Here is a 115,343-nt window from a genome sequence, read left to right as displayed (position 1 = left end):
GCAACAGTTCCGATGCTCCCTTCTGTGGGTTCTTAGTGTTTTAAATATGTCTGCTATATACCGAGTGAAAAGTGGTTTGATTACTATCTTTACAAAACAATGAGTTCTTTTATTTTCACTTTCAAAAAATGACCTATTTAGCGGTATAACTATTTACAAGAGTTACCCTCAGTTAAATAGACCATCCCTTTTAAGCCCCAACCTAGGGGCTATTTTTTGCCTTTAAAAAGCCTCTGTTTTCTTAAAAGCTCGCTGTTGCTGTCTTACACAGCCATCAATTTAAAATATTTGGAAATACTTTTGCGTATTTTGAAATACCAACTATATTTAAGGCGATATTTAATTGTATAAAGCAACATATTTAGCCCAACGCTGTGTGGGCTTTTTTTATCCATACAATTTCTGGTACTATAACTTTTAAGGCTCTCACCATTACAGAATCAAGATAAAATCACGTTTTCAAAAATATGAACCTTATACACAACCTCCCGATCACAACCATACTTATCGTTACCTCCCTATTTCTTTGCGTTGTATTTATTCTTATTAGTGATAACTATCAAGCAGACGTGACAACTCTATTCTTTAAAGCTTTTATATATCTACTTGCAGCTATCTCCTTCTTAAACTTACTTTTTTTAATTAGAACTTTCATTGGCTGGAACTAATGTAAGCACTCCGTTCTAATGTAATCTTGCAAATACAAAGTTTGTTTTTCGTTCTCAACTATCATTTTTCTGAGACGCCAATAATCTTGTTCAGCTGCTTCACTAAGTCGTGCGGAGCTTTCATTGCCTCCGCTTTCGAAGGTATTCGCTTCGGGTTTTGGACATTTGGCGTTGACGTACACGCGCTTAGTACCATTACTAACATCATTGCGCAGCTTATCAATTTCAGCTTTTGCATTTGAGAGATCCATTGTGTGAGTTTTGTCGAGTTCGTGAAGTGAGTTAATACGTTTTTGGTAATCCTCATTAATTTTGACCTACTCTGTCAACTCAACGAGTAGTCCGGCATTTTTGGTATTTAACTCACCTATCCTCTCGTGTTGTTTCCACATTCCCCATATGGCCACCCACGCAGCGATATATAACAATGCACTGACTGTATTCATGGTATCCACTATATAGATAATTAAAAGTTAACTTGCCGACTTTTGTAGTGTTCTATAACTTTCTGGCGCGTTTTTCTAAACTGGCTTTATCAATACCGCATGTATTGTCAGTGAGTCTGTTGGCGCCAAATACAATCATTGATATCGCGAGTAACATAAAGCAAATTACTACCACTATAAGTTTCCATGACATATAGCCGCCTCCGCTTCTCTGCGATTACCTCATCGTTATAGAAGATAAAGAAGCCGTACTGACCAGCTTTATTGATTACTTTGCACTTCACGCTTAACCTTTGATAGCATCAAGAATAGCCCTTTAAAAACAGGATAGACAGTATGCATAAAAACAAAGCTATATTAGTATGTTTTGTTATCGCTTTAGTAACAGCTTGTTCATCAAACACTAAACCCCTAACTAAGTCAGATACTTGCGAGATAAAAATGGATACTCCCGAAGGTAACTTGCCTGGGAAAATAGAGCAGTCCAGTGGAAATAGTCCCGAATGTAAAGCGATTGAAAGAGCTATAGATAAAGCTATCTAACATATGAATTAGACAGAAGCTAGTAAGCGAGTTTTCATTGCAGAAAAGCCCCAATCATGGGGCTCATTAAAAATTTACAGCTATTTATTGATAATGGTTACTCGCTTTACATCAACTTCTAATGAAGCCCACTCTTTATCAATTTCACCATCTAAACGAACTTTTGTTTCAGGTGTCACAACCTGTCCACGCCAGCGCCTATCATCAATATCTACAGCAATTGAGCCAGTACTATCTTTAAATTCGTAAAGCTCTTTACCAATCTGTTTAACAATATGACCTTCAAGTGAAACCCATGCATCATCAGGAAGCTCTTTCGCTTGAACGACAGTTGTTACTGCTTGAGCTGTTGCAACAAACCCACCTTTTGGACCAACAGAACCCTCATTCGAAACAAATCCACCAGCATGGTTATTAGCTAATACGCCAAATGAAGCTGCTGATAATACGAGCGCAATAACTGTCTTATTCATAATAATTCCTTTTGTCTGTTAATTTTTTATAGTTTATCAATTAAACCTTAACAGAATCTTAAGGCAAATAATTAACACTTTAGATCGGTTATTGCACATAGCAGCACATGTCACTCTGACCAATCGTGACAGAAAATCTTATGTTTATTTTAACTATAAAAAAGACCGCCTAAGCGATCTTTTATGAATAACTGATATAGCTCAGATGAAAAGTTTAACCTGACCATAAGTTTATTAAAGATTAAGAGTGAACATCACTCTCTACTCAGCGTCTTTTTCTTTAGTTAAACAATAACGCAAGTTTTGCCTAATAGCTTCAATAGACCAAATCCAAAAAGCAGTTCCAACAAACTCAGATATTAGTGCTTGATAACCAGCAGTCCAAAGCCAGCCAGACAATCCTAATAATGGTACAACTAAGCCATGAGCAAAAACAGAAACACCGATACCAAAACATATACCGTGTAATAATTTCACCTTAGGTAAGTATTCAGCGATAACACAATATATAACTGCAATAACTATCGAAAATAATATATGAACACCATTCCCGCCCCAATTAATACTATATCCCATCCAATGATAAGTCATAGTATCTATATTTAGCCCAAGCTTTTCTAACAAGACAATGGGAGGTGGGGTTGTTTCTAGCGTTCTCGGTGGAATCAAACCTTCAAAGCCAGATTTAACTAAAGCGGATAATATACCCGCAATAATACCAACATATATTGCTATACAAATATGCCTAGAGCTTTTCTTTGTCAATTTAAATAGATCAATCATTATACATACACGCCTTATGAATAGATATTATGAATATAGTAGAGAAAAGGACAATTGTTTATTATTAGTATAATTATTATTTTTAATGTGTTGGGATGCTTGAAGCATAGTAACAAAAGATGGCTCATTAAATATAAATAAAAAATCAACGACAATAAAAAATTCAATCGATACCCCTGCTCAGATCCCTGAGTAATTGTCATAGGGTTTAGCCAGTCAGCCTTGACATGCACCAGAATGAAAAAGTAACTCCCAACTTTGCGTGTGGATTTCAAGAACGGCAGACCTACCACTTGAAATTACTTTATCGTTATAGAGAAAAATTGAAGATATATTTTTATTATTTCAATAATCCGACACATAATAGCCATCAAAAAACAACATTCAAATAATGATTATTTTGCTTTTTAAAATAATAAGTTATATTAAAATAAGCATTAGGCAAGTCTCACTAAAAACAATGAGGATATTTTATGAAAAAAATATTATTTGCTAGCATCATTGCAACATCGTTAATGACCACTTCAGCTTTCGCCGCAACAGATGCAAAACCTGTATCTCAATGGACATGCGAAGATTTCTTAGCAATCGATGATGCATTTTATCCAACAGCAATTGGTGCTGCTGAGATTATTACCCAGAAAGGTAAGGTAGAAGACCCTACTTTAGATATTAGTGGTATTGAAACATCCACTCCGTTAATTGTTGAAGCTTGCGAAAAAGCTCCCAAAGAATCATTTATTCAAAAAGTCGAAGCTCATTTGAAAAAAATGTAATCTAAAGACCCCACCCCTCTGGTGGGGTTTTCTTTTATTGTGCATAACTACACATGTAACTATGAACAATCGTAACAGCAAGTCTTATGTTTGTTTTAGGTATAAAACCTGACATTACTGACGAGTCTATAACACGTGTAATATGATATATTTATACTTCGGGATGCTATTCTTTTCAAGACTCACCGATCTGCATTAGTTCAATTTGTATCCATACTCTTCACATTGTTCAATAACACTGCGATACTCACCACCTGCGGCTGCAATCAATGCATCAACAGTTCCTTCACCACCATCAGCAATCGGTAAACAAAGGTATTGGGCATCAGGGAATACACTTTTAAATCCTTTAGTTATGGCATTTGCGGTACATTCTGCACTCATGCTTTCCTTGAAATAATCAGGGGATATGATAATTTTCATATATGGCTACCTATAGAACGGTTAAGTAATCAGTTAAATAATATTGTTAATTTCGAAAAATATTATCGGTTATCAAAATACACATGCATTTTTACAAAGGTGCGCATATTACTGATAAATAGATTAGCTTATTAAATTGAGAGAATTATATTCAGCACCACTTTCTAAAAAACGTTTTAGCACTGAGTATAGCCATTAACTTCTATTTAGGCACTTTTGAAAAGTTGAATTGAACATTAGCACTATAAAATCATTTAGTTAAGCGACGAATTCAGACTCCGCCAGCCGATTTTTTAACTACACCTGCTTTTAATCAGGTCATACGATTTCATTATTTGTTTATCTAAAATTGAATTAATGATCGTCGCCTCAAGCAAGACATCATTGCATGAATAATCAACTATCTCTTTTCCTAGCACTGAATTATAATTAACATCATTATGATTACGTAGTAATATCACAATGAGTATTGGTGAGAAAGATAATTGAACGTGCATTGATATACCTTTTGAGGTAGAGGTATGTTTAACTGAAAAAAATGGTACAAATACCGTCCCTTTCCTACCAAAATCTTGGTCTGGCGCAAACCATATCGCTTTCCCACCTTTCAACTTTTACACCATAAATCTTAAAATTTTTCGGTCTATCATCCCTTTCCCTGATCTACATCGTCCTTTTTGTTTGAATGTATTCCATTACTTTGTTGTTATGTAGCCTATACATCGCATTAAACAGGAAAAAATTCCCATTATCCTACCGCCAACTCTAAAGACATAAATTGAACGCCAACTATAATTACCCCCCTTTATTTTTGGTAATTACTTCTTGATAGTTAGACATCCCTTTGACTTTAAATAGTTTTTTATTTTATTATCAATCCAAAACCATACAATACCTGTTTCAAATAATGCAATACCTAACGACTTTAAGCTTTTAGTAACTAGGACATCTATCTCTCTGGTTCTTTTATTTGGGAAACATAGCTCTAAATTTCTTTTTATAGTTGAAGCTATTCTTTTAATAAAATACTTCGAATTATCTCCCCAAAATATACCAAGTTTAACTTGCCATTTATAAGGAAATTGAACCAATAAAAACAAAAATACAATTGCTAACCATGTCATAGTATATTTAGGATGGAATAATTTTATAGAAAACAAATTCTTGGCATACATCATATTTCTCAATACTTAGTCTTTGCGATATGCAATGCATTTAAGACTGTTACTTTCAATTTAAATTCAGAAAATCTGATTAGATGTATATCAATATCACTGTTTAATCGAAAAATTCTCGATGAGACCATGAAAAATGTGGATATCTAAACCGATATGAATACATCCTATCACTAAACAAATATACTGAAATACGTTATCATTCCATATTAGAACTCACTAGCGATGATATTAGTTATAACTACTATCTGATTACCTGTTTTTTAAATAAGTTACTTCAGTGTACTTACTCATGGTTAACGTTATTGATGAGTTTTTTCCACCAGCTATCGAGATAAAAAATAATACATCAAGGTATTATTGCCTAGAGGTCAACATAACGTATTTTGATACGAGTATATTGTTCTCAAAGTGAAACCCATATAGAAGAAACTCTCGACGAAAACGGGTAGTGTTAAACCTTTACAAATATAAACTGGCTATCATTTAAATAAAGGTATAGATTCAAACAGCTCATTAAAGAAGCTAACACTAAAAGCGAGCATGCACGAAAAGACTATTTGGCAACATATAATAAGACATAAGTAAATCTAGAATGTTTAGCCCCTCATTAGTCATGTGAATCTATTTTCAATTTATTATTTATCTTCATAAAATAATAAATTTGTTGTGATTTAATAAAGTTAGCTTCCTAAACAGTCATGATATACTCACCCCAGAAAACACTAAAGTCCCAATGAAAAAAGAAATTTTAAGATAGCGATTTAAACATGAAGCAACTCAGTTGGTTATCATTCAAAATTACACCGCTCCTGGGTTGGATAATTACAGAACAAACAATAGAATAAAACATCATAAACATCCCCAATAACCCTTAAAAAATATAGGAATATGCTAAACAATTTTCCCTACATGTAAATGCCTTATATTTCTATATATTACATCAAATATATTAGCCAATATCTAATATAAACAATTAATTAGGCCTATTCATCGAGGGCTAAAAAATTATTCAGCCAGTCAAACTAATCTCGTTAGCCTAGCATTATATTTATGATATTTGTTAAAAGCTAGCTATCTAGTTTAGACATTATTTTAGAAAGAAAATTAACAAACCAATTTTGAGCTAATGTATTCAACGCTAAGCAACTTGCTCTATTACTATACTTTTTGTGCGAAACAAGAAAACCAAAAGATTAAAATTTGAACAGCATCAACCTATGACATACTAAATGAGTTTACTATTTTATTAACATAGTAAACATTTTTAAGGATATTCGCCAACACCACAATATTCATAACATAAAAGGAATAATAATATGCCTAAACTCCCAGACATAACTTTAATCGACCGTTTTAAGTTGGGGAAGCATGTTGATCCATTTGCAACCTTAGGCATGCATAAAACAGCGTCAGCACTTGAGATCCGAGTGTTATTCCCTGGCGCCACTCAAATTCAATTAATTGATATGCATAATAACGAAAAAATAGTAACGTTAACCCAAGTCGATTCTGGAGGTTTTTTTGTTGGCATCATTCCTTGTCGTTCCGAGCCATTTCCTTATAAACTCCTTGTACAATGGGATGATTGTGACTATTTAATTGACGACCCCTACCAATTTCCTTCATTGCTATCCCCTTTTGACCATTGGTTACTTAAAAAAGGAAAGCATTTACGTCCTTATGAAATTCTTGGGGCACACCCTGCACATATTGGAAACATCGCTGGAATCCGCTTTTGTGTGTGGGCCCCAAATGCCCAGTGTGTTTCTGTCATCGGTGATTTCAATGCTTGGAATGAACAACGTCACCCAATGAGATTTCATTTAGAAAGTGGTATTTGGGAATTATTCATTCCAGAAGCGACGCAAAAACAATTATATAAGTATCAATTAATCACTAAACAAGGTAATACAATACAAAAAGCAGATCCCTATGCTTTTCAATCTCAATTACGCCCCGAAACTGCATCCGTCATATGTGAGTTACCTACTAAAATAGTAATGACTGAAATCCAAAGTAGAGCAAACTTCCCTACCGAGCCGATGCTAATTTATGAAGTACATTTAGGATCTTGGTGCCGACATACAAAAAATAATACTTGGCTAAATTACCAAGAGCTAGCCGAGAAGCTTATTTACTATGTAAAAGATATGGGATTTACTCATATTGAAATACTGCCAATTCACGAACATCCATTTGATGGTTCTTGGGGCTATCAACCTATTGGCTTATATGCGCCAACAAGTCGATTTGGTTCTCCAGCGGACTTTCGCCAATTTGTAGAAATAGCACACACAGAAGGAGTTAATGTATTATTGGATTGGGTTCCTGGTCATTTTCCTAAAGATCCCCATGGATTAGCTCTATTTGATGGTACTCCCTTATATGAATATGCCGACCCTAAAGAGGGAGTTCAACAGGATTGGCATACCCTAATTTATAATTACGCTCGCCCTGAAGTGTGTAATTTCCTCTCAGGAAATATACTGTATTGGCAAGAGTGTTTTGGGGTTGACGGTTTTCGCGTTGATGCAGTTAGCTCTATCTTGTATCGCGATTATAGCCGCTTAGAAGGAGAATGGCTGCCGAACAAATATGGTGGAAATCATAATCTTGAGGCTATTGAATTTCTACGTGAAACTAACCGAATCCTCTCAGTAATATGTCCAGGTGTTGCAACCTTTGCCGAAGAGTCAACAGATTTCCCACAAGTCACGATAGCGCATGGTAGTTCTGGATTAGGTTTTCAATACAAATGGAATTTGGGGTGGATGAATGACACCTTATTTTATATGCAACAACCTCCTGAATTACGCAAACATCATCATCAAAAAATGTCTTTTGGCATGCTGTATGCTTTCAGCGAATACTTCATTTTACCCATTTCTCATGATGAAGTCGTACATGGTAAACAGGCATTGCTGAATCGAATGCCTGGAACATTATGGCAAAAATTTGCCAATCTAAGAGCCTATTTTGGTTTCATGTGGGGATATCCAGGTAAGAAATTAATTTTTATGGGATGTGAATTCGCACAAGAAAAAGAATGGAATCATGATTGTGCCCTTGATTGGGATCTATTAAAAAAACCGCATGGGCTTCATTCTGGTATACAGAATCTTATTCGCGATTTAAATCATTGTTATCTAGAGAACCCGCCTTTTTATGCCTGTGATTACCAAATTGAAGGCTTTGAATGGCTAGTTGTCGATGATGATAAAAACTCAGTATTTGCATTCGCCCGATATGATGATCAACATCGTGAAATCATTGTGGTGAGTAACTTTGCAGAACAGACTTATCACAATTATCGAATTGGTGTTAATGATTGGGGATATTACCGAGAACGAATAAATACAGATTCTTTTTTTTATGGGGGGAACAACAGAGGTAATCTAGGTGGTGTACAAAGTGAAGCATATGACAGTCATGGAAAATCGTATTCACTACGTCTTACTCTGCCACCACTCACCACTATTTATTTAATTCAAGATGTTAGGTAATTATTTGCAAAATTTCCTATTACAATCAGTAGCTCACATCAAATAATTTCATCATTTATTGAATGTAATACTCGCAGATATCCAGCACCGTAATAAATTAACATCGTCTTCGTTTAATTCAAAAATAGGATCTGTTCTTCGGTCAGGAGAAATTATGGCTCAATTAAAAAATAATAACCAATTAATGCTAGCTCGGCATTTGCCGAAAAAAGCTGTCGCACTCATTCTAGCTGGTGGTCGCGGAAGTCGCTTAAAGGATCTAACAGCTAGGCGTGCAAAACCTGCCGTTCATTTCGGTGGTAAATTTCGTATTATAGATTTTGCTTTATCAAATTGTTTGAACTCTGGGATCCGTAAAATTGGTGTAATTACTCAGTACCATTCCCACACATTGGTGCAACATATTCAACGCGGTTGGTCATTCTTAAATGAAGAAATGAATGAATTTGTCGACCTTTTACCTGCTCAGCAACGAGAAACAACTGATGAATGGTATAAAGGAACTGCTGATGCAATATATCAAAATTTAGATATTATCTACCGCTATAATTCTGAATTTGTTGTCATTTTAGCGGGTGATCACATTTACAAAATGGATTACTCTCAATTGTTATTAGACCACGTTGAACACGATGCTAAATGCACGGTGGCGTGTATTACTGTGCCACGCCAAGAAGCATATGCATTCGGTATAATGGAAATAGATGAGTATCGCCATATTCTTCAATTTTTGGAAAAACCAGAAAATCCGCCCGGATTACCTCATAATCCAACCCACTCACTCGCAAGTATGGGAATTTATGTCTTTAACCGTGATTACTTATTCGAATTATTAGAGGAAGACCATCGTGATCCTAATTCAAGCCATGATTTTGGAAACGATATTATCCCAAAGATAACTAAACAAGGTCAGGCATTTGCTCATCCATTTGAATTATCTTGCGTAGTAAGTACACCAGATGCTCCCCCCTATTGGAGAAATGTGGGGACACTAGAAGCCTATTTGTCAGCGAATTTGGATTTAGCATCTGTAACGCCACAACTTGATATGTATGACCGAAATTGGCCAATCCATACCTATATGGAACCGTTACCTCCTACAAAATTTGTTCAAGACCTTCAGGGGAGTCATGGCATAACGATAAATTCATTGATTTCTGGTGGATGCATTATCTCGGGGTCTGTTCTGCTCAATTCTGTTCTTTTTCCTCGTATCCGAATTAATTCATTCTGTTCATTAGATTCTGTCATATTACTGCCCGATGTCACTCTGGGACGATCTTGCCGTTTACGGCGCTGCATTATTGATCGTGCTTGTATCCTGCCAGAAGGCACAATTATTGGTGAAAATGCCAAAGATGATAGTGAACGTTTTTATCGTTCTGAAGAGGGTACGGTCTTAGTAACACGAGAAATGCTAGCCCGCTTAACAAATTAAAGGGAATAAATATGAAAATTTTACATATTTGTGCAGAGTTTTTCCCTTTATTAAAAACTGGAGGACTTGCAGATGTTATGGGAGCTTTACCTGCAGCTCAAATAAAAGCGGGAGCAGATGTCCGTTTATTGATCCCTGCTTATCCAGCTTTACAAGAAGAGTTTTCTTATACTACACATGTCGTAAACCTAAATACTTTTGCAGGTTTTGTAACTTTGCGTTACGGTACTTATAACAATGTAGGCATTTATTTGATTGATGCACCTCATTTGTACCAACGAACTGGAGGTCCTTATCAAGATGCTCATAAACAAGACCATGAAGATAATTATCTCCGTTTTGCTATATTAGGATGGATAGCAAGTGAGATTTCATGTGGTATTGATGATAATTGGCAACCCGATATTTTACATGCTCATGATTGGCATGCTGGATTAGCATGTGCATACTTGATCGCTCGTGGTCGACCGATTCCCTCAGTCTTCACAATCCATAATTTAGCATACAGAGGGTCGTTTCCGAGTGCTCTCTTCCATAAAATCGGATTAGCAAATTCATTTTTTAGTATTAATGGATTAGAGTTTTACGGTGAAATGTCTTATTTAAAAGCAGGAGTTTATTACGCAGATCAAGTAACAACTGTAAGCCCTACTTACGCAAAAGAAATTACCTATTCAGAATACGGGTATGGCCTTGAAGGGCTATTAAAAACTCGCTATGAGCAAGGGTGTTTGCATGGGATTTTAAATGGTATTGATACCACTGTATGGAACCCCAAAAATGATAAAATACTATCATATCCATATGATACCAAAAATATTCAAACCAAATTACGCAATAAAGCCAAACTTCAGGCTAATCTATCATTAACTGTCGATAACAAGAAACTCATATTCGGCATTATCAGCCGTTTAACCGAGCAAAAAGGTTTGGACTTAGTATTAGCTATTTTACCTGCACTTATTCATCGTGGCGGGCAGTTTGTTCTGTTGGGAAATGGCGATCCACAGCTCGAAAATTGCTTTAAAGAAATATCTAAACTTTATCCTCATAGCATCAGTGTTAATATTTGCTATAACGAATCCTTATCTCATCAAATTATTGCAGGCGCAGACATCATAATGGTACCTAGCCGTTTTGAGCCCTGTGGATTAACTCAATTATATGGACTGGCTTATGGAACCTTACCACTTGTTCGTCATACAGGTGGTTTAGCAGATACGGTAATAGATTGTACATCAAAAAACTTAACCAAACGTATCGCAACAGGCTTTACATTTGATATGGCAACTTCAGATGCTTTATATAGTACGGTTCAGCGAGCATTTACACTTTGGGAAAAAGCAAATATTTGGGAGCAGGTTCAGCATAATGCGATGACACAGGATTTTGGCTGGCATATCTCTGCTAACGCTTATTTATCGATTTATCAACAATTACTTTCATCAGATTAAGGATTTTTGTGTTATGACATTATTTTCTCAGTCCAATTACATATCCCCAATGGTTTCCGTTGATGAACTAAAAAAAGCAATCACTTATAAACTTGTTTTTTCAATAGGGAAAGACCCACTGATCGCTAACGACCACGATTGGTTAAATGCTACTCTATTTGTAATTCGAGATAGAATGGTTGAACGGTGGCTACGTTCAAATCGCGCACAATATTCACAAGATGTTCGTCAAGTTTATTATTTATCTATGGAGTTTCTTCTTGGACAAACACTCTCAAATGCAATGATGTCACTAGATATATACGATGAAGTCAAACAAGCATTAGATGAAATAGGATTGGACCTCGAAACTTTAATCGAACAAGAGATGGATCCTGGACTAGGCAATGGTGGCTTAGGTCGACTCGCCGCTTGTTTTTTTGACTCGATAGCAACCTTACACTTGCCAGGGTGTGGGTATGGTATTCGCTATGACTATGGCATGTTTAAACAAAGTTTGATTGATGGAAAACAAGCAGAATCCCCTGATAATTGGTTAGAATTCGGCTATCCATGGGAGTTTTCTCGGTATCATATTCGTTACCCTATCCGATTCGGAGGGAGAATTCAGCAAGAAGGTAATATGCCTCATTGGGTCGGTACTGAAGAAATCTTAGCCTGTGCATATGATCAAATTGTGCCTGGCTTTAAAACAGATACAACAAGTACAATTCGATTATGGAGTGCCCAAGCCAGTAATCAAATTAATTTAGATAAATTCAATCAAGGTGATTATTTTGCAGCTGTAGAAGATAAAAACATTTCAGAAAACGTCTCACGAGTATTATACCCTGATGACTCCTCGTATTCAGGTCGCGAATTACGTCTACGGCAGGAATACTTTTTAGTTTCCGCATCCTTACAAAATATTCTTAATAATCACTGGGTTATACATAACACTTATAACAATTTATCCGATAAAGTTGCCATTCATCTGAACGATACTCACCCCGTTTTAGCCATCCCCGAATTACTCCGATTATTAATTGATGAACATCATTTCGATTGGGAAACTGCATGGGAACAAACCACATTAATTTTTTCTTATACAAATCATACGTTGATGAGAGAAGCGCTAGAAACATGGCCTGTAGATATGATAGGAAAAATTTTACCTCGTCATTTACAACTTATTTTTCAAATAAATGATCAGTTTTTGAGGCAAGTAAAAGAGCAATTTTCTGCTGATACTGAATTTCTTCGCCAAGTTTCCATTATAGATGAAACAAATGAACGTTTAGTAAGAATGGCTTGGTTGGCTGTTATCGCATGTCGTAAAGTGAATGGGGTCTCCATACTACACAGTGACTTAATGGTTAAATCTCTATTTTCTAATTTCTCGAAAATCTTTCCTCATAAATTTTGTAATAAAACTAACGGTATTACACCACGACGCTGGTTAAGCTTGGCAAATAAACCGTTATCTCAAATATTGGACTCTTATATTGGCCCTCATTGGCGTATCGATCTCAATTTAATTTCTAAGATCAAACCGTATCTTAATGATTCAATATTGATCCATAAACTACAGAATGCGAAATTTATCAATAAACAACGGTTAGCGCATCATATAAAACAAACATTAAATATCGATGTTAATCCTCATGCTTTATTTGATGTACAAGTTAAACGAATTCATGAATATAAACGTCAATTACTCAATGTATTACATGTTATCACTCGTTACAACCGTATTTTGGAAAACCCAAATATGAATTGGGTTCCTCGAGTTGTCATTTTTGCAGGCAAGGCAGCCTCGTCTTATGCCGTTGCTAAGCAAATCATTCACCTGATAAATGACATTGCAAAGACAATTAATCATGATGAGCGGATAAATGATGCATTAAAAGTCATTTTTATTCCAAACTACGGTGTGAGTTTAGCTCAAAAAATTATACCAGCAGCAGATTTATCTCAGCAAATTTCTCTTGCAGGAACAGAAGCTTCAGGCACAAGTAATATGAAATTAGCCTTGAATGGAGCCCTCACTATCGGCACCATGGATGGTGCCACCGTTGAAATCTGCGAGCATATTGGTGAAGAAAATATGTTTATTTTTGGACATACTGCCGAAGAGGTTAAACAATTACACCAAAATAAATATAAACCCCGGGATATTTATGAGCAGGATGAAGAGCTAAAAAGAACTCTCCTCCAAATTAAGATGGGAGTATTTAATAATGAAGAACCAACACGTTACGATAACTTATTTGATACCTTGATTAATTTTGGAGATAGTTACCAATTACTTGCCGACTATCGTAGTTATATTGAGGCACAAGAGCAGGTTGATAAACTCTATCAATTACCTGATAAGTGGACCCAAAAAACCTTGTTGACCATTGGTGGTATGGGCTATTTTTCTTCTGATCGCACAATAAGTGATTATGCAGAAAATATCTGGGATATAAAACCATTATCTTTATAATTAGACTTCATTAAGCTCTAGTGTTAAAAACAAGTTAACTAAACAAAATTCTTTAAGTTAAGAGAAAAGTGAAAGATTCATCTAAAATAAAATTAATCCTAAAAAAACCAATCAAAAAGTTATAATATAATCCATTGATATTATAATAAAAATAATTAACAAAGTTTGGATTTGTCTGCTTTTATAACCATATCCAACATTCCTAATGATAACGATTAATCAGCTCTCTAATATAATTAAATAGCTTTGTAGAATGTAACAACTAGCAAAACAAACTTTAGGCTCAAATAAAAAGTTGAATTGAACATCATCAATATAAAATCAATTATTTAATCGGCTAATCCAGATTCCGCCAAATTATGGCTCAGTAATAAGACAACAGATTTAAAAATAGGAAGTTAGCAAAATCAGTTGGACTAGAAAGTACTCGTGGAATGCACGCGCATTTGAGAGTTACTAAAAGCCCACTTCGGTGGGTTTTTTTATTGCCTATCGAATATTACAGTCATTTATAATTTAAATCCACCCCATTTGACGTAGCAGTACATAGCCTAATAGTTCATAATCAACTGATATTTATTGTTATTATTAATAATTTATTGTTTTTAGTATGCTAAAAACATATTTTCTAATCCATTGATAACATAAAAAATTAATTTTGATAACCACTATTTATTCAAATATAAAACATTATTATATACTATTTAATGATTAAAACCTAACTCCAACGCCTAGACTCCATTAAATCAATTGCTATACCATATATGACAATCATGTATTTTTCTTGCTCACTTTCTCTCTGCTCTTTTAAAATTGCAGATATACGCTCTCCTGTGATGTTATGTTTTGATTCATTTAGCAACATAACAGCCCTACCAACTACTTGGCATATCCGCATATAAATTACATCTTTGTCTGTATCCATAATCACCTCTGCCTATTCACTCGACAGTAGCACTTTATTGATATAATGCCCAGATAAGATTTGTATAGTTTTCAATCTAACCAACATTTCTATGCAAAAACTCAATGGACTCATTCAATAATTTTTTATATTCATCATCTCCTGATGCTACCATCCTTTCGGTTAACTCGTTCACTAGTGTCGACTTAAATACCATCATATTTCCAAACAACAACTTGACGGTTGCATATCCGATTTCAATCATTATTTCACTTGTTCTGCTATCAGCCATAACTCACCCCTCTTTATTGTATGAAGCTTAGACAATTATTATTTAATTTCGTTTGTTTTAAATGCATTATCACTATGAAGTTAGCCTTTGATAACAAATACCACCTAAAGAATAATAAAAATTCCTTATAGAACATAATTTATAAAAAATTATATATTTCCACACCGAAAAAATTATTCTTGCTACAGCATTATATTTATAAAAGAAATTTAATTTTTACGCTGTTAACTAAAATAGTGCTAAATAAAATATAACCAGTTAAATATTTTTCAAGATAAAAGTAGCCACCTTATGACAATTTTTATTCTTTGGGTTTAAGTCTATCAGCATTAGCAATGTACAGGGCAATAATAAGTATTAGTATTGAAACAGAGTAAATAATAAAAATCTGAGGTTCATTATGTTCAACTATAATAAGCCGAATTACTGCTGTAATTGCAATATAAATAAAATATTGTAATGGAAAATGGTAATTTGACTGAAAGTACTTGATAATCAAAGCAACAAATTCAAAATATAGAAAATATATAATAAGCTCATCGACCAGCAAATAAATCGAAATGGAATCACTAGCGGAAAATAGTAGCTTCGATAAAATAATAGTTTCTTTTATTAAAAAAGAAATTAATATAATAGCAAGTAAAATCAGCGCAGCACTGCTAATCCACTGCAACACTCTACATATTAATTTTGATTGACTTAGTCCTGACATGGTAACTCCTCAGGAGTTTAACCTTTCTCATTAAGAATATAGCATCATTAAATATTTAAATGGACCACCATCGAGGCCTCGAACCTCGACGTTTAGTTTTGTCAGGACTAAATACTCTTCCAATTGAGTTAATGGTGGAATAAATTTATTTAGCTAAATTTATAATATATGCAATAATTAGAATGAATATGATAATCAGTACAAGAACAACAAGCATGTTTTGTGAAAAATTCAAAATACGTTGATAAAGATTTGACCATTTCATAAATAATACCTTAGAAATCTCACTTACCTTTCAGATAATATTTTGTAAATGCAAGAGTTATGGTAATGAGATACTTTAAATTGCTAACACTCAGAGAATTGTAATTTTTCAATTAATTACTATAAGAACTGAATTAAGAATACTACTCGCTTTAAAACATGACATAGAGCATACACTGGTTAATAGGATCTTTATTCACAACAACATAATACTTTAGAAAAGCTATTACATTTGATTAGTGTTAGTTTTTAGGGAAAATGTATCCACCACCGAGCTGGCTCCATGATGAACTATCGAACAAATAAATTACACCAAGAACGACGATAATTAGTACAGCCACAATGAGAATTTTTTTATAGATACTTAGAACTCGACTATAAAATGTTTGCTTATTCATTCGTGTTTCCTTAGGAAAGTGATTCCCTTGGATACCACATCTATTTTTTAGATAAAAGCTTGCAGAGGCAAGATTTGCTGTTCATAGCAATGGGGTATAATTATCAAACAAGCATACCACGTCAGCTTAAATAAATACGATTAATGCGATAAAACCTCATTAAAAAGAGATTTAAATATGAATCAAATTATTTATCAGCTAACTTGAGCTTTCATGACACTTTTACAAAAGATACATTTTGCACCATGTGGATTATTGATCGAAACATCAAACTGTGAAGTTCTATACTGGGATCCACTACAGCAAGGACATTTAAAATACAAATAGATTTTTATAGTGCCACCACGTTTCCAGCTGCAGGGCCTTTCATTCCATTCTCGATGGTGAATGAGACTTGTTGGCCTTCAATTAACGATTTAAAGTCATCGCTCTGAATAGCAGAAAAATGGACAAATACATCTTTACTACCATCTGCTGGAGTAATAAAACCGAAGCCTTTATCATCGTTAAACCATTTTACTGAACCAGTTAATATATTAGACATAGAAATTCCTTTAATTATTTAATATTTGCCATAAAGCATAATAGCGTTTGTTTTCAATTTTTACTTATGGGAATTAATTAGAAGGAATTCGCGATGAAGTGATATCAGGGATAACGCTAAATGGTGAACAACTTGAAACTGACTAACATAAATAGGTTTGTACGTCCAAAACAGTAAGGGCATTAAGCCACACCCCCCCGATTATAGCAAGTTTTATTTTTCACTCCACTTATAAGATAAATTATTATTTAACGAATTCCTTTTCAATACAAATCTTAAAAAAGAAATTACTTTGAAAATGACGACTTTTTCTCTGAGTTAGCACCTGTCTTACTGGAATAAATGTAAAAAATCTACAGTTTTTTTAATTTTATTGCTTATAATTTAGTGTTTCATTCTATTTTTTATACAATCAGAGCATATCTTAACAATCTTATAGCGTGATTTTTTAGCAGCTTCAATCGCTTGCATAGCATTAAAAAAGTTACCAAGGTAAAATCTATTTGCAGCCATAGGCATATTCTTGCATCCAACCTTATGTATTTTATAACCACCCAGTGGTTCAACTATAGTCTGAATATAATAATTCATTTATCTCTCCTTTATTTTTCAAAGGTGCTATACCAATATTTTTCCACCATAAATTAGTCCTCGAATATCAGCGTTGTTAAAACTCATTACTCATTTAGTTTTAGCTAACTGTCAAATAATTTTACATCCAGTATACAAGTGCAAAAGTAGCCAGAAGTAATACCGTTATAATTAACACATTTTCTGTAAATGATAAAAAACGATGATATAATGCAGATAAATTCATAGGTAATTCCTTAGGAAACGATTCCTTTAGATACCACATCTATTTTTTAGATAAAAGCTTACGAATGCAAGGTTTGCTTTTTATAGCAATGGGGTATAATTATTTAAATCACTATAACACATTAGCCATACTTTTACTTGGTTAATAACCTCTGAATGTCATTATCCATCGCAGAGTAATTTAATTGAAATAACTATCTAATTGATTTAGCTAATTATATAACTTTAATCAATAGATTAAATTTCGTAAGTTAACTGCTTTACTCTTACTAATTTTTTATTCACCGTAACTAATCTATAATATAGCTAAAAAAACCAATGTTAGTTACACTAATTATGAGTAATTAAAGGGTAGATGTAAACCTAGATATTTCAAATTATTAATGATTGGTCATATCAACTTAAAGGCTGCTGAGAGGGCTATTCAATATCTGGCTACTAAAAAGCCACCAAATGGAGGCTCATTGTACACTTAATCGACTATCAATTTAAAATACTTAGAAATAATTTGCATACTTTAAAACACCTATTATGTTTAAAATGATATTCAATTGTATGAAGTAACATCTCTTAGCCTACTCCTGTGTAAGCTTTTTTTCATTAAAAATGACCCAGTAAATGCAAGAGTACTCGTTCTTTATTACTCTTTATTACAATATCTCATCATTTTCATATGTATCATTCGTCATTGTTAACTTAAGTATGTTATTAAGAATTATTTATCCTTTAGCCTACTCACAAAGTAGGCTTTTTTTTAATCTTTATCGAGTCAATTCCTCTTGTTTTTTCTTTGTTTCACATGACTTTATTCATAAATAAAAGCTACCAACGATTAGCTTATGGCTATGAATATTTACAAATATAAGATAGCTATTGTTTGAATAAACACGTATTGTCATTGGCCTCATGCAGTACACCCAGTGTCATTGGGAATAACAATAAGATTTATGCTAACTCATTGTTTACTATCCCGTGACAAGGATATAGTGAAATTACTGCATTATTTGCTCATCCATGATGGGCTATTTTTTTATCTTTAGTCCTCCAGTTGCAGAGCGCCATGTTCTTCCGAGCCTAAATAAGCAATCAAACCTTCATAATAGATTTCAGTACCAGCAAAAATGATCGCCACTCCAATACTATAAGATGATTACCCTCCTTCTTGTTCAAACCCATGAAAAGAGTTAATTTATTCTAGTGTTAATACAATTCTGTATTTGATCCTATATTTCCAGACACTTTTTATCAATTACCTTAAATGAAAAAACCACCAGTGATCAGCTGATAACTATAAACCTTTACAAATATAAGCTGGCTATTATTTGATCAGTAATGTACTGTTGACTAACTCATGTAGTACACCTACTCATTAGGCATAATAATAAGACATACTGTAGCCCATAATTCAGACCCTCATTAGACACGTGGGTCTATTTTTTCTCTCCACTCCAACATCTTAAATCGCCTCTAATTATAACAACAGAGGACAAAACTAACTTGTAATTATAAATAATTATAAACACATGCTAACCATAGAGATCTATGATGCAACGAATTCTACTATTGTTTTTAATATCAATACCCCAATTATCATGGGCTTCATATGTCAACTCATGCAATCTGGATATTAATATTCTAGAAAATACTTCCGCACAAACGTCTTGTCTTGATATGGATGAAAATATTTGTAGCCACAAGGAAATATCTATTCTAGTTAGTGGGAAAATAATTAATACAAGGCCCTCTGGCCGCGCGGATAAGGGATGTCATCAATATATAGACAAAAAATATCGACAATCTTTATCAGTGGGAGATCCAAAGCTAAGCCTTAAACGAGGCGACATCGTAATACTGCATGAAACATTTGAGGAGGACAGTCGAAATCCAATGAGCCGCTATACGCTATTTATTCGTATTAAGAAGTAGTTAAATGGAAATTTAACCTAATTTTGTATGAAAAAGACAGTCTTTAGCTTCAAGTAACTTGCGAAGCCCTACTGACTTTTCAGTATCATCAGGTAACTGTGCACCCATCTGCTTAGATAGATCGCCAATCGGCTTACTAACTTCTTGTAAGTGAGCGAGTAAATGTTGGTATTCAAAATATTTCATAATTGGGTTAGACATTTAGTACTCCTATTGATATTAAAAAGCACCCTAATTGGAGGCTCGTTGTTGTTCTATTTCCCATATTGCTTTCTTGTCTAAAACATCCACTTGCAGCAGAGATAAATCAGACCTTCAATGACTCCCCATCCGCGCACCGCACATACAATACCGAGGATAAGGAAAGCTGACACATATGAATCATTAAACATGATGCTTTCCTTCTTTTAGTTATTGCTTCTAGTCGCTTCAATCTCTCGAATACCTTTTAATTGCTCATTAGCTTTATCTAAAGCTGATAACAAAGAGTTATCCATAGTACCGCTTGGCAATAAGTTAATGTGCTGGCAGTAGTGGTACTGGTTCGGTTAGTGTTTTGGAGATCGGCGCACATTGACCTAGGAATAATGCTCCTGCCGCTGTAGTAATTACTCCGAGAGCATAGGAAAAAGGGCTTGAGTTTTTTTCATGCATACGCATATCCCCACCCTGCGGAGTGTTCCGGTTTATTGAATTAATAAGTAGCCATCCGCAAGATCATTGCAGTAATTAAACTATATGTGGATGATTTACTGTGACTATTTACAAAGAAAGGCCACACTAGGTAACCTTTGTAATTGATTGCTAATTAAACTAACTTGCCACTCAGAGCTATCTGATAGATGATTTTATATTGTTATTTATTGTTCCAATATATAAATACAGTCATCGAACAAAACTCCGCCAATAGCGTAATTATCTTTAATGATTTCTGTAAGGGTAAATCCATTTTTTCCCAGAACTCGAGCTGATGCATTGTTTCCGCCAGTAACCACAGCTTGATACCGTGAAATGGCGGATAATTCAGGTAATGCCAATAAGGCTGCTAATGAGTCCGTTGCTAAAGACATACCTGAAAACTCACTCGCTATCATATAACCAACCTCAGCCACTGGCTTGCCACTTTCTCGAACCATCTTTAAGCCAATTAGCCCCATTGGAATCCCGTCAACTTCTCTTCTGATCACTAAACATAACCAATGAGAAGACTCCAAGTCCCACTCTGGTAGACGGCCTTCAAAGGCATCTTTAATTTGCTCATCACTTAGTGGGTCAGAAATAAACCTCATTATTCCAGCGTCGCTATATAACTTCCTAAAAAAATCCCAATCTGCTTTCGTTATTTTTGTTAGGCTAAACATCATTTATTCTCCAGCAATATTTTTATGATATTAGTCTCTTTCTCCCTATTAAATCATTAATATCATAAACATCAGCAGCAAAAATCAACAAACCAAGAATAAATATTTTCCCTACAGAGTGTTCAGATGCTTAGTTAACAGAAATCCACTGTAATTGCCCCTATATTTCCAGACACTTTTTATCACTTATTTCATTATGAGTTCGACGCCGCAGGTACTCTCGCGGAAAACGATAACCCAGTTCACGGTGAGGATGCCATTCATTGTAATGCTCGAAGGCTGCCGCAAGATTCTTTACTGCCGTTAATCCATTAGGTTTTGGCATTAAACTTATGTAGTCTCGCTTCATGATTTTTACAAAGCTTTCAGCAATACCGTTACTTTGTGGACTACGTACCGTCGTATGTCTAGGGGATAAACCAACTTGTTTAGCGAACCAGCGCGTTTCATGGGCTCGATATGCTGAACCATTATCGGTCAACCACTCTACTGATTTTGTCGGTAACCCATTACCGAAGCGATACTCCACTGCACCCATCATGACATCTTGCACGGTTTCACTGTCAAAGCCTCCCGTGCTAGCTGCCCAATGAAGGGCTTCTCGATCACAACAGTCTAAAGCGAACGTGAAGCGCAGTTCTTGTAATAATTTATGGAATATTTTGTTGTTAGAAATGGTGTTGTAGAGGCACATACTGAGAGTGTATTTATTTAGGTTCCCATTGCATGTAACCACTTCAGACTGAGTGGTTATTTCATTCCCTAATGCCACTAACTTGTGTATAATTTAATCACCAACGTAAACAAGGAATGAATTGTATGTCTAGCACAATCAATGAATTATCTTTAAATGAGTTGGTTTCTCAGATTGATGAGATTAAGGCTGAAAATAGTGCCATAGAAATACTGTTAACTATGGTTATTCACCAGCTAAGCAATGAGCAAAAGTCGCGAGTTAAGTTAAGAGCTTATGAGTACAATAACCTCATCGCTAAAAATGGAGATTCAGAAGCGGAAAAGGGCTCTGCTATACGCCATGAGACTCTTAGTAAAATTCTTGATGCCGTAATTTAATCCTCCAATCTATTAATGACTTCTACATAAATGTAAGCATATCTTATTTAGATATGCTTTTGACTTACAATTAATCTATAAACTTTATATCTATCCTTTTGCCGGATATTCACAAATCTTGCGCCCCTTTCGTTCATTACATCAGGCTATTACTGGTATAAAGTGGCTTTAGTATTTTCCACAATGAAAAGGAAGCATTCAACTTTATGAATTTGATAACTCTTGTGTAATTTCGCTGTCGCATGAATGTAATAGTTAATATGCCTTCCCATTTATATACAAAGGGGTACAGCTAATATGAACCGCCATCGAGGCATCTAACCCCGACTCTTAGTTTTGCTAAGACTAATTGGTCTTCCTGTTGAGCTAATGGCGGTATAAAGTTATTTAGCTAGATTGGTCAGATAGGAAACAAAAAGAATGAATAGCACAACCATTACAACAGCAATAATCATATTCTGTGAGAATATCACAACGCGCCTATAGAAGGTTGACCATTTCATGAGGAGCTCCTTGGGAGTTACTCCCTTGGATACCACATTTCTTGTTTAGATAAAAACTCGCAAGTGCAAGATTTGCTTTTTATTGCAATGAGGTATGATAACTTAGACACTATAACACATCAACTATAAATTAGCGCGATTAATAATCAGAAAGCAAAAAAACCGCCATTGCTGACGGCTCTATACCGCAATCCAGATTTACCTAGTATGGGACGCCATGATTAAGTAAATCGGAGTGGTATTTATTTTTTTCAAGGCCGCCGTACAGCATTAATTTAATTTATATCCATACCCTGCACATTGCTCAATAATACTGTTGTACTTGTATTCATTATCACCAACGAGGACAACTCGACGTAAGTCAATCTGACCTATAGGCGCAGGCATTGAAAGAATAAAAGGGATTGTCTCTTTATTTGATTCAGCGAATGACCCGCAGTATGCATCATATGGATTAGCAATCATTTTGCCGAGTTTAAACTTTGCAGATGCTGGTAATTTAAGGTGGTTTTTTATTAGGCTAACTACCTTTGCTTCTTCCTCCTTATTCAGATCTCTCTCCGCTGCTAAAGTGCTGCTTGATACAGCCATAATTGAGATGGTTAGTACTACTGAGAATAATCTACTCATTTAATTATCCCTCATTAAATATGAACATCCGATATCTATTTAATTTAGGTCGATAATATTATTAAAGATGAAATGATGAGGCAATAAAGAACCCCGCATTCCGATATTTCATTCTATGATTTTGGTTGCAACGCATTCACTCTTATCACAATAGCATCAAATTTGCGTAGTTCACTAATACCTTTTTACTATCTATCACTTTTACTTTATTAACTACCTCGTTATCCATTTCTAGAGTCACATCCAGCATAGCTAAACAACCATCAACAAATCCCTCAGCGACTTTGATCATTTGACGAATTCGTCCTTCACTCAGTTTCTATTTTTTGCAATACTACATTTAGATACTCCGTAAAGGTAATGCAACACTATCAAGCCTAATTCTTCTTCTTTTCAAACGTAGGTGGATTTGTTGTAGGAGCCAAAGCAGGTGCAATCATCGGTTCATTCATCCTCCCTAGTGTTGGCATAATTATCGGTGGTGGAATTGGAGGTACCACAGGTAAAGTATTCGGTAAACAAATTAATAATCTTGCGGGCCAAGGGTTTATAAAACCGAAAGATAATACTCGAAAACAAATAAATGTAACCTTAAGACTTACTTATGGCTACATAAAGAAAAAATCACTATTGGGATTATTTATGAACTTTAAAAGCATAGCATAAACCACGGTATCGTTTGTAACAGTTAGTATCAATTGTCAAAGTGCCATCACTTCAAATCAATATTCTAATTCAAAGAACTACGACATTACCTTTCCATCACAGTGAAACTTAAAGTATGAAGGCGTTGATTTCGATCTTGGCATTTATAGTTGTAAAGATTTAGCACAACTACAGTCAAATGCTCAACGTAAGCAGTTTGGAAAAACAAGTTGAAAATTTTGGCCTAGCAAACCGGTTAGCTTCCGTGAGAACTGTTTCAATGACAGGCGCAGAAATCGTTAACAATCCAGATAAAGCTTATGAAATGATAGTGAAACTCAGCGATACCTGTGCACAAAAAGATGGGGCATCCTGTGTCATTTTGGGGGGAGCTGCACTCGCAGGTTTCCCCGCAATCCTTCATGAGCGAGTAAGTGTTCCACTGATTGATAATCTCGCAGTAACCATTTCAACGGCACTCACTCTAGCAAAGTACGTTCCCCAGCCAAATCGTAACCAGCAAACGCCATCACCTAAAATGGGCAGCCAAAATTTATCACCAGAACTTTCTGATTTTTTTTAAAAAAAACAACAGATTAGTTAAAATTACACCAATGAATCTATCGAAGGTACTATTAATATCTATATGAATACGTCTCAATTAATGAAGATAGATATTAAAACTTATGTTAACCGAAAAATATTATGGCCCGCATTAGGCATGTGGGCCTTTTTTAGTTTAATTTCTAATTGACTAATTATAATTTACCTTCAGTAAAACCCACATTTCACAATAATTATCAATAAGTTAAAGTTTCTGGTTAATTTAAATTATGGCCAATAATATTCAATACCGTAAGAACTAAGGATGTTATTCTAGGTTTTAAACAACATTATTCATATCCTGAACAACATCCATTATGTTTTATACAAGAGCCAATAATGAATAAACCTTAAAGGTTATTAGAAAATTAATAGTATTACAGCCACTATGAATATTTCCAATATGAAAAATTATACCTTATTTAAAGCTAACCGAAAAAAATATAGTTTTTTACGTGAATTTAAGTAATCATAGACTCAAGAAATAAACTAATTCATTTTTAGGCACCTTATTAGGCACTTTTGAAAAGTTGAATTGAACATTAGCACTATAAAATCATTTAGTTAAGCGACGAATTCAGACTCCGCCAGCCCACCAAATTTGGTGGGTCAGTGATAGGACAACAGGTTTAAAAACAGGAAGTTAGCAAAATTAGTTGGACTAGGTACTGGCAACATTAAGACTAGAAAGTGCACGTGAAATGCACGCGCATTTGAAAGTTACTAAAAGCTCACTTCGGTGGGCTTTTTTATTGTTCATAGAAAAACAACCTATTAAGGTTATTTCTTTGTAGCTCAAATTTAGAAATGGTAGAATTAATTGGAGCTTTCTTACTTTTACAATAAAACATTAGCCGTTTAACAGTAAAAACGTGTTTTTATAGCGGCTTTATCGACTACTCAGACAACTGTTTTATCACTTGGTAATACAGTGATGGGTCTTTAAAATTCTTAGCCGTAGCTTTAGTTCCGTACTCGCTCAAATGTCCACCATCATAAGTATATGGTAGATTTTCAGATGTCAGCTCATCACCTAATTCAGAGCCATATAGCATTTTTCTAATTGGATAGGTCTGATAATATAAACCTATCCAATCTTATTTTTAACTCAAACGATACCAACCCATAAGCATAATATACGCATTCGTCACTGTTAGAGCCGTGCCAGAGCCTAAATTCTCAGTTTCTCCCGAGAAAGTATGCGTGTGCACTCCATTATTCGATGTTTCGCCTACCCAAGATTTAGATGCATCAAATTTCCATCCAGAGTTAGCATCTTGGTTATATGCATTACTATAACTCCAGCTACCACCTGCCCCTCCCCACGAAAATGCACCAGATGCACCTTTTGTTCGACTATCATGAATACTATTGAGTGCGCCTGTTATATTCATTGTTCCACGGTTGTGGGTGTGACCGCCATTTGAACTTGTCGTACCAGAGTATTTTAATGACACTGCTGGGAGGTGACCTTTACCAATGGTCACTGAATCCGAACCACCGGTTGTTAACACATTCGCACCACTTGCAGCAGCTAAACGAATGGTTTTATTTTCACCGATGTACTGCCATTTCGTACCAGGGAATAAGGTATTGGGGTTCTTATTTTGTGCAAACCACACAACAATACCAATAGGGTAAATGGTATTAAGATTGACCGCATTTTGTAATGCATCGGTGACAGCCTTCTGGCTCATCACGTTCGTTGTTGATCCACCCGTTGATTGGGCAACACTGCTCGTATTGAGCTTTGCATTCAACCCGTTATTAAGTGCTGTGTTTGTTGCATAATCCCCCGACGGTTGATAACTCCCCTTAGCTTGGTACCGTGTATCCCCTTCCACTTTGGTGTAGCTCTCGCCTTTGAGTGCGTAATTCCCTGCTGGGGCATAATTGCCCTTAGGTTGATAGTTGGTATCAGACTCCGCTTTTGAATAACTATAACCTGCAGCTTGATAGCTGCCTTTAGGTTGATACTTACCATCGGTTTCAGCCTTGGTATAACTATCTCCTTTTAAGGCATAGTCCCCTGAGGGCTGATAACTGCCTTTCGGCTGATATCGCCCATCGCCCTCTACTTTAGTGTAGCTTTCACCTTTAAGTGCGTAATTGCCTGCGGGGGCATAGTTGCCTTTGGGTTGATACTTGGTGTCAGATTCGGCTTTAGAATAGCTATAACCTGCCGCTTGGTAATTGCCTAACGGCTGGAAGCGCTTGTCAGATTCTGTTTTGGTATAAACATTGATATCACCCGCACTTAAATCCGCTTTAAGTTCTTGCCATGCTGTGCCAGCTACTGGCTCAACATTGTTATTTTCAATCTTCGACTGCCACGTTTTGTTTTTATGATAAACAATTGCGCGGATCGGGTATGGTTTACCTTCTGTCGCCCATTTAGGAAAACCAAAGCTTTGCAACTCGCCTATCGCTTCTGTGATATCGTGAAACATGCCGTTCATCTTTTCACGTTCGATATCTTTGGCCGCAGGATCAATTTGTTGGTCACGCTCATAATCGTAGCTATAGCCTTGCGTGTAAGAAACCGCGCCATCAGCTTGCACATCATCGGGAATAGGGGTTCTATCCCCTTGTGTTGCAAAGGGGATTTTAAAGATTTTTGTCATGAGTTTTAGGCTCCGAAATTACTGCTAAGGAAGTTTTTGCGATGTTGGCCGTGACCAAAGGCTTTCTTTGTCACGATACGATATTTAACCCCTACCCCTGATGGGCGAGGCATAAGGTCGAAGTTTTCAAGAAGTACCCGTAATCGTTCGTCCGGGTTGAAATTAAACACGTAATACAGATAGGTCATATCAAGCGGGTCAAGTACAAACACTTTACTGTCTGCTTGCCAAAAGAAGCGTTTAAGAAATTCGTTAATATTGGTGACCGTTGGGCTTTGCGTAAGGTTGAAATAGCGCATACGCACGATGAGACGTTTTTGGTCGACCGTCAGCGATAGGGTGTAATCGGCATTACGCCGAAAGTTGCCTTTGAAATTGGTATTCTTTTTACCAAAACCAAAGCCGATTTTTGTTTTATCGCTAGGCGGGACATCAATCCCCAACGGCACATCGAGTATGCGCGCCCAAATATTTAGCCCAAACTCGTTCGCAGTATCGATATTAAATACATCACGGTACCAATCACGCCAAAACTGGATAGTGGATTGTTCAAAATAGTCTGCTTTGTATTTAGCTAACGCCTTGAGGTTTGCCGCATCTTCATATTGCCAAAGGATCGCCTTTAATAAATCAGAATGAAAATCAAACGATTGGATTTTACTCATACCAACACCACCTGTACCGCACTGCGTTTGAGCCTTGCCACCTCATTCATTTTGATTTCATAATTATTTGAAGACCAGGCTTTGCCATCCGTTGAAAGTTCAACTCGTGTAATAAACAACCGAGGCTCGACGGCATTGATACCGGCTGATATTTCAAAAGGTGATACATCGCGCCCCACCACTAAACCGCCCTCACCATCGATATCCCCATTCGCCCATGACTCAACCGCTGCAGGAATAATAGTTTGTGCATCGACGGTGGCTTTTTTCACCGTTACTCGGCAGAACAACACAATTTCTTTCGCCCTATCGAATTTAACGGGATAAATTTGACCGCTGATAGTTTCCAATACCTCAACCTCTTCACGACCGTTAAAGGCGGCGCCAAGGGTTTTAGTACGTAGTAACGAACGTGCTATAGCCTCTTTATCACCCCCTTCAACACACACATAAATGCTATGGGGAACTAACGTGATCCCATCAAAAATCATCGGTTGGTCCGTGTAGTTTTCTCGATACGACAACGAACGTACCCCTTCCAATTCATACAATGCAGAGGTAATCGCCTCCCCCACACTCACCGTGTTTTTGGCTAACGTCTGTTTGCGTCGTCGCCTTGATTGTAAGTCTGATTCAGCATCTCGACCCAACACCGCATTGCTGGGGTTATGTACGGTTTCCCAGCCTAATACCGAACTGGCCACTTTATTAAGTTGACCCACGCCACACTCAACCGCCCCTGTTTCAATGGCGCGCATATCCCCAGTTACTGAGCCATCTTTACCGATAATTAAGGTTTTGGTGGTTTCGAATAAGTCGCCATTCAGCGTGGCAGCTTGTGACCCCTTAGGGATGATAGTCTCGGCAATACCCGTGAATTTCACCTGTGATAAAAAGGAGTGTGTGGCATCAAAACGCTGCCCGCCCATTAAGGCCCATATTGCATCAAGGAAAATGCCACCAGCTAAATCGGGGTTAATTTGATTGGCCAACTCTGCATTATTGCGCACAACGGCGTCCCGATTTTCGACCTCCATGGTGATCAATGCGCCTTGTGGGGTTTCGGGGTTAACATCTAAATCCTGACCAAACACACTTCTATATTCGCTTTCGACATCATCACGTAATGTGCTGGTATCCGGCACAATTACACCCTGTGACGTAAGATATTGATAATCAGCCATTAAGCGTTATCTCCCCATAGATGGTTTGGATCAACGCGGTATAGTTCAGCGAGTTATCCGCGATAAATGCCGAAAATGACACTATTGATATCACATCATCCAGCTCACGCAGCCGGTCACGAAACGCCGCTTCAAATAACGGAATGTCCGCCTGTCGCCCAAACGTGGTTTTCCAGTAGGGAATACCCATATCGAGCTTATGCAGCATTTCACCGCGGAGTGCTTTGGCATAATGTTCACAACGGTTTTTAGATGCCCGTTCACCACTCACAATCGACAAGTTTCCGTCATTGCCGAGATGGATGTCGTTATTGCTGTTAACATTAAATGTTTTCATACGGGGACTCCTGAATTGCTATTACCACTTTGAATACCGCTGTGTTTATGTGTTGAGCCGATATCTTTACCGTTGTGTTTCATCGTGCCCCCGTTTGAATCGCTGTTACCATTCACGGCCTGATTACCATTGATGGTGACATTGCCGTTAAAGGTAGTTTCAGGCACATTGACCTCAAGAATCGGTGAATCTAAAACCGCTTTTCCTGCATGTAATGACAAACACACAGAGCCATCCATGGACTGAATCACCAAGGCATCCGTATTTTTGCCATCAATTAACCAGCCTTTAAGTGTATCGGGAAAGAACATCGCATCGCTGAAGGTATGTAAACGAGCCGTATTCGGTTCATCTTCCAAACCGCCACGCTGAAAGATTAAGCTGATATCGCGGTCATTGGCTTTTAGCCAACCAAAGTCTCCTGGTTTAATTGGCATACGAATAAAAAAGCCACCGCCGCCAAAACGAAAAACGGGAATATTCGGCACTGCCGCTCGCCTGATTTTTTGCCCTTGTGTTGATACCATCATGACGAGCGGCTTAATCACCGCGCGGTTAGTTTTATCGTCATAGCTCACCACAGTTGCTGGGAGCATGTCGTCAATATTCATCAATAGGCTACGAAACGCAGCCATAAACTGCCCTGCCAAGCTGCCTTCGCTAGCAATATCATTATTGGGTTGGTTCATGGTTTACACTCGTTTGCAGGTCGCTTGGTAAAAGAAAGGGTCGTCGTGTGAGGCAATATCGAACTTAAGTTGCTCAATAATATAATCGCCATTTAAGGCAGGATTAAACTGACTTTCAAGGCGTAACATGCCGCCCAATGACGACTCACTATCAATTAAATAAGTGACATCGACGCCCTTCTCAGTGGCTTTCGGTATCCCTACCATGCCCGATTTTTGGTTAAGAATTCGCAAACGGCCACTTAACGCTTTGTCCTGGTCTTTCACATACAACATGTCATCGTCGATAAACGCTTTCACATTGCCCGCATCTTGCAGGCGTTCCACTTGCTTGAGTGCTGGCCCACAAAAATACCAATTAGCGATATTTTTATCGGTGGCTTGAAAGTCCAATTTAACCCCGCAATCCTGTGCTATGTTCTTAGCCAGCTCGCTCATTTTACTTATGGCACTACCCGATGAAGAAACAATATCTCGGGCGTTTGTATTGTTGGTTTTTGCTTTTAAGGTCAGCGTTACATCGGGCGGTGAGGCGATTTCTGCGCTAACAATATCCCCCACATAAATGCGAAAAATACCGGTGCTAACACGGCCGGCTTCAACAATTAAACGGTGCGGTTTCTTCGCTTGGGTATAAGGGCTGGTTTCGGTCAGCAACATATTGCGTGTTGTCGCATTGAGGCCATCGATATTCACCGTGCATTCATTTTGCAGGGGATTGGCATATTTAGTGCCGTTAGCACGAATTCGCAGCCCCTCATACCATTGCAGCCGACCATTAACTTCAATCCCTAATCGTATGCGGCGTAAATCAATCATCATCCCCCCACCAAACAAGACTGTGTGATTGGCCAAACTGCGCCCACCACGGATATTCATCATTTTCAGTGATAAAGGCAAAATTACCGTTACCCGATAAATATCGGTAGGGGATCAGCGGTTGATTGGGCATCACACGAATGCCTTGCAATAGAACCACATCATTGCGCTTGATATCACAACACATTGTTGTTCGCGCCACTTTAATCGTCAGCTCCCACTCGTCACCGCCAAGGCTCACGCGCAAACGTTGATTAGGTACGGTATTTAAAGGGATCTCTTGCATGGGTCACCACCCTAACGTAAATTCACCGTCAGCAATTTTGGTTGCTGCCGATTTTTTCTTTTTGTCCGGTACCGTGGACGTTTGCACTTTCCCGCGATTCACCGTGCTCGATTGCTCTTTTTTTGCCACCTTACGGGGCGGCAGGTCGCCATATTCAGGCTCAACCGTTCGCCACTCCGTAAAGCGCAGCGAGAGTTTAATCGCATCGGCCATCTCTGGAATTTCATCGTGATAGAGATTCACTAACAGCATCGGCTGGTAGGTTTTCACCCGAGTTTGAATACCCACTAACTGGTGTTTATCATAGGCTTGTTGCAGGGTTTCAAAGGCACTTTTCATTTCGCCGGCTAAAATTAAATCCATACCAATTTCAACGGGCTGAACTACCACATGGTCACTGCGTGTTTCCCCCGACTCAACGGTAAATTGTGTTGCTTTGTGTTCGTCACGGACGTTAATTTGAATCGGATTGGCCGTTTCAAATAACGTCGAAAAGTTATCGACATTGAAGATTTTCACCTCGGTGATCATTTGCTTACCCCCGAACTGGTTTGATGGGCTAAATCTTGTAGCTGGGATTGCAACGCATCTTTCGTGCCATTCGCCATTCCTTGCGCGTCCGTCGCTTGGGTTTCCACTTTGATTTCACCAATCGACAAGTTAGTTTCATTGGTGGTACTGGATTGATTACTGATAGCTTGGCTGGTCATCGGGTTAATTGGATTAGCCGACATACCGTTAATTTGTTGGCTCAGCCCTTTCACTAACAACGCAGTATCTTCTCCAGATAACTTGGGCTGTTCGGGGATTTGGTGCTCTATCGTGCCGTCAGTCGTGATTTTGCGTTCAACCGTTTGAGTCACTTGTGCATCCTCAAAACCAAACCACCCTTTGACCGTGCTCCAGCCATTTTTAATCGCTTCTAAGCCGTCATTAATCCAACTTAAATACTGTTTGATTTGCGCCCATAACCACTTAAAAATCCCTACAACGGCATCAGAAGCCACCGTAAAGACCCCTTCAAATTGCTTGCCCCAACCCGCTAAATCGCGAATAAAGTCCGTGAGCCATGCCCATAACTGCTTGCCACCATCAACAATAAAGTTAAAAGCAGCCACCGCCACATCGGCGACAACTTGAGATAAAGCCATGACAAAATAAAAGAAGGCTTTAAACGCTTCCCACAACGCAATAATGACCGCCTTAAGTTCGGGGTATTCATCCAAAATACGCCCTATCATCGAATCGTTGCCGTCGATAAAATTCATGATATCGTCATAAACTAAGGCAAACGCCGCAGCCAGTAAGGCAATAACCGCGATAATCGCCAAGATGGGCCATGTTGCTGCCAAGGTCGCTGCCGCTGCCGATAACAGAGCAGGCACATAAAACACCGCAATAGCCGAACCTATCGCAATAAAGAACCCCACAATGAGCGATTTGTTTTCTTTGCAAAAGCTCACAAAGCGGTTAATCCACTCTAACCCTTTAGTTAAAATCGGGATCACCATTTCTAATAAGCTGTTTTTCAGTAAACCTGATGATTGCTTAAAGCCTTGCATGGCTTTGTTGAATTTGATGGATTGTTCAATGCTCTCTTTGTTGATGCCTGAGTACTCTTTTTGAATACCCATCATGCGCTCGAGTTCTTTGCGACCTTTCATCATCAGCTCGACGGTTTTATCATCTGTTACGCCCAGTCCCGCAAGCGTTGCCTTGGCTTTATCAAACTTCATACCCTGCACTTTATCTGCAGTCTGAAGTACTTTTTCCATGGAGTTTTTAGCCAAGCCAAACGATTTAGCCATCGCCGATAAATCTGCTTGGGCCGCATCACGCGTGCCGCCCAGTTCAGCCATTGAACCCGCGAATGCGTCTACATCGGCTGTGGCTACATTGATTTTTTTACCTAACTTATCGAGGGCTTCAATTTCAGTCGAACGTGAAATCGATTCTCCCACCAAGGCGGTAGCCCCCATCAGTAAACCAACCGTCCCTAATGCCTTTTTGGCAAACGACATAACCGTATTACCAGCTTGCTGATATTTGGTTTCGGTATTCTCAAGGGCTTTTTGCACGGATTGCTGTGCTTTAATTTCACTGGTCGCCGCTTCAATTCCTTTCACTTTCATCGTGTCCACAAGGCGAATTAGCTCGCTGTAATTACCTTGCAGTGCTTGAATAATGGCGTTGGACAGTTGCTTCGCGGTGATACCTTGGTGTTCGGCTAACGCGAGGTCGGTGACACCTTGATTAAGTTGAATAACATTTTGCTGTAGTGCCCAGTAGTTTGCATCGAGCTCGCCCAAAACAACCTGAGTGGATTGCATGCCTGCGTCAGATATTGACCGCTGCGCCTCAAGGTTAGCCATCGAATCTGTTACTGTCTCTAATTGTGTTTTAACCGAGCCAGTTTGGGCAATAACCTCATCTGCATTAGTAACGAAATCAATCGAATGTTCAATCGATAAGCCTTGCACCGATTGGCGTAAGTCTGCCATCACACGTTCAATTTCTGCGGCGCCATCGGCAGTAGTGGTCGGGATTTTTTGCAGCTCGTTAACATACTCACTGACTGAGCCTTTTACCTGTTCTAATGCGTTTTTTTGGTCACCCACCGATAACGAGCCGAGATCATTTTTCAGTTGGCTGATTTCAGCTTGCAGTGATTGCCCCCACTCCCCTAGCGTATCCCCCGCAAAGACCCAAGCTGTGTCTGTATTTTGCCGTTGCTCATCCAATGCGCTTAATGATGAGCTCACCGCATCTAACCTATCCACGATGTGGCTTGTCTCAGCACTAACCTCGCTGGCATTGATTGTAAACTGAATGGCATGTTCGGTCGACAGCCCCTGCAGTGATTGCCAAAGCTCTGTCATTACACTCCTGATGGTCAGTGAACTTTGCTGCGCCGCTTGTTGGGTTTGTTTCATGCCATCAATAATGTCATCGGTCGAACGTTGCACCTTTTTAAATGCCCCATCCGCTTGCCTTGTATCAAACTCAAAGACCTGCACAAAGGTATCCATTAATGACATTAGCGATCCTTTGAAGCCGCAAGGGCTTCGTTATAACGGTTAGTAATGGCAATTTCCCATAGGTCCATTGCTTCTTCTAAATCTATTGAGGTTTTGAGTTCGGTGAAGGTGGCGAGGCGTTCGCTGACGATGACGGCAAAGAACCCATCAGCGTTTTTATAATCGACGGGAGTGAACCGCTTACCTTGCTGAGCAGGAAGTGGAGGAAACCTTGGCTCCCGTCGTTGCCGAAAAAACTGGTGTTATATTTCAACATTTCCAACTCTAAGCGGATCAACGATTCGCCATCAGGCACATGGTTATCAATAAGTGTTTGTGTTTTAAGGGGGATTTCTTCACCGTCGATAGTGACACACACATAGGCCATCATTTTGAGCATGGCCTCTTTGCTGACCTCATAGTCACCAATTTTGGGGGCGTTAGATAACGGGTATTTGGCTAGGATTTCACGCCCGACTGTGGCGGGTAGGCGACTAATAATGAATAGTTTTTCAACACCATCAACGTCTTTGATAGCGACTTCTTTAGGTTTAATCATCATGGTAAACACCAATAAAAAAGGCGGGAAACCCCGCCAGAAATTGAAATAAATTAACGGATACGCGTACTGTCGAAATCCTGAAACACAAAGGTATAGGCTTTAGATTTCAAACGCCCCGCAGAGGCGGCTGAGTTGCCACGACTACCATTGGTGATTTTGCCATTGCGCGCCGTGACCGTTGAGCCATCGCCATAAGACGCAACAAAAGTAATAATATCCCCTGCGTGTCGGCGCCCTTTTTTCGCGGTATTTGCCTCGAGCAAAATAGACAAGTTTTGATCTTCTTCGCTACCGGCCAATACGTTAATCGTGACGGTTTGTGGTGTTGGTGTAGACCAACTCACCAAGTTACCGTTAATATCCATACCCGTTTGTGCAATATCGACAGCCGGTAAATCCAGTGGATCAGCATCGTCAGCAAAAGCGGTAATTAAAATCCCAGTGGGAAAGGTTTTGCTGGCTTGAATGGTAAAACTCAAGCCGGTTGCAGATACATCATGCATGTTCTACTCCTAGACTAAATTATGTGAGCCTTCGACTTTGCGAACCCAATCGCCTTTGCCGTAAATCAGCACGTATTTCATGACATACTCAGGCAAGTCACTTTCACCCGTATTTTCAACAATCTGCGCGTTATACCAATAGCCTTTATCCTGTACGTCATACCACGCAAGGTCATCACCCGACGCATCAGCAATCGCAAGCTTTTGTGCGTCACTCAGCGTTTTACCGGCTAAAATCGTGCCGTTATTAATGGCTTTAGTGACCGCACCCGCTATCACCATTAACGCACGTGCTTCACCGTCTTTATTGGCAGGAACGCCCCGTGTCGCCAATAACACACTGAACCATTGCTGAGCAATATAGGCTTTTAACCATTGCTCATTGGCGTGAACACTCATATCCAGTGGATTAGACGCACCACCGCACAAGAAGCCCCGCTGATAGAAACGAATTTGTGAGCCAGCTACCGCAGTTTCACCGTAATAGTTCACGCGCAGCTTATCGAAGCGGTCAGCGACTTTATCCGTGGTCACTTGCGCAGGGAACGTCACACCTAACTGGCGAAACATGTAGTTTGTTGTGGCATTAGTGCGGTCATAATCAGTCGCCGCCATAACAGCCATGGGTAAGGTTTGAATAAAATAGTTAGTATCCGTTTTGAGATTTAACCCCACCGAAGCCGTTCCCATCAACGCTGCGCTAAAATCTTCAACCTGCTTTTCACTCACGCTAATATGCAACTGGTATTTGACGTTCTCCCCGGAAACATACTGCGCCAATGGCACCGCTTGCTCTAACGGCAGTTCGTCCAAAAATGTCGCGCTCCCGAATGAATCGGAAACCTGCTCTGCTACCATAAAGGCTTCCAGAGGCGTTTGTGCGGGGTTACCTTCAGATACCGTACCGGAAGACAGCCCCATGGCGTTCGCCAGCACTGAATATTCAACACTAATGGATGCACGTTCTTGCACACCGCCACTCAGCTCAAAGGCACTATCGAGTGAATTAAACGTCAAATAGCTACTGGAAAATTGTGGTTCTCTTTCTGCATTGAGTTTTGCTTGAATGGTGGACGCAATATCCGCATAGGATTTCGCTTCCGACAAATCAATGTCTTTGTAGCTTTTGGTGACAGTACCAATCGTGACCGAAAGCGTTCCATCCGCAATGATTTTTAAATCCGCTAATGCGGCGGCTTTTGTCCCAAATAGCGTAGGCGCTCGCCCCACAGGCTCATAAGAAGCAATTTGTAACTCCTTCGGCTTACTCACCGGTGCAGGGCTAACATAGCTAAAATATTGTCGTGCAAAGTGGGCTTCGGGAGAATCAACACCCAGCAAATCATCTATTTGACCACTGGCGAACTCTAAAACTTTACCTGCAGGTATTTTGGGGTTAGTGGAAAATAAGCGACCGGTTAATTTACGCATCGGAACAGCAGACGCGCCAATAACCGCCGATGCGATATCAACGTATCGAGTTTGTTTAATTGGCATAATAAAACCTTATATGCGGTGGATATCAGGATAGAGCGCGCTTATGGCAGCTGTATCAGGGAAAAGAGAGCGTTTATCCACCAGCCAATGTTTCGCAATGATGGCGCACATGTTGTTACCAATAAACATTTGTGAGGCATACCAAGCCGCTTGCGATTCAGGCACACCATAAACTTGTTCGCCTTTGAATGAAGGAACGGAAGTATCAATACTGTCCATCCCCACACCGTTAATCATCGGCTGCGGTAGAACTAACCCGTTAAATCCCTTCTCTTTTGCTAATGCAGGATACAAATCTGTGGTAAACGCTGACCGCTTCGGCGGTGCAATCTGTTCTGCAATTTTTCGCCTTTTAAACGGCCACATAGAATTACCTCTTGGTTGTAAAGAAACCGCCTTTTTTCTTCTGGTATAAATCACGTAATGCCTGCGTCATTGCATCCACCGTATCGTCATGGCCAGCAAATGGGAACGTGGTAATTTCCTCCACGGTTTCCACTATCCACGGCGCAATGTCTTTGTGTGGTAGCCACACATTGCCCGCCTCCCATTCCGCGGTGCAGGCATGAGCACGTGCGATTTTGCTACCATCGGGCTCAACAGGAATTAAGCCTGATACCGATGATTTAAGAGAGTCGATAACTGCTGGGCCATTGGCTTTGTCTTCCACCAGCTTACGGCGCCCTTCTGGGAATTTTTCCGCAAGTAGCTTCACGGCATCCTTCGTTTGAGTAAAACTCATGCGTTTTCTAATTTGATAGAGCAAATAGGCATTGGCGTCTTTCTTACCCCAAACCTGCCCCACTACATAGTCGGTACCGTCGCTGTCTTTAAAGGTCATATCCCAACTATGAATAACCTTATCGAATTTATCTGGTAGGTCTTTAGGTAAATAATAGCGGACAAACTCTTCATGGAAGATTTGACCGTCGCCCGGCTTCGGTGATTGTTGATACATGGCAGACCAAAAATAATCACCCAGTATTGCTTTGGTTTCCAACAGCTTATCAATGGGATGAAGTTCAGGTACCAACGCTTCTCCTTGCTCATTAATAGCAGGGAATGCGAGTACCTTGGTTTCAGGGGCTTTTTCTTTTAATTGGCCTGATAAATCATCGGTCGCCCACCGCGTGGCCATGATGATTTCACCGCTGTTTTGTGATAAGCGGGTCTTAAAGGTCGAGACGTACCAGTTCCAAATCGATTTTTTAACCGTCGGGCTAAGTGCTTCTTTCGAGTTCTTTATTGGGTCATCAATAATACCGAGGTCAACTTTCTTACCCGTTAATGGACCACCGACACCCGCGCATACATAACTGCCTTTGTGGTTGGCAATGCCAAACTCGTCAGAGTTACGTTTAACAACAATGCCATTTTCAGGCTTATTACCCAACCAGCTGTTAGGAAATAACGCACGATATTCAGCCGACATCATGATCCGCTGAACATCGGTATTCATATCACCGGCTAAATCAGACGAATACGACAGCGCCCCAACTCGCATGTTAGGGTATTTTCCAAAGAAATAAGCGGGAAGATAGCGGGAAACAATATCAGACTTACCGTGTTGTGGCGGTGCGCCTAATATTAACTTAGGACGCTTACCTTCCATCATATCAACCAAGAACTGGTCGAGCGCATCACATACCGTTTGAGAGAAATGGCTTGTGATGTATTCAGAGTTTATATACTGAATGAATTCATGCAAACTACGGCGTGCTATCTCCCTTTCGATCTCTTCATCAAACAAACTGAAATCGATATTCATGGTTGTACCTAATTTATAAGGGCAAAACACTCATTTAAATTGGATAAAAAATATAATAATTTAATCTAATCAACAGTTATATAAAAAACACCTTACATGTTTATAAAAAAGGCAATAATATCAATGCACTTTTAATCACAGCATCAATTATTGTTAGTTCCATAGTATCTATGAATCTAATATACTCTTATCAATAAGTATCTTCTCAACCATCCTAATCAAATAAGGATAATTCGTTATGGATGTTATACCTGCTATTTTATCTGCATTATCTTCTTTATTATGGCCATTGATTGTATGTTTTTTAATCTATTATTTTAGAAAGCATCTATTAAAGCTCATAGACACTTTCTTTGATGGCAAGTTAAATATAAAAGTCTCAGGATTTGAACTAAATTTGAAAGAAAATTCAATACAACAAGGCCACATTATTCTAGACCTACAATCTAAACTTGTTGAAATGGAAAAGAAAATAAACACATTACACCCTAATTCAGAAACAAATGTGCAATCTAATATTTCAATGAGAAAAAGGGTCTTATGGGTTGATGATAGTCCTTCAAATAATAGCTATTTGATTGAAACACTAAAAATGAATCATGTAGATGTAGATACTTCACTTTCAACAACTGATGCCATTGAAAGAATCAAACAAAATAATTTTGATGTTATAATATCCGATATGGGAAGACCCAAAGACGATCGGGCAGGAATAACTCTTACAAAAGAAATAAGAAATCTTAATATTCAAACTCCGGTTTTCATTTTCTGCGGTAATTGGGCCTCTACTAATTTACGCGAAGAGGCTAAAAAAGCAGGTGTTACTGATATAACTTCATCAGGAACCGAGCTTTTAGCAATGTTACCAATTTAATTTTTCTCTTTACTCTTTTTACTCCTCAATTTCATTAGTTGTTCAAAACTTAGGTGGCTTAGATCAATCCCAGTTGATTGAATAGGCCCACCATCAGCACCAGTTATTTCAGTCTTGTTCTTAACCATCCCTAAATGCTGTGCAACCATTTTAAGCGCATCGTCTTGATTACGAGTAATCACCTCAACACCAAACTTACCCTCTTTCACACCAGCGAATAAACGACGAGCAGCGCCAGTTAAGTCACGCGTATCATGAAAATGCGCACGACCAATACCAAAACCACTACAGCGAGGGCAATCAGGATTAGGATCAAGCGAATTGTCATAACCGTAACCACCATTATCATTTGGTATCTTTTTCTTTTTAGCCCTAGCCTCAGTAACAGCGTCTTCAAATTCTATCGCATCACGCCACTGATAATTGAAACCAAAACCCCAACAATGACGACAGCATAGCCGGCGATATTCAGTTAGCTCGTTAACGTCTGCAGTTGCAATATCCCACCACATTTTTAATACGGCATCTTGGGTTATCTCGGTTCGACGTTCTCGTTCAGCTAGCGCATCCGCGATTGCTCTTGAAACCTTAAAATTTCTATAAAGGATTGATGCTGCGATATACGCATTATTCCCCTCACATTTATAGCCGGCTCTTTTGTATGCTGCAGTTCGGTTTAAGTCAATTAAGTACTCAGTTACGAAACGTGCTTGCATATCGTTAAGCCCGTAGTTGCGCACATCAAAGGTATTTTCATCATTATGCGCATTATCTTGTTCACTACCCTGCGCAGTTGATATATCACTATCGTGTATTGCCTCTTTTGCGCATTCTTTTTCGTGCGCAGTGCGCAATTTTTTGTGCGCAGTTTTTTGCGCAGATTGCGCAGCTGGCTTTTTTATATATCGCCTTGCTGTTGCGTAATTAAGCCCCTGGTCTTCACACCACTCTTTAGGGGATATTCCTGATTTAGCATGGTCAGACAGGAACTGTTTTTGTAGCTCGCTCCAATCCGGCTTAGCCATAATATTTTCCTCATAACAAATTAAAAAACTCACCGTAGTGAGCTTTGTGATTTGCAATAAAATCCCGTTCTAAGCGAGGTGTTATCTAAACAAAAAATATAGGACCGGTATCAATAGTACAACAGAGCATACCCTGTACCAGATTATCTTTGTTACTATTTTTTTCTTTATCTTCCTTGCCTGCACATCATCGCTAGACTCTTTAATTTCGTTTTTGTGAGATTCTAATACTTCCCCTTTTACTTGCTCACTTTTTTCTAGCATCTTATGACTTCCTATTGCCATCTTTATAACTACAAACAATATAATTATTGGTATCGCAAGAAGAGCCATAACATCGAACCATGAAATCATTAGTTACCCCCTTTTTGAGAGATACTAACACTAGCTAAATATAATGAATAACGCATATTTGACTTATGTATAAGAAAGGAGATATTCATCAAAGCTCTAATCTGACCATCTGCTTGAGATTACTACCTTTTTCAGATTGTGGTCATTCACGATTAACGTATAGTGACGTCACATTCATAAACTATTATTCTCTACTTCGCCCCGATATCTGGGGCATTTTTATTTTTCCCTCACAAAATAACGTTATGTGTGGAACTGTTGCTGTAGCGTCCCCCAATCCGGTTTAGCCATCGTGTTTATCTCCTTAGCCGATTAGAAAGTCTACTTGTAGGAATAAACTTTCTGATTAGCTATTTCCCTCAAATAAAAAAACCCGCTCTAGGCGGGTTATTGCGAATTCTTTTTTATTTTGTTTCTGGAGTAGCATCTCTCATTGATTTAGGAATTTCTTTTTCACCATATTCTTCAGCTATGGAAATTATTTCCTTATATGGACGAGCATACGGACCAACTACAACTATAATGTTTTTCCTTTCTGCCTCTTCAGGCGTTAACTTCATAGCTTCGACCGTCATTATCAAAGCTACTTTCAAAGCCGCACCTGTCCATGGTAAATATTTAATTTCGTCCCCTTCACTACCTGCCATAGCAGCCTCCCTAAACACTACCCACTTACTAAATTCTACCCTACAAAAAAGACTGATGCCTTGCCTAACCAGTTTGGTATGGCTATTGATGTTAATAACAAGAGAAAACCAACTACTAAGTATTGGAAAACATAAAGCATACGGATAAATAGTTCTTTTAATATCATAGAGTGTACCCTTTATTGCTAATGTGATTAATTACCAAAAAAAGTATTAACACCTAAAATATAGCAGCTCATTTTCATTTGTCAGGTATATCTAACCATACCAACCCCATACAGATAACCACCATGAAACAACCACAATTAACCCCTTGGACACCCGAGGAACAATTATTAACTGAGTTTGATATTAAGTTAGGCAAGCTAGCTGCAAGTGTAGAAAACAGACCATGTACTGAAGCTGATATCAAGCATGCCTGCAACATTGCTGACCAACTTATTTTATTAATGATGAGGCAAGACCAAGATGAAACAAAATATCACAGAAGGCTATGATTTATTTCGCCGCGACATTAAACAAGCGGACATAGGAGGAAGTTATGTTATATGAATGTTTGCCTATTTCCGCGTACTGCAATATGTATGGAGAAACACCGGAATCTATTAATAAACGCATACAACGACAATATTGGATAGTCGGTGTACATGTTTTAAAAGTTGAGGGTTCAAAAGAACGTTGGATTGATATTGCTGAGGTGAATAAGTGGGCGCGAAAAAACAAACAGGCTACGCACTACCAAGAGGGGTGACGGTTCGTAACAACAAAACCAGCCAAACTATTGTTATCACGTTTACTTATAGAGGGGCGCTCTGTAGAGAGCCTCTCTCTAGACTAACCGTCGATAATAAAAATATTAAATACGCTGAAAGGCTACTTGCTGAAATTCAAAATAACATTGAAAAAGGCACTTTTAATTACGCTAAATATTTTCCTAACTCTAAAAAATTAATACTTTTTGGCGTCAATAATCGCGAAAAAAGAGTGATTGATTATTTAGACGAATATTTAGTTATTTGCGAAACTCGAAATTTATCACCCTCAACGATTGGCGGTTATAAAAAATGCAAAAGTGCCCTGTCTGATTTGCACCAATTACATGTTTCATCACTAACACCCGCGATCCTAAAAAACTGGATACAAAAGCAAACGACAGTATTAAAAACCATCCGTAATCAGCTCTCTTTCTTACGTAGCTCGTTAGATGAAGCCATTACAGATGGGATAGTGTCAATTAACCCAGTAAGCCTTGTATCTGCCTCCAGATACCAATCAAATAACAGTGACTATGAAAGCAGTTATATTGTTGACCCATTGTCACCTAAAGAAGTCTCTGCCCTACTTACTGCGGCAAGATATGAGCAATGGAAAAACTTATTTCAGTTTGCCATTAATACAGGGTTAAGAAGCTCTGAACTATGTGCATTGAGATGGAGTGATATTGATTTCATAGAAAATACTGCACACGTGCAATCCGCCAGCGTGGTTGGTGTTATTAAGAAAACCAAAACTAAAGCTGGTACTAGAAAAGTTGAGCTGAATAGTGAAGCCCTGAACGCCCTAAATAACCAGAAGCAATTCACGTTCCTAAAAGATGATGTGATTTTTGAAGATCCGAAAACAAATAAAGCTTGGGCAGGCGCTGACGCAATCAGAAAGAAAGCATGGGTGCCAACTCTGAAGAAAGCAGGTATTCGGTACAGAAATCCATATCAAACTAGACATACCTTTGCCACAAGGCATATAAGCCAAGGTGCCAATCTGTTTTGGCTAGCAGGACAAATGGGACATAAAGGACCTGAAATGCTGTTTAGGCACTATGGGGGGTATCTTAAGGAGTATGATGGGAGCGCAATGAAAAATATTGAACTCCGAACTTAACTTAAGATAAGCAAAATATATATCTAGTTAATATATATGGTGAAAATAAGTCTAACATTACCACCATACAATAAATTTTCATATCTAAAGCCGCCATTACGAAATCTTATGTGTGTAACTATGTATTCACTCTATTTACATCTGTTTTTTTTTTGCTATACTCATTGCATGCCGTGACTAGTGAGAATCTCCGGTCAGCGAACGGCCTCTACAGGCATTAAGATATCTTGCAATACCGCTTCATAACTTGTAATTAATTGAAAAATTACACACTTATGAGGCGGTTTTTGTATGTCTATCCAACCTTACCCTCTTCTTTTGCTTCCTAGTGTTCTTCTTATATTGATATTGGTATACTACCAATATCAAAGGATATAAAAAGTGATATCACATGAGTGTACAGATAAAAGATATATTTGATATTTATTTTAATAATTCAATGGAATTTAATGAGTTAATTCATCTAAATAAAGATGATTATTTAGAGTTAAAAACTTATAAAGGTAAGGAAATTATTGCATACAAAAAAGGTTTCAATAAACTAAAATTACTCCATCGTTTTCTAAATGAAGCCGTCTTTAATCGGATAGAGATCATGAATGATGTTGTCTTTTCATATCGAAAAGGTGTTAACGTATTAAACTGTGTTATGCCTCATAGAAACAGTAATTTTATATTTAAAACTGATATAAATAATTTTTTCCCTTCATTTTCTAGTGAGTTTATAGAAGTTAAATTAATTAATAAATTTAACAATTTTATTATTTCTGACATTAACCAATATTTACCCGAAATAGTTGATATTGTTACTTATAACAATACACTGCCTATAGGATTATCTACATCCCCATCATTAAGTAATATTCTCTTTAGTGACATTGACTTTAAAATAAAATTATTTTCAAATGAAAATGAATATTATTATACACGCTATGCTGATGATATCATCATATCTTCTAATAGGGATATAAATAAAAATACTATATTTGATGATCTCCAGCAAATTTTAACATCAGAGAATGACAATTTTATTCTAAATAAAAGTAAAACAAAATTATTAAGGAAAGGAAATCTCAGAAAAATAATGGGGGTCTGTATTATGCCTGATGGTCACATCACTGTTGATAAAAAATTAAAAAATAATATTGAAACAAAACTTTACTACATGTCAAAATTGAACAATATACACTCCAAAGACTCTGAAACAACAGAGATAAAAAGATATTTATCTGGAATAATTAATTATGTAAGTACTATTGATAATAGCTACATAAATAAACTAAAAAGAAAATATGGTTCAACAATTGTGGAAATGTTTATTAGAAAGAGTCTTATAAAATGAAATTTGAATTATCAATAAATCAAATACAACATTTAACTAATCTTAACGTTAGTTTTGACTTTAGTGAAAGTAAAATATTCTGTATTGTCAGCCATAATGGAATTGGAAAGACAACCCTAATTAAGTCAATGGGAATTTTATTTCAACCAACTATATTTGTAAAAACATCAAATCCATTTATTTTCAATGAAAACAGCGAGCTATTAATTAATTTCGATGATGAAGTTTATGAGTACAGATATAACCCCTCAATCAAGCAAATAGATTGTAGAAACTTAGTCAATAAACAGAATCTAGGAGTAGTCGAACTCCCAATTCCATATGGAAAACGATATGGTGCCTTTTCTAAATTAAACGATATTGATAGTGAGCTAAGAATAAAAATTGCTTTTAACGAATACTCAATACCTCGTGGTTTAATAAATTTTTTAACTTTCATATATCCATATAAAAATTTTTCCGATCTAAAATCAGTAAAAATCAATGGTGAAGAATACTTTTTCAAGATCGTAGGAAACAGCAATTACATTAGAGAAGATTACTTTAGTTCAGGAGAATACTTTGTAATAAATTTATATAGAATAATAAACTCAGAAACTAAACTAGTAATAATAGATGAGATAGATATATCATTAGATTCTTACGCTCAAATACGACTAGTAAAAATATTAAAAAAAGCAAGTGAAGACAATGATAAATTTTTTATATTTACAACACATTCTCTTGCAATGTTAAAATCTATTGATGAGATTGGAATTAACATTTATTACCTTGAAAATTCAAATGGTATTACTGAATTAAAAAAAAGGGGCTATAGTTATATCAAGGGTGTTATGTTTGAATTCAAAGGTAGCGATCGATATATTTTAACTGAAGATGATGTATTAAAGAAATACATTGAAGATAAAATACAGAAAATAACAAATTCATTAACATTCAATAAAAAAGAAAAAATAGAAGTTATTAGTATTGGAGGGTGTGAAAATGTAATTGATTTTTACAAAAAAAACAAAGAAAATTCTTTTTTATGTGAAAGAGATGAAAAAGTTTTAGTTATATTAGATGGCGATGTAAAAGAAGAGATAACAAGAAAAAATAAAGATATCGTTTCAAAATTACTTTTTCTACCTTTCGATTCAGTAGAAAAAGAAATATTTAGAAAGTATAATGATGAAAATGAGACATATAATTTACCATATGTCGGTGAGTTAAAAGGAAAGCCAGAAAGAAGGAATAAAAAGTATTATGAAAAATTAATAAAAAGGACAGGATTTAGCTCAGAGAAATTATTTTCAATAGCAGATAAAGATAATGATGAGGGTGTTCTAGCTTTTGAACAACGAATTACCTGCTTTTTAAAAACATAGTATTACAAGTTTTTCACGTTAAGTTTTTGATACAGCCCTGATGAACTACAAAAAATCAACTTATTGTATAAAAATACAACCCTAGTCCCCCCATGTGCACGTCTAGTGCACATGATTGACCCTCTCTGAAAATACCCTTTCATAATCAATAGATTAAAAAATTACGGACTCGGGTTCAACTCCCGCCAGCGAAATACCGCGCACTTAAGAGTTACTAAAAGCCCACTTCATTCAGGTCATTCTGAAGTGACCTCATAAAGTTGGACACTTTTAGTTAAGCGGCTTGCAAGGCCTGATTTCGATATTCAACCGGAGTCAGGCCTTTTAATTTGACTTTGATCCGCTTGGTATTGTAGCACTCTATGTATTCGTCAATTTTATCAATGAGTTCATCTGCATTTTGAAAATGATGACCATGACACATTTCTGATTTTAATAACCCGAAAAAATTTTCAGCAACGGCACTATCGAAATAATTACCCTTATTTGACATACTTTGTTTAATCCCATTATCAGCGAGCTGTTTCTGATAGCTAGGGTTTCGGTATTGCCAACCTTGATCACTGTGTAATAACGGTTTTTGTGTTTTGGTTAATCGAGATAATCCACTTTTTAGCATCTCTATAACCAACGTTAAGTGTGTGTTTTTAGCCACTTTATATGCAATAACCTCTTGATTATATAAGTCAATTATAGGTGAAAGATACACTTTTTGTTCATTCACTTTAGACTCTGTCACATCGGTTACCCATTTTTCATTCGGTTTTGATGCCGTAAAATCTCTTTTAAGATGATTAGGTGCTGTTTTTCCTACGTCACCACGATATGAACGGTATTTTTTGGCTCTTACTGTCGATTTTAAGTTAAGCCGTTTCATTAACCGCTGTACCGTCTTATGGTTGAGCAAAATACCTTCATTTCTCAGTGTTAAATGGATGCGGCGGTAACCATAACGCCCTTTGTGTTCATGGTAAATACTCTCAATACGCACAAGTTCTTGCGTATACTGTTTAGGTCTTTTCTGCGCGCTAACATGATAATAAAAGACACTTTTTGCAAGCCTTATGGCATGAAGTAAGTGATTCAATGGGTATTTATCTTTCAGAGCTAAAACAACTAACGTTTTTTCTTTGTTTGTCGTCGTTTCATTTGTTTTAGCTCTTCCAACTTTTTTAGGACAGCATTTTCCGCACGCAGATACGCAAGTTCCTCTTTAAGTTCCTCAAGTGTTTTTCATCGTCAGAACAAACAGCTGCTGTGCGGGGGAGTTTCATTGGTGGTCTTCCTCTAGGTCCACATTCAAGCCCTTTGAATCCATTTTCATTATATCTATCAAGCCAGATAGAGAGGATGCCAGACGTAGTTAAGTTCAGAATGGCGCTAGACCAATCATTTGTCCACATAAGTTTCAGTGCCTATAACCTTGTTTTTGCACAACGTAAATGGGGAGTGGGGAGGAACACTTTATCACCATGGATGGCAACGACTTGTGCCCAATATCGAATTTGGCGAGAGGATATGGAATATATTTTAGAAAGCTTTCGAGATGCTTCTCCTGCTAAGCATTGGTTAGCGATGATAATTTTTAAATCGCGGCTGTATTTTGACATTAAAAGACCCCCAATAATTGGTAGTCCAACTATTGGGGGTCACTTCAAAGTGCGGGTTTTCTTTTTTGTAAAAAAGTGAAATTAGATATCTCATTTCACCTGAATATCAACTTGTATTTTGAAATAGGTGATAAGCCACACCATAACGGTAGCTTTTTGCTGTTAGATAGCGTTACTATTTGATAGTATAAATCCTCTATTTTTTCTCGATGGTGTAAATAGCTTACTACTTTTTACATACTGATAGAAAAGCTAAAAAATTAGGCATGTACCTTGAGAGTAATTGTCATTATCGGTTCAGTGATTGCCATTTGTGTAAGTGCCATATTCTCGGCGCTATAATACATCATTAAATCAACCCTACTTAGGTATTCAAGTGATTGTTTTTATTATCAACCTAAAAGAAAGTTCTGAGCGTCGAATGAAAATGCAAGCTCAACTCGATAAAACTAAACTAAAATATGAATTCATCAATGCGGTAAACGGAAAAAATCTATCAGACACTGAACTTAAAAAGGCTACTCATGACTACCCAAATTGCATGCTAACAAAAGGTGAAATTGGGTGCGCACTAAGCCATTTATCTATTTATAAAAAAATGGCAAATGAGAATATCGAACAGGCATTAGTGCTAGAAGACGATGCTATATTACCTCATAACATCGAAGATATAATTTCACAAATAAAATTTTTTGATAAAATCAGAAAGCCTAACATATTTTTATTATCTAAAATAGATAGTTACATAAAAAATCAAAACCTAAATGATAATATTTTTAAAGTCTATCAAGCTATTGGCTCCCATGCATATGTTATAAACGTAAAAGCAGCAAAAAACATCATTAAAATTCAAAGCCCCATCAAATATGAGTCTGATATGTGGAGGTATTTTAGATATTTTAATTGCGCGAATATTTATGGGCATATCCCTACTCTGGTTATCTCTGATGATGAATCAAAACTAAATTCATCCTTGGAGGAAGGTAGAGCTCCTTTATTAAAAGCTAGAGAGCGTTATAGAAGCAATCTAAAAAAAATGTTCAAAAATTATCAATACTATCGAATACGAGATATGCTATTAAAGAAATTCTACTTTACCATTAAAGAGAATATTGAATGATAGGAATGCGTTAAGTTAACTTTGCGCTTTTCATCTTAATTAAGACCCAATCATTCCTTATACTGGCGTAAACTAGAATTTTTCATCTGTTAACTATACCACTACATACTAGAGTTTTTCCAATGTAGTACTATATCCATTAATTAAATGTCATTTAAAAACATGAAAAACCTTGACAACCTATGCTAAATCAGCATTTAAACACATAATAAGGGCTATGACACATCTCATTTCAGAGCTATAATTCATGATAAACTAAACATAAATTGGATACATAAATGATTTTTTTTGAAAATGCAGTACAGGGAAAAACGTCATTCACCAACAAAGATGTAAATAAAGATTTATCAAAGAAAAAATTTAATGTTGCATATGGTGCCGATAAAAATTTCTTGTTCGGCACAGGAGTATCCATTGTCTCTGTTCTGCTAAATAATAAAGATATAAATTTCCACTTTCATGTTTTTACTGACTTTTTAAGCGATAAAGATATTCAACTATTTAGTCAAATTAGTAAGCAGTACAAAACTAGCGTCACACTCCATACGTTAAATATGGATATATTAAAAAAACTACCAACAAACCAGGTATGGTCCCATGCTATTTATTTCAGGCTTATTATTGCCGACTATTTTTATAAGAAATGTGACAAAGTTTTGTATTTGGATTCTGATGTGGTTTGCACCGGAAGTATTCAAATTCTTAAATCACTAAATTTATCCTCTATGCCTATCGCTGCTGTTATGGATATCAGTGAGCCTCATTCGGTAGAAATGGCTAACTTATTTAACGTTGAAGGGATTAAAAAAGGATATTTTAACTCGGGCGTTATGCTGATAAACCCTGATGAGTGGAATTATAGGCAGCTAACTGAAAAATCAATGTCAGTATTTACTGATAAAAAATTACAACCAGTTATCAAATATTATGACCAAGATGCTATTAACATCGCTGTTCATGGTGATTGGTTAAAATTAGATAATATTTTTAATCATAGAATAAACTTAAATGATAGATATAAGCATAAGAAAAACAACGATATTTCTAATGCTGTTTTTGTACACTTCATTGGTTCGACTAAACCTTGGCATAATTGGTCTAAGTATTATCATGAAGTTCGTTGCTTCCTAAACGCCAAAGAAAAATCTCCATGGAAAGATATAGATTTAATGACACCTCAAAATATCACACACCACAAGTATGCGTCTAAGCACTTTAGATACAAAGAAAAATATTTATCATCATTTTATCATTATGTTCTATACACGATTTTAAAAATAAAAGGGAAAAAGAGGTAATAATATTTGGCTTTCACAATTAAAAAATAGAAAGCCAAACAATAATGTATCTCTGTAGTTATTAGTTTTAACTAACTCGATACCGCCCCATCAGCATGATATAGGCGTTTGTTACTACCAAAGCTGTTCCTAAACCTAAGTTTCCGTATTCCCTGAATAGGTATAAGTGTGCACATCATTGCTCGAAGTTGAACCAGTCCAAGTTTTAGATACATCAAAAACATATTTATGTGAGCTTCTTATTAGAGAAAAAATAGATTTCTACTTTTCAGATATAATGAGAGATAAACGTTTATTTATGCATAAGAATAGTAAAAATAATGAAATTGATTATAGAGAAATAGCTATTCAGCTAAAAAAAGAATTTATGAATATTTTCTCTATAAATCAAGCCGTATAAACTGAATGTAAAATACCTCCAAAGTACTTACACAATGACCTCCATGTGCACGCCAAGTGCACATGATTGAAGCTTAGTAAAGATACCCTTTAATAATCAACCAATTAAAAAATTACGGACACGGGTTCAACCCCGCCAGCAAAAAAGAACGGCAAGTTTTATATCTTTTAAGGATAAAAATCTTAGCAATATGAAGCATTAATTAGAAGATGAAATGCTAATTTCATGCTGAATGCGATAATCCAAGTAACATCTATATTATCTTGTTGAAATAAATTGAACATTTCAATCAAATAACCCTCCTTTACTAATAACCATGACCTGCAATAATCCCACCTCGATATAGTAAACAAAGGAAATTATAACATTGCTAAATTACACTTATTGTTAGTAATTGCTGTATTTGGAAGTGCAGGTGGAAATGCCTTAGCCTCTACGAATAATGAAGGCTATTATGCTGCTGCACGGCTCTCTAAGGTATGGCAAAAAGCAGATAATATGGACACCAGTAGTAGACCAGGCATTGGTCAATTTGTCTCGGGTGATGATAAAGATGATTTTTATAATGGCTCTTTAGCTGCTGGCTATCAATTTGGTAATGGTTGGCGTACAGAAGCGGAATATACTTTTAATAAAAAAGCAGAGTATACTAGTGGATCGACAACTTTCCTGACCAGCTTGAACCACCATAAAACAGAGCCCCAACGATTAATGCTAAATGCTTATCGTGATTATGAAATTTATCAGGGAGTTTCTATTTATGGAACCGTTGGTGTTGGTATCGCAAAAGTTAAATCGTCTGGATGGCAAGGAAATGTTTCACGTCAATACGCAAGTAACACTGATACAAACTTGGTATATTCTCTCGGTGCTGGCGTCAGCTATGAACCTATTAATAAACTTAATTTTGATTTAGGCTACCGTTATGTGGATCTAGGTAAAATTGAAAGTGGCATGAACCGATTTGCTAATGCTCGAGGCTTACAAGACGAGCAAATGAAAGCACACCTTAAGTCTCAAGAAGTTGTATTTGGTGTCAGATACTTATTTTAGTATTTTTATAGTGTTATCTCATTGGTAATGTCTCAAAAATAGCTAACTCTTGTTAGCTATTTTTAATTGTGGTGAACACGTTCAATTTTTGCCATTATTGCTCGAGTATTGCTTTATATGACGTTGGGTATCTTTCACGAATAGCTGTCTATGAAAACAACAAGCCATGTTTTATCTTTTAAAAAATTCAGATTTGGGGTGCTATTGGCTTTGACTGGGAGCGTAATGTTCATTGAAGTACCTACAGAGCCGAACTCATACTAAAATAAGAAATAAAAAGTGCCTAAAAATACAGGAGAAAATATAGTAATAGCTATACCTCAAGATATCATTTTGATATTTTTTGAAAAGAGAAATGATGTAGACCTTTTTGCGTTAAGATAAGGCCAAACATAACTTTATGATGTATAACCTGAAATAAACTATGAAAACATCCTTGCTATCAAATAAGACCACACTAATCGTAATAATAGGATGGCTATTACTTTATTACGTAACAGGTGAAATCTCCGAAATACTTACACCAGAGAATTCAGATATTTCTGTTGTCTGGTTTCCTGCGGGTGTCGCAACAACCGCTTTTTTATGTATGCACAAGCGCCAATGGTTACCATTACTGATTGGCTTCGTTGTATTAAACTTGATTCTGAATGGCTTCGATAATGAGCAAATCACCCTTTCACTTATATACGCCGCTCTAGCTGTACTTTCTTGTATTGCTATTGCTTGGATTGTCCGTAGGTATGCTCAGAGAGGAGATGATCTGCAACTAATATTGTTATGGCTATCGGCAGTAATAATTGTCAGTTTTGCAGATGCAGTTTTATTTTCTATCAGTTTGTATTGGTTTGATAATACATCACTTAATGATATTTTCTGGGATGGTTTTATTGCTGATATTACTGGCAACATATTTGCGACAACAGTGATTATGGGGCTAATTAATACCCATTTCAAAAGGGTGGTGCCTTCTTTCAAAATTAATATAATTTGGGGAAGTATTGTTTTTATTCTTCTTATTATTAGCACAATATTAATATTCAATGATACTGCGATACAGATATACTATTCCTATTTTCATCAGCATCGTAATACTGCTAAATTATCACTACTCTGCATCCCTATTTTGCTTGCTGTTACCCTGTCTATGCTATGGGGAAACAGAGGAGGATCAATCGCACTATTAATACTTGCCACTATTACAATCTATTACACTCGTAATCAGCAAGGACCTTTTTACCTTCATGGCCTATTTCGCCATGAATCACTGTGGTTAATACAGGGATATTTGACCGTAATATCATTATTAATGGTTTTTTTACGGGTTGTCGCTCGAAGTACTCATAGAATTGATGACACACAAGGGGCTTATAAACCGCAGCACCTAGTATATCAACTTAATCTAGATAATGGTGCTATAGAATGGGGAAATACAGATTGTTCATATCCGAAGGCTGATTTAATAACCCTTTCCGATCTAAGGCAAATTATGGAATCTATTCACCCTGACGACCGAGAAAAACTCGCTCGACATTGGGAACAAGAGCAAGCTCAGACCACTCTTCCAATAATAACCTTTTATTTGAAAGATAAAGAAGGTCGTTGGTGGAATATAGAAGATCGTGGAAGTGTTATTTTTAGTCATAACAAGCCAATAATGATTGTTGGGAATTGGTTTATTTTGGGTGAAGTATCCTAAAATTGATGTAATAACAAAGGATAAGTGATGCTACAAATTGCATTATTACTTTTCGGTGCCGAATTTATCAGAGGAAAAGCACATTACCTCTGGGGGATTGGGCTCCTTTGGTGTTTTATTGGTATCTTTATTTTTATTGATGGTATTGATGGTATTCTTTTTTTTCCAATACATTTGTTTGGTTTTCTATTGTTACTTGAAAGTCTGATCACATTAAGTGTCGCTTCAAGTGGAATTGGGACACAAAAAACGATACTCTTCTTTAAAGGTGGTTTGTTTTTATTCTGTGCATTGGTTATCTTAATTAATCAAACATATAGCAATGTATTACTGTCAGCGATGTTCGGTTTTGTTTTTTTTATTACCGGATTATTTGTTGTTGCATCAGCTTGGATCGTACGTTTTCCTGGATGGCAATTAATCCTGTTATGGGGCGTAATTGAAATGCTGTTTGCCTTTTTTCTGTTTACCCATCACCAAGCAACAATTTCTTTTTTCATCGGCTTTTTGATGATAGGAAGTGGATTTGGATGCCTGAAGTTAGCATTTCGAGCCCGTCATATCCAACGAGGAACATCCATATTTGAACTGATGCGTCCTTTACCTGTATCGTTTAAGAAAAAAGGGGCTACGCGACCAATAACGGAAAACCTACAGTCCCCTACTTTAAATAGATCAACTGAACAAGGTACTATTTTGACTGTTCATATCTGGACCCCCGAAGGCTCCGCAAACCAACGTCCTGTACCACGGCCAATTATTAATCGTTATATTGCGGCTGTTGATTCTGAGGGGGTAATCTCTACGGGGCATGCATCTCTAGAACTCTATCCGCACCTCTATATCAGCTTATACCCTGAAGAAGATATTGATCGCTCTCCTTCAGAATTTTTCAGGCTACTAAAAGCAACCGCTGATAATAACGTTCCGGGGCGTTTCTTGCCTAATTATCAAGCTGAAGCATCCGAATGGTGTGAATCTGACAGACAGATTGTTTTCAATGTTTATAACTATGCTTCTTTATTGAGTTTTTGGGAAAAATATCGCCAGTATCCTATTTATAACCTAACATATCAAAACTGTTCCAGCAGTGTTGCATATGGTTTGGAAGCTGCGTTGGATGGTGTTTTGTCTATGCAAAAGAGAAGTGATTTTATCGGGATTTTAAATGTACTTTGTATGCCAGAGTTATGGATTGCGGCTCAAATTCGTCGGCGTGCGCTGATGATGGCATGGACCCCAGGATTAATTATGGATTATGCACGTGCTTTGCGGGCTATTGTACACCCTGTTCCTGTCCCTTGGTATAAACGCTTACTTAGGCGTTGAGTTTCATAGCTATCATGACATTTTTATCTCAAACATAGTTTAGAATTGTCATTTTGGAATGTTTGCTAAATAAGTTAAAGAGGTTTTTATGCTGAAAGTGTACGCAATCTTAATGGTGTCTATCATAGCTGAAACAACCGCGACAACCATGATGAAGGCGTCTGATGGGTTTACCAAGTTGGTGCCCAGTATTATTGTCGTTATTGGTTATGCCATTTCTTTTTATGGCTTATCCCAAGTTGTAAAAAGTATGAATATTGGTATCGCCTATGCGATATGGGCTGGAGCAGGAATATTTCTTGTTTCAGCATTATCATTTTTTGTTTATAAACAGAAACTTGATTTTCCAGCATTAATTGGTCTGGCATGTATTGCGCTGGGAATTGTTATTATCCAGCTGTTCTCTAAATCAATTACTCATTGAGTTAATAAATTTAATACTCTTTTTCTTTTTAACCGGTCGAAATTATTCAACAAGAGTGGATATAGGAAACTTCGCTACCGGTTAACCGCATACTCACCACTGACGCTTGAGGTAAAAACCCTAATTCAACTAATATATTGGTGGCAATTTTCTGATCGAGCCCAGAAAAATAGCGTTTCGAAAAGTAAGATTAACACAGCGTTCCACATAAACTCTTCTTATTGGTATGCTGCATCAATAAGTATATTCAGGTATACTAAATTACTTATTCTCTTCTCAATACGAATGATTGAAATGATTAAGTTATTTACTAAATACTTTTCGGTTGGAATTTTAAACACTCTTATACATTGGTCTATTTTTGGACTACTGACAGTATTTCTTTCAACCTCTCAAGCTATAGCTAACTTAATAGGCTTTATCGCCGCGGTCAGTTTTTCCTTTTTTGCTAATGCAAAATTCACTTTTAAAGCCAAAGCTACAGCAACACGGTACATATCATTTACCTTATTTATGGGGCTTCTAAGCTACCTAACAGGCTATGCCGCTGACCAACTACGATTACCACCTATCGCAACCTTAATAATTTTTTCTTCCATTAGCCTCGTATTAGGTTTCCTTTACTCCAAAATCTTTGTTTTCAGAGATACTCCACAATGAAAATATCATTAGTAGTACCAGTTTATAACGAAGAAGAAGCTATCCCTATATTTTATAAGTCAGTAAGAGAACACCCGATTCTTAATCAATATGATATCGAAATAGTCTTCATAAATGATGGAAGTAAAGACAGCACTGAAAATATTATCAATGCATTAGCTATTGCTGACCCTTTAGTGCTCCCTTTAAACTTCACGCGAAATTTTGGTAAGGAACCCGCTTTATTTGCGGGCCTTGAGCATGCAACTGGAGAAGCTGTAATTCCCATTGATGTAGACCTTCAAGATCCTATCGATGTGATTCCATTACTTATAGAAAAATGGCAACAAGGCGCAGATATTGTTCTCGCAAAAAGAGCTGATCGTTCTAGCGATACATGGTTAAAACGCAAAACAGCCGAGTGGTTTTACAAGCTACATAATAAGATTAGCTCACCTGAGATTGAAGAAAATGTCGGCGATTTTAGATTAATATCTCGCCAGAGCGTCGAATATATAAAATTATTACCTGAGCGTAATTTATTTATGAAAGGGATTCTTTCATGGGTAGGTGGAAAAATTGATGTTGTTGAATATAACAGAGCTGAGAGATCTGCTGGCGAAAGTAAATTTAATGGCTGGAAATTATGGAATTTAGCGTTAGAAGGTGTCACTAGCTTTTCTACTTTTCCATTACGCGTTTGGACTTATATTGGTTTATTTGTCGCTCTTGTATCTTTTATCTATGGTGGTTGGATGATGGTAGATAAATTAATTTGGGGCAACCCTGTTCCTGGGTATCCTTCTTTACTTGTTTCTATTCTATTTTTAGGTGGTGTACAGCTTATTGGTATTGGTGTATTAGGTGAATACATCGGGCGTATCTATATTGAAAGTAAACAACGACCTAAATATATATTGAAAAACATAAAAAAAATGGAAAATTCTGATGAATAATCGTATTTTTAACTTAAGTAATTTAATTATACTAATACCTTTTATATTTATTTTTATAATTGAATACCTAACTCCAATGCAGTCAGATGACTTTGTTTATTATATCAAAGGGAATTCAATCGCCGTTCATTTAAACCATTACTTTTCATGGAGTGGCCGTTTTGTCTCTGATTATTTTAGTACCTTACTACTTAGTACGGATTCTCAAATACTAAAATCAACAACCATTGCAATTATTGTAACTATTCTTTTATTTTTAATTACAAAAATTGGCAATAGCCTCAATAAGTCAAATCGATATTTCAACCTCCAGTTTTTAACTTTATTCTTTATTTACTGGATTACAATTCCAAATATTGGACAAATTGTTTTCTGGATTGTTGGCGCTGCTAACTATCTTTTAACCAATCTATTTGTTGTTACTTTCATTTATGCATTAATAAGATACTTTAAAGAAAGAAAAGGCATTACTTTACTTCTTCTCGTCTCATTCTTTGCAGGCTGTAGCAATGAAAATACTACTTGGATTGTACTACTTACATCCTTAATAACCTCTTCATTTCTTTATTATAAAGAAAAAAATAAAATATTATTTTTATCTACATTACTTGTTTTTATAGGGTTCTCAGTGCTAATTTTTAGTCCTGGTAATCTCAATAGAGCGGCTTTATCTACTGAATTTTATGAATTAAGCTTGGTGAGTAAAATATGGTTATTTTTATCTGATAAATTGCCATATGCATTAAGTAAAACATGGATACCTATACTAGTTTCCTTAGTACTATTAACCTCATATATTAAAAACAAAAAATGCAATAACTTTTATCTTTCTTTACTTTTCATTATATTAGGATTGTTAAGTACGTTATCGATGGTGGTGTCGCCAACATTTCCGACTAGAGCACTTAGTGGCCCACATCTTTTTTATATTATTTCTTGCTCTTTCTCTATTAGCCATATCCTAAATACAAAAAATAAAAGTATAATATCTCTATCAACCCTATCAGTAATAAGTACATTATCTTTAGTTAGCTTTATTTATTCATATTCACAAATTGTCTTTTCGTACAACTCAGTTAATGCTCAACAAAAAATAAGAAAATATCAAATATCTAAAAGTATAATTGAAAATAAAAAAATAGATAAAATACCTAATTTCTATTATCCTAAGTCTTTAAGAGCAGGTGACTCAATAGACCTTTATAATGACCCCAATGCAACAGGAAAATATTATAACTTATCAAATTCAGTTAACGTATACCCTATTAATTACAATTACTCTGTAATTATTAATGGTAAAAAAATCCCATTACCTGATAGTGAAAATACCGGTATTAGTAATATTTACATAGGAAAAGACACCTTATTAAGGGATACATCTATAGCAATAGAATTTGATAGTGTAAATAAATTTACTCCTGACACAAAATTTATAGTCAAGACAAAAAACGGTAAATACTATGAATATAAAAACTTAAAAGTTGATACACTGTACGGTATGAATGTTGTAGGATTTATCATTCCGGTAGTGCCATCCGATATATATTCGATTTCTTACAAAAGATATAACGAGACTGATGTAACTATCAAAATATAATTATTACAGCCTCTGTGTGGTAATATATTACACAGAGGTTATAACTGTAATTAACAGGATTATACCAACTCATTAATATGATAATATGTCAGCAAATTTCATATTTTCTGGCTGGGTTTCTTTTTTAACTCGGTGATAGTACTCTCAATTTCACATTAGCCTCATACCATCCATCACAGAGATTATGATGAGCAACGATATTGCGTAAAATCAATCCATTGACCACAGTTATCATCGCTACGTTTTGCAGCATCAATAAAAGCCATCCCCTGTAGGCCAATTTCAATACCCGGTAATAGCGGTGATGCGCCACCTCCCTCGCGTATACGAGTTGCTGCCTCACGGTAAATCTGTGCAAAACCTTCTAAATATCCTTCGGGATGCCCGGCTGGAACCCTTGTCATCGCACGGTTTTCCTCCCATTGAGACATTGATCCCCGAGACACACAGTACATGGGCGAATCAAACGGTTTTAACCATAATTGATTAGGATTTTCTTGGGAAAATGAAAGACTCCCTTGGCTGCCATATATGCGTAGTCGCAACCCATTTTCTTCACCACAAGCCACTTGGCTCGCCCATAGACGCCCTTTTGCTCCGTTATGATAACGCATTTGCACACGCACATCGTCATCTAGCACTCTTCCTGGGATCATTGATGTGAGTTCAGCACGAATGGACTCTGGTAACATCCCTGTGACGAATGAAGCTAACTGCCACGCATGAGTACCGATATCGCCGATACAGCCCGCCCCCGCTTTTTTTGGATCGGTACGCCAATTCGCCTGCTTGTTTTCAGTTTCCTCTAATCGTGTTGCTAACCACTGCTGCAAATACTCCACTTCAATATAACGAATTTCTCCTAGTTCCCCTGCTAATATCCGGCTGCGCGCTTCACGAATTAACGGATAAGCACTGTAATTATGCGTGAGAATCAGTTGCCTACCCGTTTCTCGCACAACATCAGCAAGCTGCAAAGCTTCTGAGTATGATGTACACAATGGTTTATCACAGATAACGTCAATACCTGAGCGCAAAAATTCAACGGCAATAGGGGCATGCAGGTGATTAGGCGTGACAATCGCAACAACATCAATGCCATCATCACGTGCGGCTTCACTTTGCGCCATTTGCTGATAACTGGCGTAACAACGTTCAGGAGCAAGATGCAGCCGTTGCCCTGTGCGTTGACAATTTTGCTCGTCTGAAGAAAATGCACCTGCAACTAACTCAAACTCATCATCCATACGAGCCGCTAATCGATGCACTGCACCAATAAATGCACCTTCCCCGCCCCCAACCATTCCCAGCTTTAGTCTCATCGCCTTATCCTTTATTTATCACTTACGATCCCAAGTAATGCTCTGATTTGTTGAAGATTAGTATCTACCACTGCAAAATCATCAAAGGCATGATCAACCACTGGAATAATATGATTGGCGATAAAGTCGGCTCCCTCTTTCGCCCCGGCATCTGGGGATTTAAGGCAACACTCCCATTCCATTGTAGCGACACCGGAAAAACCGTACTGAGTTAATTTGCTGAAAATAGATACAAAATCAATCTGACCATCCCCTAATGAGCGAAAACGCCCTGCACGCTCAACCCATGATTGATAACCGCCATAGATACCGCTACGGCCATTTGGTGAATATTCCGCATCTTTGACATGAAATGCGCGAATGCGTTGATGATAGCAATCAATAAACGCAAGATAATCCATTTGCTGGAGCAATAAATGACTTGGATCGTAGAGAATATGGCAACGCGGGTGGTTATCCACAAGCCCAAGAAAACGCTCAAATGTCACGCCGTCGTGTAAGTCCTCCCCTGGATGCAACTCGTAACATACATCGACGCCACACTCGTCAAACACATTCAGAATAGGCAACCAACGCAGCGCAAGTTCAGCAAATGCTTCGTTAAATAGTTGCGCATTGTGAGGGGGCCAAGGGTAAAAATAAGGCCACGCCAGTGCGCCTGAGAAAGTTACATGCGTAACTAACCCTAGGCGCTGCGAGGCTTTTGCCGCTTTGATGAGTTGCTCCACCGCCCACTGCTGGCGCTTTTGAGGATTACCTCTGACACTCACTGGGGCAAAACCATCAAAAACAGTGTCATACGCTGGATGTACCGCAATCAATTGGCCTTGTATATGAGTCGATAACTCACTGATCTGAATACCATATTGCTGTAACATGGCAACCAACTCATCGCAATAAGTTTGGCTTGTGGCTGCCAAGTCTAAATCAAAGATACGTGGGTCGATCGTTGGCACTTGAATATATGTAAAACCTAGGCTTGATGCCCATTCAGCAAGGCTTTCTAATGAGTTAAAAGGGGCTTTCTCACCAATAAATTGTGCTAGAAAAATACCTGGACCTTGGATTGTTTTCATGACTCACTCCCTAAAATCACAGTGCGCTGTGTACGCACAGCTTCATCCGCAGCAAGAACAATTCGCAAGCTATTGAGTGCGTCTTGTAAATGCTGTTCTAATGAAAATTGTTCCGTAATCGATTGAATAAAATAACGTTGTTCACTTAGGCACAGCGCCAAATGGTCTGGCTCATCTTGGCAGTCAACCCAACGGTCGGGATGTTTAAAAGCATTGTTTTTATCAAGCTCTGCATAATGAATACGTAAAGAGTCAGTGCGTGTGTGCCCATCAACATTGTCGCTATTTCCTTCTCCATGCCGAGCCATTATCGAAACCGCACCGCGAGGGCCTATAACATCTTTGATAAAATACCCCGTTTCGCTGATCATTGGTCCCCAACCCGCTTCATACCAACCCACTGAGCCATCATCAAAACGAACCTGTAATTGACCATAGTTATACATATTGTCTGGTAATTCATCGGTCAATCTTGCGCCAATAGCGCTGACACTCACTGGCTGAGCTTGGGTCATTTGGCACATCACATCTAAATAATGAACGCCACAGTCAACTATCGGTGACAGTGATTGCATCAGGTTACGGTGTACATTCCACATCTGCCCATGGCTTTGTTGATTCAAATTCATTCTCATCACTAATGGCTTACCCAGCTCATGCGCTAGATGAATGAATTGTTGCCATGATGGGTGATGACGCAAGATATAACCCACCACCACTTGTCGATGGGCTTGTTTAGCAGCAGCAATGACGCGCTTAGCCCCTTCAACCGTAGTGGATAACGGCTTTTCAATAAACACATGACAGCCAGCCTTGAGTGCTAACAATGCATAAGCTTCATGCGTATCAGGGTATGTCGTTAAGCAAACCGCATCTGGTTGCGTTGCTTTTAATGCCTGTTCGTAATTATCAAACGTGGCATATTCACCACCTAAATGTTCATTGAGAGCATCTTTTGAATGACCACGAGCCACCAGCCCGCATATATCAACGCCCTCCATTCGGTGGTAAGCCTCTGCATGAGAGGCTCCCATATTGCCGCAACCAACGACTAAGACGCGTAAATTTGCCATCTTATTTCTCCTCCACTGGCTTTTCTTTATAGTTGAACGTGAAGAAGAACAATGCGGCAATCAGTAACGCACCAATCGCTGGGTACCACCAAAAACTTTGCCATTGTGGCAGAGCCGCTGCGCCTTCCGTTGTGACAATGCTATTGAACAGCATTCCACTGATTTGTGAACCAATTAACATCCCCACGCCATAGGTAAATAAGACCAGCAAGCTCTGCGCCTGCCCTTTTACTTTCTCGCCAGCAACTTTGTCTGTATAGATAAAACCAATAACAAAGAAGAAGTCATAACACATACCATGTAAGAAAATACCGATATAAATCATCCAGCGCAGTTCTTCAGCAATCCCTAAGGCAAACATGACATAACGTAAGCACCAAGATAGCATCCCAATCAGCAACATCACTTTGATACCAAGACGAGCAAAGAAGAATGGTATCAATAACATAAAGAACAGTTCTGACATCTGCCCTAAAGACATCACGCCACCAACGTTAGTAAATCCTGTCGCCGCAACAAATGGCGCCGCATAGGCATAGTAAGCCGCCAATGGGATAGAGATCAGCATTGCACAAATGATGAAAACTAAGAAATGACGTTGCTTGAGCATGGCAAACGCATCTGCGCATAACAAGTCGCGCATCGCAACAGGTTTACCACGCTCTGGTGCTGGCGTGTGTGGTAATGTAAAGCTGTAAATCGCTAGTACCAACGAAGCTACTGCCGCCAAGGTGAAAATTTCTGTACTATCTGATAACCCTGTTGAACCGACAATCAGCCCCGCAACAATCCAACCAAATGTACCGAATGCACGCACAACTGGGAACGCTTTCTCACTGTTCGGTAAACTATAAAAGGCAACGTTGTTACTAAGAGCAATAGTTGGCATATAGCAAAGCATATAACCAAAGATTATCCATAACAGACCGCTATGACCCCCCGTAAAGTAACTTGGGATCATCCATAATAAAGCGGCACCGATGAGATGCAGCACGCCAAGCACTTTTTGTGATGCAAAAAAACGGTCAACCACCATCCCTAGTACAAAAGGAGATAAAATAGAGGCGATGGGTCCTGTCGAATAGGCATCACCAATAATTGCTGATAAACCATATTTCCCCATGACAACCCCTAGCGTGACATACCATGCCCCCCACACAAAAAATTGAAGGAACATCATTAACGCCAATCGCGGTACTACCCATACATGGGCAGTATTTTTACCACCTTGAGTAAGACTATTCGTACCCATAAGACCCCCAATAATTTCTATTTTTTATTAGCCACTTTCAGGTAAAAAGGACGGCATAACCACGCCGCTTGGTTTCTGCGCAGCACCTTTGACTTGTGCAAGATGCAATTCACAAATTCTACCGCCCCATCGTAATAGCGCTTGGCACAGTGCGCTTCGCTCTGTGGGAACTAAAACGACTGGCTTCGCACCACGATGATGTTTGTCTAGCATCCAACCGAGTAAATCCAGCGCTATCTCATCACGATAGCTGCAGCCGGGCCCTAACATCCTCGATGCGGGGTGTGCGATAGAGGCAAGATAACCTTCGATGCGCTGGTTATGTTCCCAGACTGCAATTCGCCATAACCCGCTGGTGTCATTTAAAAAATATTCAATATCCCGCTGACGACTAATACCTAATAAATCCGCTTCCAATTGTAAAATAGCCGGTAAGTCTTCGGTTCGAGCATCTCGCACAATTCCTTCAGTCAAGCGAGGGAGATTCACGCCTTGCTCTGGTACTGAAATCACCATGTCTTGGTAAATTGCATAAGGTGTAAAACCGCCGCGGCGATAAAGAGAATAAGAGTCTAAATTCAGGGCACTTGAAATTAAGCGAATGGGTAAATTTCCGGCTAATTCATCCGCTTTGGACAGTAATTTCTTTGCAATACCCTGTCCAAATGCGTCGGGATGGACATTCATAATCCCAAGGCTCAAATGTGTTTCTCGTGGGTGAAAAAAACACGAGCCAAGAATATTGAGTTGTGAATCACGGGCTAACCAGTGGTAGTCAGGATCAAGTTGTTGGTATACATCAACAAATAAATGGCACTCTTCAGGCGCAGACTGAAATATTGCGCCTAAACCATGTTGTTGATACCAGACATTCGTTGAGTGATAAATCAAATGCGCGACTTCACTCCGATCAGCGCATTTCGCAAGCTGTAGTTGTATATCCATTCATTACCTCTCATGTTTTATTGTTTATAAAATGAGGCTTTTCACTAAATGGCAGCTAAATCCAAAAATGAAATCGATTACATTTTTACTGAAATCGATTTCATTTATAAAATATAGCCAAATTGTTTCTTTCAGCAACTAGCTGAATGGTTCAATAATGATCTAAAAGATAAATTTGCAATCTGCATCACAAGTTGATTGTATCAATCGTACTTTTCATCGCGATGTTGCATACTGTGCATGGCAATAGACAAAAGGAAAAGTGAACAATGTCGATAGAAAAAGTGGCGAAAATTGCAGGAGTCTCTGCCGCAACGGTTTCACGGGTATTGAATGATCAACATATTGTAAAACCCGCAACTCGAGATAAAGTTCTCGCCGCCATCGCTCAGTGTAATTATCAACCTAATTTATTAGCGCGCCAGCTACGTACCTCGCGTAGTCGCATGCTATTGGTGCTGGTGTCTAATATCACTAACCCCTTTTGTTCATTGGTTGTACGTGGTATTGAAGAAGAAGCGGAACGCCACGGCTATCATATTTTGTTATGTAATTCTGAATCCAATCCAACGCGTGAATCCGCTTATCTGAGTTTACTCAGAGGTAAGGTTGTTGATGGCGTCATCACTATGGATGCTGTGAGTTGTTTGCCGGGGCTTACTGATATGATTGGGGATTTTCCGTGGGTACAGTGTGGTGAAGGGGATCCAGAATTTCGTGCTTCTTCGGTTACTATTGATAATTCACAAGCTGCTAGCGCAGGCGTTTATCATTTAGCAGCGAAAAATCGCCAACGCATTGCATTAATTAACAGTGATATGCGTTACCTCTATTCACAACAACGGGAACAAGGGTATCGAAAAGCACTCGCTGAACTTGGCTTTGAATATTGTAAAATCGAGTATGTAGAAGAATTAGATTACACCGCGGGGGCGAAGGCCATGGAAAAGTTACTGCAAAATGCGCCCAAACCCGATGCTGTATTCGCGATTTCTGATGTCATCGCAGGCGGTGCAATGAGTGTTTTGCATCAGCAGGGATTGCATATTCCGAATGATATTGCTGTGTTAGGGTTTGATGGTGTGCCCTTCGGTGAAGTAACCACACCGCCATTAAGTACCATTGTGCAGCCGATGCATCAATTTGGCATCCGTAGCGTTCAACTGCTAATCAATAAAATTAAGCACCCGCAGCTCGATGACAGCCATGAAATCCTCGAATGGCAATTAATTGAACGCGGCTCAACTTAACTCACTTTTTTACTTCCATTCTGGGGCTGTGATATTGAAATAATACGGATAAGAAACGACGCTATAATTTTTCTAGTGAAGCGGTTTTGTCTCCTGTATCAACCCATATTTTGATCAATACAGAAGTCGTACCTTCGTTAACAACCTTCAATGCAACACTACCCAAAATTCATTGTTTAGTGTTAGTTAACTCGCCTTGAGTAAGGCTTTAACTAACCACATTTACACCATAAATTATGACTTGATTTTATTCATCGCCATCAGCAATAAAAAATATCCACCACCTAAAATAGCGACAAAAATTCCAGCTGCAATCTGTGTTGGATAAATAATAATTTGGCCTAGCCAATCTGCCCAAACCATTAATATACTACCGATCAACCCACTAATAATAAGTTGTTGTTTCGCCTTTTTAGCGCCAACTAAAAAAGCCATATGGGGTGCAACTAAACCAAGAAATGCAATGGGGCCAACAGTGGAAGTGACAAAGGCACACAATAATGCAACTAAGATTAATAGCAATATAGTCGCTAATTGTGAATTTAGTCCTCTTCCCTGTGCAAATGTTCGACTAATTGATAATAAAACTAGCCAACGATTTAACGTGATCGCTAATATCGTTAATACAACAACACTGATTGAAAAAATAATGGCCTGTTGCCCTTCCACACGATAAGTTGAGCCTGAAAGCCATAATAATATCCGATAGCTACTCAATGTCCCTTGAGCTAAAAAGAACTGAACAAAAGCTTCTAACGTTGCCGTTAGGCAGATCCCTGTCAAAATTAAACTTGCTGGTGCGTATTGGTGCCGTTTACCTAGGTATAACAATATTCCTAATACAATCAGGCTCCCGATTAAAGCAACACCCCAAAATGAGGTTTGAATAGCCGTGCCTAATAGTAGGCTAAATAGAACGAGTGCCGCTGTAGCCCCTGAAGAAACTCCTAAAATATCTGGGCTGGCCAACGGGTTATAAATAATCCTTTGTAATAAAACCCCCGCAATACTCAATGCTAAGCCAGAAAATATAGCCGCTAATAAACGAGGCCATTTAATATCCCATTGAAAGCTTGACGGCAGTTGCCAATAATATTGTTCACCATTCGTTTGTAAGCAAAGGGAAAATACAACTCCACTTACTAACAATAAAATAAGAATAGATACCGTGGTTTTAGAAAGTATTATTTTTGTTGGTAATAACCCTATCGATAATTGATCTTGGGCTGTCATTGTTCGGCGGCTAAACCAGATCAATAAAGGAGCACCAATAGCAGCTGTCATTACACCCGTAGGAACCACAATATTAAGGTAATTTGTTAGTGCGATTGCCCCGCTGTCTGCAAGAAGCAATAAAATAGCCCCTACAACTGCACTATTTAATAACTCTTGCCTTGTACTCATATTACCCATTCTCCGTACTATATTTGGAGCTAATAAACCAATAAAACTAATAACCCCTACAGTTGAAATAGTCGCCGCTACTAACCAAGATGCTAAAACAATAAAAAGTAAAAAAGTTGGTAAAACGGATAAGCCTCGAGCTTTAGCCCCCTCATGGCCTAATTTCAATAATGTCAAAATACGTGGGGCGAAACAGATAATAATAATAACAGGGAACAATAAAGGTAATAAACCAACCACTTTTTGCCAACCATCTTGCGCTAAATTTCCTGCTCCCCACATAAAAATATTTTGTGCAAATTGCGAATTTAATGTAATTAATGCAGTCGCTATAGCACCAAATAAAATATTTATGACCATTCCTGAAACAACTAACGGAATGCCTGTCATATTACGAATACCTGCAATTAATATTACTAAACCAAATGCAAGTAATGCTCCCACCATCGCAGCTAGCGTTTGATATAACCCAATCTCGTTACTAAACCAAATATTGACTACCACTAATGCTAACCAAGCACCGGATGATGAACCTAACGTTAGTGGTGAAGTAAGATTATTTTGTGTTAATTGCTGCATCAAACTGCCCAATAAACCAAAAGTTGCTCCCACTAATAATGCCATAGCAAGGCGTGGTAATTGGCCATATAAATAAAAATAATCAGCAAATGTATCGGCTGAAGCTGGATGGATAACTAAAAATAATTGCTGACTGAGTGTAACCCCAGGTTCGAGCTGAAGGTTAATCAGCGCGATCACCATTAATACAAAAAATAGTATTGAGTGCTGTTTAGTTGTCATTATGAGGAGCAACCTGTAATAAGCTTTCTGTTAATGCTTCCGCCATTAATTGCAAGGAAAAGACACCACCATAATTCCAAACGGGACGAACACTATTTATCCGCCCTTGTTTAACAAAAGGCATCGACTGCCATAATATGGAATCATTCAGTTTTTTTTCTTCTACAAATGGTTTGATGTATAACACGTACCCATCATTTATAAACTGCAATGAATTTATTCGTCTCTGCTCTATTCCCCAAGGACGTGCGGGGACTAAAATAGCAGGCTTTAATGCAAGCTGTTCAAGAACATAATTGAGTGTTGAATTCTCAGTATAAAGAAAAATAGTGCTTAAACTTGAAAACCGGATAACAGCAACACTTGGCTTCGTTGTAAAAGCACATTCAAGTTGTGATCTTAATTCAGCAAAACGTTTATCCATTTTCACTAAATATTCATCGGCAAAAGACGTCTTCTCAAATAAGCGAGCCAACGTTTTAAAATGAGCAATGGCTACAAGCCCTGAATCATCTTGACGTGCAAAATTTGATAAATAAACGACTGGCGCTATTTTTTCCAATAAAGGCAGTAAATCTTCTTGCGCGCTACTTGCAATAATAACATCAGGTTTCAATGCGGCAATTTGCTCTAAATTAGGCTCAGCTCGCGTACCCACCTCTTTGACCGAAGAAGGAACAGCTGGGTCAACAACCCATTGCTGGTAACTCTCTAATTCCGTGGCCCCAACAGGTGTAATTTCAAGCGTTAATAGCTGTTCCAGCAAATCCCAATCTAAAACCACAACGCGCTGAGGCGGCGAATTGAACTCGACAATACCACGACTGTCCGTAACAGAATAAGCCCGTGTATAAAATGAGCATAATAATGTACTTGTTAATAAAATAAGGCCAAGCAAATTGATTCTTAAGCGCATACGATAGCAACCCTATGATGTGCTGACTCGGGAAAACTAGGGTGTGGTATTAATTTAATCGGAGTATCGTAGAGTGACGATAGCCTTGCTTCATCATGGAGAAGAACGCTTTTTCCCTCAAATTCTATTTTTCCTTTTTTTAATGCCACGATGTGTGTTGCATACCGTAAAGAAAGGTTGAGGTCATGAAGGATCACAATCACACCAATCCCATGAACTTTATTAAGCTCACTCAATAAATTCATTAACTGGTATTGATGGTGAATATCTAATGCAGAAGTCGGTTCATCCAGTATTAAAACTGGTGATTGTTGAGCAAGTAACATGGCAACCCATGCGCGCTGGCGCTCTCCACCAGACAAGTTGTCCGCTAAGTTCGCGGAAAACCCCTCAACCCCAGCTTTCTCCATCGCTTGTTGGATAATAATTTCATCGTCAGCTTGCCAGCGACCAAGTGCACCTCGCCACGGAAAACGCCCTAACCGCACAAGTTCTTTCACAGACAGCCCCGCTGAGGCTGGCAGTTTTTGTGGTAAATATGCGATTTTCTGCGCTAATTCTTTCGTTTTATATTGAGAAAGACTCGTGCCATTTAAATCAATTTGCCCGCTATCCGGTGCCATCTGCCCAGAAAGGAGATTAACCAGTGTAGATTTTCCTGAACCATTATGACCAAGAACCACTGTGAGTTCTGTTGTGGGTATATTTAACGAATCTATAGATAAAATAGAACGATGATCGCGAACGATATTAATATTTGCTAATCGAAACATAGAAAGGACTCAAGGCATGCCAACATTATTAGCATGCCTTTTTTAAAATTACCAAGTGTACTTTGTTTGTAACACAAATGAGCGCGATTGGCCGTAATAGCACCAGGTATCACAGGATGAAACATACTCTTTATTGAGGATGTTATTCATATTGAACTGGAACTGCCAATTGTTCGATAATTGATATATCGCGGCCATATCCCAGAGCGTCGCACTAGGAACAGAAAGGTTGCTGCTTGCTGGGTTATCCTTTGATTGACCATAATAGCGAATACCAGTTCCGAGTTTTAACGACTGGTTACTCACGATTGGAATTTCGTAGTCAGTCCAGACAGTCGCCATATGTTTGGGGATCATACCAGCCTGTTTACGTCCCTTACCACCTGTTTGATCTGTTTTCGCATTGGTATAAGTGTATGTCGCTTTAATATCCCAATTATCAGTAACACTTGCAAATAGTTCTGTTTCTATACCTTGTGAAGTGACTTTACCTGTTTGTGTTGCAACAGGGTGTTCAGGAGTTGTGACTAACGCATTTTTTTGTTCGATATCGAACCAAGCAATATTCCAATAACCATCCATAAAATAAGGTGTATATTTGATACCTGCTTCAAATTGCTCACCTTTAAGTGGTTTATACAGTTTTTGGGTTGTTGGGTCGATTGTCGATTGAACTTCAAAAGATTGAGAGTAATTTAAATAAGGTGAAATGCCATTGTCAGCAATATACATTAAACCCGCATTTAAACTCATCTGCCCATCATTTCTAGACTCATCTTCTGCTTTTTTATGTGCTTTATTTTCAGTTTTTACCCAATCATAACGTGCACCAACGACCCCAATCCATTTGCTATCAAGCTTTGTTTGGTATTGTGAATAAATACTAGCTTGTGTTTTATCAATAGTGCGATGAATGTTATTTGATGGGTCAAGTGGGGTATAGTGCCCATAAACTGGCTTCCACGGGTTAATTTTACCAAAAGCATAATTATCCTGTTCATCGCCTTTGGTTTGATGATATTGGAATTCAATACCCGCAAGTAAGGTATTTTCAAACCGCTCACTATCCCATTCACCGACGATATTGTTATCAAAACTAAAACTTTGGTTTTTACCATCGCGAAAAACAATACCTTGCCCCAATTCCTGCACGGTAGGGTCTGCATTAAAGAAAGCATAAACACTTCTGAGTGTTAGGTCGTTGTAACCATAATTTACACGCTGCGCAAAACGCCACTCATCATTAAATTGATGTTCTAATAAATAACCCACTGAGAACTGAGTCCGCTTGTATTTATCGTAATCAGGCTCACCTAAATTGGTTGATGGCTTAATTTTACCGTAATTAGAGTGAATTAATGTTCCCGCCGCTGGGAAAAAAGGATTCGTGGGCGTACCATCATCGTGCAGATACGTCCCCATTAACGTAAGTACAGTCTGATCAGACAAGTCAAATGCCGCACTTGGCGCCAGATAAATACGTTTATTATCCGTGCCTTTGAGTTCCCCATCTGATTTTTTCATCGTTCCCACTAAACGGTAGCGGGCACCTGCATCGGCTGATGCTGTAGAAAGATCAAAGCCTAGCGCTTGATGATCGTTATTACCCGCTTCTAAAAATATTTCATTTTTAGCATTAATAGATGGCTTTTTCGTTACTAAGTTAACAGCGCCTCCAGGAGTGGATTCGCCAAAGAGAACGGCTGATGACCCCTTCACGACTTCAATACTTTCCAATCCATAAGGTTCAAGTAGCCAAGTGTAGTAGCCATCTCGATATAACCGGCTATTATCTAAATAAGTTGCGGCATCAAAACCGCGAACTTTGAACCAATCCGTATCATTATCAGCCCCATAAGGTTGTGCAACAACCCCCGAGGTATAACGAAGTGCTTCATCAATTTTTTGCGGAGCATGTATGGTCAAATCTTGTTCCGTAATGATCGAAACAGATTTTGGCGTTTCTTGCAGCGCAGTATTCACTTTGAGTGCTTGTGCACTAACAACGAAAGAGTCTTTTTTGTCGCTATTTTGTTCATTTGCCATGGATTGGTTTTGAACAGCCAGCGCTAACAGAGTGAAAATGGCAACCTGATGTAAACGAAATAAACCTAAATTTTTCACAAAATAGTTCCAATGATAATAATAATAAGTCTCAGTATTATTCCTAAAAATAAGTCAAATTAAAATCAATTTGGCATATTTGCTTATAACAAATAGTTATTAAAAAAATAAAATTAAACACAATTAACCATACATAAGGAAGGGAGATTATTAGTCAAGAATAACGAAAATGATCTCGATGCGAATATTAGGTCATTATTTAAGTTAACAAACGCAAAAAATAAGGCGGGAATGACCTTTCCCGCCTCGTGCTATCATTTTACTTATCAGCTTGTTAGAAGTTTTGGATTACCAGAACAGCGCATATAGCACACATAAGATAACCATAATTGCGTATGATGCGATATTGAAGCCTGTCGATGTTTTAAAGGTCTCCGACGTTAGGATAATAGCCCCTTCACAGTCATCTTCTTTTGCCGTTGTCAGGCTAATTAAACCAATCACCACCGCAGTAAAGAAGAAGGTGTACATCATTTGGTCAAGGAATGGCATACCTAACGGCATTAGTTTTAAGAATAATGCAAACGGAATTGAGAGCAGCACACCGATAATCGCGCCTTTCGCATTGGTTTTCTTCCAAAATAGACCTAATAAGAATACCGCTAAGATACCTGGGCTAACTAACCCGGTATATTCCTGAATATATTGGAAAGCTTGTCCAATGTTACCCAGTAATGGGGCGATGAAGCATGCGACGATTAACGCAACAACTGCACTAATCCGCCCGACATTCACTAATTTATGGTCCGCGGTTGATGGAGCAATGTATTCTTTGTAGATATCCATGGTGAAAATAGTTGCCACTGAGTTCAACATGGAAGCTAAAGAAGAAACGATAGCCGCAGCTAATGCCGCAAACACAACCCCTTTAGCGCCTACGGGTAAGAATTGTGTTAACCATGGGTAAGCTTTGTCCGCTTGGGCCAATGTTGGCATATGTTCTTGTGCCATCGTTCCTAATCCCGCCAGTAATGCAGGGTCAGAAACTATCACAAATGCCGCAATACCCGGTACGACAACAAGGATTGGGACAATAAGTTTGAGAAAAGCGGCGAAAACCAAACCTTTTTGCGCTTCATTTATAGACTTAGCGGCTAATGCACGTTGAATAATATATTGGTTGAAGCCCCAGTAATATAAATTAGCAACCCATAAACCGCCAATTAACACTGCAATACCGGGTAAATTGCTAAACTGAGGATTGTCTTGGCTTAAAATCATTTCAAAATGCGCAGGCGCTTCACTTGCCATACGGCTCATACCTGCGAATAACCCCGCATCACCGCCAATATAGCTCACCGCCATTATCGTGGTTAAAAAGCCGCCTAAAATTAAGAAGAAAACTTGTACAACATCCGTCCACGCAACCGCAGACAGCCCGCCATAAAGAGAGTAAATCACTGCAAATAATGCTAAGCCGAAAATAGCATAATGCATTGGAATACCTAGGATTGTTTGTAATGCTAACGACCCTAAATAGAGAACTGAAGTTAAATTAACAAAGATAAATAATGCCAACCAGAACACGGCTAAGATCGTTTTTAACGTTTTATTGAAACGTTTTTCAACAAACTCTGGAATGGTAAAAATACCTTTATCAATAAACACGGGCATGAAGTATTTTGCGACAATGATCAGTGTTAGTGCTGCCATCCATTCATAGGATGCGATAGCCAAACCTATTGAAAAACCAGAGCCCGACATACCAATAAATTGCTCTGCTGATATATTTGCCGCAATCAGTGAAGAACCAATAGCCCACCAAGGTAATGTTTTTCCTGCCAGAAAATAGTCTTTTGTACCTTTCTTTTGTCCTTTTTTATCTCGAGAAACCCAAAGACCAACACTAATAATGACAAGCACATACAGAATGAATATTCCGTAATCTAATGTGCTTAACCCAACCCCTTCAGTTTGCATAATCAAATTCCTTCGCCAAGTGATAACAAAGCAAGTGTAAACGTTACCACAAAATATCACCGTTAGATGAATCACATATTTTCACAATATCCTCTAAAGAATTAACTTAATGGACTAAATAGCAGAAATTAATGTAAATTTTCATAGGTGATAGAAGAGAAGGTACCAGGAAGTAATCTAGATTTTAATAAATTCGTGAAGTTCATCAAATATTAATGAAAACGTTTACACTTATTTTCGTAACGCTATGGCCTATAAAATACTTAGGCGTGCAAAGGCCTAACTGAATTACGTTGAACCAATGTCGGAGAGTAAATCAAACTTTCACCTGTCGTTTTTTCCCCTCTCGCTAAAGAAAGTGCTAGTTGTGTGGCTTTTTCTGCCATCATTTGGATAGGATAACGAATTGTTGTTAAGCGTGGATGGATGTAGCGGGCAATCAACACATCATCAAAACCAATAACCGAGACCTGTTCTGGTGAGTGAATTTCATTTTCATCTAATACCGCGATGGCTCCCGCGGCCATAAAATCGTTGTAACCCACGACCGCTGTGATTTCGAGTGATTTTATCAGTAAGTTAGTCATCGCTTGCTCCCCACCTTCCCCATAAGGAGCGCCATATTCAATATAACTATCAGACAGTTGAATACCATTATTTTTTAACGCATCTCGATAACCCTGTAAACGCTGTACCGCATCCTCAATTTGGTGATTTGATGAAATGTACGCAATTTTAGTATGCCCATGTCGAATAAGATGTTCTGTCGCTAAATATGCGCCCTTGTAGTTATTTAAAGAAATACAACGGGTTGCAATTTCATCAATATGGCGGTTGATCAGTACCATACTTGGGACTTCTTTTGCATATTGAAGCAGTTCAGCATCATCCAGAGCTTTAGAGTGGATAACCAAAGCATCACAGCGGTTGTTAATCAACAACTCAATCGATTGGCGCTCTTCCTTGGCATTATGGTAACCATTACAAATCAGAATATGTTTACCATTTTTATGCGCTACAGCATCAACGGCCTTGACCATAACGCCAAAAAAAGGGTCGGAAACATCGTTAACTAACACCCCAATGGTATTTGAACTTTGGTTCACAAGAGCTCGCGCAGCGGCATTGGGACGATAACCTAGCTTATTCATTGCACTCTTTACTGATGCAATAGAAGCTTGGCTTGCCTTCGGTGATTGGTTAATCACTCGAGAAACAGTTGCAACCGAAACACCGGCTTCTTTTGCCACATCTTTGATTGTCGCCATTGTGCACCTCTACAATTAGGATGGCTTATTAAACAATGAGCTAGAATTAAAAACAATGGCATAACGCATATTAAAATTATTTAAAGTAAAATAATGGGTTTATCGTGCAAAAAAGAAAACACCGCTTAGATGCGGTGTTAATCATATATAGATTTAGAAAATAAATTGATAGCAGGTTTCACTACAATAAATTTGATTAGGCTGTGAAATCGGGCTGTATCGTTCTCCCCATTCAGGGTGATTAACAGCATCAGGTGGAAACTGTGTTTCAAATGCAACCCCAGAAAAAGGCGTATAAGATTTTGTTTTACCCGCAACTGAAATTAAATAATTCCCTGTATACAACTGCATAGAGGGCATCGTTGTAGAAATATTCATCTTTACGTCTCCCTCAGGAGCACTCAACGATGCCACCGTTTGCCGACCATCAATACGGGCTGTATCTAGCATAAAAGTGTGGTCATATCCCCCAGCAGAAATTTGGTCGTGATCTTGTAGAAAGTCACGGCCAATGAGTTTGCTTTGGCGAAAATCAAAATAACTACCAGTGACATTACGCCACTCTCCGCTAGGGATCCCTGCTTTATCTGTGGGTAAATAACAGTCACTGTAAATCGTAAGAGCATGATCTAGCGCTGTCTTTTCACTACCTTCACCCGCCAAATTAAAATAAGTATGGTTGGTTAGATTTACAGGACAGGCCTTTGTAGCTTGGTGCTTATAACGGATAATCACTTGATTTTCATCCGTTAATTCATAACTTACCTCAACTTTCAATTCCCCGGGAAAACCTTGGTCACCATCGGGTGAAATGAGTGAAAAAATAGCCTGTTGAGTACTAGGTTGTGATATGGCCCAAATCCGATAACTAAAATTGTCCTGCCCACCATGTAAACAATGCGGCTCTTGATTGGCTGATACTGAATAATTTTCACCATGAATAGAAAAACGTGCATTCGCTATACGGTTAGCTACGCGCCCGACTGTCGCGCCCAAATACACGTCTTGTTCCTTTTGTTTATCCATATTTGGTGAACCTAGAACAACATCTCGTCTCCCATGTATTAGCGGCAAAATACAACTTACCCAGCTTGCCCCTAAACTTGTCAGGACAATTTTCATGTCATTTTTATTGGTTAACTCTACGACTTTGGGCGTCTGATTTTTTTCTTGATTAAACAGCATGTTATATCAACTTTTTTCAATTTATTAATTTGGTTTTAACTTACCACACTCGCACCTGAGCTTGGCTGGCAAACATAAATATCGGCTTGTAGGCCTGTCATTTTCTGGTATTGCGCTTCTACCGCGTCAATCACCGGTTGAACACATTGCTGCTGCATCAGTGCAACCACACAGCCGCCAAAGCCTCCTCCTGTCATTCGTACCCCGCCCTGAACACCTAAAACGGACTTAACGATATCCACTAAGGTATCAATTTCTTTGACGGTGATTTCGAAATCATCACGCATAGAAATATGGGATTGCGCCATTAACTCACTTAACTGCAATAAATCATTTTGTGTTAATGCTTTTGCTGCCGCTAAAGTACGTTCGTTTTCACTGATCACGTGTTTGGCTCGCTTAGCAACGATAGGCGATAATAGATGTTGCTTCTGTAAAAACTCATCAAATGTGATGTCACGTAACGCTTTCACCCCAAACAAATTAGCAGCTTCTTCACATTGTTGGCGGCGTGTATTGTATTCACTTCCAACCAAACCCCGTTGCTTATTTGAGTTGATTATCATCACAACCAGATCATCAGGTATGGAAATAGGAAATAGCGCCAAACTGCGGCAATCAATCAATAGAGCATGGCCTTCATCACCACACGCTGAAATCAGTTGGTCCATAATACCGCAGTTACAACCAACAAATTGGTTCTCAGCTTGTTGGCCATTAAGCGCGATATCTTGCTGGCTAATATCTAATTGATACAAAGCCTTAAGTGTTTGTCCAATCACAACTTCGAGTGAGGCTGAAGAACTTAACCCCGCGCCTTGCGGCACATTACCACTGACTGCAATATCGCAACCATTGAATAAAAGCCCTCTTTGTAAGAGAAACTTCACGACACCGCGAATATAGTTTGCCCACATTTTTTCAGGCAAAAATGCAATTTCGCTATCCAAACTGAATTCGTCACATTCATTATGGTAGTCAGCCGCAACGACTCGGATGATACGATCATCACGTTTAGCCGCCGCGGTCATCGTTTGGTAATCAATCGCACAAGGCAAAACAAAGCCATCATTATAATCCGTATGTTCACCGATAATATTCACTCGCCCCGGCGCTTGAACATAAATTTCAGGTTGATAACCAAAGGTTTTTTCAAACGACGAGGCAACAGTTTGCTTTAACGTTTCCATTTTTAATTATCCTTAATGCGTAATTTGGTTAACCCAGCAAACAGCTAAGTTAATTATAATTTGATGAATTATTTAGTAGTTTGACTTTGTTTATAATGGCAGTCACTCACATCACGTAAACGTTGTGCGGCCTGTTCTGGTGTCAGGTCTCGCTGAGTTTCAGCTAACATTTCATACCCCACCATGAATTTTTTCACCGTCGCTGAGCGCAGTAATGGCGGATAAAATAAGGCATGTAGTTGCCAGTGATCGATACTTTGGCTTTCATTAATAAAAGGTGCAAAGTGCCATCCCATTGAATATGGGAAAGAGCAATGAAATAGATTATCGTAACGGCTTGTGAGTTTTTTTAGCGCAACAGCAAGGTCTGCACGAATGGCTTCATTCATTTCATCCATACGGCGAATATGCTGTTTTGGCAATAACAGGGTTTCAAATGGCCAAGCTGCCCAATAAGGAACAAGTGCAATCCATTCTTCAGTTTCAACAACAATTCGTGAGCCATCTTGTTGCTCAGCTTTAATATAGTCAATTAATAAGTTGCTGCCATGACGTTGATAATATTGCGTGAGAAAATGGTCCTTACGTGCAATTTCATTAGGTAAAAAATCACTTGCCCAAATTTGTCCATGAGGATGCGGTTGAGAACACCCCATTATTTCCCCTTTATTTTCAAAAACCTGAACCCAAGCATAACGTTCACTTAACTCAGCAACTTGTTGCTGCCATGTTTCGATAACACCTTCAATTTCAGGTACAGACAGCTCTGGCAGTGTTTTACTGTGATCAGGCGAAAAGCAAATCACTCGACTAACCCCACTCACCGATTGTGATTGAAACAATTCAGATTGATTATCAGGTTGGGCGCAGGGTTGTGCTAATAACGCACCATGGTCATTTTGGAATACATAAGTCCCTTGGTAGTTAGGATTCACTTCCCCGGAGACCCTTGTATTGCCAGGGCACAAGAAGCAATGCTCATCATATTGAGGTAAATTTTCTATTGATGGTTTTTCATCTTTACCGCTCCACGGGCGTTTTGCTCGATGAGGGGACACTAACACCCACTGGCCTGTTAATGGGTTATAGCGACGATGAGGGCAATCCGAAGGGTTAAAAGGCAAAATATTCATCTCATGCATCTCCTAAACTTCATAACCATTGGGATTATTTGATTGCCAACGCCAACTGTCAGTCGCCATATCCTCAAGAGTTCGCTCCGCTTGCCATCCTAGTTCATGGTGCGCTTTTTCTGGTGTTGACCAGTATTCCGCAATATCCCCAGCACGACGTGGTTCAATCACATAAGGAATGGCTTTTCCAACAGCTTTTTCAAATGCATGTAACATTTGCAAAACACTGGTGCCGTTCCCCGTACCCAAATTGTAGCAATGTAACCCTGCTTGATTACCAACCTTTTGTAGAGCAGCAACATGGCCATCAGCTAAATCCATGACATGAATATAATCCCGAACCCCCGTCCCATCCACCGTAGGGTAATCGTTTCCATAAATCACCAATTTGTCTCTTTTCCCTACTGCAACTTGGGTAATATAAGGTGTTAAATTATTTGGGATCCCTTGTGGGTCTTCTCCCATCAAACCCGATGGATGAGCACCTACTGGGTTGAAATAACGTAATAATGTTAATGACCATGACGGGTCTGAGTGAAATAAATCAGATAAACAACGCTCAACCATATACTTGCTGGTGCCATAAGGGCTTTGCGTATTACCCGTTGGGAACTCTTCGGTGATAGGTAAACGACTGGGCTCGCCATATACTGTTGCTGACGAACTAAAAATCAAACTTTTCACGTTCGCTTCCTGCATACAGCGCATTAATACCAATGTCCCATTGAAATTAACATCATAGTATTTAAGGGGGTTTTCTACTGATTCACCAACCGCTTTTAGCCCTGCAAAATGAATAACTGAATGAAATTGATGAGAAGAAAAAATGTGGGCTAGCTGTTGCTCATTTCGAACATCACACTGATAAAATACTGGGCGCATACCGGTTAATCTTTCAATACGATTAAGCACTTCTAGCTTTGCATTACACAAATTATCAATAATAACTGGTGATAGCCCAGCCTTTATCAATTGAACACAAGTATGACTACCGATATACCCGAGCCCGCCTGTAACGAGAATTTCAACCTGTTGCATCTCTCTTCCCCCAATACTGCTTAAATTGCATTCTGTCTTCCAACTTGTCATTGCTACCGAGTATAACAACGAGTTTAGATAAGATTCTGTGATCAATCTCGACTTAGTGTAAACGTTTACACAAAATTATAAAATAATCTATTTCTCACATAAATAAATCGCATCAGGAAAAGATCATTCAAGGTAAACAAATTCTCCTGTTTTCACCAATAACTCATTTATCCATTTGCGTCCTTTTGATTGTTTCGCTAGTAGGAACAGCTAAAGACTAAAAAAAATAAATTAACTTCAAATAGTTATAGAGAAAGCAAGAAAAAAAAGATAAATGATAAGAACTGTTTTAGTGACCTACTTAACACAGATGCAACAAACCATTTACTTTGCATATTGTTTCATCTAAATATGTTTGTATTACCAAACGGCACACTGTTCCCGTATAAGGAACAAAAATATAACAATAGTGCTAATTCAATTAATTATAAACAGGGGAAGCTATGAATAACCGACTACAATCTGCTGGTTTCGTATTAACCTTGTTAGATTACTTTTCAATCAACAAGCCCATATGGGGAGTACGTGAGTTAGCTCGTCATCTTGATAAGAGCCCTTCCGTCGTACAGCGGGGTTTTAATATTCTAGAAGAGCAAGGTTTCTTACAAAAAAATAAAAATAAAGAATATTTATTAGGCTTGCGGTGTATTGAAATCGGTCATTTAGCCAATAACACACGCCAGTTTTCACAATTAGCGAGTGACTACTTACGCCCTCTCGCTGATAAAACACATGAAACCATATTTATTTATCGCCGTTACAATGATATCGCTATTTGTAATTTCATTTTAGAAAGTGACCATCTTATCCGCTTTACATCTAAAGAAGGAGAAGCGTTGAGCTTGCATGAAGCCCCATTTACACAAATCATTTTAAGCTCAATGGATATTTCATATATTGATGAATATCTTTCTAAACATAATTTGCAAAATAACACCTTATTAAAAAAGCAATTAAGTCTCTATGCTGAAGAAGGATATGCATATTCAAAAGAAGCTTATTTAGCAGGAACACAAGGGTTATCCGTTCCTATATTTTCTTTTGAAAAAGGGGTATTAGGCTCGTTATGCATTGCAGCATCAAGCCAAAGTAAAAATTTAACCGAGTATTATCCATTATTAAAATCCACAGCCAGTAAATTATCTACCATATTTTAAATCCATGGTGAAATAATAAGATAAAAAGCAGTTATTAATTATTAAAATAAAATAGGTAACTCTATGAATATATCTCATGATAAAAATGATACTGAGGTACGTGTATCTATTTTTTCTCCAGCACTACTCATCGCAATAATTATATTATCTTTTGTTGGTGCTATTATTGGTATTCAGATTATTGTCACACTAGGTATCTCCGCAAACACATCAATTATCGGTGCTGTTCTCGCCATTTTATTATCTCGTGTCCCACTTTCTATTTTCGCATCATTTAAATTTATCGATGCGCAAAATTTAATTCAAACTAGCATCTCTGCAGCAACCTTTGCTGCAGCAAATGGTTTAATAGTAGCCATTGGTGTGCCTTGGGTATTGGGTATGCCTGAATTAATTTATCCGATGATGGCTGGAGCTTTCGTTGCGATTATCATTGATGGCACGATTTTATATGGCTTGTTTAATACCCGCGCCTATCCTGCCAGTGCATCTTGGCCTGCCGGTGTTGCCACCGCAGAAACTTTGTGGGCAGGAAATAAAGGTGGAAAGCGGCTTGGCGCATTGCTGACAGGCTTTGCTGCTGGAGCCATCGGTGCAGGTTTTGGTATCCCAATGGCATCCGCAGGGATCGCGTTGATTGGCAGTATTTTCGCGTTATTCATGTTTGCTGTTGGACTTCTCATTCGCGGTTTTTCTGAGTCAGGGCTAATTACTTATAATTTATATGAAAACTATGTCCCACACGGTGTGATGATTGGTGCAGGTATCGTCGCATTAATCCAAATCGGAGCCATTGTATTTCGCAACAAGAAAGATAGTCAGCAACAAAGCGAAGATAGTGATGAATTACGCCAAAGTAGCAAACGTATCAAATCAACCTTAATCAAAGGGGCAACGTTCTACTTTTTAACCGCATTAGCACTCACATTTATTAGTCAAATATTTGTCACTATGACATTGCCACAACTTATTGGATTCCTCATTTTTGCGACCTTAGCCGCTTTAATCCAAGAGATGATTGTAGGTATGGCTGCGATGCATTCTGGCTGGTTTCCTGCAACTGCAGCAGCTCTTATCTCATTGATGATTGGTATTTTACTGGGGTTTCCCCCCGAAGCATTGGCCGTTTTAGTTGGGTTTTGTGCCGCGACAGGCCCTGCTTTTGCCGATATGGGTTTTGACCTAAAAACGGGGTTTATGATCCGCGGTTATGGTAAAAACCAATCTGCAGAACATTATGGGAGAAAACAACAATATTTTGCCGCTATTATCGGTTTTTGCTGCGCCTTGGTGGTGGTTGCACTTACCTACGATTTTTATTTCGAACAAGACAAAATCGTTCCTGCATCAAGGCTTTATGCCGCTACGATCCAAGCAGGAAGCTCCTCAGATGTGGCAATGATGTTGTTATTGTGGGCCATACCGGGTGCCATCATTCAGTTAATTGGCGGTGCTAAAAACCAGATTGGCGTACTCTTCTCAACTGGCTTGATGATTAACTACCCTATTGCAGGTTGGACGGTTCTTACTGCACTCGCGGTTCGAATTATCATTGAGCGTTTCTTCAATATCAGTTCCGATAAAATTTCAACTTTCGCTGGTGGGCTTATTGCTGGCGATGCTCTTTACTCCACGGCTAAAGCATTCCTGCCAACCCTCAAAGCGAAACTGCTTTCCTTCTGGGCTAAATAACTTTATAGGGAATAATAATGACGAATATCTGGTCGCAAGTGCAAAAAGACACTCTAGTTTCACAACATTACGCTTATTTTGATACGGGAGCCGCTGCGCCACCGCCAAAACCGGTAATAGACGCAGTAAAGCGCTATCTTGATAAAACCGCAGAGCAAGGGACTTATTTACCGAACTTCCGCAAGCAAACTTATGAGCAAGTTGAAATTTGTCGACAAAAATTGGCCGCATTTATCGGAGCAAAGCCCAGTGAAATTGCATTTACCAAAAATGGCACAGAATCTATCAGCTTGATTGCTAGAGGTATTTCTTGGCAAGCTGGCGATGAAGTGATAATTCCTGATACTGAGATGCTCAGCAATATTGCAATTTGGCAACTGTTAGCGCATGAAAAAGGAATAAAAATTATTAAGGTGAGTGCGGATAGCTATGGTGTCCTTTCACCTGAATCTATCGAGCAAGCGATAACCTCTAAGACAAAGCTCATCAGTTTCGTTGCGCTATCTAACATAACTGGGGTAATTCAACCTGTGCAGGCTATTTGTGAGATAGCCAGAAAGCATGGTGTACTTAGCCATATTAGTGCTTCACAAGCCATTGGAATGTATAACGTTAATGTTCAAAAATGGCAATGTGACTTTATGTCATCATGTGGACGAAAAGGGTTAAGAGCGATAGAAGGCAGTGGAATTCTGTTTGTTCGTGAATCATTGGTACCATCATTAACCCCCACACTGGTCGGTTGGTGGAATAGCTCAATTGACCCACAAACAGGAGACGTTATTCTGCCTCAAACAGCAAAACGCTTTGAAGCGGGCTGCCCAAATGTTCCGGCCATTATTAGTTTAGATTCGGCTTTAGACTATGCTGTAAATATCGGTATTGAACAAATTGAGAATCGCAACCAAACACTCACTCAATATGCGATGCAGCAATTATCTCAACTTTCTGGTGTCGAAATTTATGGCCCTAATAATAGCCACCAGCGAATAGGAATAATTCCATTTAATATTAACGGAATCCCCTCTGATGTATTAATGCAAAAATTAGAAGCTAAAAATATCATTATTGAATCAGGTCACTTTATGGCAACCGCTATTTTAAAGTTCTATCAAATAGAAAAAATGGCCCGCTTATCAATTCATTATTTTAATAGTGAAAAAGAAATCGATTTATTAATTAATTCAATAAAAAAAATCAAAAAGGAATATAGCAATGACTAATGCGTTATTAATGAGTAGTTCTCGCATGGGGAATATGAATTATTTACAACATGCGGGCGAACAAATCCATCGTTTATTACAACATAAAAAACAAAATATTCTATTTATTCCTTATGCCGCAGTTACATTCAGTTTTGATGATTTTGAAGCAATTGTAAAACCGGTATTTAATGCTTTAGGTTATGAATTAACATCAATTCATCACTTTAGCGACCCTGTTGCGGCAGTTAAACAAGCACAAGCGATTGCTATTGGCGGCGGAAATACCTTTGCCTTATTAAAACGCCTATATGATGCCAACATAGTGGAGCTGATTTCACAACGAGTTAAATATGAAAGCATTCCCTATATGGGATGGAGTGCAGGCAGTAATGTTGCAACACCGAGTATTCGCACTACCAATGATATGCCAATTGTCCAACCCCCTACATTTAGTGCGCTGAATATTTGCCCATTTCAAATTAACCCGCATTTTATTTCTGGTAAACCAATTGGCCATAATGGGGAAAGTCGTGAAGAGAGATTAAATGAGTTTTTAACGATTAACCCCATGGAAGAATTGATCGCACTATATGAAGGAACAGCATTATTTATTGAAAACGACCATGGCACCATTTTAGGTGAGCAAAATGCCCTATGGTTACGGGAACCTAATAAGATTGAAGAAATTGCTACCAACAAGCCATTCAAATTAAATATTATTAAAGGAGTGCAATAATGTCTTTGAATTATCTAAGCCAAGTTTATGACTTATTAGACACCCCTGATGTTGATGGCGAAAAAATGGCAGCGCTACTTCATTCTGTTGGCTCAAATGATGCCATCATCACTGTTACTTCTATTCCTTATGAATCCCCAGAGGATACAAGTCAGTTATGCCATTTTATAAAAGTATTAATCCCAGGCTCTGAGGGCAAACACCGTGGAGGCACTTACCCGACTTTAGGCATTATCGGTCGTTTAGGTGCACAACAGGCACAACCGAATCGTATTGGAATAGTTTCTGATGCTGATGGGTCAATTGTCGCTTTTGCCAGCGCGATGAAGTTGTTGGATATGGCGGCAAAGGGGCAGAGCCTCAAAGGAGACGTAATAATTAGCTCTCATATCGCCACGCATGTTTCGATTACTCCTCATGACCCTGTCGATTTTATGGGGATGCCAGTTTCATCTAATACCATGAACCAATATGAAGTCGATAAACAGATGGATGCTATTTTATCCATCGATACATCAAAGGGAAACAGCATCATTAAGCACCGAGGGATTGCGATTTCTCCCACGGCTATGCAAGGCTATATTTTACGCGTCGCACCTGATTTAGTTCGCTTACTGGAGTATGCAACAGGAGATGTGGCAAAGACGTTTCCTATCACCACACAAGACATTTCTCCTTATGATAACGGTGTTTATCACTTTAATTCTATAATGCAACCGCATATTGCAACACAGGCACCTGTTGTTGGCCTTGCCATTACGGCTAAATCGATTATCCCCGGTAGTGAAACAGGTGCAAGTTATGAAAGTGAGTTAATCGATGCCACACGCTTTACCGTGGAAGTCGCTAAGCAATTTTGTTGGGATAAAATTCGATTTTATCAGCAAGATGAATATGAAACACTTTATGATTTATACGGTTCATTAGCACAGATTCAGGGGTAACCTTCGAAGAGTAAAAGCCCACATTTGTGGGCTTTAGGTTGTTGACAAAGCGGGATAAAACGTGGTTTTTCCCACTTTGTGTCATCAGCCGAAAATCAATAAATTGATTTTCCTAGTTTATTTTCAATAAACTATTAGACTTGCCGTCAAACATAATATGTTTGTCATCAATCAGTATGTTTACCAACCCTACATTAACTTTTGTAATTCCTAAATCGGTTAGCATTTCAGGCATCATAAAATTGAAGCTTTTGTGTGTGAAACAAAAAAACAACATAACCAACAAAAATGAACTAGCCAGTGTTATATAAGCTGTTTAGATGAAATAACACGAACCCCTTTCGTGGGATTTATTGCAGCCTCAAATAATGCCTTCGCAATATTTGTTGCGGGGCTAACTTGGCAGCTCGCGGGCAATATAGATGATAGACAGGAAATAATACGAATCACAACAACTTCACCCAAACGCACTTTTTGGCGGTCACCATGAATCACATTCGGGCGAACTAAAGTTAAAGAATCAAAACCCAGTAATCTTAAATCTTGTTCAAGCTGCCCTTTTACTCGGCTATAAAAAAAAGGTGACTTAGCGTTTGACCCCAAAGCAGAAGTCAATACAAATGTCGAGCAACCCCATTTTTTGGCTAGCCTTGCACAGGTTAAAGGATAGGTGTAGTCCACTTGACGAAATGCCGCCTTTGAACCAGCGGCTTTGAGGGTTGAACCGAGCGCGCAAATCACAGCATCGACTTCCCATAACGCAGCCTCGTCAGGTAAATGGTTAAAATCAACAATAGGTGCTTGTAATTTCTCATGTTCTGCTAATGCATGTCGTGTTGGCGCTATCACCTGAGTCACACGAGAGTCTGCAAGTGCCAATGATAAAACATGACTTCCCACAAGCCCTGTCGCTCCTAACAGTAATATTTTCATTTTATTCACCCATGCAATGAATAGAGAAACTCAATTATAGCCTTGTAAGTGGGGAACCACTAGATTAATGCTGTTTTTTCGTACGAACTTAGTTTTTTGTGGCTCTTTTGTTGTTTGATTGTGAAAATTACTTGATATTGGCAATCATTCTAAAGATAATCATTCTCAATATCATTTCGATTATCAACAAACTTAGTATGGTAAATAATATGACAGCCCCAGTTGCAGAAAATACCGTCGAAACGGCGAAACAACCCGTTAAAACTGACGTGATAGAAAGCCAACAATTATTGGGCCCTGCCGGTAAGGTCTCAATTCAACATAATGGCGAGCTTTATCAATTGAGACAAACTCGTACAGGTAAGTTGATCTTAACTAAGTAAGCCATACCCAAAGTAAGTCGTACCAAAACTTAATTCGCAAGCCACCTAGGTTAATTATCCAGGCAGCCAGCTTAATCTAAACATAGGAAAAGGTTTCTTATGGAGTTTAAACTGACGTCTGTATTTCACATTTGTGCCGCTAAATATCGAATCAGCAAGGATAGCCACTCGATACCTGACTATCTCGCAGCGGTAGCGTTAATGTGCCACATCCCAAATAGTCCTGCTGAACACCAACCAGTTACTGACTATTACCTCAGCTTTATACCTTCATTAGTTGTTTACTCCTCTTGCTATGTTCAGACACCGCTTACATGCAATTTTTCCTGTGTCATACCGAATTCAGGTCCTCCAGACCAATACATCGCTATCAATTAATACGAATTCACTCTGCTTAATACAGATAAAAACTATATGGAGTATCACAATTATGTCCCCTGTTTTGCGAATGTCAGTCCTAGCCAGTGCCATCTTAGGCGTGATAGCAAGTGCTCAAGCACAAACAACAGAACCAACACCAAAAAAAAATCATCATGATGTGATGACTGTCTATGCGACAGGTAGCGAACGTGACAGCTTCGAAACCCCGATGATGGTCACGGTGATCAAAAATAATTCACCTGAAACGCAAACGGCCAGCACCGTCAATGACATTTTACGTAAAGTTCCCGGGATTGGTGTCACCGGTACTAGCCGTGCAAATGGGCAAGATATTTATATGCGCGGGTTTGATCGACGCGGCATTTTGACCTTAGTGGATGGTATTCGCCAAGGCACAGATACAGGCCATGTCAATGGCACCTTTATCGACCCTGCTCTGATTAAGCAAGTTGAAATTATCCGTGGCCCTTCTGCCCTACTCTACGGCAGTGGTGCCATGGGCGGTGTGATTGCTTGGGAAACCGTTGATGCCAAAGACTTATTACGTGAAGGCCAAGACCACGGTTTCCGTGTCTTTACCGAAGCCGCTACTGGCGATCATAGCTTCGGTTTCGGCGGCACTGCGTTTGGCCGTAGTGATAACCTTGATGGGCTATTCAGCTTTGTCACGAAAGAAACTGGTAATGTCCGCATGAGTAATGGCGATGACATGAAAAACAAGGAAACCATTGGTAACCTGCTGGCAAAAGGAACATGGCAAATCGATGATGCACAAAAGCTTTCTGGCCAAGTGCGTTATTATAATAATGATGCCAATGAGCCGAAAAACCCGCAAGAAATTAATGTAGGGAGTGACAATCTAAAAGTTAACCGTACCACTCGCCAACGTGATGCACAGATAACTTATCAAATTAAACCGGGCTCACAGGAATGGCTAAATTTTAAAGTCACGCCTTATTACTCCGATATTAATATCACGGCAAAAGGCCAAGGAACCCCCTATGAAGGTCGTACACAAAAAACTTATGGCATAAAAGCTGATAACCGCTCTAACTTTTATGACTTGCCATTAGCGTCACATAACCTGACTTACGGCAGTGAAGCTTATAAGCAAAAACAAACTCCTTATGCAAATACCACCCAATTCCCCGATGCGGACATCACCTTTGCATCCGGCTTTTTACAAGATGAAATTAGCCTAAAAGATTTGCCTGTTTCCTTTATTGTCGGTACGCGCTATGACCACTATAAAGCGACATCTGATGGCAATGAAGATGTGAAAAAAGGTAAATGGTCATCTAAAGGTGCCGTTAGCATCACACCAACAGAGTGGTCAATGCTATTTGCGTCATATTCAGAAGCCTTCCGAGCCCCTTCTATGATGGAAATGTATAACGACGAGGTCCACTTCCAAATGGGGCCAATCGTTAATAGATGGAAACCAAACCCTAATCTGAAACCTGAATCAACCCGTACTGCAGAATATGGTTTTGGCCTGCGTTTCGATGACCTATTGATGGATCGTGACAACCTACAATTTAAAGCCAGTTATTTTGATACCAAAGCGAAAGATTACATCAACACATATGTGAATGTTGATAGATATATTTTGCAAAATAACTACACCACATCAATCAATACTAAACGTGCCAAAATTTGGGGATGGGATGCCTCAATGGATTATAAAACAGACTATTTCAATTGGAGTTTGGCTTATAACCATACTGAAGGAAAAGATGAATCTAATGGAAAATCAATAACATCAATTAAACCTGATTCTGTCACCAGTAATCTGGCCGTACCTATTGCAGACAGCGGTTTTTCAGTGGGCTGGCTAGGGGAGTTTACGCGCCATACAGAATTCAATAAAGCCTCTAAAGCAGAACAACAAGCCGGCTATGCCGTACATGACTTCTATGTGAGTTATCAAGGTGAAGGACAACTCAAAGGGTTAGGAACCAGTGTCGTGTTAGGCAATGCATTTGATAAAGAATACTACTCATCACAAGGTATTCCTCAAGATGGACGTAATGCCAAGCTGCTTGTCAGCTTCCAATGGTAATTCACACAATATTAAGGAGATAAACGTGAATTCAGCACTTTACGAGCGTTACCAACAAGCAAAAACAGATAACAAAGCCAAATACGCTCGCGATCTCGCCGCCTATTTAAATGTATCTGAAGCTCAGCTACTGCATAGTCGTGTTGGTCACGACAAAGCTGTTCGTTTAAATGTCGATGCCCCCACTTTGTTGACAGAATTAGCCACTGTTGGGAAAGTGAAAGCGATTACCCGTAACGAATATGTGGTTCATGAGCAAGTTGGTCGTTATGACAATGCAACCTTTAGCCCACACGGTGGGTTAATTTTAAACCCTCGCGCCCTTGATTTACGGATGTTTTTCAGCCATTGGGACACTATCTTTGCTTTGACGGAAGACAGCAAACACGGTGAGCGTCATAGTATCCAATTTTTTGATAAACAAGGTGACGCACTACATAAAGTTTACACCACCGATGAAACGGATATGGCGGCATGGCAGGCATTGATTGAAAAATATGCTACCCAAGATAACCCGGAGCTCATCCATGAAACAGCAACTGCATTTACCAATCAGCCCGTTAGTGAAGAGCTAAAACAACAATTAGAACAAGAATGGCGCAACATGACAGACGTTCACCAATTTTTTGTTCTACTCAAGAAAAACAACCTCAGCCGCCAGCAAGTTTTCGCTGCGGTTAGCGATGATTTGGCTTGGAAAGTGCCTAATGATTCCTTCAATCAGCTGATTAACACTGCGTTCAAAGATCAAAACGAAATTATGATTTTTGTGGGCAACCGCGGATGTGTGCAAATTTTTACTGGTGAAATCAAAAAAATCATGCCATATCAAAGTGAAGGTTCAGACTTAAAGTGGCTAAATATTTTCAATCCTGATTTCACCTTGCACATGATTGAAAATGGTATTGCCGAATGCTGGGTCACACGCAAGCCAACACAAGATGGCCATGTGACTAGCCTTGAAGTCTTCGATAACCAAGGAAATCAAATCGCACAAATGTATGGGCAGCGTACGGAAGGGACTCCAGAGCAAGAGCAATGGCGCCAACAAGTCACCGCATTACCACGCATTTAAAATTAGGTAACTTATTATGAAACAATGGCTTCTAATCTTATCAACGCTGTTTATCTCTTTTTGTTCTTATGCAACAGAACGCATCGTCACCTTAGGGGGTGATGTGACTGAAATTGTGTATGAACTTGGAGCACAGGAACAGCTCGTCGCCCGTGACAGCACCAGCCTTCATCCAGAGCAAGCCACCAAGCTCCCAGATGTGGGCTATATGCGTATGCTTAACGCAGAAGGCGTGTTGTCAATGCGCCCGACTTTAGTCCTTGCGAGTGAGTTAGCTAAACCCTCAATGGCTCTTTCGCAAATCGAAAAAAGCGGCGTAAAAATTATTAAAGTGATAGGGAAACCGAGTTTAGAAGCCATTCCAGAAAAAATTACCACCATCGCTAATGTGGTCGGTAAAACAGAGCAAGGAAAGCAATTAGTTAATCAATTTAACCAACAGCTCAGCCAAGTAAATACGGCTCCTATTGACAAAAAAGTCTTATTTATCATGAGTCACGGTGGTGTTATGCCTTTAGCGGCAGGACGGCACACTGCGGCAGACAGTGTCATTAACGCGGTTGGGGCAAAAAATGCCATGAGTAGCTTCGACAGCTATCGCCCTCTATCCCAAGAAGGCTTGCTATCAAGCCAACCTGACTTAATCATTTTTACCAAAGAAGGTATTAAATCATTAGGTGGAATAGAAAAAGTGTGGAAATTACAAGGAATGTCAATGACTCCCGCAGGAAAAAATAAAGCGCTTCTGGTTGTCGATGACGTCGGTATGCTCACTTTCAGTTTAGGTACGCCTAAAGTCATGCAACAACTACGTGAGGCATTAGAAAAATCCCAATGAGTCGCTTTAAAAACCCATTTTTGGTGATTATCGTATTATTGTTAGCACTTGGCGGTTTAGTTCTCATCGCGTCGAATGCCGGCGCAATGAACTTCTCATTAAAAGCACTGTGGCAGGCATCTGCCACAGACTCGGATTGGCAAATATGGTTAAATATCCGCCTTCCTCGCGTGTTAATTGCCATTTTAGTTGGCCTTGCCTTAGCAGTATCTGGCGCCATTATGCAAGGGTTATTCCGTAACCCCCTCGCTGATCCTAGCTTACTCGGTATCAGTAGTGGCGCGGCTTTATCCGTTGCCGCATTTATTGTTTTCTCTGTTTCATTACCCACCGTGATGCAAGGTTATGGCCATGTCGCTGCTGCTTTTATTGGTAGCCTAGCCGTATCTTTTATTATTTTTAGCTTAAATCGTTCATCAAATGGTAACCTCGCAAAACTACTTCTCGCGGGTATCGCTATCAATGCGCTGTGTATGTCATTCATCGGTGTTCTTAGTTATATCAGTAATGACCAACAACTCAGAACATTTAGCTTATGGATGATGGGCACGCTCGGTAATGTTGACTGGGCATCATTGGCCATCGCCGCTTCAGTTATTCTTCCTATTTGTATTATCTGTTTAACACAAGGAAGTAAGCTTAATATCCTACAATTAGGGGACGAAGACGCCCATTACCTTGGGCTCAATGTTGAGCGTACCAAGTTTATTTTATTATTCCTTAGCGCCATGTTAGTTGGTTGTGCGGTTGCCATGAGCGGTGTTATTGGTTTTGTCGGTCTCGTTGTTCCCCATCTCATTCGCATGACTCTCGGGCCAGACCATCGTTGGTTAATTCCTGGTTCCGCTATCGTAGGTGCGGGCTTATTACTTATTGCCGATACTGTAGCAAGGACTGCGGTTGCACCTGCTGAAATTCCTGTTGGCTTACTGACAGGGTTAATTGGTGGCCCCTACTTCTTATGGCTAATTTTACGGCAGCCTTCGGGGAGGATCTAAAAATGCAAACAAAATCGCTCTTGTTAGAAGCACAAAATTTATCATATAAAATCAGTGAAAAGACGCTTATAGATAATGTGAGTTTATCGATTGATCAAGGGGAATTTGTGGTGATCATTGGGCCAAATGGCGCAGGGAAATCCAGTCTATTAAAATTACTAACAGGCTATAATACCCCGACTCATGGTACATGCTTTATTGAAGGCCGAGCAATGACTGACTGGGACCATAATGCGTTAGCCCGAAAACGTGCTGTGATGAAACAGCATAGCCATTTGCAATTTGCTTTTACTGTTGAAGATGTGGTTGCAATGGGCAGAACCCCCTATGGTTCAGAATATAAACACACCGCCATCAATGAAGCGTTAGCACAAACCAGTTGCCAATCATTACGGCAGCGGGATTACCGCCAACTTTCAGGGGGTGAGCAGCAACGCGTTCAATTAGCTCGAGTATTAGCACAATTATGGCAACCAACAGCTCAACCCGCATGCTTGTTTCTCGATGAACCCACTTCTGCGCTTGATCTATATCATCAACAGCATAGCTTACGGTTACTACATCAACTTACACGTCAACGACCGTTAGGTGTTTGCTGTGTATTACATGACCTTAATCTAACCGCATTATATGCAGATAAAGTGTTATTAATTCATAATGGAAAGCTTGTCGCTCAAGGTTCCCCTACCGATGTTTTAACGACTGAAAACTTAACTCGTTGGTATCAAGCTGACCTAGGTGTTACTCAACACCCTGAAAATAACACGCCTCACGTTTATTTACGTCACTAACTCAGGCTTAATAAGCACTTTATTTAACTCATTTTAAAGGTAAAGTGCTTTATTATTTTTACCTTAATAAAGAATTATTTAGTCATATCTATTTTAATAGATAACTAATGTCTTTTAATATTTTAAATTTTTTATATCAATAATCCTTACTCTCTTAATGCGCCCTAGTTAATAAGATAGTTAATAGCCTGAAAATGCGTAAAATCTATATAATGTATTAATAAAGCATTAAATTTCAAAAATAAATCTCAAGTAAATTCACTTAGAATACCTTGGTATCGCATAGGTATTTCAAAGGGTTTACATGGAAAATAACATTATTGAAACATTAATTGAATTAACGCATCGTGGAAATGATGATGTTAAAATTGCAGCTATTTCCGCATTAGGTGATTATAAAGCGACCGTTGAACAACAAAATGCGATCAACCGTTTAATTGAACTCTGTAGAGATCCCAATAAGGATGTTGCGGTGTCTGCAATAAAGGCACTGAGTAAACTCTCCCACCATTTTTAGTATACAAATAATATTTTTTTATCAATCCGTTAAAGCACAGGTTTTTTAATTAATCTTATTTAATCTTCCTAATCCCTATATATGAATAGGTATGATTTTTGCTACCTATTCATACACAAACCTAATCATACTATATCCATATTAGTTGTGTTTTTTGATATTAACAAATTCTTTCTTTTAGTAGCATCTCTACATTGAAATTAATATTTTGAAACAAATGGATTTTAATTAACTTTATTTCTTAATACCCTGATTAGGATAAAAGATGGATAACAAAGTCATAAATACATTACTTGATTTAACGAAAAGAAAAAATGATGATGTAAAAATAGCTGCCATATCCGCTTTAGGTGATTGTAAAATACGACTGAAACAACATAATACGATTAATCGACTACTTGAATTATGTAATGACCCAAATAAAGATGTCGCAATCAGTGCGATTAAAGCAATCAGCAAGCTCTCCCATGGAGGGTTAGAGTAGCGATTTAGGCATGATTAAAACGTTAAGGAATAGCAAGGTGAAACCAACTATTGGCCTCACCCTACAATATACCTAAAACTTCAATATACCTAACACTACCATACTCAGCTATTATCGTTTAAATAGCGTGCATGAAATGCAATATGTTCACCAATAAAGCTACTAATAAAATAGTAACTGTGGTCATATCCATCACGTAAATTCAAACGATATTCAAATTGCTTTTTGTCACAAATATCTACAAATAACTCGGGTTTTAATTGTTCTTGATAGAAAGGATCCGCAGTGCCTACATCCACTAAAATAGGTGGAATAGCCTCCGCTTTTCCGATTAATTCAACAGTGTCATATTGAGACCAGCTAGCTGTTTCTTCCCCCAGATAAGCCATAAAGGCTTTGCGCCCCCAAGGAACTTGGGTTGGAGCAACAATAGGAGAAAATGCAGATAAACTAGAATATCGGCCTGCATTTCGTAAGCCAATCATTAAAGCCCCGTGTCCACCCATAGAATGGCCAAAAATAGAACGTTTATCAGATACAGGCAAATGTGTTTCGATTAAATCAGGTAGTTCAGACACAATATAATCATACATTCTGTAATGATGACTCCACGGAGCTTGCAGAGCATTCACATAAAAACCTGCGCCTTGCCCTAAATCATAAGCCTCGTCATCAGCAACCTCAGCACCGCGAGGGCTAGTATCTGGTGCGATTATAACCACGCCATGTTCTGCCGCAAATTGTTGGGCTCCCGCCTTAGTAATAAAATTTTGTTCATTACAGGTTAACCCTGATAACCAATAAATCACTGGGCAGACGGTTGTTCTCGCTTGTGGTGGTAGAAAAGCTGCAAACTTCATTTCACAGCCGAGCACGGTGGATTGATGTTGATAAACATCCTGCCAGCCCCCAAAACACGCATGGCGTTCAATTCTCTCCATCAAAGACTCCTTAATCATAGTGAATAACGGTGCGGATTGATTTGCCTTCATGCATTAAATCAAATGCGTCATTAATACGCTCTAATGGCAATGTGTGCGTCACAAATGGAGACAGCTCAATATCACCCTTCATGGCATCTTCAACCATTTTTGGCAACTGGCTACGGCCTTTCACACCACCAAAAGCCGTACCACGCCATGACCGCCCTGTTACTAATTGGAATGGACGAGTTGAAATTTCTTGCCCTGCCCCTGCGACACCAATGATAATTGATTGGCCCCATCCTCGGTGTGCACTTTCAAGTGCTGCACGCATAACATTAACATTACCAATACATTCAAAGGTATGATCAACTCCCCACTGGGTTTTCTCAATCAACACTTGCTGAATCGGCTTATCAAAATCATTAGGATTCAAACATTCTGTCGCACCAAATTGGCGCGCTAGTTCAAACTTAGACGGGTTAGTATCAATGGCAATAATACGGCCAGCCTTTGCTTGCCTTGCCCCTTGAATAACCGCAAGACCAATCCCACCGAGGCCAAAAACTGCAACTGAGTCACCTTCTTGTACTTTAGCCGTATTATGTACAGCACCGATACCCGTGGTCACGCCACAACCTAATAAACACACTTCTTCATGATTGGCTTGAGGGTTAATTTTAGCCAAAGAGACTTCGGCAACAACGGTATATTCACTGAATGTTGAACAACCCATATAATGGTAAACAGGCTGGCCATTGTAAGAAAAACGTGTGGTCCCATCAGGCATCACACCTTTACCTTGTGTTTCCCTAACAGAGACACATAAGTTCGTTTTGCCTGACTCACAAAAAACACATTTTCCACATTCTGCCGTATAAAGTGGGATGACATGGTCACCAACGCTAACGCTAGTTACACCTTCACCGACTTCAACAACAACGCCCGCGCCTTCATGCCCTAATACCACAGGAAATAACCCTTCAGGGTCATCACCTGACAAGGTAAATGCATCAGTATGGCAAACACCCGTATGGCTAATTTTGACTAACACTTCCCCAGCCTTTGGTGGCATGACATCAATTTCGACAATTTTTAATGGCTCACCAGGACCAAATGCAACTGCTGCACGTGATTTCATCGTTATTCCTTCTTTATTTACCGCAAATAGGTACGAATTAATGAGATGGCATCGTCTACTGAGTCTTTTTGCAACTGTGTTGTTGCTGACTCTTGAAGCCCTTCCCGCAAATGACTCTCTAATACCCCGGCCATCAAACCATTAACTGCCCCACGAATAGCAGCAATTTGTTGTAAAATGGCGGCGCATTCAACCTCATCTTCCAAGGCTGACTCTAAGGCAAGCAATTGCCCTTTCAACTTTCTGACCCGCGTAAGAACTGCTTTTTTTTCTTTTGGGGAATGTGGCATATTTAAGCCCCTTTAGTATACATAGGGGGAGTATAGTATTGATAAGATTATCTGTACAGAATTCCTGATTTGTATGACCCAAAAAGACAAAATAATATTCGATAGAAAAGAAAAAAGAGGAAAGAGAAATAAGGAGAAACAGTAAAACGTGAATATCACGCTTTACTGTCTTCAAGAATGAATAGATTAGCACTACAACAAGTTAAAATATTTATCTGGCTGGTACTGAGGGGGAAGTGGTTGAATATCTAACATATCCAATGCATTGCGTTCAATACTATTACAAATGGCATTCAGCGGTAAATCATTTGCAGCAGTCCCAAAAGGATCTTCAAGTTCCTCGGCTAGTGCATCCCACGCTAAAAAAGTGTAAGAAATAAAAACAGAAACAAATGGCGTCATATAATGTAGGTCAACAACCAATGCAAATGGAAGTAACGAACAAAATAAGTAAACAGTTCGCTGCAAAATTAGTGTATAAGCAAACGGGATCGGCGTGTTCGCAATACGTTCGCAGCCGCCAAGAACTTCCGATAGAGCATTAATATCTTTATTAATAGCTTGAAAGAGTACATCACTGATGACTTTTTTATCGCGTAATTCCCCCACCTTTAGGCCAATCTGCAATAATATTCGGCTAGTGGGAAACGGACTTCGGATAACCTCATCAAAAATAGTACGGGGTAATAACCTATACATATCAATGATTGGGCTGGTTTTCCTTAATTCATGTTTAAGGCTCCAACCAAAAGCAATCAGCAAATTAGCAAATTCCTTTTGGGCGGCCTGATCATTAGGTAATAACCCTTTAATATTTCTTAGAATATTTCTTTGGTTAATTAATAACGAAGCCCAGAGTGTGCGAGCCTCAATCAAGCGGCTGTAACATGCATTATTGCGAAAACCTAGGAATATTGCGATGGCAATCCCTAGTAAGCTAAAGGGGGCTATTGTTAAGTGTATACCTAATCGCTCGTACCATTGGAAACTTAGTACTGCTACGATTGATATCATTATATTTAGAGAAAGCCGAAATGTTATTTTTGACAGTACAGAGCCATGCCAGTCGAATAACCGAAAAAACCAGTGTTGATGAGGACGAATAACCATAATAAAAAGTATACAATATTAAAAAACGACGTTAACTTATTATTTCACTGATTAATTCAATGCGCTATAGCTAGACAAAAATTAAAGTGAATATGACAATAATTACGACAAGCAGCTATAGCGCTAAATTCATCCAACACGTTTTTAACTTATAAATAATATTTGATTTTAATATTACGTATTGAGTTAATTTTTAGCCGCTTTTAAGCGTTCTATTTCATCTTGTAATGCTTCTATCTGCTGCTCTAAACGATCTGCTTCAGTAAAGCTATAACGATGATTTAATTTTGTTGGCCCAGTCGCCCCCGAATAATGGTCGTAACAGTTATTTTGTACATTTGAAATAGCGCGCTCTAACCCCGCAACTCTATTTCGGTTACCATGCATTTTGGCGTATTTTAGCTGTTTCTCTAGTTGATAGATTTTTTTATCACAACCATAATATTGATAACCTGCTTGAGCGGACACAGGAATAATCAGTGTTGATAAAATTATTAACAGTATTTTTTTCATATAACATTCCTTATTCGAAAAATAATTTATCTGTGGCTATTTCATCATGTTGACGCATTATTCATATAGGCAAGCTCCTAATTTAGCTTAAGTAAAACAAATATAATGGATAATTAAAACAAACCCATCTAAAATGATAACTATATTTTATTATTAACAACTTAAATTAGATTGAGTATTTTTTTCACATAATTTATTACAGACAGACACATTTTTCCCTGATACCTTAATATTAAAGGATCACTCTACAAGGATGTAGCTAGTTTTTATATTTCAGAAAATTAATAAGTACGTGTTTTGACCAAATACTTTATAGAATATATATCAGTTTAATTAATGGTTAACTCGTATTTAATTGTTTACTTTGCACAAATCCTCAATTTATATCGATATTTCTCAAAAATATTCATCCAAAATACCAAAAATTATTATTCTTGATAAAAATTGATTCAGAATAAGTCGAAATATTTCTCCCCCTTCATATTTATTTTGCGACGCTTTACTTAGTGAAGATATACTCTTTAATTAAAAGAAGATAACCTCAAATGAGAGTAGCATGCATCACACTGACTTCGAACTCACGTTCGCAAATGCTAACGAACAACAATTTCATGCTGCATTAAAACAAGCTAGTCAAGAATATCTGCAAACTAAGCAAGATCACGTATTTGCCAGCCGATATGATCTTACTGCAATTGCTATCTTGTTTATTTTTGCTCTTCTGAGTTACCTGCCAACACTCATAACAACATCTACCTCAATTTACATATTATCCTATTTTGTATTTGTTTTACTCATCATGCTATTGAATGTGATTGGCCAGCACGATGCCTGTCATAATACCTTATTTAAATCAAGCTGGAAAAATCGGTTATTTGGCCGTTTAGTGACATTACCTTTAGGTTTAGAGCCAGAGTTTTGGCGTACACGCCATGTTCATTATCACCATCACTATGCCAACATTGAGCATTATGATTTAGATACTGAAGAAAATGGTATATTCCGCCAAACGCCATTTCAACGCTGGCGACCTTTCATGAAATATCAACATATTTATTGGCCTTTCGTTGCATCATTATCACTCACATGGATTGCACTGGTTTTTGATTGGTCGGACAGAACTGGGAAAACACGCTTAAAAACACAGAAAGTTTTACAGGGTAAACTGGGTTGGACGCTATTTTTAGGTAGCAAAGTATGTCACTTAATATTAATGATTGGCACCCCACTGCTAGTGGCTCACAGCCATGGGATCAGCTTAACAACAATACTTATCACTTACTTATTGAGCCAAATGATTGCATCCATTTTTGTCATTTATTTATTACTCGGTACACATTGGGCAGAGACGCAGTTTTTCACTGCTCCTGAAGATAAACAGATCAAGCATGGTTGGTACCATCATAATTTTGTCACGGCTTGTGACTGGCTACCGACCCCCCATTATTTATGGCGTTTAACTGGGGGACTAAACTACCACCTTACACATCATATTTTTCCTCATTGGCATCACCGCCATTACCCTGCTTTAGCTCACATCTTAGCCCAATTGGCGCAGCAATATGATATGCCATATCGTTGTATTGATTACAAACAACTCGTTGCGGCTCAAATACGATTCCTAAAAAAGATGGGGCAGCCGCCATTAAAATAGTTATCTTAGTAAGTTATAAATAACAATTCTCTCAAATGTCCCCTCTATTCCCTTATTTTAGGAGGGATATTATCTAAATAAATCCTTAAGGTCTATCTTCTTTACTTTTGTTACACTTTAAATAAACAATACCCTTATTATTAATGACGAATAATTAAAACGATCGATTGAATTATTGATATAAAAGTGTACGGATATCCGGCTATTATTAACAAAATGAACATTATTTATCTTTTGTTTAATATTTATTTATTAAGAAATTATTAAATTGACCGTTACATTTATTGATGCTTTATTTAAGTTATAAAAAATATAATCAAATAAAAATTAGATTTTAATTACACACTACAATTTTAGAATGGTTGGTGCTCGCATGAAAAAAGCAGAGTATTTTATAAAAAAATTACGTACACTCATAGTGAGTGACAAAACATATCTCACTAATAAATTTACTAAAAAACTCAATTACCGCCCTGATTTTAAAGCCCCAAAAAGTTTTAATGAGAAAGTAAATTTCAGAATGTTGCGAGATAAAAATCCATTATATTCACAATTTGCAGATAAACTCGCGGTAAGGGAATATATCTCACGAACAATAGGAAATGAATATTTAGTACCTATCATCGCCACTTATAAAAGTGTCGATGAAATTGATCTAAACAAACTGCCAGAGCGTTTCGTTTTAAAATGCAATCACGACAGTGGTAGTAGCATTATTTGTCGCGATAAAGCACACTTTGACTGGCTAAAAGCTAAAAATAAATTAGATTTTCATTTAACTAAAAACCTTTACTATATTACTCGAGAACGTCATTATAAAACTATTCCCGCACAAATTATGTGTGAAGAATATATTGATTTATTCGCTAATAAAAACCGGAAGTTAGTACCAGAAACATGCAGGATCCATTGCTTCTCTGGTAAGCCTGCCTATGCAGAGATTGATTACTCAGACGAATTTGGCAATGAATTTATTAATATTTATGATATCAACTGGCAGTTACAACCCGTGACTTTTGGTTATCCGAACATGTTGGAACCCGTATCTGAGCCACCACTATTCAAAGAAATGTTACGGTTAGCAGAAATACTCGTCACACCTTTTGATTATTGCCGAGCAGATTTTTTGATGTCTGATGAAAATACCTTGTATTTCAGCGAACTTACATTTGCCCCAAATGCAGGTAGAACAGAAATATCACCGCTATCATGGGATTTCAAATTAGGGGAGCTTTGGGAGCAACGCATTGTACGTAATACAAAGCATTCACCCATTGAAGCACAACTGTCACCTTCAACCGTCAATAAAAAGAAATAATTAGAACGACAAAAAGGCCCTGTAAGTAATTCACAGAGCCTTTTATTTAGCAGTTTTATTTGTCGATAAAATTAATTTGCTAACACACTGGCTTTACGACGTAAGCTCGCAATTAACATATAAATCGCAGTCACTAACAGCACAATAAAGAAGAAATTCACTAAACCATTATGTTGGCCTAAAAACGTCCCTGCTGCGATAGGCCCCATTGCTGAACCTATACTGTAACTAAACAGCATCACTTGTGTTGCTGCGACGATATAGGAGGAATCTAAGTTATCACACGCCAACGTTATCGCCACAGGATATAGGGCAAAAGTTGACATACCGAGTAGCGCTAAAGCGACAATCATAACTAAGTAGTCACTCGAAATATAAATAACACCCATAGCAAAAACACCTAATAATGAAACCATCGCAAGTAATAAGGTTTTACTCATTAAGACAGATAATTTGCTAACAACTGGCTGTATTAACATCCCACCAAGAATAATTGAAGCCATCAACACACCGACTTGGTCGGTGGTGAATTGGTCTTTTTTCAATGATAACGGCATTAACCCATAGATAGTCCCCATGGTAATACCAGAAACCATACAACCGATAATTGCAGGTTTACTTAAACGAGCAATTTTTTTCAATGACAGTTTTTGATGCGAACCACTTTCTGGCTGGCCTTGACGTACTAATAACGGTGGCATTACCGCTAATAATAATAACCCTAATACCACCATAAACGGATAAGCACCATGGGTTCCAATAACACCAATAGCAAGCTGGCCAAGAGTGGTTCCGCCATACAATGACGTCATATAAAAACTTAAACGTTTAGCACGCTCTTTCGGATTATCGCCAATCAATAACCAAGATTCGACAACCACAAAAATCCCCGCCACTGCAACCCCTGCAACTAAGCGGTTTGGCAACCAAGCTTCAATGGTCGGGGTCCACGGCAGTACAATAACTGTCGCGGCAAGCATCAATAAAAAGCCAATAAAGGCGAGACGATGGCCTATTTTGGCAATAATTGGTTCAATTAACATTGAGCCAATTAATAAACCAATATAATACGCACTCGCTAACCAACCCGCATATTGCGTATCAATACCAAAACTTCCCATCGATAATGGGATTAAGCTCATTAAATAACCCGATGCAATAGCAAAAATCGTTAACCCTGCAACAGGAACGAATGCATTGTCGCGTTTGCGCATGATAGTAGTGGACTGATTCACGCCCAACTCTCCAACTAACAAAATAAATAATATGCGCTGCAACTACATCGTTGAATACGACAGCATTGTGCTCCCAAGAAAGAACACATTTCGGCGATTAGTGCAGTAGTAAAAAAACAAAGATAGGACTAATTTGAGCGCAATATAGAACGTTCAATCATGAAGTTAAAATGAGAAAATCTAATGGTGACTAGCAAAATAATTTATGTGAGAAAAATCACGTTTTTTACGATGGTGAATTTAGTGAAAGAACAACAAGAAAAACAAAAATAACACTTAAAAATCAAAGCAATAGATAGATATAAACATCTCTGTTTTTTGTTACGATTTGATATAACTTAAGTCATATGAAAAAAATCCTAAAAGCGCTTAATAACAAAATAATTTATTTGTCACTGAACACGACTGAATGAATTTAATTCAACAAGTAGTATTCAATGATTCCATGAATAAAAACAACCTAATTATCTCCTTAATGGCACTCTCACTAATCCATTACCTTTTAATCAAAATCCCCCCTGAATAAATACAAATTAATTATTATTTAGTATCATGATTTACCTGATTTGCTTTCTCTAATAAAGAAAGACGCCGCCACAGGGTTGTTCTGCTAATACCTAAATACTGAGCTACGGCTTTACGATCACCACCAAACCTATTCATCACGTCAGTAAGCGGTTCCTTACTTTTATCGATAACAACCTCATGGCTTGTTGCATCCCATTTGCGCTCAGGAGATAGACTCGCCAACATTTCCTCACTAATGGCCTTTTCGGGGTATGCGCTACAATAAAGTGCAACTCGCTCCATTAAGTTTCTGAGTTCTCGCACATTACCGGGCCATGAATACTCAACAAAAAAGCGTTTACACGCAATTAACTGCTGTACACGAAAAGAAGGCAACGGCTGCATTAAGCCTGCAAAGGCTAACTTAAGTAACCGCTCCGCTAATACAAAAATATCATCGCCACGTTCATTGAGTGCTGGAACTCGCATTCTCAATACCCCGAGCCGATAAAATAGATCGGCACGAAAATGCCCTTCTCTTACCCAACGGTCTAAATCGCAATGAGTCGCACAAATGACTCGTACATTGACTTTTAACGGTTTATACCCCCCAACACGCACGACAGAACGCTCTTCGAGCACTCGTAATAATTTTGTTTGTAATGCAATCGGCATTTCACCAATTTCATCTAAGAACAGTGTTCCCCCATTCGCCAGTTCAAATAGCCCTGCTCGGCCACCCCGGCGAGAGCCAGTAAAGGCTCCTTCTTCATAGCCAAATAATTCGGCTTCTAATAATGTTTCAGGGATCGCCCCGCAATTCACGGCCACAAAAGGCATTTGCTGTTTACTGCGCTTATGTTGATTAAATAAGGTATATTCGTGATGAATCGCTTGTGCCACCATCTCTTTCCCAGTTCCACTCGCACCTTGAATCAATACTGTTGCATCAGAACGTGCGTACAACATAATAGTTTGCCTAACACGTTCCATCGGTAATGACGAACCAATCAGGTCATTAATGGTATAACGGACTTTTGCGGGATTAGGAGGGAGATATTTGTCTTGCGAATGGTTTTCACGCCTCGACATTCGGCTTAATTCGATAGCGTCTGAGAATGCTTGTCGTATGGTTTGTGTGGAATAGACAAAAACCCCTGTCATCCCCATTTCATCAGCTAAATCCATGATGAGTCCAGCCCCTACAACAACAGAAATTCCCATTGCTTTTAATGCTTTAAGCTGAGATCTTGCATCTTCTGCGGTGACATAACTACGCTGTTCAATTTGCAAACCAAAACGTTGCTGAAATTCATCTAATGAGGAAAGTGTTTTTTTATAATTAATGATCCCGACTTTATCGCTAATCTCTCGGGCTTTGGCCAATGCTTGCATGACATCGAACCCGCTAATTTTCACGATAATAACAGGAACTGAAACATGGCTTTTTAAATAAGCACCATTTGAACCTGCACTAATGATGGCATCACAATGTCCACCCTGTAATCGTTGATGCACGGCCTCTACCGCCTGCTCAAAACCAAGGTTTAGTGGGGTGATTTCCGCTTGTTCACTAAATTCAGGGCTGATATCTCGAAACAGTGTAAATAACCGAGACACTGAAACAGTCCAAATAATCGGTTTTTCCATCATCGCCATACCTTCTTACCATGTTTCATTTATGTTTCAATTGACAATATCTTGTTTCAACGAAACACACCAACCGATTATTTTAAAATTGTTTTTCCCGTCACAAATCAAAAAAAACAATATCAGTTTGATTTTAAACACATTTGCATACCCATGTAATTTAGAGCCAGATTGGCACGTCAATTGCTATATGACTATAGTTATCTCAATTTCATTACAATTAATTAACATCATATGAGGCTATTATGTCGTCATTTAGTGCAGGACAAAAATTTCGTGAGGCTATCAAGCAAGAATCTCCATTGCAGCTCGTTGGAACTATCAATGCCAACCACGCGCTCCTTGCAAAACAAGCTGGCTATAAAGCTATTTACTTATCTGGAGGTGGCGTCGCTGCGGGGTCACTGGGCATGCCGGACTTAGGTATTTCAACGTTAGATGATGTTTTAATTGATATTCGACGCATTACTGATGTATGTGACTTACCACTTATGGTCGATGCCGATATTGGCTTTGGCCCTTCTGCTTTTAATGTCGCCCGCACGGTGAAATCCTTTTGTAAAGCCGGTGCGGCAGGGTTGCATATTGAAGACCAAGTGGGTGCAAAACGTTGTGGCCATCGTCCTAATAAAGAAATTGTTTCGACACAAGAGATGGTCGACCGCATCAAGGCGGCTGTTGATGCACGAACCGATGACAGCTTTGTCATTATGGCTCGAACCGATGCATTAGCGGTCGAAGGCATTGATGCCGCACTGGAACGTGCACAAGCCTACTTAGAAGCCGGTGCGGACATGCTTTTTCCAGAGGCAATTACTGAGCTTTCTATGTATCAACAGTTTACAAGTAATACCTCAGCTCCCGTACTGGCCAATTTAACTGAATTTGGTCAAACCCCTTTATTTACTCTTGATGAACTACGCAGTGTTGACATTGCCATTGCGCTGTATCCACTGTCTGCGTTTCGAGCCATGAATAAAGCCGCTGAACAGGTTTATACAACATTACGCAAAGAGGGCACTCAAAAAAGTGTCATTCCACTTATGCAGACTCGAGAAGAGCTGTATCAAAGTATTCATTATTACGATTATGAACAAAAACTGGATGCGTTATTTTCCAAGAATAAATCCTAATTTTTAAGCACTTATCATTACTAAAAGTTGCATCGCCTCTGTCCCCTACAAGGAATAAATGATGAATGAACAACTTAGTCGTACTGAAACACCTCAATTTAAACCTAAAAAATCCGTTGCACTTTCAGGTATTACTGCCGGAAATACCGCACTTTGTACCGTTGGGCGTAATGGTAATGACCTGCATTATCGCGGGTTTGACATTCACGACTTAGCCACACAATGTGAATTTGAAGAAATCGCGCATTTGCTCATCCATGAAAGGCTGCCGACAGCAACCGAACTCGTTGCATATAAAGAAAAGTTGCAATCTCTTCGGGGGTTACCGGCAAGTGTTAAACAAACGTTAGAATCCATACCCGCGAACGCGCACCCAATGGACGTCATGCGCACAGGCGTATCAATGATGGGCTGCGTGTTACCCGAAAAAGAATCTCACCCTTTTTCCGGTGCTAGGGATATTGCTGATCGCTTATTAGCGTCACTGGGTTCGATGTTGTTGTATTGGTATCACTTTAGCCACCATGGAAGACGTATTGAAACCCAAACTGATGATGATTCAATTGGTGCGCATTTCTTACACCTATTACACGGTAAAAAGCCCCCTGCTCAATGGGAAAAATTTATGCATATTGCGGCAATTTTATACGCAGAACATGAATTTAACGCATCGACATTCGCAGCAAGGGTTATTGCGGGAACAGGCACGGATTTTTACTCTGCGATGACAGGTGCAATTGCCGCTTTGCGTGGCCCAAAACACGGGGGGGCAAATGAAGTTTCATTAGAAATTCAGCAACGTTATGCCTCAATGGAGGAAGCAGAGCAAGATATTACAGCACGCGTTAAAAATAGTGAGGTTATCATTGGGTTTGGCCACCCCGTTTATACCCTCGCAGACCCCCGCCACCCTATTATCAAGTCTGTCGCTTTACAGTTATCAGAACAGAGCCTAAATCGACATCTTTATACCGTTGCGGATCGAATTGAATCCGTAATGAAACGTGAAAAAAACATGTTTCCAAATTTAGATTGGTTTTCTGCTGTGGCTTATCACCTTATGGGCATTCCCACCGCCATGTTTACCCCATTATTTGTTATGGCACGTACCGCTGGCTGGTCAGCACATATTATTGAGCAACGACAAGATAATAAAATTATTCGTCCTTCAGCCAACTATATTGGTCCTGAAAATCAATTATTTACTCCTATAGAACAGCGTTAAAAGGTAACCTAATGACAACACAAACCGTGCGTTCGCAACAAATTGAATTTGATAAAGTGATCAGCGATATTGTTGATTATGTAATGGATTACCCAATTATTTCTGACCTCGCCTATGATACGGCTTATCATTGCCTGCTCGATACCCTTGGTTGCGGTATGGAATCCCTTGAATACCCTGCATGTAAAAAATTATTAGGGCCTATCGTTCCGGGTACGATTGTGCCAAATGGCACAAAAATCCCAGGCACCCAATTTCAATTAGACCCAGTGCAAGGCGCATTTAATCTTGGCACAATGTGCCGTTGGCTCGACTTTAATGACACTTGGCTGGCTGCCGAATGGGGCCACCCGTCGGATAACCTTGGTGGTATTTTAGCCACTGCGGATTGGCTTTCTCGTGAAAACATTGCGAAAGGCAAGCCACCGCTAGTTATTAGAGATGTTTTGACTGCATTAATTAAAGCGCATGAAATTCAAGGCTGCATCGCACTAGAAAATGCCTTTAACCAAGTCGGGCTCGACCATGTTATTTTAGTCAAAGTGGCATCAACTGCGGTTGTTTCTCATCTATTGGGGCTGGAAAGAGAACAAATTCTCAATGCTGTTTCCCAAGCGTGGATTGATGGTCACAGCTTACGTACCTACCGCCACAGCCCCAATACAGGGTCTCGCAAGTCATGGGCGGCAGGTGACGCCACCTCCCGTGCTGTACGGCTGGCTTTAATGGCTCAAAAAGGGGAAATGGGCTATCCAACGGCGCTAACGGCTAAAACCTGGGGCTTCTACGATGTTTTATTTAATGGACAACCCCTGTGTTTTCAACGTCCTTATGGCTCCTATGTTATGGAAAATGTGTTGTTTAAGATTTCTTTCCCTGCTGAGTTTCATTCCCAAACAGCAGTAGAGGCAGCGTTACAACTCCACCAAACCCTCGAAAAATTAGGAAAAACGGCTCAAGATATTGAGTCTATTGCCATACGCACTCATGAAGCTTGTATTCGTATCATTGATAAAAAAGGCCCATTACATAATCCGGCAGATCGTGACCATTGCATTCAATATATGGTCGCTATCCCATTAATTTTTGGTCGTTTAACGGCTGCTGATTATGAAGATAATATTGCCAAAGATGAGCGTATTGATGCATTACGTGCAAAAATGCATTGCACTGAAGATGCACAGTTTACCCGAGACTATCATGACCCTGAAAAACGTTCGATTAGCAATGGGTTAACCATTACATTGAAGGATGGGCAAGTGCTTGATGAAGTTGTTATCGAATATCCTGTTGGCCATAAACGCCGCCGTAAAGAAGGGATGCCATTGTTATTAAATAAATTTAGAATTAATTTAGCAAGGCAATTCCCAGAGGCTCAACAAATTCGAATTTTAAAAGCCTCTCTCGATAAGCCAATGCTAGAAAAAATGCCCGTCAATGAATATATGGATCTATTCGTTATTTAAGACTAAGGAAATTATTAACTGGCGAGCATTAACTGGCGAGTAATTCAGCGCCTTAATATAGAGGCGCTGAATATTCACTATTGTATTAGAAAACAAATTGGTAACGCGTTTGGTTTTGGTACATTTGTTGAGGAAATGCAATCGAACTGTATTGTTCTCCCCACTCAGGGTGATTGATTGCATCTGCTGGAAACTGAGTTGCTATCACTACCCCTGAATAAGGGACATACGTTCGTGTTTTCCCCGACGTTGCAAGCAGGTTATTTCCACTGTACACATGTAATGCAGGCTGCGTGGTTGCGATATTTAGCCGCACATCACCACTTGGTGCTCCGAGGGTTGCCACCGTCTGCAGACCATCGGTTAATGTATTGTTTAATATAAACGTATGGTCATACCCCCCAACTCGACGTTGGTCATCATCTTGTAAGAAATCTCGGCCAATCCGTTTACTTTGGCGAAAATCAAAATTTGTATCTGCAACGTTATACCACTCTCCCGTTGGGATACCGTCCATATCTGTCGGCAAATATTGGTCTGCATCAATATATAAATCATGTTCCAAAGCCGTTCTGACCGAGTCCTCCCCCGCTAAGTTAAAGTAGATGTGATTCGCAAGATTAACAGGGTAAGCTTCTGTCGATTGATAAGCATGGTGAATAACGACTTGATTATCTTCTGTAAGTTCATAGCTCACTTCAACGTCTAACTGCCCCGGAAAGCCTTGATCACCAACAGGCGACGTCAAAGAAAAAACAGCTTTTTGGGGTGTTGGTTGAAAAATACCCCATATGCGATGGCTAAAACTGTGTTTTCCACCATTCAAGCAATGTACACCTTGGTTATTCGAAAGTTGATAATGCTGTTCATCTAGCGTGAATTGTGAATTGTTTATGCGGTTAGCAACTCGCCCAACGATTGAACCAAGGTATACCCCCTGTTCCATCTGTTTAGCCATATTGGGTGAACCTAAAACAACATCTCGTTTTCCTGTTGCTAGTGGAAGTATACAGCTAACCCAACTAGCTCCTAGGCTACTGAGAATAACCTTCATACCATTTTGATTAGTAAGGGCAATAACCTTTGGGGCGCGAAATGTCTGACATTGTTCTTGAGTTAACCGCATTTTTTCCTCAATCATTCAATAATCACTATAGAGAGCATTTTGTGGGGTTTGCTACATTTGCCCTATATTTTGAAACAAATACCTTATTGTGCCATCTTGAAACTGCTTATTAATTTTCGCCTTGTTATCAATCAGGTGCAATAATTAATGTGTTGATTTTACATAATAGCTTGCAATAAAAAACCGAGCCACTTTAAAGCTCGGTTTTTATCGAAAAATAAAATAAATGTGTGATTAATGCTTAGCGTCTTTGTCATACGGGTCAAGGTGGGTCATAACATCCAAAATTAATGGGTTTTCCATCAATTTTTTACGCACATTTACCGCAATTTCATGGCCAACAGTAATACTCATATTTCCATCAAGCTCTAAATGCACATCCACCAATAAAAAGTCACCCGATTTACGTGTTTTTAAATCATGATATCCTGATAACTCACTAATATTATCCAAAACAGAACGGATTTCCTGCAAAGTTTCTTCGTCTGCGCCTTTATCCATTAAATCTTGCATGGATTGATTGGTGAATTTAAACCCCATCCGAAAAACAAATGTCCCTACAATCAACGCGGCCAGTGGGTCAAAAATTTTAAACCCACACAAGCTACCAACAATACCAATGGCCACCACTAGGGAGGAAGCCGCATCGGAACGAGCATGCCATGCATTCGCCACTAACATACTGGAGTTTACTTTTTTCGCGACATGCAACATATAGCGAAACAGCCCCTCTTTTGCGACTAAAGCAATCAGTGCAACAATCAATGCAATTGAGTGAACTTCAGGAATTAACTCAGGTTTCAGTAATTTTTCAATCGCTGACCAAACCATTCCCACGCCCACAATTAATAAAATAATACCTAATATTAATGAAGCGCCATTTTCATAACGAAAATGACCATATGGATGGTCTTCATCTGGCTTCTTGTGGCTTTTCTTATTGGCTATCAACACCACAAAATCAGCGACCAAATCCGATAATGTATGAATACCGTCAGCGACTAACCCGGAAGAATGAGAAAAAATACCAACAATTATCTGCCAAATCGATAAGAAAATATTTACGACAACACTGACTAAGGTACTTTTTTTTGCGGCTTTAAATTTTATTTGTTGGATTTCAAAATCACTTTTTTTCTGTGTTGAAGCATTATTCATAGTCATAAAATAGGTTCTTTAATGAAAAACAAAACAATTATCATTCAAATAACACATTTAAATCAATTAGTTAAGCAACTTACCGCGATCTTCGCATATATTTTGTTAAAAGTCTCTGTGTGATTTGTAAATAACACTGAGAGTTGATAATAATTATTCTTTCTTTTCAAAGAAGAAGCTATGTCATTTTTAGATTATCGTTATAAATGCGCACGTTATAGCATTTATTACTTTTCATTTAACTTATAGTATATTGTAGATAACCTTTTGTAATTAATTTTAAATAATACGAAAATGAGGTAGCTATGTATAAAAAAATCCTAGTCCCTATTGATTTGTTAGAAGATGAATTAAACCAAGAGATCATCAAACACGTTGAGGCACTAGCGCAACTAAGCTCAGCTGAAATTCATTTTCTATCCGTTATTCCGAGCCTTGAGTTATTTTTTGGTATTGAAATTGCCGCATTACCAGAAAGCAACAAAGATTCTGCGGAACGCTCAATCCTTGCAATGCGTGCGTTAGAAGAAGTCATTAAAGATATCAAAGTTGCTGATGAACGGATTAACTGCAAAATTGGTATTGGTTCAGCTAAAGATGAAATCTTAGATTATGCGCAAGAAATTAGCGCAGATCTCATTGTTGTAGGCTCCCATCACCCAAGCACTTCAACCTATTTATTAGGTTCAACAGCCTCTGCAATCGTGCGCCATGCGAAAACATCTGTCTTCGTTATTCGCTAAATTGGTTTCTATAAAAAATGCCGCTAAATGCGGCATTTTCTTTAATATTTATTTTGTAACTGAATCAATTAATTTATCGTCTGTAGACCAGATACGATATTTTACTTGCATATCTTTCGGAGCATAAACCACAATCGGTAATTTACTGTTATAACGCACAAATGCATCATCGCCTAATTGAGTCGTCACAAAACGGTCTTTTGCAGGCTCAGAGCATCCCATCATAGTGGATGCCGGGCCTTTTACTTCGTCGAGTTTATAATAATCATAGCCCCAGCCTTCCAACGTCTTTCTGTCTAGGTCACCCATAAACCATTGGCGGTTACAATCTGCTTTGATCGTTTTTCCAATAACTAACTCAACCATAAAGTCATTTTCATTTTGTTGCTTGGTTAATTCAATCACATGACGAGTCATACCCGATTCTGCTTTTGGGTATGGCGCGATCTTTTCCAAATCTTCCGTTGCTACTGCACAAGATGAAATTAGTGCCGCCGCCATTACAGATAAAATCGCTTTTTTCATTATTTATTCCTATTTAAGAACACAAAACCAATTTTTAAAACCAGTCTTTTATCCATGTTAAGTCATTTACACCGTAATTATCACTATAGATGATTCTTAATTACAAAAATATAGATAACTCAGGTAAAAGCCATGTAATACTACTTAATTCTAGTAGAAGGATCATAAAACTAATAAAAATTATGTAAATTACAAGCTATTTGGATGTACAAAATGCATGCACTGTTTATACTGAAACTGAGGCTTAATATATTCTGAGGAGGTAGTATGTTATCAGCAGATCAAGATTTAGTTTCAAAATTAATCTCTACACATCCCCGTTTTCAAACTCTTTATGAAAAACATCATCAACTCGACAAAGAAATCAGCAAATTAGAAGGGCCTTCTGGTGCTGGTTACAATGAGCATGTCGCTAAGCTAAAAAAAGAAAAATTACATCTTAAAGATGAAATGCAAAAAATAATGCTCTCGAGTCAATAGGTTATCACGATAATAGTATTAGTTGTTTTTCTCACATAATGAAATTCAAAAACTGGGCTAACATCCTAAAAGATAATGATATTCTATCGATCATTTAACGTTAGCTAGTGTTGTTTCACACTAATATAAGAGGGTATTTTTTTATTACCCTCTTTTTATTACGCCGAATAACTCACCATTTTATTGAGTCCCATCAATAAAAATACAAAAAAATTATCATAAACCAACCATAAATTGTATATTAAATATATGTTTTGTTTTTATAGAGAATTTTCTATGGTTGGCAAACGCATACACCGTGAAATTAAAACGATTGAAAAAATGATAAAAATCTATGAGAAAGCCTATCCAGCACCAGCAGAATCACCTGATTTTTATCAAAAACTATTTTCCTATGCCGTTAATAGATTAGAAAAATGCCGATATGGAGAAGAAAAACCAGCATGTAAACAATGTCCAATCCATTGTTACCAACCCAAAATGAGAGAGCAGATGAAGCTAGTTATGCGCTGGGCTGGCCCGAAGATGTTAATCCATCACCCAATTCTCGCTATACGTCATTTACTTGATGATCGTAAACCAGTCCCTGATTTACCAGCTAAAGTAAACAAGCGAGCAACTCAGAAACAAGAGCCATAATTAGTGAGCCTATAGCTCAAGCTTAGCCCTCTATTTAAAGCAAAGTACAACATGAGGAGAAATAATAAAGCACAAAGATGTTGAAAAATGGCGAGCAACAAGTAGTAACCCTAAGGAACTATTTATAAAAATATATATTTAAAATACCTATTAAAGCAATCATAGAAACCTATCAATTAAAAAACGAGACTCGAGTCACAAACAAATAGCAATCTCCCCACATCTTAATAAATTAAATCAATCATATCGATTTAAAAAATAAATAACTTAGATTAATAACCATTAATTACATTAGTAAAATTAATAAATTATAGTTTTGCCGAAATCTATAATCATCATTAGCATAGCTAAAATTTATATTACTATGCTAAAAATGATAAGTAAGAAGAAAGTAGAAAAAAAACACGGTTTAGGTGTAAAAAACGATAACATATTAACATACGACTAATTTTATCAATTCAGATTAAAAATCCAAACTAATTAAAATTATAAGTATAATAATTAAATTACCCCACCAATAACACAAAAAATACCGAGCAATTCACAATAATAACTCGGAAAAAGTATATTTAGAAACATTTATTTATATTTAGAATTATAATGTGACACAAAATTAATCGATTTATATAATTTCAATCATACTAATAACATCCATGCTTTATATCACCAGATAGGAATAGTTGAATATTTTATTTTGAATTTATATTTAAATACGATTAAAAAGGTATAGTCATGCAAGCAATAAACTCACCAAATCGACACTTCATTAAACAGATAAACATTGATAGTAACGCGGCCCATAACATTATTGACCTAGAAACTAAAGGGCTTTTAATTATAGAACAAGGCTCTGTGTTACTAGAAACCCCAGCTAACTCACAATCTTTAAATGAAGGCGATATCTTATATCACAAACAGGGAGCTTACTCACTACAGCTCACTGAAACAACAAGTTGCAAATTACTTTGGATATCCTTGGATGATAACTTTTTGCGTAGTTTCATCACCAATCATGGCACTGAGTTAAGCGAAATAGACCGCAATGAAGGCTTACCCTGTGATATCATTAAATTTAATTCATCCCCTCTCATTGAAGAAATCAAATCAAGCTTAAATACATTTGTTAATAACGAATACCCTGACGTCATTTTCTCACTCCGAGTTAGTGAATTACTGTTATTACTAAGCTACAGTGAACAAGGTGCTTTATTGCTATCTAATTTTAGACAGCTAAGTAGTCGCCAAATAGAACGTCTACAAATGTTTATGGAAAATAATTATCTTAAAGAGTGGAAATTAAGTGAGTTCGCACGTACTTTTGGTATGGGATTAACAACATTTAAAGAACTGTTCAATACCGTTTATGCAACGTCACCACGCGCATGGATAAGTGAAAAACGTATTATGTATGCACACCAGTTATTAATTAATACTACAATGAGTATTGTAGAGGTTTCTATGGAAGCAGGCTTTTCAAGTCAATCTTACTTCACCCAAACTTATCGAAAACGGTTTGGCTACACACCGAGTCGGTCAAGAATAGCAGCTTAACCGCTCAGTAAGACTCTAACTCATGCCCTGTCAGTTATAGAAGTTTAATCTTCACTATAATCTGGCAGAAAGGCAAACATCAAATCCTTCCTTTAAATATTCACATTCACTTCTTATACTTCTTATACTTCTTATACTTCTTATACTTCTTATACTTCTTATACTTCTTTCAGATTGATACATCACAAAAAAAGGTAATTTGCCTTTCAGTGACAAATTACCTTTAAGATAACCTTAAATAAAAGCTATGCTATTTCGCTTTGATTATTTTTAAATCAATAATTGACATGGAGTTTGGTGGTACCTCACCTGGTATGCCTTCAACGCCATACCCACCTTCAGGTTTAATATAGACTTTAACCATTCCCCCTTCCCCTGCTCGTTCGACAAAGGAGTTTAATGGTGCAGGTAACTGATTATAAGGTAATGTGACAGGGTTTTGATCGGTATACAACACCGTAACCTTACCGTCAGTTAATTGCTCTCTCATAATAAAAGTCACGTCTTTATTTTTCACGTCTTTTATCGGTGAGCCAACTTGAATGATTTTATAGTAAGTATTGCTATCGAGCTTACTGTATTTTTGAGCGGTAATTTGCTCAATAATTTTTTGGTTTTTCTTCGCATTTTCTGCGGCAATCACTTTTGCATCTTTGCTAGGAGGAATTCGCCCAGCCAGACCAGTACTCGATTTCGAACCACCTCTTGCTTTTAATGCATCATTTTCATTTTGTAATTGAGTTATCTGTCGATTTAACGCCATAATTTGTGATTTTAAAGCTTCATCACTCGAAATGGATTTACTTGAATCCAATTCCGTTTGTAGTTTTTTCAATTTTTCTTGTGCTAATGCCAACTCTTTTTGAGAGTTCGCTTTTAAATCACCAAGAAGTTTATTCGTGTCTGTCAGTTTTTGCTCAATTTCAGACTGTTTCTTTGTTTTAGCCGCAATATCACTTTCAAGTTTGCTGATTTTGTCTTCTTGAGCCTTAGTCTGCTTAGTAAATTGCTGGTTTTGCTGGTCAAGTTTTTTCTTCTCACTTTCTTGGGCAGCAAGAGCGTCACTAATTGATTTTTTCTCAGATTCTAACTTGGCAATAGCGCTTTCTTTTTCTTTCAATAATGTAACTTGTTTATTTAAGTCCGCAGTTAACGCTTTAACTTGCTTGTCACTTGCTTGACCTACTAGCGCTGTTTGTTTTTCAACATCTTTTTGTAATTTCAGCAGTTCTGCATTAGCCTGTTCCAATTGTTTTTGAGCATTAACAAAATTTTGTTCATTTTGTTTTAAGTTTTCTTGCAATTGTTGCTGTTGCTTTTGGCTCTCAACATATTGTTTTGATAAAACATTCTGTGCTGCTTGCTGCTCAGCCAACTGTTTTTTTGCTGTTGCTAATTCAGACTCTAACGTAATTTTTTGTGCTAATTTGGCAGTTTGCTCTGCTAAAGATGCTTGGATCTTATCTGCTTGCTGCGCTTTCTGTTTCAGTTGCGTAACAAGCTGCTGGTTTTTCTCCGCTAGCGCTTTTGCGTCCGCTTGCTGTTTGGCGAGCGCCTCACGGGTGGTTTGGCTCTCCGTTTCAGCTTTCTTCAACCCGTCTTCTTTTTGCTTCAACAAAGCGAGTTGTTTGTTTAAATCCGCCGTCAGT

General features: G+C 38.3%; 110 protein-coding genes and 6 pseudogenes. 48 read left to right on the top strand and 68 right to left on the bottom strand.

Annotated features, from left to right (window positions below; all coding sequences use genetic code 11):
• Positions 1-664: 664 nt before the first annotated feature.
• The 3 genes and pseudogenes from PR834_RS08545 to PR834_RS08540 all read right to left on the bottom strand — a co-directional run.
• Positions 665-985, bottom strand: a pseudogene (locus PR834_RS08545) (lysis protein); the annotation flags it as partial.
• Positions 986-1,114, bottom strand: coding sequence for a hypothetical protein (locus PR834_RS20390; protein ID WP_336298231.1), 129 nt, complete (start codon positions 1,112-1,114; stop codon positions 986-988). It abuts the pseudogene before it with no gap.
• A gap of 52 nt (positions 1,115-1,166) precedes the next feature.
• Positions 1,167-1,307, bottom strand: coding sequence for a hypothetical protein (locus tag PR834_RS08540; protein ID WP_164564164.1), 141 nt, complete (start codon positions 1,305-1,307; stop codon positions 1,167-1,169).
• Between the two features lie 143 nt (positions 1,308-1,450).
• Here PR834_RS08540 and PR834_RS08535 point away from each other — a divergent pair, with 143 nt between their 5' ends.
• Entirely contained in the window at positions 1,451-1,657 is a 207-nt protein-coding gene (locus PR834_RS08535) for a thiamine biosynthesis protein ApbE (protein WP_115167615.1), read from the top strand.
• An 80-nt stretch (positions 1,658-1,737) separates the two neighbouring features.
• Here PR834_RS08535 and PR834_RS08530 read toward each other — a convergent pair whose 3' ends face one another.
• Both PR834_RS08530 and PR834_RS08525 read right to left on the bottom strand, forming a co-directional pair.
• Positions 1,738-2,130 carry a YgiW/YdeI family stress tolerance OB fold protein gene (locus tag PR834_RS08530; RefSeq protein WP_115167616.1) on the bottom strand — a complete coding sequence of 131 codons (393 nt, stop codon included), beginning with the start codon at positions 2,128-2,130 and terminating at the stop codon, positions 1,738-1,740.
• 261 nt (positions 2,131-2,391) lie between these two features.
• On the bottom strand, positions 2,392-2,913 hold the full coding sequence (locus PR834_RS08525; RefSeq protein WP_272536591.1) for a YagU family protein: 522 nt from the start codon (positions 2,911-2,913) through the stop codon (positions 2,392-2,394).
• A gap of 473 nt (positions 2,914-3,386) precedes the next feature.
• On the opposite strand from PR834_RS08525, the gene hdeA reads away from it, so the two are divergent.
• The gene (gene hdeA / locus PR834_RS08520) at positions 3,387-3,689 is read left to right on the top strand and encodes an acid-activated periplasmic chaperone HdeA (protein ID WP_180312535.1); all 303 of its coding nucleotides are present in this window, start codon (positions 3,387-3,389) and stop codon (positions 3,687-3,689) included.
• Between the two features lie 231 nt (positions 3,690-3,920).
• On the opposite strand, the pseudogene PR834_RS08515 reads toward hdeA, so the two are convergent.
• From PR834_RS08515 to PR834_RS20440, 3 genes and pseudogenes are all read right to left on the bottom strand, one after another.
• Positions 3,921-4,112, bottom strand: a pseudogene (locus PR834_RS08515) (glycerate kinase); the annotation flags it as partial.
• A 293-nt stretch (positions 4,113-4,405) separates the two neighbouring features.
• On the bottom strand, positions 4,406-4,723 hold the full coding sequence (locus PR834_RS08510) for an LpxL/LpxP family acyltransferase (protein WP_272536590.1): 318 nt from the start codon (positions 4,721-4,723) through the stop codon (positions 4,406-4,408).
• A gap of 207 nt (positions 4,724-4,930) precedes the next feature.
• On the bottom strand, positions 4,931-5,287 hold the full coding sequence (locus PR834_RS20440) for an LpxL/LpxP family acyltransferase (RefSeq protein ID WP_371021499.1): 357 nt from the start codon (positions 5,285-5,287) through the stop codon (positions 4,931-4,933).
• Positions 5,288-6,606: 1,319 nt separating this feature from the next.
• Here PR834_RS20440 and glgB point away from each other — a divergent pair.
• From glgB to glgP, 4 genes are all read left to right on the top strand, one after another.
• Complete coding sequence (glgB, locus tag PR834_RS08505; protein WP_272536589.1) at positions 6,607-8,793, top strand: 1,4-alpha-glucan branching protein GlgB; 2,187 nt, start codon at positions 6,607-6,609, stop codon at positions 8,791-8,793.
• A 154-nt stretch (positions 8,794-8,947) separates the two neighbouring features.
• Entirely contained in the window at positions 8,948-10,231 is a 1,284-nt protein-coding gene (gene glgC, locus PR834_RS08500) for a glucose-1-phosphate adenylyltransferase (protein WP_272536588.1), read from the top strand.
• A gap of 11 nt (positions 10,232-10,242) precedes the next feature.
• Positions 10,243-11,685, top strand: coding sequence for a glycogen synthase GlgA (gene glgA / locus PR834_RS08495; protein WP_272536587.1), 1,443 nt, complete (start codon positions 10,243-10,245; stop codon positions 11,683-11,685).
• Positions 11,686-11,698: 13 nt separating this feature from the next.
• On the top strand, positions 11,699-14,152 hold the full coding sequence (glgP, locus tag PR834_RS08490; RefSeq protein WP_272536586.1) for a glycogen/starch/alpha-glucan family phosphorylase: 2,454 nt from the start codon (positions 11,699-11,701) through the stop codon (positions 14,150-14,152).
• Between the two features lie 718 nt (positions 14,153-14,870).
• Here glgP and PR834_RS08485 read toward each other — a convergent pair.
• From PR834_RS08485 to PR834_RS08435, 11 genes and pseudogenes are all read right to left on the bottom strand, one after another.
• Complete coding sequence (locus PR834_RS08485; RefSeq protein WP_180312533.1) at positions 14,871-15,077, bottom strand: hypothetical protein; 207 nt, start codon at positions 15,075-15,077, stop codon at positions 14,871-14,873.
• 76 nt (positions 15,078-15,153) lie between these two features.
• Complete coding sequence (locus PR834_RS08480) at positions 15,154-15,348, bottom strand: hypothetical protein (RefSeq protein WP_117162315.1); 195 nt, start codon at positions 15,346-15,348, stop codon at positions 15,154-15,156.
• Positions 15,349-15,649: 301 nt separating this feature from the next.
• Positions 15,650-16,060: a phosphate-starvation-inducible protein PsiE gene (psiE, locus tag PR834_RS08475; RefSeq protein WP_272536585.1), complete on the bottom strand. Its 411-nt coding sequence runs from the start codon at positions 16,058-16,060 to the stop codon at positions 15,650-15,652.
• A gap of 506 nt (positions 16,061-16,566) precedes the next feature.
• On the bottom strand, positions 16,567-16,722 hold the full coding sequence (locus PR834_RS08470; protein ID WP_272536584.1) for a hypothetical protein: 156 nt from the start codon (positions 16,720-16,722) through the stop codon (positions 16,567-16,569).
• A gap of 212 nt (positions 16,723-16,934) precedes the next feature.
• Positions 16,935-17,057, bottom strand: a pseudogene (ymcF, locus tag PR834_RS08465) (cold shock small protein YmcF); the annotation flags it as partial.
• The gene (cspE, locus tag PR834_RS08460; protein ID WP_123381878.1) at positions 17,054-17,266 is read right to left on the bottom strand and encodes a transcription antiterminator/RNA stability regulator CspE; all 213 of its coding nucleotides are present in this window, start codon (positions 17,264-17,266) and stop codon (positions 17,054-17,056) included. The gene cspE and the pseudogene ymcF, both read right to left, overlap by 4 nt.
• Before the next feature lie 384 nt (positions 17,267-17,650).
• Positions 17,651-17,857: a hypothetical protein gene (locus PR834_RS08455; RefSeq protein ID WP_180312530.1), complete on the bottom strand. Its 207-nt coding sequence runs from the start codon at positions 17,855-17,857 to the stop codon at positions 17,651-17,653.
• 2,163 nt (positions 17,858-20,020) lie between these two features.
• Positions 20,021-20,209: a hypothetical protein gene (locus tag PR834_RS08450; RefSeq protein ID WP_180312529.1), complete on the bottom strand. Its 189-nt coding sequence runs from the start codon at positions 20,207-20,209 to the stop codon at positions 20,021-20,023.
• A gap of 315 nt (positions 20,210-20,524) precedes the next feature.
• On the bottom strand, positions 20,525-20,668 hold the full coding sequence (locus PR834_RS08445) for a hypothetical protein (RefSeq protein WP_180312528.1): 144 nt from the start codon (positions 20,666-20,668) through the stop codon (positions 20,525-20,527).
• 200 nt (positions 20,669-20,868) lie between these two features.
• A complete protein-coding gene (locus PR834_RS08440) occupies positions 20,869-21,369 on the bottom strand; it encodes a GNAT family N-acetyltransferase (RefSeq protein WP_272536609.1) in 501 nt (166 codons plus the stop codon).
• Positions 21,370-21,529: 160 nt separating this feature from the next.
• A pseudogene (locus PR834_RS08435) lies at positions 21,530-22,012 on the bottom strand (integrase core domain-containing protein); the annotation flags it as partial.
• Positions 22,013-22,188: 176 nt separating this feature from the next.
• Here PR834_RS08435 and PR834_RS08430 point away from each other — a divergent pair.
• Entirely contained in the window at positions 22,189-22,443 is a 255-nt protein-coding gene (locus PR834_RS08430) for a hypothetical protein (protein WP_272536583.1), read from the top strand.
• A 773-nt stretch (positions 22,444-23,216) separates the two neighbouring features.
• Here PR834_RS08430 and PR834_RS08425 read toward each other — a convergent pair.
• On the bottom strand, positions 23,217-23,576 hold the full coding sequence (locus PR834_RS08425) for a hypothetical protein (RefSeq protein ID WP_272536582.1): 360 nt from the start codon (positions 23,574-23,576) through the stop codon (positions 23,217-23,219).
• A gap of 145 nt (positions 23,577-23,721) precedes the next feature.
• The gene (locus tag PR834_RS08420) at positions 23,722-23,868 is read right to left on the bottom strand and encodes a hypothetical protein (RefSeq protein WP_272536581.1); all 147 of its coding nucleotides are present in this window, start codon (positions 23,866-23,868) and stop codon (positions 23,722-23,724) included.
• Positions 23,869-23,993: 125 nt separating this feature from the next.
• On the opposite strand from PR834_RS08420, the pseudogene PR834_RS20435 reads away from it, so the two are divergent.
• Together PR834_RS20435 and PR834_RS08415 are read left to right on the top strand one after the other, a co-directional pair.
• A pseudogene (locus tag PR834_RS20435) lies at positions 23,994-24,242 on the top strand (glycine zipper domain-containing protein); the annotation flags it as partial.
• A 196-nt stretch (positions 24,243-24,438) separates the two neighbouring features.
• Entirely contained in the window at positions 24,439-24,804 is a 366-nt protein-coding gene (locus PR834_RS08415) for an aspartate/glutamate racemase family protein (RefSeq protein ID WP_272536580.1), read from the top strand.
• A gap of 1,123 nt (positions 24,805-25,927) precedes the next feature.
• Here PR834_RS08415 and PR834_RS20430 read toward each other — a convergent pair.
• From PR834_RS20430 to terL, 15 genes and pseudogenes are all read right to left on the bottom strand, one after another.
• The gene (locus PR834_RS20430; protein ID WP_405029965.1) at positions 25,928-26,521 is read right to left on the bottom strand and encodes a phage baseplate protein; all 594 of its coding nucleotides are present in this window, start codon (positions 26,519-26,521) and stop codon (positions 25,928-25,930) included.
• A gap of 546 nt (positions 26,522-27,067) precedes the next feature.
• Positions 27,068-27,448: pseudogene (locus PR834_RS20425) on the bottom strand (phage baseplate protein); the annotation flags it as partial.
• 5 nt (positions 27,449-27,453) lie between these two features.
• Positions 27,454-28,113: a DUF2612 domain-containing protein gene (locus PR834_RS08405; protein WP_110592053.1), complete on the bottom strand. Its 660-nt coding sequence runs from the start codon at positions 28,111-28,113 to the stop codon at positions 27,454-27,456.
• Positions 28,110-29,297 carry a baseplate J/gp47 family protein gene (locus PR834_RS08400; protein ID WP_110592054.1) on the bottom strand — a complete coding sequence of 396 codons (1,188 nt, stop codon included), beginning with the start codon at positions 29,295-29,297 and terminating at the stop codon, positions 28,110-28,112. The genes PR834_RS08405 and PR834_RS08400 overlap by 4 nt, the downstream gene beginning before the upstream one ends.
• Positions 29,290-29,634, bottom strand: a complete 345-nt coding sequence (locus tag PR834_RS08395; RefSeq protein WP_110592055.1) for a hypothetical protein — start codon at positions 29,632-29,634, stop codon at positions 29,290-29,292. Before PR834_RS08395 ends, PR834_RS08400 begins: the two co-directional genes overlap by 8 nt.
• On the bottom strand, positions 29,631-30,323 hold the full coding sequence (locus PR834_RS08390) for a Gp138 family membrane-puncturing spike protein (protein WP_110592056.1): 693 nt from the start codon (positions 30,321-30,323) through the stop codon (positions 29,631-29,633). Before PR834_RS08390 ends, PR834_RS08395 begins: the two co-directional genes overlap by 4 nt.
• Positions 30,324-30,326: 3 nt before the next feature.
• The gene (locus PR834_RS08385) at positions 30,327-31,142 is read right to left on the bottom strand and encodes a baseplate hub protein (protein ID WP_110592057.1); all 816 of its coding nucleotides are present in this window, start codon (positions 31,140-31,142) and stop codon (positions 30,327-30,329) included.
• Positions 31,135-31,428, bottom strand: coding sequence for a phage baseplate plug family protein (locus PR834_RS08380; protein WP_096863415.1), 294 nt, complete (start codon positions 31,426-31,428; stop codon positions 31,135-31,137). The genes PR834_RS08385 and PR834_RS08380 overlap by 8 nt, the downstream gene beginning before the upstream one ends.
• Before the next feature lie 3 nt (positions 31,429-31,431).
• Complete coding sequence (locus tag PR834_RS08375; protein WP_110592058.1) at positions 31,432-31,959, bottom strand: phage baseplate protein; 528 nt, start codon at positions 31,957-31,959, stop codon at positions 31,432-31,434.
• Complete coding sequence (locus PR834_RS08370) at positions 31,956-34,466, bottom strand: hypothetical protein (RefSeq protein ID WP_405029961.1); 2,511 nt, start codon at positions 34,464-34,466, stop codon at positions 31,956-31,958. The genes PR834_RS08375 and PR834_RS08370 overlap by 4 nt, the downstream gene beginning before the upstream one ends.
• Before the next feature lie 82 nt (positions 34,467-34,548).
• Positions 34,549-35,007, bottom strand: coding sequence for a hypothetical protein (locus PR834_RS08365; RefSeq protein ID WP_109911397.1), 459 nt, complete (start codon positions 35,005-35,007; stop codon positions 34,549-34,551).
• Positions 35,008-35,057: 50 nt separating this feature from the next.
• Complete coding sequence (locus PR834_RS08360; RefSeq protein ID WP_068445366.1) at positions 35,058-35,510, bottom strand: phage tail fiber protein; 453 nt, start codon at positions 35,508-35,510, stop codon at positions 35,058-35,060.
• A 9-nt stretch (positions 35,511-35,519) separates the two neighbouring features.
• Positions 35,520-37,007, bottom strand: coding sequence for a DUF3383 domain-containing protein (locus tag PR834_RS08355; RefSeq protein ID WP_110592059.1), 1,488 nt, complete (start codon positions 37,005-37,007; stop codon positions 35,520-35,522).
• Between the two features lie 9 nt (positions 37,008-37,016).
• Positions 37,017-37,373, bottom strand: coding sequence for a hypothetical protein (locus PR834_RS08350; protein ID WP_442959647.1), 357 nt, complete (start codon positions 37,371-37,373; stop codon positions 37,017-37,019).
• A gap of 4 nt (positions 37,374-37,377) precedes the next feature.
• Positions 37,378-38,775 (bottom strand): phage terminase large subunit, encoded by a 1,398-nt coding sequence (gene terL / locus PR834_RS08345; protein WP_110592067.1) that lies wholly within the window; start codon positions 38,773-38,775, stop codon positions 37,378-37,380.
• A 238-nt stretch (positions 38,776-39,013) separates the two neighbouring features.
• Between terL and PR834_RS08340 the strand changes: the two genes are divergently transcribed.
• Positions 39,014-39,649: a response regulator gene (locus tag PR834_RS08340; protein WP_110592068.1), complete on the top strand. Its 636-nt coding sequence runs from the start codon at positions 39,014-39,016 to the stop codon at positions 39,647-39,649.
• On the opposite strand, the gene PR834_RS08335 is transcribed toward PR834_RS08340, so the two are convergent.
• The 3 genes from PR834_RS08335 to PR834_RS08325 form a co-directional block, all read right to left on the bottom strand.
• Positions 39,646-40,674, bottom strand: coding sequence for a terminase small subunit (locus PR834_RS08335; RefSeq protein WP_110592069.1), 1,029 nt, complete (start codon positions 40,672-40,674; stop codon positions 39,646-39,648). The genes PR834_RS08340 and PR834_RS08335 overlap by 4 nt on opposite strands.
• Positions 40,675-40,755: 81 nt before the next feature.
• A complete protein-coding gene (locus tag PR834_RS08330) occupies positions 40,756-41,028 on the bottom strand; it encodes a hypothetical protein (RefSeq protein WP_110592070.1) in 273 nt (90 codons plus the stop codon).
• A 404-nt stretch (positions 41,029-41,432) separates the two neighbouring features.
• Complete coding sequence (locus PR834_RS08325; RefSeq protein WP_048607740.1) at positions 41,433-41,675, bottom strand: hypothetical protein; 243 nt, start codon at positions 41,673-41,675, stop codon at positions 41,433-41,435.
• 290 nt (positions 41,676-41,965) lie between these two features.
• Between PR834_RS08325 and PR834_RS08320 the strand changes: the two genes are divergently transcribed.
• From PR834_RS08320 to PR834_RS08300, 5 genes are all read left to right on the top strand, one after another.
• On the top strand, positions 41,966-42,172 hold the full coding sequence (locus PR834_RS08320; RefSeq protein WP_272536579.1) for a hypothetical protein: 207 nt from the start codon (positions 41,966-41,968) through the stop codon (positions 42,170-42,172).
• 44 nt (positions 42,173-42,216) lie between these two features.
• Positions 42,217-42,426: an excisionase gene (locus tag PR834_RS08315; protein WP_068445436.1), complete on the top strand. Its 210-nt coding sequence runs from the start codon at positions 42,217-42,219 to the stop codon at positions 42,424-42,426.
• On the top strand, positions 42,381-43,556 hold the full coding sequence (locus PR834_RS08310; RefSeq protein ID WP_131680616.1) for a site-specific integrase: 1,176 nt from the start codon (positions 42,381-42,383) through the stop codon (positions 43,554-43,556). The genes PR834_RS08315 and PR834_RS08310 overlap by 46 nt, the downstream gene beginning before the upstream one ends.
• A gap of 391 nt (positions 43,557-43,947) precedes the next feature.
• On the top strand, positions 43,948-44,898 hold the full coding sequence (locus tag PR834_RS08305; protein WP_187710441.1) for a reverse transcriptase domain-containing protein: 951 nt from the start codon (positions 43,948-43,950) through the stop codon (positions 44,896-44,898).
• Positions 44,895-46,265 carry an AAA family ATPase gene (locus tag PR834_RS08300; RefSeq protein WP_131680618.1) on the top strand — a complete coding sequence of 457 codons (1,371 nt, stop codon included), beginning with the start codon at positions 44,895-44,897 and terminating at the stop codon, positions 46,263-46,265. Before PR834_RS08305 ends, PR834_RS08300 begins: the two co-directional genes overlap by 4 nt.
• A gap of 274 nt (positions 46,266-46,539) precedes the next feature.
• Here the strand turns inward: PR834_RS08300 and PR834_RS08295 are convergent, their stop codons facing one another.
• Together PR834_RS08295 and PR834_RS08290 are read right to left on the bottom strand one after the other, a co-directional pair.
• Positions 46,540-47,370, bottom strand: coding sequence for an IS3 family transposase (locus PR834_RS08295; protein WP_217007938.1), 831 nt, complete (start codon positions 47,368-47,370; stop codon positions 46,540-46,542).
• Between the two features lie 310 nt (positions 47,371-47,680).
• A complete protein-coding gene (locus PR834_RS08290; protein ID WP_254178908.1) occupies positions 47,681-47,875 on the bottom strand; it encodes a hypothetical protein in 195 nt (64 codons plus the stop codon).
• 376 nt (positions 47,876-48,251) lie between these two features.
• Between PR834_RS08290 and PR834_RS08285 the strand changes: the two genes are divergently transcribed.
• The 9 genes from PR834_RS08285 (at position 48,252) to PR834_RS08245 (ending at position 58,390) form a co-directional block, all read left to right on the top strand.
• Positions 48,252-48,995, top strand: coding sequence for a glycosyltransferase family 25 protein (locus PR834_RS08285; RefSeq protein ID WP_115166924.1), 744 nt, complete (start codon positions 48,252-48,254; stop codon positions 48,993-48,995).
• A gap of 278 nt (positions 48,996-49,273) precedes the next feature.
• Complete coding sequence (locus PR834_RS08280; RefSeq protein WP_172766924.1) at positions 49,274-50,293, top strand: glycosyltransferase; 1,020 nt, start codon at positions 49,274-49,276, stop codon at positions 50,291-50,293.
• 766 nt (positions 50,294-51,059) lie between these two features.
• Positions 51,060-51,746 carry an outer membrane protein gene (locus PR834_RS08275; RefSeq protein ID WP_272536608.1) on the top strand — a complete coding sequence of 229 codons (687 nt, stop codon included), beginning with the start codon at positions 51,060-51,062 and terminating at the stop codon, positions 51,744-51,746.
• Positions 51,747-52,170: 424 nt separating this feature from the next.
• On the top strand, positions 52,171-53,445 hold the full coding sequence (locus tag PR834_RS08270; RefSeq protein WP_262961083.1) for an MASE1 domain-containing protein: 1,275 nt from the start codon (positions 52,171-52,173) through the stop codon (positions 53,443-53,445).
• A 27-nt stretch (positions 53,446-53,472) separates the two neighbouring features.
• Positions 53,473-54,774 (top strand): HdeD family acid-resistance protein, encoded by a 1,302-nt coding sequence (locus tag PR834_RS08265; protein ID WP_262961082.1) that lies wholly within the window; start codon positions 53,473-53,475, stop codon positions 54,772-54,774.
• A 91-nt stretch (positions 54,775-54,865) separates the two neighbouring features.
• Positions 54,866-55,198, top strand: coding sequence for a DMT family transporter (locus tag PR834_RS08260; protein ID WP_371021498.1), 333 nt, complete (start codon positions 54,866-54,868; stop codon positions 55,196-55,198).
• 294 nt (positions 55,199-55,492) lie between these two features.
• A complete protein-coding gene (locus PR834_RS08255) occupies positions 55,493-55,858 on the top strand; it encodes a GtrA family protein (RefSeq protein ID WP_110592608.1) in 366 nt (121 codons plus the stop codon).
• On the top strand, positions 55,855-56,793 hold the full coding sequence (locus tag PR834_RS08250) for a glycosyltransferase family 2 protein (RefSeq protein WP_136134889.1): 939 nt from the start codon (positions 55,855-55,857) through the stop codon (positions 56,791-56,793). The genes PR834_RS08255 and PR834_RS08250 overlap by 4 nt, the downstream gene beginning before the upstream one ends.
• Positions 56,786-58,390, top strand: a complete 1,605-nt coding sequence (locus tag PR834_RS08245; RefSeq protein WP_272536577.1) for a DUF6056 family protein — start codon at positions 56,786-56,788, stop codon at positions 58,388-58,390. Before PR834_RS08250 ends, PR834_RS08245 begins: the two co-directional genes overlap by 8 nt.
• Positions 58,391-58,572: 182 nt before the next feature.
• On the opposite strand, the gene PR834_RS08240 is transcribed toward PR834_RS08245, so the two are convergent.
• The 5 genes from PR834_RS08240 to PR834_RS08220 are packed head-to-tail and all read right to left on the bottom strand — an operon-like array spanning position 58,573 to position 64,058.
• Positions 58,573-59,712: a Gfo/Idh/MocA family protein gene (locus tag PR834_RS08240; RefSeq protein WP_136134891.1), complete on the bottom strand. Its 1,140-nt coding sequence runs from the start codon at positions 59,710-59,712 to the stop codon at positions 58,573-58,575.
• An 11-nt stretch (positions 59,713-59,723) separates the two neighbouring features.
• On the bottom strand, positions 59,724-60,788 hold the full coding sequence (locus PR834_RS08235; protein WP_047756607.1) for a sugar phosphate isomerase/epimerase family protein: 1,065 nt from the start codon (positions 60,786-60,788) through the stop codon (positions 59,724-59,726).
• Entirely contained in the window at positions 60,785-61,861 is a 1,077-nt protein-coding gene (locus PR834_RS08230) for a Gfo/Idh/MocA family protein (RefSeq protein WP_210852257.1), read from the bottom strand. The genes PR834_RS08235 and PR834_RS08230 overlap by 4 nt, the downstream gene beginning before the upstream one ends.
• A 1-nt stretch (position 61,862) precedes the next feature.
• Positions 61,863-63,113 carry an MFS transporter gene (locus PR834_RS08225; RefSeq protein WP_210852254.1) on the bottom strand — a complete coding sequence of 417 codons (1,251 nt, stop codon included), beginning with the start codon at positions 63,111-63,113 and terminating at the stop codon, positions 61,863-61,865.
• 27 nt (positions 63,114-63,140) lie between these two features.
• The gene (locus PR834_RS08220; protein ID WP_210852252.1) at positions 63,141-64,058 is read right to left on the bottom strand and encodes a GNAT family N-acetyltransferase; all 918 of its coding nucleotides are present in this window, start codon (positions 64,056-64,058) and stop codon (positions 63,141-63,143) included.
• 269 nt (positions 64,059-64,327) lie between these two features.
• Between PR834_RS08220 and PR834_RS08215 the strand changes: the two genes are divergently transcribed.
• Positions 64,328-65,308 carry a LacI family DNA-binding transcriptional regulator gene (locus tag PR834_RS08215; protein ID WP_272536576.1) on the top strand — a complete coding sequence of 327 codons (981 nt, stop codon included), beginning with the start codon at positions 64,328-64,330 and terminating at the stop codon, positions 65,306-65,308.
• A 234-nt stretch (positions 65,309-65,542) separates the two neighbouring features.
• Here the strand turns inward: PR834_RS08215 and fhuB are convergent, their stop codons facing one another.
• The 10 genes from fhuB to galE form a co-directional block, all read right to left on the bottom strand.
• Complete coding sequence (fhuB, locus tag PR834_RS08210) at positions 65,543-67,513, bottom strand: Fe(3+)-hydroxamate ABC transporter permease FhuB (protein ID WP_210852249.1); 1,971 nt, start codon at positions 67,511-67,513, stop codon at positions 65,543-65,545.
• A complete protein-coding gene (locus PR834_RS08205) occupies positions 67,503-68,429 on the bottom strand; it encodes an ABC transporter substrate-binding protein (protein ID WP_094962105.1) in 927 nt (308 codons plus the stop codon). The genes fhuB and PR834_RS08205 overlap by 11 nt, the downstream gene beginning before the upstream one ends.
• Positions 68,420-69,202: an ABC transporter ATP-binding protein gene (locus tag PR834_RS08200; protein ID WP_047756625.1), complete on the bottom strand. Its 783-nt coding sequence runs from the start codon at positions 69,200-69,202 to the stop codon at positions 68,420-68,422. The genes PR834_RS08205 and PR834_RS08200 overlap by 10 nt, the downstream gene beginning before the upstream one ends.
• Positions 69,203-69,250: 48 nt before the next feature.
• Positions 69,251-71,326 carry a TonB-dependent siderophore receptor gene (locus tag PR834_RS08195; protein ID WP_094962104.1) on the bottom strand — a complete coding sequence of 692 codons (2,076 nt, stop codon included), beginning with the start codon at positions 71,324-71,326 and terminating at the stop codon, positions 69,251-69,253.
• A gap of 288 nt (positions 71,327-71,614) precedes the next feature.
• A complete protein-coding gene (locus PR834_RS08190; RefSeq protein ID WP_094962103.1) occupies positions 71,615-73,246 on the bottom strand; it encodes a sodium/sugar symporter in 1,632 nt (543 codons plus the stop codon).
• A gap of 263 nt (positions 73,247-73,509) precedes the next feature.
• On the bottom strand, positions 73,510-74,514 hold the full coding sequence (locus tag PR834_RS08185; protein WP_004261677.1) for a substrate-binding domain-containing protein: 1,005 nt from the start codon (positions 74,512-74,514) through the stop codon (positions 73,510-73,512).
• Between the two features lie 153 nt (positions 74,515-74,667).
• On the bottom strand, positions 74,668-75,699 hold the full coding sequence (gene galM, locus PR834_RS08180) for a galactose-1-epimerase (protein WP_166185159.1): 1,032 nt from the start codon (positions 75,697-75,699) through the stop codon (positions 74,668-74,670).
• 35 nt (positions 75,700-75,734) lie between these two features.
• Positions 75,735-76,889, bottom strand: a complete 1,155-nt coding sequence (gene galK / locus PR834_RS08175; protein WP_004261683.1) for a galactokinase — start codon at positions 76,887-76,889, stop codon at positions 75,735-75,737.
• A gap of 68 nt (positions 76,890-76,957) precedes the next feature.
• A complete protein-coding gene (locus PR834_RS08170) occupies positions 76,958-78,022 on the bottom strand; it encodes a UDP-glucose--hexose-1-phosphate uridylyltransferase (protein WP_110592124.1) in 1,065 nt (354 codons plus the stop codon).
• A gap of 12 nt (positions 78,023-78,034) precedes the next feature.
• Positions 78,035-79,060, bottom strand: a complete 1,026-nt coding sequence (gene galE, locus PR834_RS08165) for a UDP-glucose 4-epimerase GalE (protein WP_272536575.1) — start codon at positions 79,058-79,060, stop codon at positions 78,035-78,037.
• Positions 79,061-79,554: 494 nt separating this feature from the next.
• Here galE and PR834_RS08160 point away from each other — a divergent pair, with 494 nt between their 5' ends.
• From PR834_RS08160 to PR834_RS08140, 5 genes are all read left to right on the top strand, one after another.
• Complete coding sequence (locus tag PR834_RS08160; RefSeq protein WP_004261689.1) at positions 79,555-80,268, top strand: IclR family transcriptional regulator; 714 nt, start codon at positions 79,555-79,557, stop codon at positions 80,266-80,268.
• A gap of 63 nt (positions 80,269-80,331) precedes the next feature.
• Positions 80,332-81,960 (top strand): OPT/YSL family transporter, encoded by a 1,629-nt coding sequence (locus tag PR834_RS08155; protein ID WP_136134900.1) that lies wholly within the window; start codon positions 80,332-80,334, stop codon positions 81,958-81,960.
• A gap of 17 nt (positions 81,961-81,977) precedes the next feature.
• Complete coding sequence (locus tag PR834_RS08150) at positions 81,978-83,183, top strand: aminotransferase class V-fold PLP-dependent enzyme (RefSeq protein WP_272536574.1); 1,206 nt, start codon at positions 81,978-81,980, stop codon at positions 83,181-83,183.
• Positions 83,176-83,901 carry a dipeptidase PepE gene (gene pepE, locus PR834_RS08145; protein WP_136134902.1) on the top strand — a complete coding sequence of 242 codons (726 nt, stop codon included), beginning with the start codon at positions 83,176-83,178 and terminating at the stop codon, positions 83,899-83,901. The genes PR834_RS08150 and pepE overlap by 8 nt, the downstream gene beginning before the upstream one ends.
• Positions 83,901-84,845, top strand: coding sequence for a DUF1177 domain-containing protein (locus PR834_RS08140; RefSeq protein ID WP_136134903.1), 945 nt, complete (start codon positions 83,901-83,903; stop codon positions 84,843-84,845). Before pepE ends, PR834_RS08140 begins: the two co-directional genes overlap by 1 nt.
• A 303-nt stretch (positions 84,846-85,148) precedes the next feature.
• On the opposite strand, the gene PR834_RS08135 is transcribed toward PR834_RS08140, so the two are convergent.
• On the bottom strand, positions 85,149-85,778 hold the full coding sequence (locus PR834_RS08135; protein WP_004261694.1) for an NAD(P)H-binding protein: 630 nt from the start codon (positions 85,776-85,778) through the stop codon (positions 85,149-85,151).
• Between the two features lie 209 nt (positions 85,779-85,987).
• Here PR834_RS08135 and hemP point away from each other — a divergent pair, with 209 nt between their 5' ends.
• The 9 genes from hemP (at position 85,988) to PR834_RS08090 (ending at position 93,307) form a co-directional block, all read left to right on the top strand.
• Positions 85,988-86,161 (top strand): hemin uptake protein HemP, encoded by a 174-nt coding sequence (gene hemP, locus PR834_RS08130; protein WP_226617232.1) that lies wholly within the window; start codon positions 85,988-85,990, stop codon positions 86,159-86,161.
• Between the two features lie 99 nt (positions 86,162-86,260).
• A complete protein-coding gene (locus tag PR834_RS08125) occupies positions 86,261-86,539 on the top strand; it encodes a hypothetical protein (RefSeq protein WP_136134904.1) in 279 nt (92 codons plus the stop codon).
• Positions 86,540-86,591: 52 nt separating this feature from the next.
• Positions 86,592-88,604: a TonB-dependent hemoglobin/transferrin/lactoferrin family receptor gene (locus tag PR834_RS08120; RefSeq protein ID WP_272536573.1), complete on the top strand. Its 2,013-nt coding sequence runs from the start codon at positions 86,592-86,594 to the stop codon at positions 88,602-88,604.
• Positions 88,605-88,629: 25 nt separating this feature from the next.
• A complete protein-coding gene (locus PR834_RS08115; RefSeq protein WP_094962092.1) occupies positions 88,630-89,679 on the top strand; it encodes a hemin-degrading factor in 1,050 nt (349 codons plus the stop codon).
• A gap of 16 nt (positions 89,680-89,695) precedes the next feature.
• Entirely contained in the window at positions 89,696-90,517 is an 822-nt protein-coding gene (locus PR834_RS08110) for a heme/hemin ABC transporter substrate-binding protein (RefSeq protein ID WP_196731802.1), read from the top strand.
• Positions 90,514-91,515, top strand: a complete 1,002-nt coding sequence (locus PR834_RS08105; RefSeq protein ID WP_094962090.1) for a FecCD family ABC transporter permease — start codon at positions 90,514-90,516, stop codon at positions 91,513-91,515. The genes PR834_RS08110 and PR834_RS08105 overlap by 4 nt, the downstream gene beginning before the upstream one ends.
• Positions 91,516-91,517: 2 nt before the next feature.
• Entirely contained in the window at positions 91,518-92,306 is a 789-nt protein-coding gene (locus PR834_RS08100; RefSeq protein ID WP_036958448.1) for a heme ABC transporter ATP-binding protein, read from the top strand.
• A 304-nt stretch (positions 92,307-92,610) separates the two neighbouring features.
• Positions 92,611-92,823, top strand: a complete 213-nt coding sequence (locus PR834_RS08095) for a HEAT repeat domain-containing protein (protein WP_004261718.1) — start codon at positions 92,611-92,613, stop codon at positions 92,821-92,823.
• A 265-nt stretch (positions 92,824-93,088) separates the two neighbouring features.
• Positions 93,089-93,307 carry a HEAT repeat domain-containing protein gene (locus tag PR834_RS08090; RefSeq protein ID WP_004261720.1) on the top strand — a complete coding sequence of 73 codons (219 nt, stop codon included), beginning with the start codon at positions 93,089-93,091 and terminating at the stop codon, positions 93,305-93,307.
• A 104-nt stretch (positions 93,308-93,411) separates the two neighbouring features.
• Here the strand turns inward: PR834_RS08090 and fghA are convergent, their stop codons facing one another.
• From fghA to PR834_RS08065, 5 genes are all read right to left on the bottom strand, one after another.
• Positions 93,412-94,248, bottom strand: coding sequence for an S-formylglutathione hydrolase (gene fghA, locus PR834_RS08085; protein WP_036958450.1), 837 nt, complete (start codon positions 94,246-94,248; stop codon positions 93,412-93,414).
• 10 nt (positions 94,249-94,258) lie between these two features.
• The gene (locus PR834_RS08080; protein WP_004261726.1) at positions 94,259-95,371 is read right to left on the bottom strand and encodes an S-(hydroxymethyl)glutathione dehydrogenase/class III alcohol dehydrogenase; all 1,113 of its coding nucleotides are present in this window, start codon (positions 95,369-95,371) and stop codon (positions 94,259-94,261) included.
• A 17-nt stretch (positions 95,372-95,388) separates the two neighbouring features.
• Positions 95,389-95,661: a formaldehyde-responsive transcriptional repressor FrmR gene (gene frmR / locus PR834_RS08075; RefSeq protein WP_004261729.1), complete on the bottom strand. Its 273-nt coding sequence runs from the start codon at positions 95,659-95,661 to the stop codon at positions 95,389-95,391.
• 192 nt (positions 95,662-95,853) lie between these two features.
• Positions 95,854-96,771, bottom strand: a complete 918-nt coding sequence (locus PR834_RS08070; RefSeq protein WP_036958452.1) for a bestrophin family protein — start codon at positions 96,769-96,771, stop codon at positions 95,854-95,856.
• 186 nt (positions 96,772-96,957) lie between these two features.
• Positions 96,958-97,284, bottom strand: a complete 327-nt coding sequence (locus PR834_RS08065) for a DUF1090 family protein (protein ID WP_004261735.1) — start codon at positions 97,282-97,284, stop codon at positions 96,958-96,960.
• A gap of 556 nt (positions 97,285-97,840) precedes the next feature.
• Here PR834_RS08065 and PR834_RS08060 point away from each other — a divergent pair.
• Both PR834_RS08060 and PR834_RS08055 read left to right on the top strand, forming a co-directional pair.
• A complete protein-coding gene (locus PR834_RS08060; protein WP_096863325.1) occupies positions 97,841-98,938 on the top strand; it encodes a fatty acid desaturase family protein in 1,098 nt (365 codons plus the stop codon).
• 373 nt (positions 98,939-99,311) lie between these two features.
• Positions 99,312-100,256, top strand: a complete 945-nt coding sequence (locus tag PR834_RS08055; protein WP_036958454.1) for an ATP-grasp fold amidoligase family protein — start codon at positions 99,312-99,314, stop codon at positions 100,254-100,256.
• 71 nt (positions 100,257-100,327) lie between these two features.
• Here PR834_RS08055 and PR834_RS08050 read toward each other — a convergent pair whose 3' ends face one another.
• Both PR834_RS08050 and prpR read right to left on the bottom strand, forming a co-directional pair.
• Positions 100,328-101,470: an MFS transporter gene (locus tag PR834_RS08050; protein WP_004261743.1), complete on the bottom strand. Its 1,143-nt coding sequence runs from the start codon at positions 101,468-101,470 to the stop codon at positions 100,328-100,330.
• 561 nt (positions 101,471-102,031) lie between these two features.
• The gene (gene prpR / locus PR834_RS08045; protein ID WP_050763775.1) at positions 102,032-103,648 is read right to left on the bottom strand and encodes a propionate catabolism operon regulatory protein PrpR; all 1,617 of its coding nucleotides are present in this window, start codon (positions 103,646-103,648) and stop codon (positions 102,032-102,034) included.
• A 245-nt stretch (positions 103,649-103,893) separates the two neighbouring features.
• Here prpR and prpB point away from each other — a divergent pair, with 245 nt between their 5' ends.
• The 3 genes from prpB (at position 103,894) to PR834_RS08030 (ending at position 107,472) form a co-directional block, all read left to right on the top strand.
• Positions 103,894-104,781, top strand: a complete 888-nt coding sequence (gene prpB, locus PR834_RS08040; protein ID WP_004261750.1) for a methylisocitrate lyase — start codon at positions 103,894-103,896, stop codon at positions 104,779-104,781.
• Between the two features lie 61 nt (positions 104,782-104,842).
• Positions 104,843-106,006, top strand: a complete 1,164-nt coding sequence (gene prpC / locus PR834_RS08035; protein WP_094962084.1) for a bifunctional 2-methylcitrate synthase/citrate synthase — start codon at positions 104,843-104,845, stop codon at positions 106,004-106,006.
• Between the two features lie 11 nt (positions 106,007-106,017).
• The gene (locus tag PR834_RS08030) at positions 106,018-107,472 is read left to right on the top strand and encodes a bifunctional 2-methylcitrate dehydratase/aconitate hydratase (protein ID WP_096863323.1); all 1,455 of its coding nucleotides are present in this window, start codon (positions 106,018-106,020) and stop codon (positions 107,470-107,472) included.
• Between the two features lie 85 nt (positions 107,473-107,557).
• Here PR834_RS08030 and PR834_RS08025 read toward each other — a convergent pair whose 3' ends face one another.
• Together PR834_RS08025 and PR834_RS08020 are read right to left on the bottom strand one after the other, a co-directional pair.
• Positions 107,558-108,598 (bottom strand): galactose-1-epimerase, encoded by a 1,041-nt coding sequence (locus PR834_RS08025; protein WP_272536607.1) that lies wholly within the window; start codon positions 108,596-108,598, stop codon positions 107,558-107,560.
• A 234-nt stretch (positions 108,599-108,832) separates the two neighbouring features.
• Positions 108,833-109,762 (bottom strand): cation diffusion facilitator family transporter, encoded by a 930-nt coding sequence (locus PR834_RS08020; protein ID WP_004261765.1) that lies wholly within the window; start codon positions 109,760-109,762, stop codon positions 108,833-108,835.
• Positions 109,763-110,061: 299 nt separating this feature from the next.
• Here PR834_RS08020 and PR834_RS08015 point away from each other — a divergent pair, with 299 nt between their 5' ends.
• Positions 110,062-110,499 carry a universal stress protein gene (locus PR834_RS08015; protein WP_004261767.1) on the top strand — a complete coding sequence of 146 codons (438 nt, stop codon included), beginning with the start codon at positions 110,062-110,064 and terminating at the stop codon, positions 110,497-110,499.
• 48 nt (positions 110,500-110,547) lie between these two features.
• Here PR834_RS08015 and eco read toward each other — a convergent pair whose 3' ends face one another.
• Positions 110,548-111,024 carry a serine protease inhibitor ecotin gene (gene eco, locus PR834_RS08010; RefSeq protein ID WP_094962081.1) on the bottom strand — a complete coding sequence of 159 codons (477 nt, stop codon included), beginning with the start codon at positions 111,022-111,024 and terminating at the stop codon, positions 110,548-110,550.
• 267 nt (positions 111,025-111,291) lie between these two features.
• Between eco and PR834_RS08005 the strand changes: the two genes are divergently transcribed.
• From PR834_RS08005 to PR834_RS07995, 3 genes are all read left to right on the top strand, one after another.
• On the top strand, positions 111,292-111,504 hold the full coding sequence (locus PR834_RS08005; RefSeq protein ID WP_004261774.1) for a DUF465 domain-containing protein: 213 nt from the start codon (positions 111,292-111,294) through the stop codon (positions 111,502-111,504).
• 276 nt (positions 111,505-111,780) lie between these two features.
• Positions 111,781-112,143: a nitrous oxide-stimulated promoter family protein gene (locus PR834_RS08000; protein ID WP_096863321.1), complete on the top strand. Its 363-nt coding sequence runs from the start codon at positions 111,781-111,783 to the stop codon at positions 112,141-112,143.
• Positions 112,144-112,875: 732 nt separating this feature from the next.
• A complete protein-coding gene (locus tag PR834_RS07995; RefSeq protein WP_112307216.1) occupies positions 112,876-113,694 on the top strand; it encodes a helix-turn-helix transcriptional regulator in 819 nt (272 codons plus the stop codon).
• Between the two features lie 250 nt (positions 113,695-113,944).
• On the opposite strand, the gene PR834_RS07990 is transcribed toward PR834_RS07995, so the two are convergent.
• The coding region (locus PR834_RS07990) for a hypothetical protein (RefSeq protein ID WP_272536572.1) at positions 113,945-115,343 on the bottom strand (1,399 nt) is incomplete at its 5' end.

Origin of the sequence: Providencia sp. PROV182 (assembly GCF_028480325.1) — a bacterium.
Lineage (GTDB): Bacteria > Pseudomonadota > Gammaproteobacteria > Enterobacterales > Enterobacteriaceae > Providencia > Providencia hangzhouensis.
This window is presented reverse-complemented; position numbering and strand designations above follow the sequence as displayed.

Excerpts from the sequence above, each read along its gene's own strand:
- PR834_RS20390 (WP_336298231.1), bottom strand. The coding sequence starts at position 1,114 with ATGAATACAGTCAGTGCATTGTTATATATCGCTGCGTGGGTGGCCATA.
- PR834_RS08540 (WP_164564164.1), bottom strand. The coding sequence starts at position 1,307 with ATGTCATGGAAACTTATAGTGGTAGTAATTTGCTTTATGTTACTCGCG.
- PR834_RS08535 (WP_115167615.1), top strand. The coding sequence starts at position 1,451 with ATGCATAAAAACAAAGCTATATTAGTATGTTTTGTTATCGCTTTAGTA.
- PR834_RS08530 (WP_115167616.1), bottom strand. The coding sequence starts at position 2,130 with ATGAATAAGACAGTTATTGCGCTCGTATTATCAGCAGCTTCATTTGGC.
- PR834_RS08525 (WP_272536591.1), bottom strand. The coding sequence starts at position 2,913 with ATGATTGATCTATTTAAATTGACAAAGAAAAGCTCTAGGCATATTTGT.
- hdeA (WP_180312535.1), top strand. The coding sequence starts at position 3,387 with ATGAAAAAAATATTATTTGCTAGCATCATTGCAACATCGTTAATGACC.
- PR834_RS20440 (WP_371021499.1), bottom strand. The coding sequence starts at position 5,287 with ATGTATGCCAAGAATTTGTTTTCTATAAAATTATTCCATCCTAAATAT.
- glgB (WP_272536589.1), top strand. The coding sequence starts at position 6,607 with ATGCCTAAACTCCCAGACATAACTTTAATCGACCGTTTTAAGTTGGGG.
- glgC (WP_272536588.1), top strand. The coding sequence starts at position 8,948 with ATGGCTCAATTAAAAAATAATAACCAATTAATGCTAGCTCGGCATTTG.
- glgA (WP_272536587.1), top strand. The coding sequence starts at position 10,243 with ATGAAAATTTTACATATTTGTGCAGAGTTTTTCCCTTTATTAAAAACT.
- glgP (WP_272536586.1), top strand. The coding sequence starts at position 11,699 with ATGACATTATTTTCTCAGTCCAATTACATATCCCCAATGGTTTCCGTT.
- PR834_RS08485 (WP_180312533.1), bottom strand. The coding sequence starts at position 15,077 with ATGGATACAGACAAAGATGTAATTTATATGCGGATATGCCAAGTAGTT.
- PR834_RS08480 (WP_117162315.1), bottom strand. The coding sequence starts at position 15,348 with ATGGCTGATAGCAGAACAAGTGAAATAATGATTGAAATCGGATATGCA.
- psiE (WP_272536585.1), bottom strand. The coding sequence starts at position 16,060 with ATGTCAGGACTAAGTCAATCAAAATTAATATGTAGAGTGTTGCAGTGG.
- PR834_RS08470 (WP_272536584.1), bottom strand. The coding sequence starts at position 16,722 with ATGAATAAGCAAACATTTTATAGTCGAGTTCTAAGTATCTATAAAAAA.
- cspE (WP_123381878.1), bottom strand. The coding sequence starts at position 17,266 with ATGTCTAATATATTAACTGGTTCAGTAAAATGGTTTAACGATGATAAA.
- PR834_RS08455 (WP_180312530.1), bottom strand. The coding sequence starts at position 17,857 with ATGAATTATTATATTCAGACTATAGTTGAACCACTGGGTGGTTATAAA.
- PR834_RS08450 (WP_180312529.1), bottom strand. The coding sequence starts at position 20,209 with ATGTCTAACCCAATTATGAAATATTTTGAATACCAACATTTACTCGCT.
- PR834_RS08445 (WP_180312528.1), bottom strand. The coding sequence starts at position 20,668 with ATGCGTATGCATGAAAAAAACTCAAGCCCTTTTTCCTATGCTCTCGGA.
- PR834_RS08440 (WP_272536609.1), bottom strand. The coding sequence starts at position 21,369 with ATGTTTAGCCTAACAAAAATAACGAAAGCAGATTGGGATTTTTTTAGG.
- PR834_RS08430 (WP_272536583.1), top strand. The coding sequence starts at position 22,189 with ATGTCTAGCACAATCAATGAATTATCTTTAAATGAGTTGGTTTCTCAG.
- PR834_RS08425 (WP_272536582.1), bottom strand. The coding sequence starts at position 23,576 with ATGAGTAGATTATTCTCAGTAGTACTAACCATCTCAATTATGGCTGTA.
- PR834_RS08420 (WP_272536581.1), bottom strand. The coding sequence starts at position 23,868 with ATGATCAAAGTCGCTGAGGGATTTGTTGATGGTTGTTTAGCTATGCTG.
- PR834_RS20430 (WP_405029965.1), bottom strand. The coding sequence starts at position 26,521 with ATGAGCCAGAAGGCTGTCACCGATGCATTACAAAATGCGGTCAATCTT.
- PR834_RS08405 (WP_110592053.1), bottom strand. The coding sequence starts at position 28,113 with ATGAGTAAAATCCAATCGTTTGATTTTCATTCTGATTTATTAAAGGCG.
- PR834_RS08400 (WP_110592054.1), bottom strand. The coding sequence starts at position 29,297 with ATGGCTGATTATCAATATCTTACGTCACAGGGTGTAATTGTGCCGGAT.
- PR834_RS08395 (WP_110592055.1), bottom strand. The coding sequence starts at position 29,634 with ATGAAAACATTTAATGTTAACAGCAATAACGACATCCATCTCGGCAAT.
- PR834_RS08390 (WP_110592056.1), bottom strand. The coding sequence starts at position 30,323 with ATGAACCAACCCAATAATGATATTGCTAGCGAAGGCAGCTTGGCAGGG.
- PR834_RS08385 (WP_110592057.1), bottom strand. The coding sequence starts at position 31,142 with ATGATTGATTTACGCCGCATACGATTAGGGATTGAAGTTAATGGTCGG.
- PR834_RS08380 (WP_096863415.1), bottom strand. The coding sequence starts at position 31,428 with ATGCAAGAGATCCCTTTAAATACCGTACCTAATCAACGTTTGCGCGTG.
- PR834_RS08375 (WP_110592058.1), bottom strand. The coding sequence starts at position 31,959 with ATGATCACCGAGGTGAAAATCTTCAATGTCGATAACTTTTCGACGTTA.
- PR834_RS08370 (WP_405029961.1), bottom strand. The coding sequence starts at position 34,466 with ATGTCATTAATGGATACCTTTGTGCAGGTCTTTGAGTTTGATACAAGG.
- PR834_RS08365 (WP_109911397.1), bottom strand. The coding sequence starts at position 35,007 with ATGATGATTAAACCTAAAGAAGTCGCTATCAAAGACGTTGATGGTGTT.
- PR834_RS08360 (WP_068445366.1), bottom strand. The coding sequence starts at position 35,510 with ATGCATGATGTATCTGCAACCGGCTTGAGTTTTACCATTCAAGCCAGC.
- PR834_RS08355 (WP_110592059.1), bottom strand. The coding sequence starts at position 37,007 with ATGCCAATTAAACAAACTCGATACGTTGATATCGCATCGGCGGTTATT.
- PR834_RS08350 (WP_442959647.1), bottom strand. The coding sequence starts at position 37,373 with ATGTGGCCGTTTAAAAGGCGAAAAATTGCAGAACAGATTGCACCGCCG.
- terL (WP_110592067.1), bottom strand. The coding sequence starts at position 38,775 with ATGAATATCGATTTCAGTTTGTTTGATGAAGAGATCGAAAGGGAGATA.
- PR834_RS08340 (WP_110592068.1), top strand. The coding sequence starts at position 39,014 with ATGGATGTTATACCTGCTATTTTATCTGCATTATCTTCTTTATTATGG.
- PR834_RS08335 (WP_110592069.1), bottom strand. The coding sequence starts at position 40,674 with ATGGCTAAGCCGGATTGGAGCGAGCTACAAAAACAGTTCCTGTCTGAC.
- PR834_RS08330 (WP_110592070.1), bottom strand. The coding sequence starts at position 41,028 with ATGATTTCATGGTTCGATGTTATGGCTCTTCTTGCGATACCAATAATT.
- PR834_RS08325 (WP_048607740.1), bottom strand. The coding sequence starts at position 41,675 with ATGGCAGGTAGTGAAGGGGACGAAATTAAATATTTACCATGGACAGGT.
- PR834_RS08320 (WP_272536579.1), top strand. The coding sequence starts at position 41,966 with ATGAAACAACCACAATTAACCCCTTGGACACCCGAGGAACAATTATTA.
- PR834_RS08315 (WP_068445436.1), top strand. The coding sequence starts at position 42,217 with ATGTTATATGAATGTTTGCCTATTTCCGCGTACTGCAATATGTATGGA.
- PR834_RS08305 (WP_187710441.1), top strand. The coding sequence starts at position 43,948 with ATGAGTGTACAGATAAAAGATATATTTGATATTTATTTTAATAATTCA.
- PR834_RS08300 (WP_131680618.1), top strand. The coding sequence starts at position 44,895 with ATGAAATTTGAATTATCAATAAATCAAATACAACATTTAACTAATCTT.
- PR834_RS08290 (WP_254178908.1), bottom strand. The coding sequence starts at position 47,875 with ATGTCAAAATACAGCCGCGATTTAAAAATTATCATCGCTAACCAATGC.
- PR834_RS08280 (WP_172766924.1), top strand. The coding sequence starts at position 49,274 with ATGATTTTTTTTGAAAATGCAGTACAGGGAAAAACGTCATTCACCAAC.
- PR834_RS08270 (WP_262961083.1), top strand. The coding sequence starts at position 52,171 with ATGAAAACATCCTTGCTATCAAATAAGACCACACTAATCGTAATAATA.
- PR834_RS08265 (WP_262961082.1), top strand. The coding sequence starts at position 53,473 with ATGCTACAAATTGCATTATTACTTTTCGGTGCCGAATTTATCAGAGGA.
- PR834_RS08255 (WP_110592608.1), top strand. The coding sequence starts at position 55,493 with ATGATTAAGTTATTTACTAAATACTTTTCGGTTGGAATTTTAAACACT.
- PR834_RS08250 (WP_136134889.1), top strand. The coding sequence starts at position 55,855 with ATGAAAATATCATTAGTAGTACCAGTTTATAACGAAGAAGAAGCTATC.
- PR834_RS08245 (WP_272536577.1), top strand. The coding sequence starts at position 56,786 with ATGAATAATCGTATTTTTAACTTAAGTAATTTAATTATACTAATACCT.
- PR834_RS08240 (WP_136134891.1), bottom strand. The coding sequence starts at position 59,712 with ATGAGACTAAAGCTGGGAATGGTTGGGGGCGGGGAAGGTGCATTTATT.
- PR834_RS08235 (WP_047756607.1), bottom strand. The coding sequence starts at position 60,788 with ATGAAAACAATCCAAGGTCCAGGTATTTTTCTAGCACAATTTATTGGT.
- PR834_RS08230 (WP_210852257.1), bottom strand. The coding sequence starts at position 61,861 with ATGGCAAATTTACGCGTCTTAGTCGTTGGTTGCGGCAATATGGGAGCC.
- PR834_RS08225 (WP_210852254.1), bottom strand. The coding sequence starts at position 63,113 with ATGGGTACGAATAGTCTTACTCAAGGTGGTAAAAATACTGCCCATGTA.
- PR834_RS08220 (WP_210852252.1), bottom strand. The coding sequence starts at position 64,058 with ATGGATATACAACTACAGCTTGCGAAATGCGCTGATCGGAGTGAAGTC.
- PR834_RS08215 (WP_272536576.1), top strand. The coding sequence starts at position 64,328 with ATGTCGATAGAAAAAGTGGCGAAAATTGCAGGAGTCTCTGCCGCAACG.
- fhuB (WP_210852249.1), bottom strand. The coding sequence starts at position 67,513 with ATGACAACTAAACAGCACTCAATACTATTTTTTGTATTAATGGTGATC.
- PR834_RS08205 (WP_094962105.1), bottom strand. The coding sequence starts at position 68,429 with ATGCGCTTAAGAATCAATTTGCTTGGCCTTATTTTATTAACAAGTACA.
- PR834_RS08200 (WP_047756625.1), bottom strand. The coding sequence starts at position 69,202 with ATGTTTCGATTAGCAAATATTAATATCGTTCGCGATCATCGTTCTATT.
- PR834_RS08190 (WP_094962103.1), bottom strand. The coding sequence starts at position 73,246 with ATGCAAACTGAAGGGGTTGGGTTAAGCACATTAGATTACGGAATATTC.
- PR834_RS08185 (WP_004261677.1), bottom strand. The coding sequence starts at position 74,514 with ATGGCGACAATCAAAGATGTGGCAAAAGAAGCCGGTGTTTCGGTTGCA.
- galM (WP_166185159.1), bottom strand. The coding sequence starts at position 75,699 with ATGCTGTTTAATCAAGAAAAAAATCAGACGCCCAAAGTCGTAGAGTTA.
- galK (WP_004261683.1), bottom strand. The coding sequence starts at position 76,889 with ATGGAAACGTTAAAGCAAACTGTTGCCTCGTCGTTTGAAAAAACCTTT.
- PR834_RS08170 (WP_110592124.1), bottom strand. The coding sequence starts at position 78,022 with ATGAATATTTTGCCTTTTAACCCTTCGGATTGCCCTCATCGTCGCTAT.
- galE (WP_272536575.1), bottom strand. The coding sequence starts at position 79,060 with ATGCAACAGGTTGAAATTCTCGTTACAGGCGGGCTCGGGTATATCGGT.
- PR834_RS08160 (WP_004261689.1), top strand. The coding sequence starts at position 79,555 with ATGAATAACCGACTACAATCTGCTGGTTTCGTATTAACCTTGTTAGAT.
- PR834_RS08155 (WP_136134900.1), top strand. The coding sequence starts at position 80,332 with ATGAATATATCTCATGATAAAAATGATACTGAGGTACGTGTATCTATT.
- PR834_RS08150 (WP_272536574.1), top strand. The coding sequence starts at position 81,978 with ATGACGAATATCTGGTCGCAAGTGCAAAAAGACACTCTAGTTTCACAA.
- pepE (WP_136134902.1), top strand. The coding sequence starts at position 83,176 with ATGACTAATGCGTTATTAATGAGTAGTTCTCGCATGGGGAATATGAAT.
- PR834_RS08140 (WP_136134903.1), top strand. The coding sequence starts at position 83,901 with ATGTCTTTGAATTATCTAAGCCAAGTTTATGACTTATTAGACACCCCT.
- PR834_RS08135 (WP_004261694.1), bottom strand. The coding sequence starts at position 85,778 with ATGAAAATATTACTGTTAGGAGCGACAGGGCTTGTGGGAAGTCATGTT.
- hemP (WP_226617232.1), top strand. The coding sequence starts at position 85,988 with ATGACAGCCCCAGTTGCAGAAAATACCGTCGAAACGGCGAAACAACCC.
- PR834_RS08125 (WP_136134904.1), top strand. The coding sequence starts at position 86,261 with ATGGAGTTTAAACTGACGTCTGTATTTCACATTTGTGCCGCTAAATAT.
- PR834_RS08120 (WP_272536573.1), top strand. The coding sequence starts at position 86,592 with ATGTCCCCTGTTTTGCGAATGTCAGTCCTAGCCAGTGCCATCTTAGGC.
- PR834_RS08110 (WP_196731802.1), top strand. The coding sequence starts at position 89,696 with ATGAAACAATGGCTTCTAATCTTATCAACGCTGTTTATCTCTTTTTGT.
- PR834_RS08105 (WP_094962090.1), top strand. The coding sequence starts at position 90,514 with ATGAGTCGCTTTAAAAACCCATTTTTGGTGATTATCGTATTATTGTTA.
- PR834_RS08100 (WP_036958448.1), top strand. The coding sequence starts at position 91,518 with ATGCAAACAAAATCGCTCTTGTTAGAAGCACAAAATTTATCATATAAA.
- PR834_RS08095 (WP_004261718.1), top strand. The coding sequence starts at position 92,611 with ATGGAAAATAACATTATTGAAACATTAATTGAATTAACGCATCGTGGA.
- PR834_RS08090 (WP_004261720.1), top strand. The coding sequence starts at position 93,089 with ATGGATAACAAAGTCATAAATACATTACTTGATTTAACGAAAAGAAAA.
- fghA (WP_036958450.1), bottom strand. The coding sequence starts at position 94,248 with ATGGAGAGAATTGAACGCCATGCGTGTTTTGGGGGCTGGCAGGATGTT.
- PR834_RS08080 (WP_004261726.1), bottom strand. The coding sequence starts at position 95,371 with ATGAAATCACGTGCAGCAGTTGCATTTGGTCCTGGTGAGCCATTAAAA.
- frmR (WP_004261729.1), bottom strand. The coding sequence starts at position 95,661 with ATGCCACATTCCCCAAAAGAAAAAAAAGCAGTTCTTACGCGGGTCAGA.
- PR834_RS08070 (WP_036958452.1), bottom strand. The coding sequence starts at position 96,771 with ATGGTTATTCGTCCTCATCAACACTGGTTTTTTCGGTTATTCGACTGG.
- PR834_RS08065 (WP_004261735.1), bottom strand. The coding sequence starts at position 97,284 with ATGAAAAAAATACTGTTAATAATTTTATCAACACTGATTATTCCTGTG.
- PR834_RS08060 (WP_096863325.1), top strand. The coding sequence starts at position 97,841 with ATGCATCACACTGACTTCGAACTCACGTTCGCAAATGCTAACGAACAA.
- PR834_RS08055 (WP_036958454.1), top strand. The coding sequence starts at position 99,312 with ATGAAAAAAGCAGAGTATTTTATAAAAAAATTACGTACACTCATAGTG.
- PR834_RS08050 (WP_004261743.1), bottom strand. The coding sequence starts at position 101,470 with ATGCGCAAACGCGACAATGCATTCGTTCCTGTTGCAGGGTTAACGATT.
- prpR (WP_050763775.1), bottom strand. The coding sequence starts at position 103,648 with ATGGAAAAACCGATTATTTGGACTGTTTCAGTGTCTCGGTTATTTACA.
- prpB (WP_004261750.1), top strand. The coding sequence starts at position 103,894 with ATGTCGTCATTTAGTGCAGGACAAAAATTTCGTGAGGCTATCAAGCAA.
- prpC (WP_094962084.1), top strand. The coding sequence starts at position 104,843 with ATGAATGAACAACTTAGTCGTACTGAAACACCTCAATTTAAACCTAAA.
- PR834_RS08030 (WP_096863323.1), top strand. The coding sequence starts at position 106,018 with ATGACAACACAAACCGTGCGTTCGCAACAAATTGAATTTGATAAAGTG.
- PR834_RS08025 (WP_272536607.1), bottom strand. The coding sequence starts at position 108,598 with ATGCGGTTAACTCAAGAACAATGTCAGACATTTCGCGCCCCAAAGGTT.
- PR834_RS08020 (WP_004261765.1), bottom strand. The coding sequence starts at position 109,762 with ATGACTATGAATAATGCTTCAACACAGAAAAAAAGTGATTTTGAAATC.
- PR834_RS08015 (WP_004261767.1), top strand. The coding sequence starts at position 110,062 with ATGTATAAAAAAATCCTAGTCCCTATTGATTTGTTAGAAGATGAATTA.
- eco (WP_094962081.1), bottom strand. The coding sequence starts at position 111,024 with ATGAAAAAAGCGATTTTATCTGTAATGGCGGCGGCACTAATTTCATCT.
- PR834_RS08005 (WP_004261774.1), top strand. The coding sequence starts at position 111,292 with ATGTTATCAGCAGATCAAGATTTAGTTTCAAAATTAATCTCTACACAT.
- PR834_RS08000 (WP_096863321.1), top strand. The coding sequence starts at position 111,781 with ATGGTTGGCAAACGCATACACCGTGAAATTAAAACGATTGAAAAAATG.
- PR834_RS07995 (WP_112307216.1), top strand. The coding sequence starts at position 112,876 with ATGCAAGCAATAAACTCACCAAATCGACACTTCATTAAACAGATAAAC.